Annotated in this window: 95 protein-coding genes and 4 pseudogenes (1 of these 99 running past the window's edge); 43 read left to right on the top strand and 56 right to left on the bottom strand. The window is 48.8% G+C overall.

Translation table 11 applies throughout. The features are described from left to right. Together H6G00_RS03970 and H6G00_RS03965 are read right to left on the bottom strand one after the other, a co-directional pair. Nucleotides 1–1,962: the 5' portion of an NAD(P)H-quinone oxidoreductase subunit 5 gene (locus H6G00_RS03970; protein ID WP_190795714.1), read on the bottom strand. The gene continues 129 nt to the left of window position 1, outside the view; 1,962 of the gene's 2,091 nt are visible here — the first part of the coding sequence; its start codon is at nt 1,960–1,962; its stop codon lies off the left edge, out of view. Between the two features lie 185 nt (nt 1,963–2,147). Next, nucleotides 2,148–2,870 (bottom strand): YdcF family protein, encoded by a 723-nt coding sequence (locus H6G00_RS03965; protein ID WP_190795713.1) that lies wholly within the window; start codon nt 2,868–2,870, stop codon nt 2,148–2,150. 669 nt (nt 2,871–3,539) lie between these two features. Between H6G00_RS03965 and ctpB the strand changes: the two genes are divergently transcribed. Continuing rightward, complete coding sequence (gene ctpB / locus H6G00_RS03960) at nt 3,540–4,883, top strand: carboxyl-terminal processing protease CtpB (protein ID WP_190795712.1); 1,344 nt, start codon at nt 3,540–3,542, stop codon at nt 4,881–4,883. Nucleotides 4,884–5,063: 180 nt separating this feature from the next. Here ctpB and H6G00_RS03955 read toward each other — a convergent pair whose 3' ends face one another. After that, nucleotides 5,064–5,576, bottom strand: coding sequence for a molybdenum cofactor biosynthesis protein B (locus H6G00_RS03955; protein ID WP_190795711.1), 513 nt, complete (start codon nt 5,574–5,576; stop codon nt 5,064–5,066). Between the two features lie 13 nt (nt 5,577–5,589). Beyond that, nucleotides 5,590–5,925: a photosystem II reaction center protein Psb28 gene (gene psb28 / locus H6G00_RS03950; protein ID WP_190642244.1), complete on the bottom strand. Its 336-nt coding sequence runs from the start codon at nt 5,923–5,925 to the stop codon at nt 5,590–5,592. A 258-nt stretch (nt 5,926–6,183) separates the two neighbouring features. Between psb28 and H6G00_RS03945 the strand changes: the two genes are divergently transcribed. Next, nucleotides 6,184–7,308: a site-2 protease family protein gene (locus tag H6G00_RS03945; RefSeq protein WP_190795710.1), complete on the top strand. Its 1,125-nt coding sequence runs from the start codon at nt 6,184–6,186 to the stop codon at nt 7,306–7,308. A gap of 110 nt (nt 7,309–7,418) precedes the next feature. On the opposite strand, the gene ribBA is transcribed toward H6G00_RS03945, so the two are convergent. Next, nucleotides 7,419–9,134 carry a bifunctional 3,4-dihydroxy-2-butanone-4-phosphate synthase/GTP cyclohydrolase II gene (gene ribBA, locus H6G00_RS03940; RefSeq protein ID WP_190795709.1) on the bottom strand — a complete coding sequence of 572 codons (1,716 nt, stop codon included), beginning with the start codon at nt 9,132–9,134 and terminating at the stop codon, nt 7,419–7,421. Nucleotides 9,135–9,360: 226 nt separating this feature from the next. Between ribBA and argC the strand changes: the two genes are divergently transcribed. The 4 genes from argC (at nt 9,361) to H6G00_RS03920 (ending at nt 13,510) form a co-directional block, all read left to right on the top strand. Further along, complete coding sequence (argC, locus tag H6G00_RS03935) at nt 9,361–10,419, top strand: N-acetyl-gamma-glutamyl-phosphate reductase (protein ID WP_190642241.1); 1,059 nt, start codon at nt 9,361–9,363, stop codon at nt 10,417–10,419. Nucleotides 10,420–10,431: 12 nt separating this feature from the next. Further along, on the top strand, nt 10,432–10,908 hold the full coding sequence (gene ybaK, locus H6G00_RS03930; protein ID WP_190642240.1) for a Cys-tRNA(Pro) deacylase: 477 nt from the start codon (nt 10,432–10,434) through the stop codon (nt 10,906–10,908). A 213-nt stretch (nt 10,909–11,121) separates the two neighbouring features. Next, nucleotides 11,122–11,445, top strand: coding sequence for a hypothetical protein (locus H6G00_RS03925; protein ID WP_190642239.1), 324 nt, complete (start codon nt 11,122–11,124; stop codon nt 11,443–11,445). 1 nt (nt 11,446) lies between these two features. Next, the gene (locus H6G00_RS03920) at nt 11,447–13,510 is read left to right on the top strand and encodes a dynamin family protein (RefSeq protein ID WP_190795708.1); all 2,064 of its coding nucleotides are present in this window, start codon (nt 11,447–11,449) and stop codon (nt 13,508–13,510) included. Nucleotides 13,511–13,670: 160 nt separating this feature from the next. Here the strand turns inward: H6G00_RS03920 and H6G00_RS03915 are convergent, their stop codons facing one another. Continuing rightward, nucleotides 13,671–14,270 carry a GNAT family N-acetyltransferase gene (locus H6G00_RS03915; RefSeq protein WP_190795707.1) on the bottom strand — a complete coding sequence of 200 codons (600 nt, stop codon included), beginning with the start codon at nt 14,268–14,270 and terminating at the stop codon, nt 13,671–13,673. 722 nt (nt 14,271–14,992) lie between these two features. On the opposite strand from H6G00_RS03915, the gene H6G00_RS03910 reads away from it, so the two are divergent. Beyond that, nucleotides 14,993–18,607 carry a response regulator gene (locus H6G00_RS03910; protein ID WP_190795706.1) on the top strand — a complete coding sequence of 1,205 codons (3,615 nt, stop codon included), beginning with the start codon at nt 14,993–14,995 and terminating at the stop codon, nt 18,605–18,607. 3 nt (nt 18,608–18,610) lie between these two features. Here the strand turns inward: H6G00_RS03910 and H6G00_RS03905 are convergent, their stop codons facing one another. The 3 genes from H6G00_RS03905 to H6G00_RS03895 form a co-directional block, all read right to left on the bottom strand. Further along, nucleotides 18,611–18,811, bottom strand: a complete 201-nt coding sequence (locus tag H6G00_RS03905) for a hypothetical protein (protein WP_190795705.1) — start codon at nt 18,809–18,811, stop codon at nt 18,611–18,613. A 626-nt stretch (nt 18,812–19,437) separates the two neighbouring features. After that, entirely contained in the window at nt 19,438–20,268 is an 831-nt protein-coding gene (locus tag H6G00_RS03900; protein WP_190642234.1) for a pentapeptide repeat-containing protein, read from the bottom strand. After that, nucleotides 20,261–21,610 carry a hypothetical protein gene (locus H6G00_RS03895; protein ID WP_190795704.1) on the bottom strand — a complete coding sequence of 450 codons (1,350 nt, stop codon included), beginning with the start codon at nt 21,608–21,610 and terminating at the stop codon, nt 20,261–20,263. Before H6G00_RS03895 ends, H6G00_RS03900 begins: the two co-directional genes overlap by 8 nt. A gap of 173 nt (nt 21,611–21,783) precedes the next feature. Here H6G00_RS03895 and H6G00_RS03890 point away from each other — a divergent pair, with 173 nt between their 5' ends. After that, nucleotides 21,784–22,866, top strand: coding sequence for a DMT family transporter (locus tag H6G00_RS03890; RefSeq protein WP_190795703.1), 1,083 nt, complete (start codon nt 21,784–21,786; stop codon nt 22,864–22,866). 193 nt (nt 22,867–23,059) lie between these two features. On the opposite strand, the gene H6G00_RS03885 is transcribed toward H6G00_RS03890, so the two are convergent. Both H6G00_RS03885 and H6G00_RS03880 read right to left on the bottom strand, forming a co-directional pair. After that, nucleotides 23,060–23,254: a hypothetical protein gene (locus H6G00_RS03885; RefSeq protein ID WP_190642231.1), complete on the bottom strand. Its 195-nt coding sequence runs from the start codon at nt 23,252–23,254 to the stop codon at nt 23,060–23,062. A 218-nt stretch (nt 23,255–23,472) separates the two neighbouring features. After that, a complete protein-coding gene (locus tag H6G00_RS03880; protein ID WP_190795702.1) occupies nt 23,473–24,732 on the bottom strand; it encodes a class I SAM-dependent methyltransferase in 1,260 nt (419 codons plus the stop codon). Nucleotides 24,733–25,165: 433 nt separating this feature from the next. Between H6G00_RS03880 and H6G00_RS03875 the strand changes: the two genes are divergently transcribed. From H6G00_RS03875 to H6G00_RS03845, 7 genes are all read left to right on the top strand, one after another. Next, nucleotides 25,166–28,573, top strand: coding sequence for a phycobilisome rod-core linker polypeptide (locus tag H6G00_RS03875; protein ID WP_190795701.1), 3,408 nt, complete (start codon nt 25,166–25,168; stop codon nt 28,571–28,573). Between the two features lie 312 nt (nt 28,574–28,885). Then, a complete protein-coding gene (locus H6G00_RS03870; RefSeq protein WP_190795700.1) occupies nt 28,886–29,101 on the top strand; it encodes a hypothetical protein in 216 nt (71 codons plus the stop codon). A 193-nt stretch (nt 29,102–29,294) separates the two neighbouring features. Further along, nucleotides 29,295–29,780: an allophycocyanin subunit alpha gene (apcA, locus tag H6G00_RS03865; RefSeq protein ID WP_190642228.1), complete on the top strand. Its 486-nt coding sequence runs from the start codon at nt 29,295–29,297 to the stop codon at nt 29,778–29,780. 48 nt (nt 29,781–29,828) lie between these two features. Then, entirely contained in the window at nt 29,829–30,314 is a 486-nt protein-coding gene (apcB, locus tag H6G00_RS03860; RefSeq protein ID WP_190642227.1) for an allophycocyanin subunit beta, read from the top strand. A 258-nt stretch (nt 30,315–30,572) separates the two neighbouring features. Further along, on the top strand, nt 30,573–30,776 hold the full coding sequence (locus tag H6G00_RS03855; RefSeq protein WP_045054192.1) for a phycobilisome linker polypeptide: 204 nt from the start codon (nt 30,573–30,575) through the stop codon (nt 30,774–30,776). Between the two features lie 310 nt (nt 30,777–31,086). Next, nucleotides 31,087–31,653, top strand: coding sequence for a Uma2 family endonuclease (locus tag H6G00_RS03850; RefSeq protein ID WP_190795699.1), 567 nt, complete (start codon nt 31,087–31,089; stop codon nt 31,651–31,653). Nucleotides 31,654–31,689: 36 nt separating this feature from the next. Then, nucleotides 31,690–32,229 (top strand): hypothetical protein, encoded by a 540-nt coding sequence (locus H6G00_RS03845; RefSeq protein ID WP_190795698.1) that lies wholly within the window; start codon nt 31,690–31,692, stop codon nt 32,227–32,229. A gap of 116 nt (nt 32,230–32,345) precedes the next feature. Here the strand turns inward: H6G00_RS03845 and H6G00_RS03840 are convergent, their stop codons facing one another. The 4 genes from H6G00_RS03840 to cimA all read right to left on the bottom strand — a co-directional run bounded on the left by H6G00_RS03840 (nt 32,346) and on the right by cimA (nt 37,111). Then, on the bottom strand, nt 32,346–32,636 hold the full coding sequence (locus tag H6G00_RS03840) for a DUF2103 domain-containing protein (protein WP_190642291.1): 291 nt from the start codon (nt 32,634–32,636) through the stop codon (nt 32,346–32,348). 124 nt (nt 32,637–32,760) lie between these two features. Next, nucleotides 32,761–33,087 (bottom strand): ATP-dependent Clp protease adapter ClpS, encoded by a 327-nt coding sequence (gene clpS, locus H6G00_RS03835; RefSeq protein WP_190795697.1) that lies wholly within the window; start codon nt 33,085–33,087, stop codon nt 32,761–32,763. Between the two features lie 180 nt (nt 33,088–33,267). Next, nucleotides 33,268–35,319 carry an FAD-dependent oxidoreductase gene (locus tag H6G00_RS03830; RefSeq protein WP_190795696.1) on the bottom strand — a complete coding sequence of 684 codons (2,052 nt, stop codon included), beginning with the start codon at nt 35,317–35,319 and terminating at the stop codon, nt 33,268–33,270. A gap of 157 nt (nt 35,320–35,476) precedes the next feature. Continuing rightward, nucleotides 35,477–37,111 carry a citramalate synthase gene (cimA, locus tag H6G00_RS03825; RefSeq protein WP_190795695.1) on the bottom strand — a complete coding sequence of 545 codons (1,635 nt, stop codon included), beginning with the start codon at nt 37,109–37,111 and terminating at the stop codon, nt 35,477–35,479. A gap of 178 nt (nt 37,112–37,289) precedes the next feature. Between cimA and H6G00_RS03820 the strand changes: the two genes are divergently transcribed. The 3 genes from H6G00_RS03820 (at nt 37,290) to thiO (ending at nt 40,447) form a co-directional block, all read left to right on the top strand. Then, nucleotides 37,290–37,628, top strand: a complete 339-nt coding sequence (locus tag H6G00_RS03820; RefSeq protein ID WP_190795694.1) for a 2Fe-2S iron-sulfur cluster-binding protein — start codon at nt 37,290–37,292, stop codon at nt 37,626–37,628. A 167-nt stretch (nt 37,629–37,795) separates the two neighbouring features. Continuing rightward, nucleotides 37,796–38,335, top strand: a complete 540-nt coding sequence (locus H6G00_RS03815; RefSeq protein WP_190795693.1) for a hypothetical protein — start codon at nt 37,796–37,798, stop codon at nt 38,333–38,335. 36 nt (nt 38,336–38,371) lie between these two features. Continuing rightward, on the top strand, nt 38,372–40,447 hold the full coding sequence (gene thiO / locus H6G00_RS36530) for a glycine oxidase ThiO (protein ID WP_190795692.1): 2,076 nt from the start codon (nt 38,372–38,374) through the stop codon (nt 40,445–40,447). Nucleotides 40,448–40,474: 27 nt separating this feature from the next. Here thiO and glsA read toward each other — a convergent pair whose 3' ends face one another. Next, nucleotides 40,475–41,509 (bottom strand): glutaminase A, encoded by a 1,035-nt coding sequence (gene glsA, locus H6G00_RS03805; protein WP_190795691.1) that lies wholly within the window; start codon nt 41,507–41,509, stop codon nt 40,475–40,477. A 336-nt stretch (nt 41,510–41,845) separates the two neighbouring features. Next, the gene (locus H6G00_RS03800) at nt 41,846–43,498 is read right to left on the bottom strand and encodes a CHASE2 domain-containing protein (RefSeq protein ID WP_190795690.1); all 1,653 of its coding nucleotides are present in this window, start codon (nt 43,496–43,498) and stop codon (nt 41,846–41,848) included. 437 nt (nt 43,499–43,935) lie between these two features. Here H6G00_RS03800 and H6G00_RS03795 point away from each other — a divergent pair, with 437 nt between their 5' ends. Next, nucleotides 43,936–44,391, top strand: coding sequence for a hypothetical protein (locus H6G00_RS03795; RefSeq protein WP_199313801.1), 456 nt, complete (start codon nt 43,936–43,938; stop codon nt 44,389–44,391). 22 nt (nt 44,392–44,413) lie between these two features. On the opposite strand, the gene H6G00_RS03790 is transcribed toward H6G00_RS03795, so the two are convergent. Together H6G00_RS03790 and H6G00_RS03785 are read right to left on the bottom strand one after the other, a co-directional pair. Then, nucleotides 44,414–45,193: an SDR family oxidoreductase gene (locus tag H6G00_RS03790; RefSeq protein ID WP_190795689.1), complete on the bottom strand. Its 780-nt coding sequence runs from the start codon at nt 45,191–45,193 to the stop codon at nt 44,414–44,416. 4 nt (nt 45,194–45,197) lie between these two features. Further along, nucleotides 45,198–46,049 (bottom strand): nuclear transport factor 2 family protein, encoded by an 852-nt coding sequence (locus H6G00_RS03785; protein WP_199318293.1) that lies wholly within the window; start codon nt 46,047–46,049, stop codon nt 45,198–45,200. A gap of 195 nt (nt 46,050–46,244) precedes the next feature. Between H6G00_RS03785 and murG the strand changes: the two genes are divergently transcribed. Beyond that, on the top strand, nt 46,245–47,315 hold the full coding sequence (gene murG, locus H6G00_RS03780; RefSeq protein ID WP_190795688.1) for an undecaprenyldiphospho-muramoylpentapeptide beta-N-acetylglucosaminyltransferase: 1,071 nt from the start codon (nt 46,245–46,247) through the stop codon (nt 47,313–47,315). A gap of 564 nt (nt 47,316–47,879) precedes the next feature. After that, nucleotides 47,880–48,047, top strand: a complete 168-nt coding sequence (locus tag H6G00_RS03775; protein ID WP_190795687.1) for a hypothetical protein — start codon at nt 47,880–47,882, stop codon at nt 48,045–48,047. Nucleotides 48,048–48,127: 80 nt separating this feature from the next. Here the strand turns inward: H6G00_RS03775 and H6G00_RS03770 are convergent, their stop codons facing one another. The 6 genes from H6G00_RS03770 to H6G00_RS03745 all read right to left on the bottom strand — a co-directional run bounded on the left by H6G00_RS03770 (nt 48,128) and on the right by H6G00_RS03745 (nt 57,457). Continuing rightward, the gene (locus tag H6G00_RS03770; protein WP_199318292.1) at nt 48,128–48,706 is read right to left on the bottom strand and encodes a prepilin-type N-terminal cleavage/methylation domain-containing protein; all 579 of its coding nucleotides are present in this window, start codon (nt 48,704–48,706) and stop codon (nt 48,128–48,130) included. A 55-nt stretch (nt 48,707–48,761) separates the two neighbouring features. Continuing rightward, nucleotides 48,762–49,778, bottom strand: a complete 1,017-nt coding sequence (locus H6G00_RS03765; protein WP_190795686.1) for a prepilin-type N-terminal cleavage/methylation domain-containing protein — start codon at nt 49,776–49,778, stop codon at nt 48,762–48,764. 57 nt (nt 49,779–49,835) lie between these two features. After that, the gene (locus tag H6G00_RS03760; protein ID WP_190795685.1) at nt 49,836–50,576 is read right to left on the bottom strand and encodes a type II secretion system protein; all 741 of its coding nucleotides are present in this window, start codon (nt 50,574–50,576) and stop codon (nt 49,836–49,838) included. Nucleotides 50,577–50,615: 39 nt separating this feature from the next. Beyond that, a complete protein-coding gene (gene hpsA / locus H6G00_RS03755) occupies nt 50,616–55,178 on the bottom strand; it encodes a hormogonium polysaccharide biosynthesis protein HpsA (RefSeq protein ID WP_190795684.1) in 4,563 nt (1,520 codons plus the stop codon). Between the two features lie 766 nt (nt 55,179–55,944). Then, a complete protein-coding gene (gene rpmB / locus H6G00_RS03750) occupies nt 55,945–56,181 on the bottom strand; it encodes a 50S ribosomal protein L28 (RefSeq protein WP_190642211.1) in 237 nt (78 codons plus the stop codon). 79 nt (nt 56,182–56,260) lie between these two features. Continuing rightward, nucleotides 56,261–57,457: an aminotransferase class V-fold PLP-dependent enzyme gene (locus tag H6G00_RS03745; RefSeq protein ID WP_190795683.1), complete on the bottom strand. Its 1,197-nt coding sequence runs from the start codon at nt 57,455–57,457 to the stop codon at nt 56,261–56,263. Between the two features lie 234 nt (nt 57,458–57,691). On the opposite strand from H6G00_RS03745, the gene H6G00_RS03740 reads away from it, so the two are divergent. Beyond that, entirely contained in the window at nt 57,692–59,398 is a 1,707-nt protein-coding gene (locus tag H6G00_RS03740; protein WP_242042113.1) for a TM0106 family RecB-like putative nuclease, read from the top strand. 28 nt (nt 59,399–59,426) lie between these two features. After that, on the top strand, nt 59,427–60,038 hold the full coding sequence (locus H6G00_RS03735; protein WP_190795682.1) for a rhomboid family intramembrane serine protease: 612 nt from the start codon (nt 59,427–59,429) through the stop codon (nt 60,036–60,038). Between the two features lie 3 nt (nt 60,039–60,041). On the opposite strand, the gene H6G00_RS03730 is transcribed toward H6G00_RS03735, so the two are convergent. The 3 genes from H6G00_RS03730 to H6G00_RS03720 are packed head-to-tail and all read right to left on the bottom strand — an operon-like array spanning nt 60,042 to nt 62,876. Then, nucleotides 60,042–61,277, bottom strand: coding sequence for a DUF445 family protein (locus H6G00_RS03730; RefSeq protein ID WP_190795681.1), 1,236 nt, complete (start codon nt 61,275–61,277; stop codon nt 60,042–60,044). Between the two features lie 31 nt (nt 61,278–61,308). After that, nucleotides 61,309–62,016 carry a bifunctional demethylmenaquinone methyltransferase/2-methoxy-6-polyprenyl-1,4-benzoquinol methylase UbiE gene (gene ubiE, locus H6G00_RS03725; RefSeq protein WP_190683118.1) on the bottom strand — a complete coding sequence of 236 codons (708 nt, stop codon included), beginning with the start codon at nt 62,014–62,016 and terminating at the stop codon, nt 61,309–61,311. A gap of 41 nt (nt 62,017–62,057) precedes the next feature. Beyond that, nucleotides 62,058–62,876, bottom strand: a complete 819-nt coding sequence (locus H6G00_RS03720; RefSeq protein ID WP_190795680.1) for a response regulator — start codon at nt 62,874–62,876, stop codon at nt 62,058–62,060. A gap of 25 nt (nt 62,877–62,901) precedes the next feature. Here H6G00_RS03720 and H6G00_RS03715 point away from each other — a divergent pair, with 25 nt between their 5' ends. The 3 genes from H6G00_RS03715 to H6G00_RS03705 all read left to right on the top strand — a co-directional run bounded on the left by H6G00_RS03715 (nt 62,902) and on the right by H6G00_RS03705 (nt 66,631). Then, nucleotides 62,902–63,432, top strand: a complete 531-nt coding sequence (locus H6G00_RS03715) for a GrpB family protein (protein ID WP_190795679.1) — start codon at nt 62,902–62,904, stop codon at nt 63,430–63,432. A 139-nt stretch (nt 63,433–63,571) separates the two neighbouring features. Next, entirely contained in the window at nt 63,572–65,548 is a 1,977-nt protein-coding gene (htpG, locus tag H6G00_RS03710; protein WP_190795678.1) for a molecular chaperone HtpG, read from the top strand. A 456-nt stretch (nt 65,549–66,004) separates the two neighbouring features. Next, nucleotides 66,005–66,631 carry a YdcF family protein gene (locus H6G00_RS03705; protein ID WP_190642203.1) on the top strand — a complete coding sequence of 209 codons (627 nt, stop codon included), beginning with the start codon at nt 66,005–66,007 and terminating at the stop codon, nt 66,629–66,631. A 136-nt stretch (nt 66,632–66,767) separates the two neighbouring features. On the opposite strand, the gene H6G00_RS03700 is transcribed toward H6G00_RS03705, so the two are convergent. The 4 genes from H6G00_RS03700 to H6G00_RS03685 all read right to left on the bottom strand — a co-directional run bounded on the left by H6G00_RS03700 (nt 66,768) and on the right by H6G00_RS03685 (nt 71,240). Then, nucleotides 66,768–67,844, bottom strand: coding sequence for an AI-2E family transporter (locus tag H6G00_RS03700; protein ID WP_190795677.1), 1,077 nt, complete (start codon nt 67,842–67,844; stop codon nt 66,768–66,770). Between the two features lie 117 nt (nt 67,845–67,961). Beyond that, entirely contained in the window at nt 67,962–68,258 is a 297-nt protein-coding gene (locus H6G00_RS03695; protein WP_190642201.1) for a DUF2288 domain-containing protein, read from the bottom strand. A gap of 93 nt (nt 68,259–68,351) precedes the next feature. Beyond that, nucleotides 68,352–68,990, bottom strand: a complete 639-nt coding sequence (locus tag H6G00_RS03690) for a lysophospholipid acyltransferase family protein (protein WP_190795676.1) — start codon at nt 68,988–68,990, stop codon at nt 68,352–68,354. Between the two features lie 243 nt (nt 68,991–69,233). After that, nucleotides 69,234–71,240, bottom strand: coding sequence for a hypothetical protein (locus H6G00_RS03685; RefSeq protein WP_199318291.1), 2,007 nt, complete (start codon nt 71,238–71,240; stop codon nt 69,234–69,236). A gap of 402 nt (nt 71,241–71,642) precedes the next feature. Between H6G00_RS03685 and H6G00_RS03680 the strand changes: the two genes are divergently transcribed. From H6G00_RS03680 to H6G00_RS03665, 4 genes are all read left to right on the top strand, one after another. Beyond that, nucleotides 71,643–71,882 (top strand): hypothetical protein, encoded by a 240-nt coding sequence (locus tag H6G00_RS03680; RefSeq protein WP_190795675.1) that lies wholly within the window; start codon nt 71,643–71,645, stop codon nt 71,880–71,882. 389 nt (nt 71,883–72,271) lie between these two features. Beyond that, the gene (locus H6G00_RS03675) at nt 72,272–72,925 is read left to right on the top strand and encodes a hypothetical protein (protein ID WP_190642198.1); all 654 of its coding nucleotides are present in this window, start codon (nt 72,272–72,274) and stop codon (nt 72,923–72,925) included. A 318-nt stretch (nt 72,926–73,243) separates the two neighbouring features. Continuing rightward, nucleotides 73,244–73,918, top strand: a complete 675-nt coding sequence (locus H6G00_RS03670) for an HAD family hydrolase (RefSeq protein WP_190795674.1) — start codon at nt 73,244–73,246, stop codon at nt 73,916–73,918. A 10-nt stretch (nt 73,919–73,928) separates the two neighbouring features. Next, entirely contained in the window at nt 73,929–74,279 is a 351-nt protein-coding gene (locus tag H6G00_RS03665; protein WP_190795673.1) for a DUF952 domain-containing protein, read from the top strand. 36 nt (nt 74,280–74,315) lie between these two features. On the opposite strand, the gene H6G00_RS03660 is transcribed toward H6G00_RS03665, so the two are convergent. Continuing rightward, complete coding sequence (locus H6G00_RS03660) at nt 74,316–74,771, bottom strand: DMT family transporter (RefSeq protein WP_190642193.1); 456 nt, start codon at nt 74,769–74,771, stop codon at nt 74,316–74,318. A gap of 112 nt (nt 74,772–74,883) precedes the next feature. On the opposite strand from H6G00_RS03660, the gene H6G00_RS03655 reads away from it, so the two are divergent. Further along, nucleotides 74,884–75,375 carry a MarR family transcriptional regulator gene (locus H6G00_RS03655; RefSeq protein WP_190795672.1) on the top strand — a complete coding sequence of 164 codons (492 nt, stop codon included), beginning with the start codon at nt 74,884–74,886 and terminating at the stop codon, nt 75,373–75,375. Nucleotides 75,376–75,443: 68 nt separating this feature from the next. Here H6G00_RS03655 and H6G00_RS03650 read toward each other — a convergent pair whose 3' ends face one another. The 7 genes from H6G00_RS03650 to H6G00_RS03620 form a co-directional block, all read right to left on the bottom strand. Continuing rightward, complete coding sequence (locus H6G00_RS03650; RefSeq protein WP_190795671.1) at nt 75,444–76,742, bottom strand: pitrilysin family protein; 1,299 nt, start codon at nt 76,740–76,742, stop codon at nt 75,444–75,446. A gap of 381 nt (nt 76,743–77,123) precedes the next feature. Further along, nucleotides 77,124–77,357, bottom strand: coding sequence for a hypothetical protein (locus H6G00_RS03645; RefSeq protein WP_190795670.1), 234 nt, complete (start codon nt 77,355–77,357; stop codon nt 77,124–77,126). Nucleotides 77,358–77,847: 490 nt separating this feature from the next. Further along, nucleotides 77,848–78,651 (bottom strand): DUF4340 domain-containing protein, encoded by an 804-nt coding sequence (locus H6G00_RS03640; RefSeq protein WP_190795669.1) that lies wholly within the window; start codon nt 78,649–78,651, stop codon nt 77,848–77,850. 13 nt (nt 78,652–78,664) lie between these two features. After that, nucleotides 78,665–80,335 (bottom strand): Gldg family protein, encoded by a 1,671-nt coding sequence (locus H6G00_RS03635; protein ID WP_190795668.1) that lies wholly within the window; start codon nt 80,333–80,335, stop codon nt 78,665–78,667. Nucleotides 80,336–80,506: 171 nt separating this feature from the next. Continuing rightward, nucleotides 80,507–81,304 (bottom strand): ABC transporter permease, encoded by a 798-nt coding sequence (locus H6G00_RS03630; protein ID WP_190642187.1) that lies wholly within the window; start codon nt 81,302–81,304, stop codon nt 80,507–80,509. Then, nucleotides 81,305–82,354: an ABC transporter ATP-binding protein gene (locus tag H6G00_RS03625; RefSeq protein WP_190795667.1), complete on the bottom strand. Its 1,050-nt coding sequence runs from the start codon at nt 82,352–82,354 to the stop codon at nt 81,305–81,307. It abuts the gene before it with no gap. 205 nt (nt 82,355–82,559) lie between these two features. Further along, a complete protein-coding gene (locus H6G00_RS03620; protein WP_190795666.1) occupies nt 82,560–84,623 on the bottom strand; it encodes a S9 family peptidase in 2,064 nt (687 codons plus the stop codon). Nucleotides 84,624–85,217: 594 nt separating this feature from the next. Between H6G00_RS03620 and H6G00_RS03615 the strand changes: the two genes are divergently transcribed. Further along, nucleotides 85,218–85,814, top strand: coding sequence for a hypothetical protein (locus H6G00_RS03615; protein ID WP_190795817.1), 597 nt, complete (start codon nt 85,218–85,220; stop codon nt 85,812–85,814). On the opposite strand, the gene H6G00_RS36525 is transcribed toward H6G00_RS03615, so the two are convergent. Genes H6G00_RS36525 through H6G00_RS03590 form a run of 5 tightly spaced genes read right to left on the bottom strand, consistent with a single transcriptional unit; the run spans nt 85,811 to nt 90,667 of the window. After that, a complete protein-coding gene (locus H6G00_RS36525) occupies nt 85,811–86,887 on the bottom strand; it encodes a hypothetical protein (protein ID WP_190795665.1) in 1,077 nt (358 codons plus the stop codon). The two genes, H6G00_RS03615 and H6G00_RS36525, sit on opposite strands and share 4 nt — an antisense overlap. Beyond that, a complete protein-coding gene (locus H6G00_RS03605) occupies nt 86,875–87,843 on the bottom strand; it encodes a GTP-binding protein (RefSeq protein ID WP_190795664.1) in 969 nt (322 codons plus the stop codon). The genes H6G00_RS36525 and H6G00_RS03605 overlap by 13 nt, the downstream gene beginning before the upstream one ends. 43 nt (nt 87,844–87,886) lie before the next feature. Beyond that, on the bottom strand, nt 87,887–88,393 hold the full coding sequence (locus H6G00_RS03600; protein WP_190795663.1) for a DinB family protein: 507 nt from the start codon (nt 88,391–88,393) through the stop codon (nt 87,887–87,889). After that, nucleotides 88,390–90,360 carry a protein kinase gene (locus tag H6G00_RS03595; RefSeq protein ID WP_190795662.1) on the bottom strand — a complete coding sequence of 657 codons (1,971 nt, stop codon included), beginning with the start codon at nt 90,358–90,360 and terminating at the stop codon, nt 88,390–88,392. Before H6G00_RS03595 ends, H6G00_RS03600 begins: the two co-directional genes overlap by 4 nt. Nucleotides 90,361–90,418: 58 nt before the next feature. After that, on the bottom strand, nt 90,419–90,667 hold the full coding sequence (locus H6G00_RS03590; protein ID WP_190642178.1) for a Ycf34 family protein: 249 nt from the start codon (nt 90,665–90,667) through the stop codon (nt 90,419–90,421). 175 nt (nt 90,668–90,842) lie between these two features. Here H6G00_RS03590 and H6G00_RS03585 point away from each other — a divergent pair, with 175 nt between their 5' ends. Together H6G00_RS03585 and H6G00_RS03580 are read left to right on the top strand one after the other, a co-directional pair. Further along, complete coding sequence (locus H6G00_RS03585; protein WP_190795661.1) at nt 90,843–92,210, top strand: CCA tRNA nucleotidyltransferase; 1,368 nt, start codon at nt 90,843–90,845, stop codon at nt 92,208–92,210. Nucleotides 92,211–92,415: 205 nt separating this feature from the next. Further along, nucleotides 92,416–92,610, top strand: a complete 195-nt coding sequence (locus tag H6G00_RS03580; RefSeq protein ID WP_190642176.1) for a hypothetical protein — start codon at nt 92,416–92,418, stop codon at nt 92,608–92,610. A gap of 321 nt (nt 92,611–92,931) precedes the next feature. Here the strand turns inward: H6G00_RS03580 and H6G00_RS03575 are convergent, their stop codons facing one another. After that, complete coding sequence (locus H6G00_RS03575; RefSeq protein WP_190795660.1) at nt 92,932–93,990, bottom strand: FAD-dependent oxidoreductase; 1,059 nt, start codon at nt 93,988–93,990, stop codon at nt 92,932–92,934. A gap of 218 nt (nt 93,991–94,208) precedes the next feature. On the opposite strand from H6G00_RS03575, the gene H6G00_RS03570 reads away from it, so the two are divergent. The 3 genes and pseudogenes from H6G00_RS03570 to H6G00_RS03560 all read left to right on the top strand — a co-directional run bounded on the left by H6G00_RS03570 (nt 94,209) and on the right by H6G00_RS03560 (nt 96,248). After that, the gene (locus tag H6G00_RS03570; RefSeq protein WP_190642174.1) at nt 94,209–95,054 is read left to right on the top strand and encodes a hypothetical protein; all 846 of its coding nucleotides are present in this window, start codon (nt 94,209–94,211) and stop codon (nt 95,052–95,054) included. Nucleotides 95,055–95,239: 185 nt separating this feature from the next. Then, nucleotides 95,240–95,665, top strand: a pseudogene (locus tag H6G00_RS36520) (J domain-containing protein); the annotation flags it as partial. 310 nt (nt 95,666–95,975) lie between these two features. Further along, nucleotides 95,976–96,248, top strand: a complete 273-nt coding sequence (locus H6G00_RS03560) for a DUF3143 domain-containing protein (RefSeq protein ID WP_190642173.1) — start codon at nt 95,976–95,978, stop codon at nt 96,246–96,248. A gap of 36 nt (nt 96,249–96,284) precedes the next feature. Here the strand turns inward: H6G00_RS03560 and H6G00_RS03555 are convergent. The 4 genes and pseudogenes from H6G00_RS03555 to lysA all read right to left on the bottom strand — a co-directional run. Further along, nucleotides 96,285–96,470 (bottom strand): annotated as a pseudogene (locus H6G00_RS03555) (DUF4351 domain-containing protein); the annotation flags it as partial. Nucleotides 96,471–96,524: 54 nt separating this feature from the next. After that, complete coding sequence (locus H6G00_RS03550; RefSeq protein WP_190642172.1) at nt 96,525–97,277, bottom strand: isoprenyl transferase; 753 nt, start codon at nt 97,275–97,277, stop codon at nt 96,525–96,527. Next, nucleotides 97,274–98,194 carry a diadenylate cyclase CdaA gene (gene cdaA, locus H6G00_RS03545; RefSeq protein WP_190642171.1) on the bottom strand — a complete coding sequence of 307 codons (921 nt, stop codon included), beginning with the start codon at nt 98,192–98,194 and terminating at the stop codon, nt 97,274–97,276. Before cdaA ends, H6G00_RS03550 begins: the two co-directional genes overlap by 4 nt. Before the next feature lie 172 nt (nt 98,195–98,366). Beyond that, the gene (gene lysA, locus H6G00_RS03540) at nt 98,367–99,770 is read right to left on the bottom strand and encodes a diaminopimelate decarboxylase (RefSeq protein ID WP_190795659.1); all 1,404 of its coding nucleotides are present in this window, start codon (nt 99,768–99,770) and stop codon (nt 98,367–98,369) included. A gap of 101 nt (nt 99,771–99,871) precedes the next feature. Here lysA and rimI point away from each other — a divergent pair, with 101 nt between their 5' ends. The 4 genes from rimI (at nt 99,872) to H6G00_RS03520 (ending at nt 104,963) form a co-directional block, all read left to right on the top strand. After that, nucleotides 99,872–100,561, top strand: coding sequence for a ribosomal protein S18-alanine N-acetyltransferase (rimI, locus tag H6G00_RS03535; RefSeq protein WP_190795658.1), 690 nt, complete (start codon nt 99,872–99,874; stop codon nt 100,559–100,561). Nucleotides 100,562–100,758: 197 nt separating this feature from the next. Continuing rightward, a complete protein-coding gene (locus tag H6G00_RS03530) occupies nt 100,759–103,236 on the top strand; it encodes an ATP-dependent Clp protease ATP-binding subunit (RefSeq protein ID WP_190683037.1) in 2,478 nt (825 codons plus the stop codon). A 242-nt stretch (nt 103,237–103,478) separates the two neighbouring features. Further along, the gene (locus tag H6G00_RS03525; protein WP_190795657.1) at nt 103,479–104,411 is read left to right on the top strand and encodes a phosphoribulokinase; all 933 of its coding nucleotides are present in this window, start codon (nt 103,479–103,481) and stop codon (nt 104,409–104,411) included. A gap of 39 nt (nt 104,412–104,450) precedes the next feature. Further along, the gene (locus H6G00_RS03520) at nt 104,451–104,963 is read left to right on the top strand and encodes a hypothetical protein (RefSeq protein WP_190795656.1); all 513 of its coding nucleotides are present in this window, start codon (nt 104,451–104,453) and stop codon (nt 104,961–104,963) included. A gap of 183 nt (nt 104,964–105,146) precedes the next feature. On the opposite strand, the gene H6G00_RS03515 is transcribed toward H6G00_RS03520, so the two are convergent. From H6G00_RS03515 to H6G00_RS03500, 4 genes are read right to left on the bottom strand one after another with little or no spacing between them, the layout of a single operon-like run. Then, nucleotides 105,147–106,262 carry an ABC transporter ATP-binding protein gene (locus tag H6G00_RS03515; RefSeq protein ID WP_190795655.1) on the bottom strand — a complete coding sequence of 372 codons (1,116 nt, stop codon included), beginning with the start codon at nt 106,260–106,262 and terminating at the stop codon, nt 105,147–105,149. A 45-nt stretch (nt 106,263–106,307) separates the two neighbouring features. After that, the gene (locus H6G00_RS03510; protein ID WP_190795654.1) at nt 106,308–107,213 is read right to left on the bottom strand and encodes a carbohydrate ABC transporter permease; all 906 of its coding nucleotides are present in this window, start codon (nt 107,211–107,213) and stop codon (nt 106,308–106,310) included. Between the two features lie 3 nt (nt 107,214–107,216). After that, nucleotides 107,217–108,131, bottom strand: coding sequence for a sugar ABC transporter permease (locus H6G00_RS03505; RefSeq protein WP_190795653.1), 915 nt, complete (start codon nt 108,129–108,131; stop codon nt 107,217–107,219). Nucleotides 108,132–108,143: 12 nt separating this feature from the next. Further along, a complete protein-coding gene (locus tag H6G00_RS03500) occupies nt 108,144–109,472 on the bottom strand; it encodes an ABC transporter substrate-binding protein (protein ID WP_190795652.1) in 1,329 nt (442 codons plus the stop codon). 534 nt (nt 109,473–110,006) lie between these two features. Between H6G00_RS03500 and H6G00_RS03495 the strand changes: the two genes are divergently transcribed. Continuing rightward, the gene (locus H6G00_RS03495; RefSeq protein WP_190795651.1) at nt 110,007–110,528 is read left to right on the top strand and encodes a hypothetical protein; all 522 of its coding nucleotides are present in this window, start codon (nt 110,007–110,009) and stop codon (nt 110,526–110,528) included. A 108-nt stretch (nt 110,529–110,636) separates the two neighbouring features. On the opposite strand, the pseudogene H6G00_RS34575 reads toward H6G00_RS03495, so the two are convergent. Then, nucleotides 110,637–113,852: pseudogene (locus H6G00_RS34575) on the bottom strand (COR domain-containing protein). Nucleotides 113,853–114,057: 205 nt separating this feature from the next. Here H6G00_RS34575 and H6G00_RS03485 point away from each other — a divergent pair. Further along, a complete protein-coding gene (locus H6G00_RS03485; protein ID WP_190642159.1) occupies nt 114,058–114,327 on the top strand; it encodes a DUF4278 domain-containing protein in 270 nt (89 codons plus the stop codon). 705 nt (nt 114,328–115,032) lie between these two features. Here the strand turns inward: H6G00_RS03485 and H6G00_RS03480 are convergent. Further along, a pseudogene (locus H6G00_RS03480) lies at nt 115,033–115,343 on the bottom strand (IS701 family transposase); the annotation flags it as partial.

The raw sequence follows: 115,343 nt of genomic DNA, 5'->3' as shown, positions 1-115,343 counted from the left end.
GTTGACAATACCATCAACAATCCGCACGTCTACTTCTAGAACCTGTCTTGCCAAACGGCGGCTGCCTTTGACGAAAACAGCATTGTAGATATCGTCGATGTACCACTTATTCAGTGAGAGGTTGTAGAGCGGCTGAATCGTTTTGGCGATCGCTCCTGGATCAATCTTGAAGGACAGATACATCAACGAAGCTAAAGTGATCCCGATTAGCGCGATCCCTACAGAGCTACCGCCCATGACCAGAAATTCGGTCCACTCAAACTCAGCTGGAATTTCGAGAGGAGGGAATCCGGCGATCGCTTCTTCTCCCGGTGGGTGAATAAACGCTTCAAAGTAGTTAGCGAAAGGCGTTCCCACTAGACCAATTAAGAGCGAGGGAATCGCCAACAAGATTAGCGGCAGCGTCATTGTAGCGGGTGACTCATGAGGAGTATCGCTGTGATGTCCTTCATGCGCTTCATGGTCGTGTAGCTCAGGCACATCCGTCGTCAACTCTTTAGAGTTCATTGCGCCAGGACCAAAAGCCAGTCCTAAACGCTGAAGCTGCTCATTCTTAAGCTGATTTTTGATGCTATCGTTCTTGCCGCGAAATTCACCTTCAAAGGTCATGAAGTACATACGGAACATGTAGAACGCCGTGATTCCGGCAGTCAGCCAACCGATCGCCCAGAGAATTGGGTTCACCTCAAAGGTAGAACCTAAAATTTCATCCTTTGACCAAAACCCCGCAAACGGCGGGATTCCAGAGATGGCTAGCGTGCCAATCAAGAAGGTTATTGCTGTCGCGGGCATGTACTTCCGCAAGCCGCCCATCAAACGCATGTCCTGAGCAAACACTGGATCATGTCCCACGACAGACTCCATGCCGTGGATCACCGAACCAGAGCCAAGAAACAGCATTGCCTTGAAGTAAGCGTGAGTCATCAGATGGAACAACCCAGCACCATAAGCGCCAGCGCCCATCGCCATCACCATGTAGCCCAACTGAGACATGGTGGAGTAGGCAAGCCCCTTCTTAATGTCATTCTGGGTGATCGCGATGCTGGCTCCCAAAAATGCGGTGAAAGCCCCCGTCCAGGCAATGATATTCATCGCATCGGGCAAGCCCTCAAATAGCGGAAACATCCGCGCGATCAAAAATACTCCAGCGGCGACCATCGTTGCAGCGTGGATTAGCGCCGAAATTGGGGTAGGGCCTTCCATCGCGTCAGGCAACCAGACATGCAGTGGAAACTGGGCTGACTTTGCAACAGGACCGAGGAAAACCAGGATAGCGAAAAGGCTAGCTAGACCTACACTGAGGGAGCCAGATTGAACGAGTTCCTGGAGGCGATCGCCAATCTCGTTAAACTCAAAGCTACCTGTAGCCCAATACAACGCCAAAATACCTAGCAACAAGCCAAAGTCACCGACACGGTTAGTTACAAACGCCTTCTGACAGGCATCCGCAGCCGCCTTGCGGTCATACCAGAAACCGATCAGCAGGTAAGAACACATACCCACCAGTTCCCAGAAGATATAGACCTGCACTAGGTTGGGGCTAATGACCAGCCCTAACATTGAGGAGCTAAACAAACTCAAATAAGCATAGAAGCGAACATAGCCAGGATCATGTGCCATGTAGCCATCGGTGTAGATCATCACCAGAAAAGCTACCGTTGTCACAATTACCAGCATCAGAGAAGTCAAATGGTCGATGGTATAGCCCATCGTCAAGTGAAAATCTCCAGCGGCCGCCCACTCGATAATCCGGTTATAAGGGGGATGTCCCTGAATTTGGCTCCACAGCAGGGCAAAGGAGAAAACCATCGCTGCCCCAATCAGGGAGACGATGAATACAGAACTACCCTGCCGAAATTTGTTAACTGTCTTGCCATACGAGACTAAGCCCATTCCGATTAACATTGCCCCTGCTAAAGGCAACACTGGGATCAGCCACGCATACTGATATATGAATTCCATGACTCACGCCTACTTCAACTTTCTTAACTGAGTTGGCAAAACCGCTTTCATTGTGACACAGACTGGTATCGGAAGTTTCTCACCAAAGGCACAGCCGTTCAATCGTTGCATTCTTAAAACATATTATTGACATTTAAGAAACTCTTTGGATTAAGAACCTGAATTGAGAATGTTTTAACTTCCTTCTAACTTCCTTCCAGATTGCCCTGATGTTCACAGCGAAAGCCTTCTTGTCGCCAGCTATTGATGTCTACGGAGGAAAGCGATCGCACTCCTGAACATTTAGGTTGGTAAAACTGCCCGGCGATCGCCCAGACCACACTTCTTCCTACGTCTAACCCCGTTTTCGGCCAGGATTCTTGATTTCCTGGAACACCTTGCTCTGTAACAATTTCTGGCTCGACCCAAATGCCGTGTGCTCCTAGCAAGATTTGAGCCAACCACTTTGCTCTAGGTAGATGGCTTCCAGACGTAATCAACCCAACTTTATGGACGTTCCACTGCTGCAAAATGGGTGTGCCGAAATAAAAGTTACCAAACGTGGACTGAGCGCAATCTTCTATCCAAACCTGATCCATAGGAGCATTAGCGCGTTGAAAAATTAGCCAGATGCATGGATCTGTAGAGCCAGTAGAGATCAAAATCGGTATTTCAGGATGCTGTTTTGCAAGTTCTGCCGCATAGATTTCTCGTTGAATGCTGCCTCCTAGGACAAAATAGGCATCAATGGGGGCAGTTGCAGCCGAACGTAAAGTAATCAAATTCACTAACAGCCAACTGCAAAACAACAGTCCCAGTCCTACTAGTGCAGTACGAATTGGGTGATGGGCAATTTTTCTATGCCAGGAACGTTTTTTTGAACGAGGAAAAGAAGACTGACCCACTTTCGAACGTTTGGCTTTTGGCATTGAAAGTCCAACATCAAAACAGCATTAGTAAATTTTGTTCACGATTTTTCAGATTAGTCGAGGAGAAGGGGTTAAATTAGCGAGAAATAATCAGCGAAGCATCATTGTTTCAGCTCAGCTTCACAAGTTCTTAGTATTAAAAGCTTTTTATTCAAGATGCTTTATCTTAAAAACGCCAACCTGCCTAAGGACATTGAATATTTAAGGACACCAAACAAAACTGTCACAAGATTGACACAGCCTGACTAAACTGCTTGAGTATGCTGAAAAGCACGCCTTTAGGGAGATGTCTGAAGTTTTGCCCCAGCTGCTCAGAAGACTTAGCGATCGCCCCCAACAAATTACCTAAGCATTAACCAGGTAAAGCTTGTTGGTCTAACTTTAGTAGCTTATATCAGTCTGCAATCTCTACAGTCCAGTGACTTTGTAAACAGTTGAATAGGCTAAATCGAATTAAAAGGTTGAATAATTGCTAGCCCAGCAATAGCCTCACAGTTTGACGGTTCCAGTGATCCTTCAGTTTTTGGTGCTACTGCTTCTTCGCTTTGACTACCTATCTGCACCTTTTGTCTCTGTAATTTGTGTTCCCTACCTGCTTTTGCCGGTGCATTTCGTGAACCCTGCTGTCTGACTTAAACCCTGTATCCAACCCTAGTCTTATACCCTTCAATGCATCAATCTTCCTGGCTCTCCAACTTGCTGCATACAGCCCTATTCAGTGGGGCGATCGCGACAACGACCACCCTTTCACTTCTCAGTCCAACGTTTAGCCCTTCTGTCCAAGCTTCTCTACAAGACAGTCCCAAAGCAGTATTGGATGAAGCGTGGCAAATCGTTTATCAGGAATATGTCGATCCCAGCTTCAATCAGGTTGATTGGCAGGCGGTGCGTCAAGATCTGCTAAGTGCTGACTACGCCTCTGAGCAGGAAGCCTATGAGGCATTACGGGATGCGTTAGAGCGATTGGAAGATCCATACACTCGCTTTATGGACCCTGAACAGTATCGGGCATTGACTCGCCAAACGTCAGGAGAATTGTCTGGAGTCGGCATTCGGCTTGAGCTTAATTCAGAAACGAATGCGTTAACGGTCGTTGAACCCCTGCAAAATTCTCCTGCTTCCGCAGCGGGGATCAGAACTGGCGATCGCATTTTGGCGATCGATGGCAGATCTACCAGTGGCATGTCAGTAGAAGATGCCTCTCGCTTGATTCGGGGTGAAGCAGGTACCGAAATTACTCTGCGAGTTAGCCGCAGCGGTTCTGAAGCCTTTGACATCCCGTTGACCCGTGCCCGGATTGAGTTACCTACGGTTCGCTACAGTTTGCGTCAGGAAGGAAATACTAAGATTGGCTACATTCGCTTGGGCGAGTTTAGCAGCCACGCGGCTGACCAGATGCGTCGTGCTATTCGGGATTTGTCAAACCAGGGTGCAGAAGGATTTGTTTTAGATTTACGGGGTAATCCGGGTGGTTTGCTGCAATCCAGCATCGACATTTCTCGGATGTGGATTGAGGCTGGAGATATTGTGAGAACGGTCGATCGCAATGGAGCTAGCCGAGAAACGAGCGCTAATCACACCGCTCTCACTGAACTGCCCTTGGCTGTGCTGGTAGATGGCAACTCTGCTAGTTCCAGCGAGATTCTCACGGGCGCATTGATGGACAATCGTAGAGCAACCGTTGTCGGTAGCCAAACCTTTGGAAAGGCGTTAGTGCAATCGGTTCACGCCCTGGAAAACGGTGCTGGTTTGGCTGTTACCATTGCTCACTATTACACCCCTGCTGGCACCGATATTAGCCATCGCGGAATTACGCCTGATGTTGAGATCAACTTGACCGATTCACAGCGGCAAAGGCTAGCTTCTACACCCACGCTGTTGGCGACAACGGACGCTGATCCCCAGTATGCAGGAGCGATCGCTGCTCTACAGCCTGACATCGTAGCTAATCGAAATCAGCAGCCCGTTCAACCAATTAGCATTGGGCAAGAGCGGATGAATTCGCCCCAATAAAACACAGGTATCAGTGTTAAATCAAAAAATGGGGAAGGATTTAACCTTCCCCATTTTTCATTTACTTTTTTCCCAGTTGAAGATTAAGTGCTAAAAGATTTAGGGATGCATCTCTGAATCTTTGTAGTAGAAAAGGAGTAACTGTTAAGGCAATTGCCATCAATCCAGCAATCTCTAGTGCTACTTTCCGACTTCAGGATTAAGCTGTTGGACCAGATGGACAATTTCTGGCAAAATCAGCCGCTCAACCGCCAGCTTAACTGCACCGCTAGAACCCGGTAAGGAAAAAATTAGCTTAGAACGATAAACTCCAGCAACTGCTCGTGAGGCGATCGCCCTAGAGCCAATTTCTTGATAGCTCAGCCAGCGAAAGAGTTCGCCAAAACCAGGCAAAACCTTTTCAAGCAAACGCTCGATCGCATCATAAGTTGTATCCCGTAGTGCGATCCCGGTACCACCGTTTAAGATTACAGCCTCCAAATCGTCCCGTAAACAAAGTGCCTTAAGCTGTTGCTGAATCTGCTCCGGTTCGTCTTTAACAATGACGTACTGAATAAGAGGATGTCCGGCAGCCTGAAGTAACTCTTGAATTAGCTGACCGCTGCGATCAGTCTCAGGGGAACGAGTGTCGCTGACCGTGATTACAGCACAGCCAATTGCAATCGGACGGGGATCAGGATGGGGAACAGCCATAGTGCTTGCAAAATCAGGATTTGTTAAACCCTAGCCCATTCTCTTCGGCATATCGATTCATAAAGCGCATGAAGCGCTCCCAATCCTCTGCGCTTCTCATGATATAAATCGCCTCAAGGGCTTCAGGTTGGCCGTTGACAAACTTTGCTTTTACTTCTTTTGTTGATAACTCGCCCTCTTCGTCAATCAGATACATCCCGGTAATTTCAGTAGTACTGTCATTTGCCAGAGCTTTAGGATTTTGAAAATAAAACGTGGCCGTACCGTTTGTGCCATCTTTTGCACGAGTCAAACGAACATCAGGAATGACCTCTTCGATCACTCCTCTAGAGAATTCAATTTGAGCCATAATCTTCCTATTCCGGCTGCTTAGTGTGGGCTTAAATTATCATCTTCCCATTATCCGTAACACCAGGGAACACATCCAGGAGGACAGATTCAGTTCAAGCTGCTTCTAGACGTTTTGGCTATTTCTATCTCTTGACCGAACTGATTAGGACGGACATTACATCAGTTGATGGATTTAAGGATTATTTATATTTCGTTACGATCATCTATGGAAAGATTGAGAAAAGCGCGCTTATTCGCCTAGTTCAGAGGTAATGGTATGAACGGCAATTTAAGAGTCGGCAATTTATTTGGAATTCCTTTTTACGTCAACCCGTCGTGGTTCCTCGTTTTAGGTTTAGTTACCTGGAGCTACGGCAGTGGTTTAGTGGCTCAGTTTCCTGAGTTAGGTGTTACTGCCTGGGGATTGGGGCTTGTGACGGCTCTCTTGCTGTTTGCCTCTGTTCTGGCGCACGAACTGGGACATAGTTTTGTGGCAATGGCTCAGGGAATCGAGGTGAAATCGATTACTCTGTTTATCTTTGGTGGACTTGCCAGCTTGGGAGAAGAGTCAAAGACTCCCGAAGGTTCCTTTAAGGTGGCGATTGCCGGACCCCTAGTCAGCTTTGTCCTCTTTGGGTTGTTCACAGCAGTCAACTTGCTACTAGACCTACCGAATGCTTTAACTGCAATCGTGGCGCTTCTCTCCTATATCAACCTTGCTTTAGGTGTATTCAACTTGATCCCCGGCTTGCCGTTGGATGGGGGTAACGTCCTTAAAGCAATAGTCTGGAAGATTACAGGCAAGCCTTATAAGGGAGTAGCATTCGCGAGCCGTGTTGGTCAATTTTTTGGTTGGGTTGGAGTTGCGCTAGGAATTCTATCGGTACTAGGACTGAGCAATGTAGGCAGCATTTGGACGCTGTTGATTGGCTGGTTCTTGCTGCAGAATGCAGGGCGATCGGCTCAGTCTGCAACTGTTCAGGAAAAGCTGAGTGGGCTGACTGCTGGGGACGCAGTTGATCCCGACAGCCCTATTGTGTCAGCTAGCAGTTCTCTTAGAGAGTTTGCGAATGGCTACATCATTGGCAACGAAAAGAACTGGCAAAAATTTCTAGTGACCGATGAAAACGGTCAGTTGGTGGGTGAGATCTCTGTTGATAGCATGAAAACCATTCCAACTAACGACTGGTGGGACGTGCAGGTGAAGGAACTGATGCAGCCCATTGACCAAGTCAACACTGTGCCCTCAGACAAGCCGCTGCTAGAAGTGATTGGATTGCTAGAGGAGAAGAAGCTTCCTGCCCTAGTTGTAATTCGCGACAATGGCGTGCTAGTTGGGTTGTTAGAAAAGGCTTCAATCGTTCAACTTCTCCAGAAGAAAGCAGAAGCAGAAGCTGCTTGATCCATTAGCTGGCCGAGTGAATAGCGGGACGCTGGGTTTCTTCAACGCTGACTGCCATAGAGTGAAAAAGCACAGGGGGCATTGCCCCCTGTGCTTTTTCACTCTATCTTTCAATTGTTGGGTGCGTGGCTAGAAAAGACGTAGACCCGCTGAGTTTCCAGGCGATCGCAGATTGACGAAGGCTTAACTGAATCAGCCGTTGGTTCTTGGTCTAACCGGAAAATTTGCCGGTCTAGCTGTACCTGCAACGTAGTCATCGGGTCGCCACCTGGAGAAATCAAGAACTCTAGCTGCTGGACAGATTGCCAAGTCGCTAGGTTGTCAAGAATTTCAGCGATCGCCCGCACATAAGGATGTCCTGCGTCTTGATACCAGTCAGGCGCAGCAACACTAGGCTGGTCAAATCCTAAATGGAAGGTGAGAGAAGATTTGCCGAAGAGGGCGATCGCCACTGGACGCGCCTCTTCCTGCAAAATTAAGTCGTGGCTTCTTGCCATGTAGCGCAGCTTTTCTAGCCGCTCATAGCGCTCAGTAGGCGATCGCAAATCATCTTGCCACTGAATTGCCACTGTCACCAAGAAGGTTTGCAGCAGCAAATGTCCTAACTTCTCAGCTTTGGTCGCCAGGTAAACCGAGTTGTGGGAAGTCGTTTCAATCAGCAGCGGCACTCGATCCACCATTTCCAACCCGTAACCCTTCAAACCCGCAATTTTGCGTGGATTGTTGGTGATCAGGCGAAACTGCTGAACTCCCACATCGTTAAGGATTTGGGCACCGATACCATAGTTCCGCTGGTCAGCGGGAAAACCTAGCCGCTGGTTCGCTTCCACCGTATCTAAACCCAAGTCCTGCAACGAGTAAGCCTTGAGCTTGTTTACCAGCCCGATTCCTCGTCCCTCCTGCCGCAGGTAAACTACTACGCCTGCCCCAGCAGATTCAATCATTTTGAGAGCAGCCTGAAGCTGCATTCGGCAGTCGCACCGCAGCGAACCCAGCGCGTCTCCCGTCAGACACTCGGAGTGAACCCGCACCATCACAGAATGATCCTTGAAAGTCTCGGGATCGCCTTTAACGATCGCCACATGTTCTGAGTTGTCTAACAAATTTCGGTAGCCGTAAATCTTAAACTTGCCAAACTCACTCGGCAAATCGGCAATTGTTTCTCGTTGGACAAACCGCTCATGTTGGAGCCGATAGCTGATCAGATCAGCAATGCTGATGATTTTCAGGCGATGAAATTTGGCGTATTCGATTAGCTCTGGTAGCCGCGCCATTGAGCCATCGGGATTTTGAATTTCGCAAATCACCCCAGCCGGATACAGCCCTGCCAACCTGGACAAATCTACGCCGGCTTCGGTGTGTCCTGCCCGTTTTAGCACTCCCCCTTCTTTTGCCCTGAGTGGAAAGATATGTCCCGGTCGGCGCAAGTCACCCGGTTTTGTTTCAGGGTTGAGCGTCACCTGAATTGTTCTAGCTCGATCCTCAGCCGAGATTCCCGTTGTCACACCTAGATGTAGCGCTGCATCGATGCTGACGGTAAAAGCAGTTTGCTCGTTACTATCTTCAAAACTTCTACCACTGACCATTAGCGGCAAATCGAGTTGATCCAGACGCTCGCCCGTCATTGCCAGGCAGATTAGCCCTCTGGCCTCAACCGCCATGAAGTTGATCATATCTGGCGTGGCAAACTGAGCCGCACAGATTAAATCGCCTTCATTCTCTCGGTTCTCGTCATCCACTACCACAATGGACTTGCCTGCTTTTAGGTCAACCAGGGCAGCCTCGATTGAGTCAAATTCAAAACCTGACGGATGTAGCGATTCCACAGGAAATTCCCAATAGATAACGACGTAAACTTTTCTGAAGTTTGTTAATCCAATTCTAGCCCGTTTGGTTGGAGAGTTGAATCAGCGGTGATCACGAGCAGCCAGAGACAATTGTAACCATCCCCCGAAAACCTGATTTTAGTACTACAATGCTGCATTTAGAGACACAGTGATCAAGTTAGAATTACTGCGCTTCTAGAAAAACCTTTTAAGAGCTTTAGACATCATGGGTGATTCCAGGCGCGTGCCAGTTGGGATTGTAGGAGCGTCAGGCTACGGTGGAGTGCAACTGGTGCGGCTGCTAGTTGAGCACCCAGAAGTTGAGCTAGTTTATCTGGGCGGTGAAAGCAGCGCCGGAAAATCTTTTGCTGACCTTTATCCGCACCTGGGACATCGGGTAAATTTGACGGTCGAGGCACCTGATCTGGAGACGATTGGCGATCGCTGCGAAGTCGTTTTTCTCTCCTTGCCCAATGGATTAGCCTACAAGATGGCTCCGACACTGCTGCAAAAAGGCTGCAAGGTGCTAGATCTCTCAGCAGACTACCGATTTGACGACCTGGAAACCTATCGCGCCTGGTATGGAGGCGACCGCACCGATCAGACAGTGGCGGAAACCGCTGTCTATGGGTTGCCTGAGATTTATCGCGATCGCATCGCCGAAGCTCAACTCGTTGGCTGTCCTGGTTGTCATGTCACTGCTAGTCTGTTAGCCCTCTCACCTTTAATGAAGCAAGGGTTAGTTGTTCCTGAAACGGCTGTAATTGATGCCAAAACAGGTACCTCTGGCGGTGGGCGGCAGGCAAAGACACATTTGCTCCTAGCAGAGGCTGATAACTCCATCAGCGCCTATGGCGTAGCGCGACACCGCCACACCCCTGAAATTGAGCAGGTTTGTAGCGCCCTGGCAGGTCACGAGGTCATGGTGCAGTTTACGCCCCACCTGATCCCAATGGTGCGCGGTCTGCTGGCAACGGTCTACGCAACGCTGCGCGATCCTGGATTGGTAACAGACGATCTAATTACCATCTACCAGGCTTTTTATCGGGCTTCCCCCTGGGTAAAAGTCTTGCCGAGTGGCACCTATCCCCAAACCAAATGGGCCTGCGGCACCAACCTCTGCTATATCGGTATTGAAGTCGATCCGCGTACCGATCGCATCATCGTCATGTCGGCGATCGACAACTTAATGAAAGGTCAGGCAGGTCAGGCAATTCAGTGCCTTAACCTGATGATGGGCTGGAAAGAGACACTGGGTTTACCGCAACTCAGCTTCTATCCCTAAGCTCCACCTTCTATGAAAACTAATGCAGTACGGATTCTGGACAATTTAGGCATTGCCTATGAACTCCGGAGTTACGAAGTTGATCCAGAAGATCTAGCAGCCGAACGAGCCGCTGAGAAAATTGGACTACCGCCTGAGCAAGTTTTCAAAACCCTTGTTGCCAGAGGCGATCGCCAGGGAGTTTGCCTTGCCGTAATTCCTGGTAGCGATCAGCTTGATTTGAAAGCACTAGCGAAGTTAACGGGCGATCGCAAAGTAGACACCGTTGCCCTTAAAGAAGTACAGCCCCTCACAGGCTACATTCGGGGTGGCGTTACCGCTTTAGCCTGCAAAAAAGACTATCCCGTGTATATCGATGAGACGGTTGAGCTATTTGACCAGGTTGCCGTCTCAGCAGGCGTTCGCGGCACGATGATTCTACTAGCTCCAGCAGACTATCTGAGTGCGGTGAAGGGAAAGGTAGGGGCGATCGCCAAAAGCAAGCTCTAGTAGAAATTTGAGCAATCTAACCTGTAGTCCAAATTGCCTAGGGGCGTAGCATTCGGGCAAAAATTCTCGCTTCATTCCGAGGTCTATCTGCCGAACGCTACGCCCTTACACCCCTGTACAGTAAAGACTCATATCCTAGGCAGTACCAAGTTGGGAAGGCTAAAGTCGTAGAACATTCACCCAGAATTTTCGCCGACACCCTAACAGACATCTATGAATTCTGATAAAAGACAGCAACTTCAGCAGTGGGAGCAAGAGTTGCGCGACCGTGAGTTAGCAGTTCGTTTGCGGGAGTTAGAAGCAGAAATTAGTCAACAGCAATCTTCACGTCACGCTCAGCTCAAGAATGCTGCACCCCACGCTCAACCGCTCAATTTCCTCAAGCGCTTCTACAGAAAGCTAGAGAACGTCGCCAAATTTATCGGAATCGTGGTGTTGGTAGTTATTGGCATTCAAATTGCGAGTTGGCTAGCAGGCACATTTATCGTAATCGGAATTGTTTGGTTGGCTTACAAGATCTTTTTTGAGAACGATTAACATGAGCTACAAAGTCGAAACGCATAATTTTTTGCAAGACCTTGACCGAATTTTCAAAGTGCGTCAAGAAATTGCCGATTATTTAGAAACCATTTCTGAAACGCTCACAACCGCAGAGTCTGCAGCTGCAGAAGCCTCTGGCAAGTTGGGTTTAGACCAAGAGATTGCAGATATTGGCATTGCCGGAAAGAATTTACGTCAGGGTGCATTTCGACTGCTCATTCTGGGCGACATGAAACGAGGTAAAAGCACATTTCTCAATGCGCTGATTGGCGAAAACCTGCTGCCTAGTGACGTGAATCCCTGTACTGCGCTGCTAACGATTCTTAAATTTGGTGCTGAGAGACGAGTCACGGTTCACTTTAATGACGGCAAGCCACCAGAGCAAATTGATTTCAAGCTGTTTAAGCAGCGTTACACAATTGATCCCCAAGAAGCAAAACAGCTAGAACAACAGCAACAGCAGGCATTTCCTGATGTTAGTCACGCAGTCGTGGAATATCCGCTGCCGTTACTAGAAAAAGGTGTTGAAATTGTTGATAGTCCGGGATTAAACGATACCGAAGCTCGAAATGAACTGTCGCTTGGCTACATCAACAATTGCCATGCTATTCTATTTGTCCTACGGGCATCACAGCCTTGCACCCTAGCAGAACGCCGTTATCTAGAGAACTACATCAAAGATCGCGGTCTGTCGGTTTTCTTCTTGATTAACGCTTGGGATCAGGTAAAGGAAGGACTGATTGATTCCGACGATTCAGAAGAACTTGAAGAAGCAGAGAGCAAACTGCGAAAAGTCTTTCACACTAATCTGGTGGATTACTGCCAGGTAGACGGGCAGGACACTTATGATGAGCGGGTGTTTGAAGTTTCCGCCATACAAGCGCTGCGACGACGAATTAAGGATGCCTCCGCTTCACTGGAGGGCACAGGCTTTCCAGAATTCATGGGCGCGCTCAATACTTTTCTGACGCAAGAGCGGGCGATCGCTGAATTTCGCCAGTCCAGAACGTTGTCTCGTCAGGCTAACCTCCGAGTTCAACAAGCCGTCGAACGGCGCATTCCCCTCCTCGGTCAAGATGTAGAGGAGTTGAAACAGCGAATTAGCTCTGTAGAGCCAGAATTCACTAAACTGAGCCAAATTCGAGATGAGTTTTGCGATGAGATTCGACGAATGCGCGATCGCAAAGCAAGGGCGATCGCCGACTCCTTCCGTACCTATGTGCTTAGTCTAGAAAATACCTTTGAGCAGGACTTTTTGCGCTACCAGCCCTCAGACCTACAGTTTCTAGATTTCTTTAGCGAAAGCAAACGAGAGCAGTTCAATCGCTCTGCCCAGCAGGGGTTTCAGCAGTACGTCAACGACAAATTTTTTGCCTGGACGCTCACCGCCGAGAAAGATCTGGAGTCAGCCTTCGCTGAACTGTCCCAGAGTGCCGCAAGACATGGCGCATCTTACACCGGAGTAACCAATCAAATTACTGAAAAACTGACAGGGCAGGACATTCAAACTCGACTGAACCTATCTGGGGAAGACGACACTACTCCTGGTTGGGCGAAATGGGCGATGGGACTTTTCTCGTTAGCGGGAGGTAATCTTGCTGGGGCAGCGCTAGCAGCCACGGGGTTTGACTTCAAAAGCATTTTGCTGAATCTGGTTGCAACCTGGGGAATTGCACTGCTGTTTGCACCAATTTTGGGTCCTTTTGGGATTCTGTTAGCCGGGTTGGGGGTTGGCGCACTTCAGGCAAATGATGCACGTAAACAGTTTGCCAAAGCAATCAAAAAGGAGCTAGTTAAACACTTGCCCCAGATTGCCCAAGAGCAGTGGCAGCCTATCTACAGTGCAGTGCAGGAGTGCTTTGATAACTATGACCGGGAAGTCGCCAAGCGAATCAATGAAGACATTCAGTCGCGCAAGGCAGAACTGGAGAACCTGCTGAAGCAAAAAGAAACCCGCGAGATTAATCGAGATGCAGAACTGGAAAGACTGCGATCGCTAGAAGCAACTATTGCCGACCAGTCTCAAAGAGTTGAAGTCGCCTATCAATCCTTACTGTCTTGATCTCGCAGAAATTTCTCAGTCTCTTTCAAGGGCGAACAACCTTCGTCCTTGTAGAAACGCAGCAGGGGATCGTTCAATTGAGTCTCTGGCAGAGAAGCGATCGCCTTTACAGCGACCGATACACCCCATCTCCACGATCCTCAGGCAGAGTCTTTAGCCGTTAACCCACACGCTTATACATGAGGATTTGTCTGGGTTGTCCGAGAAACCAGTGGCTCAGGCTAGATTCAGCATGTTTAATTTGGTAGCCAGCTTTGCGATAGAGTCGTCGTGCCTGCAAGTTATTTTCCAACACATGTAGATATAGTTCCTGAAAACCCCATTCCAAAGCGACCCGTTCGCAGGTCAAAAGCAATTGTTGAGCGACCCCTTGTCTTCGATATTCGCGCTGTACAGCCAGGTTAGACACGTACAGGTAGGCATGGCTGCGAGGTTGCCAAAACGATTGGGTGCGTAATCCCATTTCAACCGTTCCCACTAAGTTTTCCTCTCCTAGCGGGTAGCTTGACGCTTGTGGGGTAGCTTGATTGATTGCAACAAGGCAAACATAGTGGTCAGTTTTTGTCCGCAAGCGGTTTCGCAGGTCTTCATAAATGCCCATGCGAAACAGTGGATAAATCCAGCCGATTACACCTTCTTTTATGTGAAAGCTACTGGAAAGTACGTCTGCAAGGCGGTTTAGGTCTTGTTGCCGCGCCGTTCGAACTAGGACTGGAGCGGCATTTGGGCGATCGCTAGACTCCCATTGATTGAATACCAAGGATGATAAAACACCTGTGTTGAGATAAGGACACTAGCGCTTTGCGCTTAAGAGATAGAATGTCCTCTCATTTTAATCCTGAGACTCCCCAGTATGAATTGTATTCAGAGAATGGCAACTCACATTTTGGGGCTAGATCTCAAGTTGGTCAGGGTTGAAAACTGTTTAGATAATTTTTACAACAATAAATTTTGCAAGTTTTTATGTCTTGAAGTAATGTTAATTAACGCTGCTGCAATGAAGGCAATTTCTAGTTAGCCAAAGGTTAATCAGCTCTACCTATGGTTAATCAGCTCAAACCTGTTCCTGGTTTAACTGCCTGAAAAATTAGCAGCTTTTGCCACAGACTTTCTGCTAACACTCAAGGCACAATAAGTGTAGAAGCACAGTTTTGTCTGCTTGAGTAGAATTGGATAGGTTTTAGAAGGGTGCAGTTTAGGGTGCGGCTTTACGGTTAGGCTCGCGCACAGCGGTAATATTTGGGTAGGGGTATCTACAGGTGAGGCTGAAATCCTAAGGGAACGTTAGGATGCTTTTCAGGTTGCGATCGCTATCTCCAGGTTCAAAGCTACATTTAACCAAGAGATAACTGAGAGATGGACAAGATTCTAGATCAGGATGTCGCGTCGCCTCTTGTCAGATAAGCTCAGTGACACATCCAAACCCTTGTCCCAACCCCGTCCATTCCTATTAACTTAACTGCCCTTGAAGCAGGACGGTGCATGATATCTATAGATCACAGTAAGCCTAAAATTCTGGTCGTTGATGACGAGCCAGATAATCTAGATCTGCTTTACCGTACTTTTCACCGTGAGTTTAAGGTGCTGAGAGCGGAGAGTGGGCCTGTGGCGCTGGAGATTCTCGCGAGGGAAGGAGACGTTGCTGTCATTATTTCTGACCAGCGGATGCCTTCAATGAGTGGAACTGAGTTTCTTAGCCTCACTGCCACTCAGTACCCAGATATCATCCGAATTATCTTAACAGGCTACACCGATGTCGAAGATTTGGTAGAAGCAATCAACTCAGGTAAGGTGTTTAAGTATGTCACTAAGCCTTGGGATGATGAAGAACTTAAAGTTGTCGTGCGCCAAGCAGTCGATACGCACAATGTTCTAAAAACTCGTACTCAAGAGCTTTGCCGTACGCTGCGGCAAGAATCGCTGCTCAATGCGGTGACCAACACGATTCGCAGTGCCCTGAGCTATCGGCAGATTCTTCAAACCATCGTGGAAACGGTGGGTCACATGTTTGAGGTGGACTGCTGTATTTTGCGTCCATTTCATGACGATCGCGTCAGTGATGAGCTATTTGTTTACACGGCTCGTCTGCCTGAATCAACAGCAGCTACTTCCGATTCCTGGAATCTAGACAACCTGGCAAATACGCTCTGGGAAACGCGAGAAGTTCATGTGATGAACGATGCTCAGGCAGAAATGCAGTCGCCTCGGGATGAGGCAATTGACGATCGCTGCCAGCAGTCTTATAAAACGGCTCAAATTCGCTCTAGCCTGGTAATTCCGCTAATTTGTCAGCAAGAGCTAATGGCAGTGTTGGCACTCCATCAGTGCAGCTACTCCCGCATTTGGCAAGGAGATGAGGTGCAGTTGGTGGTGATGGTGGCAGACCAGGCTGCATTAGCGCTGTCACAGGCACGAGCCTATGAACAGGTCAGGGCACTGGCTAAGCGAGAAGCACTGGTTAACACAATTACGGCAGCAATTCGCTCTAGCCTTGACCCACAGGAGATTTTTGCAGCAATCACTCAAAAGCTAGGACAGGCACTTCATGCCGATGGCTGTGCTTTGTCACTCTGGACTGAGGAGGATGAATTTGTCCAATGTGTTGGGCTGCATGATGCCAGTCAAGATATTGAGACACCCAGTCAAGCGATCGCTCTGCTGCCCGCAATGGAAGAGCGAAACTGGAACGGTTGGTTAACTTCTGACAATCTTCCGGCTCAACAAAAATCTTTTAACCATTCCAAAAACGGGTTTGAGCTTTCTGTCAACTCGTCTATTAGCCCGTCTGCTAACCCCTTCTTTGAGGAAGGCAGTTCGACCCATCGGCATCACTTACCCCAGTCACTCGTGCCGATTGAGGGAAATCCGGTATTGCAGCTTTTGCTGACCACACAAGAGCCAGTCATCATTAATGACCTGAGCCAATATCCAGAGATGAACGTGCTGGATGTGCCGCTGCGATCGCCTGCTCGTGCCCTATTGGTCGTACCACTGCTGTATAACGGCAAGATTATTGGCAGCATTTCTCTGCGCCAGGTGCATGAGCCACGCAAATGGGAAACCTCTGAAATTGAGCTAGCTCAAGCTGTGGCGGCTCAGGCAGCGATCGCTGTGCAACAGTCGCGGCTCTATCAAAAAACCCGTCAGCAAGCTGAGCAACTGATGGAGCTAGATCGGCAAAAAACCGAATTTTTCCAAAACGTTTCCCACGAATTTCGGACTCCGCTTACCCTAACGATTGGACCGTTAGAAACAGCCGTCGCTCAACAGGAAGGGATATCTTACGACCAATCTGTAATTGCCCTGCGAAACTCGCGCCGCTTGCTGCGGTTGGTCAACCAACTGCTCGACTTGCAGCGGCTAGACGCAGGTCGAATGCAGCCCAGTTTCCGCCCCTGTAACCTGATGGACTTCATCACACAGGTTGTGGAGACCTTTCGACCGTATTGCGATCGCAAGCAAATTACCCTCTCAACTCACCTGTCTGAGTGCCCGCCCATTTACCTGGACTTAGAGAAGTTCGACAAGGTCCTTTACAACCTTTTGTCTAACGCCATGAAGTTCACTGCTGCGGGTGGCAGCATCGATGTGGTGCTACAGTCGGCGGGTAGTCACTGCTTACTTAAAGTTAAAGATACAGGCGTTGGCATTCGTGCTGATCAGCTTCCCCACCTGTTTGAGCGATTTCATCAGGCAGACGGTTCTACCAATCGCAGTCATGAAGGCAGCGGCTTAGGCTTGGCGCTGGTCAAGGAACTGGTCGAGCTACATGGCGGCAAAGTCTGGGTCGAGTCAGATTATGGCAAAGGCACTACCTTTACCGTCTGGCTGCAAACTGGGATCGCCCATCTGCCGCTAAATCAGGTAATTGAAATTCCGGCTGAGATAGAGCCTGTCCGCGCTGCGGTCGAGTTGGCTGACATTGAGTCAGATTTTTCTGAAGGCGGAGCGCTCGTCCATCTGCCCAACGGTTCCCACCCGGTCGAGCTATTACCGTCAGGCAGTTCAGATCTAGCTCCGATAAATGCCGCTCAAGTTTTGGTTGTAGACGACAATGCCGACCTGCGGAACTATGTCGCTGGCATTTTGCAACAGGCAGGCTATCTCGTGCAAACGGCGCGGAATGGGGCAGAAGGCTTCCAACTGGCGCAGACGCAGCGTCCCTACCTGATCGTCACAGACTTGATGATGCCACTGGTATCAGGGCTGGAAATGATCCAAATGATCCGTCAGGACGAAGCCCTGAAAGGTACTCCAATTGTGTTGCTGACTGCCAAAGCAGACGAAGACACGCGCATCGAGGGGGCTGAACAGGGCGCAGATGCGTATTTGTCAAAACCTTTTAACCGTCGAGAATTGTTGGCGGAAGTTCGTAATCTACTAGCGCTGAAAGCTAATGAGCGACGGGTAGCAGAACTCAACTCCTACTTAACAGAATCAGTGCTGCGTCGGTTTTTGCCTACCTCGCTGGTAGAAAAAGCTTCTCGCGGTGAACTAGCACTTGATCTGCGTCCAGAGCCAAGGCTAATCACAGTTTTGTTTAGCGACATTATTGGCTTTACCCAGTTGTCGAACACGTTGCGATCGCGCCGAGTCGCCGAACTCTTAAACGAGTATCTGACTGAGATGACTCACGCCATCTTTGACCACGGTGGTACTGTTGACAAGTTCATGGGGGATGCAATTCTAGCCATCTTTGGCGCACCAGAAGAAATTACGCCAAACGAGCAGGTTAGACGGGCGATCGCTGCTGCTCAGCAGATGTACCGCTCTCTCTCCAAACTGAACGAACGTTGGCAAACTCAAGGCATTAGCCGCGTCCAGTTCCGCTGTGGCATCCATCAGGGAACTGCTGTTGTCGGCATGTTTGGTGGAGTGGAACGGGCAGACTACACGGCGATCGGTCCAAGCGTCAACATTGCTGCTCGAATTCAAGAAGCCGCAGGTCCAGACAGCATTTTGGTATCAGCTGCTGTAGCAGATTATTTGGAAGAGCACGTAATCACAAAAGGTAGCCCCTTGGAGCTCAAAGGGGTAGACGAAACGGTACTCACCTTCGCTATCCGTACTGATATGGAAGAGGATGAATACCGCTAAACCTTAGACCTCAACTGGCTTACTCAAAAGGCTATAGAGCCTGACCTGCTTTTCTGTGGCGGGAGTTAGCGAAAATAGCTCAACTCCCCAGTTGGAAGCGTATTTTTGAGCAAAGTCACTTGCAGCGACTTTAGAGGGGGCTTGAATCAGGAGTTGACTAGCCAACTCCGTGGTACCCGTAAAGGCAAATTCAGCGAAATACATAACTACAATGCTCCGTCAATCTGAGAACCTTACAGGTTGAAAGCTTTGCTAAATTTCACCAGCTTTGCTGAACCTCATAGCAACCGGGCTTGGCTGCACCCTACAACAGGCGGATTAACGGTTATCCTTCGTTTTATCACTCAGGTCCGTTTAATCATCAGGTAGATTCTTAGATGGAAAGGGGTGTAACTGAAAGGTTAATGTTTTGAGGACCGGAAAACTTTGAAACTTAGTAAAGAGCCAGGTCGAATTGAACGGATCGAGTCGATCGCGTTCAAACTGATTGCGTATCAAACAGTGGAGTGGTTAGATGCCTAGCTGAAAACCATCCAGTTCAGACCACTAAGCCTAGCCTAGTGTCCAGAAGCGTCCTGCAAAAGCGAAATATCACCGAGGTTTGCTTGTCTGATTGAAACCTTGAGTTACTTAATTTCACATGATAACTCGCTGTTTCAAATGCGCTTTGATACTTCAAAAAGTTCAACCCTGTTTAACAGATTTAGCGATCGCCTCAGCTTCAATTCACCACATTGAGATGTATTAATAGTTTCAAGCAAGCATCCAACACTGTTAACAACTAAAAACTATAACGTTCAGGATGAATTGGTCTAGAAGGCTAAGACCCCCTAAAGTTGAGTAATTTGGGTAGAAGGTGCGGCAGGGGTTAGCTCTAGCTGAAGCGCAAAGTCATCATCATAAAGTGCTTGTTCCCAGTTACGGGCAGCTTTAACTTGCGTCAGGGTAAGGTGCTCAGCAATTCGTAGGTCTGCATTGAGCAGATTTGCTCCCAACAAGCTTGCATCCTTAAAGTTTACTGCCCGCAATTTTGCGCCCTGAAGCTCAGCCCCCTTGAGGTTTGCTTCCTGGAAATCAGCTCCGAGTAGATTTGCCTCTAACAGATTTGCTGCTCGCAAGTCAGCTTTTTTCAAGTTCGCCCGCTGCAAATTGGATCGCTGCAAATTAGCAGCTCTCAAATCAGCTTTGTAAAGGTTCGCTTCAAGCAAGTCAGCTTTTTGAAAGTTAGCCCCTAGCAAGTTTGCCTTTCTCAAATTAATTTCACGCAACTCCGCTCTGGGCATGTCTAGCCCTTTGAGACTGATGCCATCTTCGTTCAGGTCTTGTAGTGCTTGAATGCGGGCATAGCTGTTTTTTCTGCCATAGGCTGCATCAATGACTTTCCAGGCTTCGTAATGCGATCGCTTTTGCCGCTCTGGAGTTTCTTTGATGTAGATAAATACTGCCACCAGTACACTGATTCCCTCGATGATTTCGAGGAAACTCCTGATGCTCAACCATTCTAAAAATGCTCTGCCGATTGGGGTCAAGTCAAACAGACGAATCATCCCAATTAGGAAAAGCACTTCGAGCGACGTTGGAATGCGAATTAGCCAATCGACAATCCAAGCTTGAGTTTGCCGTAGCCACTGGTAACGTTGCTCTTGTGAGTCTTCACTCATAAATTGCCTCTGTCCCGTCTGCATCTGCCGTCCCTACCCCAACCGATAGCAGGAATGCCCAGGGAATCGTCGGATCGGCAGCAAGCCGAGCTGCAACGGCACTCGCGCCATAGCGGTTGAGGTGACTAGGATCAGCGAAATACTCGTTTTGCATTAGCTCTTGCTGCTGACTGAGATCGTGAAAAATAAATCCTGCTCTCGCCGCTAACTGCTGCATGTGTTGTCGAAACTGGTCTTCATAGGTTTGGCGGGCAGGGTCGAGATAGTCGCGCGTCAGGGGCAGGTTGACAAAGATGAGCGGAATTTGTTGAGCCTGGGCGAAGTTAGCGATCGCTATTGTCGCTTCTTGCTGTTCCCCACCTAGCTCAAAGGGAATGTAGTTGCTGTCATATTGTCCCGCAACTCTAGGAAATTCTCGATAGTAAGTAGTTGGATTAAACTGATCCGCAACAGGCTGAAAACCTGTCGAGTCCAAGTCACTAGTAGGGCGATCGCTCACTACTTCCGGCAGAATCGGGTAGATCGGCGGCAGGTCAAGCAGATTAGCAGAAGTGGAGGGGCGATCGCAACTTGCGTAATTGGTTAGCGGTGTACTGAGGCACTCTGCTGTGAGAGAGCTCTGTGACTGCGGTGACTGAATGGGGCGAACCCCAGTCTCTAAAATCCGGTAGCCTTCGGATGTCAAAATTCCGCTGTAGGTAATATCTGCTCGACCGCTGTTGAACGCGCGTGAGCCATCCGCCCAAACAATCAGTTGAGGCAATTGATCGGGTGTCAAAATTTGCCGCAGCAGCACACCAATTACCTGAGCCGTTGCCCCATTAATACTGAAGTTAAATACATTGGGCTCCGGGTAGCCCTGTGCCGTTAGAGCTTGTTGCAGCGCCACTGGGTCAACGCCTTGCAAAGCACGAGAACTGCCAACAATGAGAATATCTGGTACGCCAAATGTATTTAGATGATCGGCATACAATCTCAATTGCTGGTCGAGGCGCTGACTATTAAAAGAGGGATAGTTTTCTAGCGTGATCTGTAGGGGCGCACTGTTTGGATTACCCGACTCTGTTGTAACCAGGTTGGATTGGGACAGTTCGGTGGCGATCGCCTCAGCAGTTCCATGACCAAGCACAAATGTGGCTGCGATCGCTCCAGTCCAGAAGATCAGGCTGTGCTTTAAAGCTTTTACTGGTTTCGCTGCCGAATCCTTGTAGTCCTCAAAACTCCCCAAAATAGAGAATTTGGACCTTTCTAAAGCATTCCAAAAATGAGCTTTTTGGAATGCTTTAGAGGGCTTTAGACTACGTTCTAGACTGACATCTTTATAAGTTTGTGTCCGTCCCACAATTCACTCACCTATGTGGAATGACCTACATCTATAGCTTAGTGTGTCTTATTTATGGGTGGTCTTGCTAGTATGTAGGACTTTGCCTGTTTATGGTCTGCACTCGTCAGCATTGGGTTGCTGGGAGTTGCCCCATTGCAGCGCAAAGTTTGTTGCTTTTGCAGGTGCTACTCATGCAGTCCAAGAATAAGCTTCAAACTTTAGTTCAAATTGTTCAAGGTTGGAATAGATGGGGGCGATCGCCTCACCTACAGGGCGCTGCCATCGTCTTGCTATCCTCACTAATACTGTCATTTCAAAACATTGTTGTCAGAATCGTGTTGAGTCAACAAACCGTGCTGGGAATCAGCTTTGGTGGATTTGTTGAATCGAGTGTGGGCAACTTGCTGCTCATTTTGCTGATGCGGATGGTGGTGGTGGTGCTACTAATGGCATTTGGAATTGGCACCTGGATTTATCCGCCACTGTGGAAGGATATCCAGAATCGACTGAATGAGCGCAACCCGGCCCTGATCGGGGGCGTTTTAGCTAGCGGTTTTTTGCTATTTTTGTCCCTGCCACTGATGTTTACGGCGTTGAGTGTAATTCCTGCTGGAATTGCTACAACGCTCTTTTTTATCTACCCGACCGTTACCGTTTTATTTGCCTGGTGGTGTTTTGGCGATCGCCCCACTTTCCTACTAACTTTAGCAGTCGGCACCATCTATGCCGGGTGTTTGCTCACCATTCCCGGTTCTGAACAATCAACAGATAAGGTGTGGCTGGGCGCAACGATGGCGGCTCTTGCGGGAGTTGTCTTTGCGGCGTACACAATTCTGACTCAGATCTGCACTCGGCGCTTTCGGCTACACCCGGTGCCTTTTACTCTCGGCGTATTTGTAATAATGCTGCTCCTGGCTAGCTTGACGGTTGGGGCGATCGCGTTCATTCCCTGGCTGACAGCTACGCTGCCCAGCTTAAGAATTGTTGTCAATGCCACGATGTGGTCACGGTTGTGGGCAAGCACCGTTGTTTTGGCACTGACGGCGATCGCAGGCTTTTTGCTCAACAACATCGGCATTCGCAGAGTTGGCGCGGCCCAGGCTGCCATCATTAGCGCAAGTGGTCCCGTTTTCACAACACTGCTGGGCTGGCTGCTGATTCAAGAAACGTTACAAGACAAAGCTCAAGCAATTGGCATTTTGCTAGTGACAATTTGGGTGGGGGCGATCGGCACCGGAGCGATGAATCGAGATTCGCGAAATCAAAGCTCGTAAAGTTGTTATGCTCTGGTTCGGGATAGCATTGCTTCTATCAAGGGCTTTTGCTCGCTGCACGACACCACTCCAATGAAAATGGACTACAGCTTAGAGCGGGTGCCCTTTCATCTGTAGTCCGAATTCTTGGAATGAGTATTAAGTTTTGTGATTATGACGAAGCTAAGTGGCTAGCGATCCTTTCTAGTAGCTTCTAGTAGCTGTCATCTCCTGCTACTTCTACTGTTTCTGGTTCCGGGAGACGCTGCTCTAGGGAAGCATCACGAATTGCCTGCCAGTGGCAAAATAAATCGTTTTTACTTAAGTCATTCGTCCTGTAATAGCGGATTGCCTGCTCCAACTCTTGAGGGGTTTGAGGGATAGGAACAGTACAAGTGAGTTCTGCCATAAATGACCTCTACTGTTAATTGCGTTGTGGTTGCGTAAAACCGTAGTTTCACTAATTGTAATGAAGCCCTCTCAGAAAAAGTATCAAGATATACAGTTTTTGTTTTGATTTATGTAAACTTCTCGCAAAGCCGAGGGCAGGTTAAGGAGAGTTTGCTTCGTTGTCCCTACTGTTCCCCTATTACTCCATCGATCTTCTACGCAAGGCTAGAAAAACCCTCAAGCAGGAGTAAGCAAAATTAACTGCTGACCAAGTAGCGATCGCACCCCCTCTATTCCCAAATTCACTTCGGCTAAAATCTGTTCTACAGTTTGCTGTTCAGCTTGCTCTGCGTTGCGATCGCAAGCCTTAAGAAACTGCCATTCATTTTCAGCCAGATTAATGATCTGGTAATCATAATTAAACAAACAGCGGCTATCCCACCCGTCCATACATGGGCTCCGTTCTGGAATGGCGGCTAAAACTGCCTGATCAGATGACCAGTCGTTTTTAGGTAAAGGGTTTCGCCCTAAGAAAAATTCGTAGTGAGTAATGGTTTCCGGGTCGAGCAGTTCAATAAGGCGATAGAGTTGGCGATCGCTCAAACCTTGCGATCGCTCTATCAATTCCGGCACTTTGCCCAATAGCCGCTCTAGCTTCCAGACGCGAGGATTAGAAAAGCCGATGAACTCTAGCCCAGACGCATCGATTAGCTCGAATAAGGTGTCAATGTTGTAGTCGATTTCTTGGGGATGCACGTACATATCAGCAAAGCATTCATCTCGCTGATTTTCTAGGGACCAGCGCTCTTGTTCCCGCTTGACCAATCGATTGTTTTCGGGCAGTGCTGAGAAGATTTTCCGTCCAAGCTGTACGCCGTCCCGGTAATCACCTCGCTGGTCCCCCTGGAGGAGGGCGATCGCCTGCTGCATCAGCTTGATTTCCCAGCGGCCCAATTCGCCATAGACAAAAATGTGCATCAGCCCACCGGGAGCCAGTTTCTTCGCGAGAGACTGAATTCCACGAATTGGGTCAGGCAAATGGTGCAGCACACCGACGCAGTTAATCAGGTCAAACTCACCTTCAAGTTGGTCAGCATCATAGAGACTGAGATGGTGAAACTCAACTCTGTTAGTTTCAGAATTTGCTGCTGCAACGCCTGACTTTTGACAGCGCTCTTTTGCCACTGCCAGTGCTCCCGCACTCAGGTCAATTCCTACCACCTGTGCTGAAGGGTTAAGGTGAACCAGATACTCCGTACCTACTCCTGTTCCACAGCCCGCGTCCAGAATGCGAATGTTTTGCTTAATAGGTTTTTGTCCGGTGCAAAAGTTGTAAGCGGCTAACCAATCCCAGCGCCAGTTAAAGCCTGGAGGTGGAGCGTCGAGCAATGGCTCTGGTGGAAAGGGGTAAGTGTCATAAAGTTTTGCAACGGCAGCACTGACGGTCTGAGAGGCAGTTTGAGCAGGTAGTTGAGAGGAGGGCTGAGAATCTAACATAATGGACAAAATTGCAGCAACCTAGAGTTTACCGAATGTTCTACTCGTAAGGTTGTCGGGCAGCAATTTTGTACAGCCCATCACGTTACTTTTAGGAGTTTTGCAAATTCTTGGTTTTGAGAAAGTAACAGAACTTAAATTTTTTCTCAGCTTCCTTACCGCGATCCTCTATGATTGCCTTTGTAATGACTACGCAATCTCCTTTGGGAATGCTACACACTTTTTAATAAAGCGATGTTGTAACCCCGAAACGTTTTAATCTAAAAACTGATCGAGTTGACCCTGGGCAGCCGTTGGTGGATTTTTGACCGGAAGCCGCTTGATGCAAGAGCAATCTGGAATTATTCACCCGACAAATATTCATCCAATCGGGCTTTGGGCAGGTCTCATGTAATTACATGCAATCCAATTGATAGGGAGCTTTTGAAATCCAATGAGTGTAAAGGCAAGTGGTGGAAGCTCTGTTGCGCGTCCGCAGCTATACCAAACCCTACCCGTTTCAACAATTTCTCAGGCTGAACAGCAAGATCGCTTCTTGGGGCGAGGAGAACTGGGTGAATTGTCTAGCTATTTCAGTTCAGGAATTAAGCGCCTGGATATTGCCCAAACGATCACGCAAAACTCAGAGCTAATCGTCTCGCGCGCTGCCAACCGCATCTTCGTCGGTGGCTCCCCGATGGCTTATCTGGAAAAGCCCAGAATTCCTGTAGAAAGCTTTGCCACCGCAGAAGCAGGGCTGGACGTAAAACGGGCAATGGAACTGGGAACCGCGACCTATGTGGAAAGCCGAGGCGGTTTTCTAGAAGGATTGCGATCGCTCTTTAGCGCCTCAGGCGGCGGTCCAACCCCAGCCGGATTCCGTCCTATCAACGTGGCTCGCTATGGTCCCAGCAACATGCAGAAGTCTCTGCGCGATTTAAGCTGGTTCTTACGCTATGTCACTTATGCGATCGTTGCAGGCGACCCCAACATCATCTCGGTAAACGTCCGAGGTTTGCGGGAGATTATCGAGAATGCTTGCTCTGGCGAAGCTACGATTGTCGCACTGCAAGAGATGAAGCAGGCTGCGGTCGGCTACTTCCGCAAAGACAGTGATGCAGAAGCGATCGTCAGCCAATACTTTGACGTTCTGATCACTGAATTTAGAGCGCCAACCCCCTCTAACAAACTGCGTCAGCGTCCTTCTGGTGACTTGCAAGGCTTAGAGCTGCCGCAGATTTACTTCAACGCTGCCGAGCGTCGGCCTAAGTACGCCATGAAGCCGGGACTTTCTTCCACCGAGAAGAACGATGTCGTCAAAGCTGCCTATCGTCAGGTGTTTGAGCGCGACATTACCCGCGCCTATTCACTCTCCATTTCTGATTTGGAATCAAAGGTGAAAAACGGCGAAATCTCCATGAAGGAGTTTATTCGTCGCCTTGCCAAATCGCCGCTTTATCGTAAAAACTTTTTTGAACCCTATATCAACAGCCGCGCTTTAGAACTGGCATTCCGTCATGTCCTCGGTCGTGGGCCTAGCTCCCGCGAGGAAGTGCAGAAGTACTTCTCCATCGTTTCCAACGGTGGTCTGTCTGCTCTTGTAGATGCGCTAGTTGATTCCAAAGAATACGCTGACTACTTCGGTGAGGAAACCGTCCCTTACCTGCGTGGTCTAGGTCAAGAGGCACAGGAGTGCCGCAACTGGGGTCCTCAGCAAGACCTGTTTAAGTACAGTGCTCCTTTCCGCAAGGTGCCTCAGTTTATTACTACCTTTGCTGCCTACGAGCAGCCGCTGCCTGATCAACACCCCTACGGTTCTGGCAACGATCCGTTGGAGATTCAATTTGGCGCAATCTTCCCCAAAGAAAACAAGAATCCCAGCAGTAACCCCGCGCCTTTTGGCAAAGATACTCGCCGGATTTTGATTAACCGGGGCGCAGGCATCAACAACCAGTTAAGCAATCCTGGCGCTAGAGGTGTTGCACCTGGTTCGTTGGGTCCAAAGGTGTTCAAGTATGACCAGATTCCCAGCTTTACTGGACTCCAAACGGGCAGACGCACGACCAACACACAGGGCATCAGCGTTAAATTCTCGGAAAGCTCGACTCAAGCTGTCATTCGGGCAGCTTACCTTCAGGTCTTTGGGCGCGATGTATATGAGGGGCAGCGACTCAAGGTTTCTGAGATCAAGCTAGAGAATGGCGAGACTACAGTCCGTGAGTTTGTCCGTCAGCTTGCCAAGTCTGACCTATTCCGTAAGCTCTACTGGACTTCGCTGTATGTGACCAAGGCGATCGAATACATCCACCGTCGTCTCTTGGGTCGCCCAACCTACGGACGCCAGGAAATTAACAAATACTTCGATATCGCCTCCAAGAAAGGTTTCTATGCGGTTGTAGATGAGATCATTGACAGCCTTGAGTACAACGAAACCTTCGGTGAAGACACGGTTCCCTACGAGCGCTACCTCACTCCTGGCGGTCTAGCACTCCGGACTAACCGAGTTGGCAGCATCAATGAGAAAGGACTGCGAGTTGATCAGGAAGAAACACCTCGCTTTGTAGAATTGGGTCAAGTCAAGGAAAACCGCTCTGAGCCTGATGTTCAGTTCCGCTCTCTGCAAGGGGTCAACAAGCGGCGTGAACAGACTAAACAGTTCAAACTCACTAGCACTGAAGATAAAACTCAGTTGCAGACGGTGGTTCGTGCTGCTTATCGGCAAGTCTTTGAGCGCGATATTGAACCCTACATCCTCAAGAATGATTTCTCTGAGCTAGAAAGTAAGCTCGGAAACAACGAAATCAACGTGAAGGAGTTTATTGAAGGGCTGGGCATTTCTGACCTGTACCTTAAGCAGTTCTATACGCCCTATCCCAACACCAAAGTGATCGAATTGGGTACCAAGCACTTCCTTGGACGTGCGCCTCAAGATCAGGCAGAGATTCGCAAGTATAACCAAATTTTGGCTTCGTCCGGGCTGAAGGGCTTTATTGGGGCGATGGTCAACAGCATGGAATATGCTCAGGTATTTGGCGAAGATACGGTGCCTTACCGTCGCTTCCCCACCTTGCCTGCAGCGAATTTCCCCAACACAGAGCGGTTGTATAACCAACTCACCAAGCAAAATGATGACCTGGTGGTGCCCAGCTTTGAGCCAGTCAAGTCCCGCATGGACAACACCAAGCTGCCGCTGATGGGGTTGGCTATGGCGGATATGGCAATTCAGGCTCGTAAGATGGACTTGAGCAAGCCTAAGTTCATTGAACTGGGTCGCTCATTTACCAATGGTGATGGTCAGTCGGTTGAGGTGGGTGTTGGTACATCTCGCCGTAAGCCAGCTCGCATCTATCGGATGAATCCTGGTATGGGTCAGGACGAAACGATGCTGGTGATTAACTCCATCTACTGTCAAGTGTTGGATGTGTTTAGCGGACAGGTGCCGGGAGAGTTCCGCCGCTCTGACCTGGAGAGCAAACTCCGCAATAGCGAAATCTCAGTGCGCGAATTTGTTCGCACTCTGGCTAGCTCTGACATCTACCGTCGTCGTTTTTACACGCCCTACCCCAACACCAAGGTGATTGAATTCCTGTTCCGTCACTTACTAGGACGTGCGCCAGCAACTCAGGCTGAAATCCGCCAGTACAACAAGCTGTTGGCTGACCAAGGTTTGAAGGCGGCAGTTGAGGCGATGGTGGATAGCCCTGAGTATGCCCGCTACTTTGGCGAGGATGTAGTGCCTTATAAGCGCTTCCCCTCGCTGCCAGCTGGCAACTACATTGGTAGCGTCAAGGCAGACGCGGACTTGGTGAAGCAGTCTTGGTCTGACCTGTCGCCTTCTTACCTGACAGGGCAGTCTAGCTAGAGGAGCTTAAATCTTGTAGGGGTGTTTCAAAAACACTCCTACAGGTGAATAGACTTCCTAAACCTATCTGTGCTTTGAGTCGCAAATAAAGCGCAAAAAGGGGCACTCCTTCCGGGCGCCCCAGTCGTCATCAAGTGGTGGTGACTCGACCTTGTGACTCGATTGAATGCAGCATAGGGCTAACCCCTCTGACTTCTTGTATCAAGAAGCACTTTGTTGGGTTTGCGTGGGCAACTCATAACATTTCCATGTAAGTCTGAATTGGACATAAATTTGAGCTTGGCTGTAGAACTGAAGGACAGCCAAAAATTTGTGCTGAGAAATTTTCGAAATTGGTTGGGAGAGGGAGGGGCGATCGCCCCTCCCTGCTCTTTTGCTCAAAGCATTGCAATTTTTCTTAATGTTTATTCTGCCAAAATGCCCGAAGATCCAGCGAGAGTAAACATGAGTGTGAATATTACAAAATATTGCGAGTCCACTAAGAATGTGAACCCTATGCCCGAAAATATTTGCGGTACCGCAACTTGAGCCTGAACTTTTAAGAGGGCGATCGCGTTAAAGCGTAATCAAGCCTCTTAGGGTAGAGTGAAAAATGCACATCCAGGCAGTGGTTAAAAGCTGCTCAACCTGGAGGCTCTTTGTTTCAAGGCTTAAGTCGTTCAATCGTGAACGTTGGTTTAAACACATCCGGTTACATTTTGCTTTTCGGAGGAATCCATCAATGAGTATTGTCACGAAGTCAATCGTGAATGCCGATGCTGAGGCACGCTATCTCAGCCCTGGTGAGCTAGATCGGATCAAGGGCTTTGTTACTTCTGGTGAGCGCCGTCTACGGATTGCTCAAGTTTTGACCGAGTCTCGTGAGCGCATCGTGAAGCAAGCAGGCGACCAGCTTTTCCAAAAGCGCCCTGACGTTGTTTCTCCTGGTGGAAACGCTTACGGTGAAGAGATGACTGCTACCTGCCTGCGTGACCTCGACTACTACCTGCGTCTCGTGACCTACGGCATCGTTGCTGGTGATGTCACCCCTATCGAAGAAATCGGTATCGTTGGCGTGCGCGAGATGTACAAGTCTCTGGGCACCCCCATCGAAGCTGTGGCAGAAGGTGTGCGGGCAATGAAGAACGCAGCAACCTCCATGATGTCTGGCGAAGATGCTTCTGAAGCAGGCTCCTACTTCGACTACGTGATTGGCGCAATGCAGTAAGGGTACATTTGTCCCTCACTTAATGACCATTTTTAAGGAATCAAGATCATGCAAGACGCAATTACTTCTGTTATCAATTCCTCCGACGTTCAGGGCAAGTACCTAGACACCGCTGCTCTGGAAAAGCTCAAGGCTTACTTCCAAACTGGTGAACTGCGCGTTCGTGCGGCAACCACCATCAGCGCTAACGCTTCTGCGATCGTCAAAGAAGCAGTTGCTAAGTCTCTGCTGTACTCTGACATCACCCGTCCCGGCGGCAACATGTACACCACCCGTCGCTATGCTGCTTGCATCCGCGACTTGGACTACTACCTCCGCTATGGCACTTACGCAATGCTGGCTGGTGATCCTTCCATCCTGGATGAGCGTGTGCTGAACGGTTTGAAAGAGACCTACAACTCTCTGGGTGTACCCATCGCTGCTACTGTGCAAGCAATCCAAGCAATGAAGGAAGTCACCGCTAGCTTGGTTGGTGCAGATGCAGGTAAAGAAATGGGTGTTTACCTCGACTACATCAGCTCTGGCTTGAGCTAGTCAGTTACGAGTTATGGATGATGAGTAGTGAGTTGGTTAAAACTCAAAACTCAAAACTCAAACTCACATTGAGGTCTGGGAGATCTGGAGCGAGTGTTAGATGGTCAATGGCTATTTCATCACTGGCTGTGACGATTTAAGATTGGCTCTCGACTTCCAGCCCTCAAGCAATTAACTTGATATATCAATCAAAAATTTTGGCGTTGTGGTTCTGATTGAGATTCAAAATTCTCAAGCTTATCTAGGAGAAATTGACCCATGCGGATGTTCAAAGTCACTGCTTGCGTTCCCAGCCAAACCCGAATTCGGACTCAGCGTGAACTGCAAAATACTTACTTCACCAAGTTGGTTCCCTATGACAACTGGTTCCGCGAACAGCAGCGGATTATGAAAATGGGCGGAAAGATCGTCAAGGTCGAGTTGGCAACGGGTAAGCCTGGAATGAACACGGGACTAGCCTAGTGACTAAAGGGACTTGAGCCTATCTGAAGGCTTGAAGCAGTCTCTCATCACCACTGCTAAGCCTAAAGGTCGCTATTAAAGCTTTCAATATTCAATACTCTGCTGAATGTTTAAGAGGTCGTAAGACCTCTTTTTTATTGGTTTAGCCTGTCAATGTATAGCTTTATCCATACAGGTTAGGACAGAAAAAGGGGCATGGGCTTTGCCCACCCCTCTTTTTTCTGTCTTGACTTTCGTGACCAGCGCCATATCAATAAAAAATACAATGATTGCTAAACTAGACCCAACCGATTTCATAACGGTAAGAGGTATGACTGTTGTGAAACCTGCATCTCTAACTCTAGAGGAGTTTCTGAAATTACCAGAAACAAAGCCTGCTAGTGAATATACTGATGGGGAAGTCATTCAAAAAACAATGCCAAAGGCGTGCTACTCAAGACTTCAAGGCAAATTGATTGATGCGATCAATAAAGTCACGGAGGCACAGCAAATTGCTTATGCTTTTCCAGAGTTGTGCTGTACTTTTGGCGATCGCTCCATTGTTCCAGACATAGCGGTATTTCGTTGTCAGAACATTGAGCTTGATGAAGATGGAGAACCTGTAGACAACGTCTTTGCTGCTCCTGACTGGACGATTGAAATCCTTTCACCCGATCAAAGTTCCAATCGGGTTACAGGCAACATTTTGCACTGCTTAAAGCATGATTGTCAGCTTGGTTGGTTAATTGACCTTGATGATCGTTCAATTCTTGTGTTTCAGCCGCAGCAACAACCAGAGCTATTTCATCAAGACGACAAATTGGTTGTTCTAGAGGGCGTTGAGTTAGACCTGACAGCAAAACAGTTATTTAGCTGGTTGAAGATGCAAGCAGAGTGAGTAGGACACAGATCAGGTATTGCAATGAGAAACTTCATGGTCACTCCCCCATTTGCACTACCACTCTACGTTCTTCCTATTGGGCTTTGGCTAGTAGGTTGGTTTTACCTGATTGACCCATATTTCGAAGCAGTCAGTAAACTTCCCACCTATACCGATGGGCAATCTATCGCACTTTCAATCGGTCAAATTGGGGCAATCCCTGCCCTGCCTGTCATTATTCTGATTCTTTTTCTCATCCTCAAACCCTATCCCGGTTGTGTGTCCCTCTGGGCATGGAATTCTCAGAAACAGGGTTTAAGTATTTTTTGGACAGCATTATTTTTGTCTCTGTCCTTCGTCTTAATCACAGAAGCTCAACGAATACTGTCTCTTGGGTTATGGCTGAATGCCCTGATCTATCTAGTTTGGGTTTATTTATTTTTGGCATTCCGTTCGATTGTAGTAACAAAGACAATAGGTGTTGAGATAGTGCTTCCAAGCACCGCTCCGGATTATGTTATTTGTTCCCAATGTGATTTGGAACAGTGGCGAGGATATGACGAATGCCAAAGATGCGGCAGACATATCGCCTGATATTCTACTAAACGCCAGGAGGAAAGCGATCGCTTCTGCAAAGACGCTATGAATCACTGTCTTTACAGAAGGTGGCGATCGCGTGTTTACATTGCCTAAAGAATGTGTGTTTAGGGTTAACGCAGGACTTTGGCGATCGCCCCCTCCAGTTCCTCCTGAGACAAACTGGTTAAAATAAATACCTCTTGCACCGTTTTTCCTTTGCGGGCAATGAGTTTGAAGCCACCACGAATGGGAACGGATACCTTCAGCTTCAGGTTGGGTGAATTGGATCTAACACTGCCAATGACAGCGGGAGTAATCGTTTGAATGCCGGGTTCTTGGGTCAGGCGTTCTAATATTGGGATGAGTCCGGGAAGGTGAGTTGAATGATTCCAAACGAGTCTGCCACTGTCGGGTTTGGGCATGAGGTTGAGGGTGCGATCGCCTGCCTCTTTAGTGTAGGGCTTTCTACCTAGTTGCACCGCCAAAATTAAAGGGCATCCCTTTGTTAAGCGATGCCCTCTAAAGTTCCTAAATCAACGCCGTTACTCAGGCCGCTTCTAAAGGAGCCATTGTTAGCCCCGCTCGTTGAAGCTGGACGTGATAGAGTTCGGCTTGCTCTTGTGGCCCCACCCAAACGACCGCCTGTCCCTCATTATGAATCTGGTGGGTCAGTTCCCAGGCGCGATCGCCCGTCATGTTGGGAACGTATTTCACCAAACACTCTGCTACATACTGAAACGTGTTGAAATCGTCGTTCAACACAATCACTTTGTAGTTGGGGTATGTTTTTCGAACCGTCTGGCTGGTGCGATCAGGCGTTACAACCGGTGCAGTTGCCATTGCATGAGGAACTTGTGGAAGTGCCGTCACCATAAGCATTAGCTACTGGGAGAAGTTAACAAAAGTATGCGTTAAGCAAACTTTACCCCACCAGTCTAACTGCTGACAGCAAGATGCATCACAAGTTCTGATGTGAATTTAACCCCAATTTGTCAGACGCACAGAATCATGTCATCCACAGTACGGGCAACATGATTCTGCATGACTTAGCAATTATTGCCATTCCTCCCAATCTTCATTAAAGATTGAAGTGTTAGGGAAAGCTGTGGGATTGCCCTGACGCTGTAAGCGTTGCTGAAACTCTTCCAGCAAAGGTTCTCTCAGCGGAATTTGATCCACCAGTTCGTAGGGCAACACGCCTCGGTCGAGAGCAAAGTCCACCACGTTGCCGACGGCGGCACCCGATGACCATTCAAACGAATGCACTCGATAAGCTGCCGCCGCGATGTGGCTGGTGGCAATGCTCTTTCCAGCAACCAGTAGGTTGTCAATCTCCTGGGGAATCAGCGATCGCAAGGGAATTTGGAAAGGATAGGCCTGTCCTGCGCCTCTCCGCTCACCCGGACGCTCATAGTTAGCAGGTTGCTCTGGTGGAGTTAACGCCATGCAGGGGTGAAAGTCAATCGCATAGTGCCCAATTCCGACTGCATCAGGGTAGATGGTAGAACGGGTGCGTCGAGCGGTGTCGTCAGGCGATCGCACTCCTCCCACCACAGCAGTTGCTTCCAGCCCTGCCAGTGCCGTTCTCAGACTGCGGTACATGGCTGGAGGCAGTGCCTCACGGTAATATTCGTCGGCGTAGTCCCGGCGAGAAATATCGATTTCCGTAATCGAGAATCCGTTTGGATATCCAGGTGCAGGTCGTCCTAAAATCCGCCGACCTTCTCGCATGTAAGGATATTTTGACAATCCGTGGGCGGTTCCCATGGGCGAGTCCAACCCGGACAGGTAGCGGTGGTTAGGGTCAGGTTGCTTTACACCCTCACCAAGTTGCGAATCGGTTTCCCCTTCTACCAGCCAATAGAAATAGCCAAGAGCGTTTTCTTCTCCTCGGCGCAAGGTTTCGCTTCGCAAGCCGCCAAGCCAACCGCCCGATTCAAGCTGTCCGGTTGCCTCTAGCTGGTCACGGCTGTAGATCAAGTTATCTTCAGCAGTGCCGGGGCGATAGTCATTTCCCCAAGTCCAGTTTTGCATGGAGATATCGCCGGGGCTAAATTGGTAGCTGCTGCCCTGCGTTCGGGGTCGGGCATCGTAGATGCGGCGGTAGTTAAATACCAGCCCAAAGTTAGCGAGGCGAGGCAATTCATAGCTGTAGTAAGGCTCGTACTGCGGGTAGAAGGAAGGCATCTCATGGGTCTGCGGTTCTTGGGTTGCCTCCATTGCAAAGGTGTAGGTAAACCCCTGAGGGCAGTACGGATCTTGGACGGCACTGGAGGAAGATGGCTCCCGATAGGAGAGGGCATCAATTCCCAGACGATAGGGAACGTCTGCTAACCCGATGATTTCTCCTGTTTCAGTCGCGTCCACGACGTACCAATTTGTGGGACGAGTTTGGTTTGCGTTTGCCGATCGCCGATCGGGTGGTTGAGGCACAAAGCGAATAATGGTTTTCTCAAACTGATCAGAGTCTTCGTAGCGGTAGGAGTCTTCAATGGTTTGAGAGAGCGGCAAGGTGTTGAGGGGTGGCGCATCAGGGGCAGGGCTGTGTTGAATGGCGATCGCCCCTTGAATCTGCCCACCTTCAATGTCTACTTCTTTAATGACAGTCGAAGGAAACCAGCGCAATCTACCATTGCCTTCATCGGCTGCATCTTCCAGCATTTCCTGCAAAATCTCGTCGCCATCATAGGGAAAGAAGCAGGATTCGCTGACCCAGCATTCACCCGGATTCATCCGTTTGTAGTGGCTTTCAATGCGATCGCGCAGTTCCAGGTAGCCGCGTGAGTAGAACAACTGTGCCCGTTGAGTGGTGCGCTCATCCAAGGCAGAAGTTCCCTGAGAGGAAATTTGTCCGCCCAGCCAGTCAGTAATTTCGGTCAGGCAGACGGTACGTCCTGCCAACAAACCTTCGTAGGCTGTGGCAACTCCGGCTAGTCCTCCACCCACGACTAAAATTTCACAGGCAACTTCTTGATCGGGCTGTTGAGGTGGGGCGGCAAATGCAGCGGGGGCAAAGGCAGGTAGCAAGAGCAGACTAAAGAGTAAACGGCTCAAACTACGATTGGAGGAAGGCTTGCTTCCAGAAACACTAGGCGATCGCTTCATCACACCAAAAACCTTAAAGTTCAGTAGAGAGGGTCAGAGTCGCAGAAATACTGTCTAGGCTAAGTCTTTCTGTATCAATTGACTTCATGCTAATGAACGACCTGACGAGGCGATCGCAATTCAGAGTTCCTTTTGCCAGAAAAAATTAATTTGCAATCTAATTTGCAATCTCCAGTGCAGTTTTTGCCTGGTTTTGCAGCAGCAAGCCGTACTCCAATCCTTCAACGACTGCTTGACAGGAGGCATCCAAAATGTTCGGAGAAACGCCTACCGTTGTCCAACGCTGTTGCCCGTTGCTGGATTCGAGCAGCACCCGCGTTTTAGCAGAGGTGCCTAATGTGCTGTCTAAAATTCGCACTTTATAGTCAGTCAGGTGAAACTCAGCAATGACCGGGTAGAAATTCATGAGAGCTTTCCGTAGAGCGGCATCTAACGCTGAAACAGGACCATTTCCTTCTGCAACTTCGAGTAGCTCTTGATTGCCGACGGCCACTCTCACTGTCGCGAGGGAATGGGTTTGGCAGCTTTGGGTGTGACAGGTCATGTCAGAATGCACCTGAAATCCGCGCAGGTCAAACCAGGGCTCGCGTTTGCCCAGCGCTTCTCGCATCAAGAGCTCAAAGCTAGCTTCAGCCGCCTCAAACTGATAGCCTTCACTCTCTAATGCTTTTAATCGCTGTAAAATTTGGCGACAGGTGGGGTCTTGTTTGTCTAAATTGATGCCAAAACTACGGGCTTTTGCCAAGACATTGCTCAGCCCCGCTTGATCGGAGATAACGATGCGACGACGGTTGCCGATTAGCTCTGGCTGAATATGTTCATAGGTGAGCGGGTTGCGCTCGACTGCGCTGACATGGATTCCGCCCTTGTGGGCAAAGGCAGATAAGCCGACAAAGGGAGCGTGGTCGTCAGGGGCAAGGTTCACGACTTCACTAATTAGACGACTGGAGTCAGTGAGTTGAGCAAGCTGTGCTTGGCTAACGCAGTCGTAACCCAGCTTTAGTTGCAGATTGGGAATCAGGGTGCAAAGGTTAGCATTGCCGCAGCGTTCGCCATAGCCGTTGATCGTTCCCTGTACCATTTGTGCGCCTTCCATCACAGCGGCGATCGCGTTCGCCACAGCGGTACCAGAATCATTGTGCGTGTGAATACCGATTTGAGGAGGATTTGGGGTGAAGGCAGCGATCGCCCCTTTCACCGCTTGCACCACCTGAGCAACTTCATGGGGAAGCGTGCCGCCATTCGTATCACATAGAACCAACCATTCTGCGCCACCTGCGATCGCCGCCGCCAAAGTTTTCAGGGCGTACTCAGGGTTGCGCTTGTAGCCGTCAAACCAATGCTCCGCGTCATAAATCACCCGTCGCTCCTGGCTGCGGAAAAATTCCACTGTGTCCTGAATCATTGCCAAATTTTCTTCAAGGCTAGTTTGTAGCCCTTCCGTTACGTGCATATCCCAGGATTTGCCGAATACTGTTACCCAGCGCGTTCCAGCAGCCAAAATGGGCTGAAGCATGGGGTCATCGGCTGCGGCTTTACCAGGACGACGAGTCGAGCAAAACGCCACAACTTCTGCTTGAGTCAGTGGTTCTTCCTGAAGCTGCCAAAAAAACTGCACGTCCTTGGGGTTTGCTCCCGGCCAACCACCCTCTATAAAGGGAACGCCCAACCGATCAAGCTGGTGAGCAATTCGCAATTTATCTTCGAGCGAAAGTGCCAACCCTTCACGCTGAGCGCCATCTCTTAAAGTTGTGTCGTAGATCCAGAGCCGATTTGAAGAAGTCTCAGTCATGGGTATAGGCGTGGGTATTGCTAGAAGGTCAGCGAGAGAATAAGTGGGTTTAAGAAGTAAAGAAAATTAGATTATTATTAAGAACTTGAAAGTTGAGGCAAGCTGCTGATTGCTGATCAAAAACTGGTTCAAGGTTGGAAATTCAGGGTTAGGAAAAGTTTAGAGTGAAAAATTAATCATGCCAAAAGTGACAGCTCAAGGAAAAACATTTGGTTGCGAGACGGGCGCTAACCTGCGTCAAGTTTTGCTGCAACATGAGGTTGAGTTGCACAATGGACGGGCAAATTTAATTAACTGTCGCGGCATTGGGACGTGTGGTACTTGTGCTGTACAGATTCAAGGAGGAATTTCTGAGGCAAATTGGCGCGATCGCACCCGTCGGTCACTGCCTCCTCATTCTCCCACGCAAAATCGTCGTCTTGCCTGCCAGACTGAAGTGTTAGGTGATGTCAAAGTGACAAAGTTTGATGGATTTTGGGGACAAGGTTCTCAACCTATTTGGACACCAGAAGGTTAACCAATTGAACCCCATCGTTAGCAAGATTAAACTCTTGCGATCGCAGGTTAAATTGAAGCAGTTTCATCTAATTTTAGAGACAATTTTCGAGAAACCCTGCTCATAGCTGTCCTAAAAATTGATGGACTAAGAGATGATGGAATTAGAACCTTGTGGAGGTAGAGGCTGTGGCTCGACTTATTGGCTCTTTCGTTATACTAATTGCCCTTGTTTTGCTGATTAGTTCTTTGGCAACCGACAATTTACCGTCTCTCTCCAATCTGTTTGGGCAGCGTTCAGACGAAGAAGAAGCTAATGGAGAGCCAGTTGAGTCTTTTAACACTGCCTCTCCAAATAACACCGCCTCTCCAAATAACACCGCCTCTCCAAATAACACTGCAGCTCCCAACAGCGTCCCTCAAGGCAACGCTGCTCCAAATAGTGCTGGTGCTCCAAATAGTGCCACTGCCCCGAATACTGCAACGGCTCCAAATACTACTGCTCCAAATACTGCCACTCAAAATGGAACTTCTCCGAATGAACGCCGACCCGTTCCTCAACAGGGGGCTAGTGGCACAACTGGAACGAGCGCACCCGCTCAGGTTCCAGCCAACGCTCCGGCAACGGGTACTGGAACGACGACTGCTCAATCTCCGACTCCTGCTGCGTCTCCTACGCCTGCCGCAGGAACGGCTCAACGTCCACGCCCTATCCCTGCACGGTGGTAAGCCGCTTAACTTGATTCGCAGCCTCCTGTAGCTTTCATGAATACTGCATCTGACATTTTAATTATTGGCGGTGGCGTAATTGGCTTGGCGATCGCTATCGAGTTAAAGCTGCGAGGAGCTAATGTTACAGTTTTAAGCCGCGACTTTGCCGAGGCTGCGACTCATGCGGCGGCGGGGATGTTGGCTCCTCAAGCAGAGGCGATCGCCGATCCAGCTCTACTCGAACTGGGTCTTAAAAGCCGGATGCTCTACCCCAACTGGGCTCAAAAAATTGAAGAGATCAGCGGGCTATCAACCGGATACTGGACTTGCGGCATTCTTGCCCCTTCGTATGAACGCCCAAAGCCTGAAAACCTAGAAATTCGCTCCAGTTCCTCTCCTGCTCTTTGGCTCGACCGAACCGCAGTTCACCACGCTCAACCTGGACTCAGTTCTGAAGTCATTGGCGGTTTTTGGTTTCCCGAAGATGCCCAGGTCGATAATCGTGCCCTGGCTCAAGCCCTTAAAGCTGCTGCTCAAACTTTGGGAGTTGACTTGCGAGAAGGGGTAATGGTTGAAGCAGTTCAGCAGCAGCACGGACAGGTCACAAGTCTCAAAACAACAGCCGGTGAGTGGCAGGCAGAGCAGTACGTTCTGGCAACCGGAGCATGGTCTTCAGCTTTGCTTCCTATTCCGGTACAGCCTCGAAAAGGGCAAATGCTCTCGGTTCGTATTCCCTCTGACCAAGCCAACTTGCCCTTACAGCGTGTCTTGTTTGGCTCTGAGGTGTATATTGTGCCGCGCCAAGATGGGCGAATTGTAATTGGCGCAACAAGTGAATCGGTTGGTTTTACTCCTGGCAATACTGCAGCAGGACTACAAAAGCTGCTAGCAGCAGCAATTCGCCTCTATCCCGTACTGCAAGAGTTCCCGATCGAAGAATGCTGGTGGGGGTTTCGTCCGACTACGCCAGATGAAGCTCCTATTCTGGGAGCAGGTCTTTGCCAAAATTTGACGCTAGCTGTAGGACATCACCGAAACGGCATTTTGCTAGCCCCAGTCACAGCGCTCTTGATTGCAGATTTTCTCTCGCAGCAGCAATCTACTCCCTTGCTGCAAAGTTTTTCTTGGGAGCGCTTCTATACTTCAGCTGAAGCAACTGCCAGTCCGTCAATCAAGTCTGTTTCTAATTCCGCTCAGCCTTCAGCCGATTCAAATGGAAGGCTGAATTCAAACTCCATTGATTCCAACACAGTTCACTCAAACGCAATGTTGAAGCAGTATTCTACTCCGCTCGATCGCCCCGAAATTGACACAACTGAACCAGTTTCAAATAGCCTAGATCAACCGCTGGTAATTGCTGGAAGATCTTTTCGGTCTCGCCTGATGACCGGGACAGGCAAATATCGAAACTTTGAGGAAATGCGCCAAAGCATTGCCGCCAGTGGGTGTGAAATCATAACCGTAGCAGTGCGCCGGGTGCAGACCAACGCTCCAGGTCATGAAGGACTGGCAGAAGCGCTAGATTGGAAAAAACTCTGGATGCTGCCTAACACGGCAGGTTGCAAAACTGCGGAAGAGGCGATTCGGGTTGCCCGATTGGGGCGAGAAATGGCAAAGCTGTTGGGTCAGGAAGACAACAACTTTGTCAAACTGGAAGTGATCCCCGATGCAAAGTATTTATTGCCTGACCCCATCGGTACGTTAGAAGCGGCTGAACAATTGGTCAAAGAAGGGTTTGCAGTGCTGCCTTATATTAATGCCGATCCGCTGTTGGCTCAACGATTAGAGGCAGTGGGTTGTGCCACGGTGATGCCATTGGGTTCACCCATTGGTTCTGGTCAGGGAATCAAAAATGAGGCAAACATTCAAATCATCATTGAGAATGCCAACATTCCAGTGGTGGTAGATGCAGGGATTGGTGCCCCGAGTGAAGCGGCTCAGGCGATGGAAATGGGAGCTGATGCGCTGTTGATTAATACGGCGATCGCCCAAGCCCAAAACCCAGCCTTGATGGGTCGAGCAATGGGAATGGCTGCCGAAGCCGGACGGCTTGCTTACTTAGCAGGACGAATCCCAGTGAAAACCTATGCCAGCGCTAGTTCACCCTTAACCGGAACGATCGCGCCGTAAAGGGTCATTGATGGTAGGTTGTTTGGCTTACGCAGGTTTAGAGTTTGGGCGAGCAAGCGCTTCAATCAGCTTGGAGTTGGGGGTCTGTAGGTCAAAGGAATGCAGTCCGTAATGTAAGGAAAGGTCTTCGCAAACCTTAACACCTCGGATGCTGTTACCGCGTGAATCTAGTAACGGCGAGAAGACCCCAATTCCCATTTTTCCAGGAACAACCGCGACGATGCCGCCACCTACGCCGCTTTTAGCAGGTAAACCAATGCGGTAGGCCCACTCGCCAGAATAGTTGTACATCCCGCAGGTGTACATGACGCTGAGTACATCTTTGATGTATTGAGCTTCGATCGCCCGGTCGCCTGTGATGGGGTTCACACCACAGTTTGCTAGCGTTGCAGCCATGACTGCGATGTCGCTGCAATTAACCATGATTGAACATTGCTTGAAATAGAGATCCAGCGTCTCATCAATGTGGTCATCGATCATGCCAAAGTTAAGCATCAGGTAGGCGATCGCTCGATTGCGGTGTCCTGTTGCCCGTTCGGAGGTAAACACCGACATATCCATAAAAACTTCTCGCCCACAGTAACGCCGAAACATGTCGAGCATTCGGTTTAAGCGTTCGGTGGGGTCTGCACCCTTAATTAAGCCAGCGGTGGCGATCGCCCCTGCATTCACCATTGGGTTATAGGGACGTTTGGATGCCTCATCTAAAACAATGGCGTTGAATGCATCGCCTGTTGGCTCCACTCCAACTTTCGTTAAAACGTAGTCACGCCCATGATCTTCTAATGTCAAGCCATGTACAAATGGCTTTGACGCGGACTGGATTGTAAAAAGCTGATCATAATCTCCCACCTTATAGATCTGTCCATTAACCGTGACGATGCAAATGCTAAACCAGTCGGGGCTTGCCTTCGCTAATTCTGGGATGTAATTTGCAACAGCGCCGTCTCGCAGAGGTTTGTACTTGAGGTGTAGCTCGCTGAGAAAAGCCTGTAGAGGGGATGCAACTGACTTATGCTGCTGAACCAGCGCCGTTAGATTATCGTCATCTCGGTTGTTCATCTTTAGTGATTCATACAGAGTTAAACTTTTTTCATCGCTTACAAGCTAGTAAGCTCCAGCCTTTACTGCTGTTGGGTTACGCTTTACTTCACCCAACTTACGGTTCTACCGTTTGGGATTTGTGTAGGTTGGGTGAAGCGCAGCGGAACCCAACGCTTTAGATTTACCGCACTACTACATCTACCAGAGCTGACTGAGCTACTTCAGGTGAGTATAGAATTCTGCGCTGGTAAAGCTTTTGGCTAGGATTAGTTAAGTGTTAGACAATTTACCCTAATCTTTAGGAGCCTCAATAGGAAGTAAATCGCTAGAGGTTTGGCGTTTCTGTAGTTTTGGCTACGAACCTTCCTTGTCGTCGCTCTGCCCTTGTCTTTGGTCGCGTAGCCGTTTGCTTTTCAGCCGCAACTTTTGGAAATAGTCCAATTCGTTCTCATCTCCTGACTTGACGGTTGGTTCGGTAGGTGAAGGAGCAGCTATGTGATCTGTTGTAGGAATGGAGTTTTCCGTTGAAGGAGCAGTGGGGCTGCGGGTTCCGGCTGAAGATCGTAGGTCCTTTGCTTTTTGCTGTAAGTCCTGAAAGTAGTCAGATTCAGTAATTTCAGCGACTTGTTTTTCTAGCTTTGCCTGGTTAATCTCAATGTCGAGTTTGAGGAAGCTCTTAACCTGGCGGCAGACTGTTTGTCCATAGGTGCTGTGATTAAAGCGATCAACCAAAATGACTGCGGCTGAGGTGACAACTAAAGCGATCGCCCCCGGCACCAGCGGAATCCAGCCACCCTGCAAAAACAGCAAAAAGCAAATGCCGTAAATGACTCCGCTTGCGATTGCGATCGCTCCTCCAAACTTCAGCGGATGGCGCACATACCAAGCCACAACCCCGCCAACTAATGCCCAGCCGAAAATCCAAATTCCTTCCTGGGCATTTGACCAAGACCAGAGCAGCGGGCGATCGTCCAGCACGGCACTGAGAATTTGGCTGACGGATTGGGCATGAACGACGACCCCTGGCATTTTTTGGCTATCGCTGGCTCCTGCACTGTAGGGCGTGTAAAACTCATCTTTGGCTTGAGGTGTGGTGTAGCCAATCAGAACGATGCGATCGCGAATCAGTTCTGAATTCACTCGATCGCTCAATACATCGGTGATGCTGACCTGTGGGGCTGCACGGTTAGCCGAGCGATAGTCGAGCAAAATCTGGTAGCCGCTAGCATCTGCTTTCTGGTATCCCCCGGTGGTGGGTTGAAGCCGAGAGAGTAAGGTGGAACCTAGCTTTAACTCATCGGCTTCAGTCAATTCAGGCTGAATGCCTTCCTCTGCCAGGTAAGTCAGTGCTAGCTGAAAGCCAAACGAAAGCAAGGTATTGGGCTGATTGTCTAGAGTTGTTGGCTGACTGCACAGGTGAGGGACTAAAGGAACACCATTCTCTGGCAGCGGCGGCACGATCACGAGTAGGCTGCGACGCAAGATGCCGCCGGGATCAATCACTAAATCTGAGAATCCAACAAATTCTGGTGCGACTCCCGGCGGAGGTGGGAAACCCGGATTGTTGGGAGCGCTGACTTTACAGACAGTAATCAGGCGATCGCTCTGTTGCATTTGATTTAGAAGAGCTTCTCGACCTGGCTGAATGGGTACATCTCGAATGATGTCTAGCCCAATTGCACGCGGTTGCTGTGCTTCTAGTTTCTCCAAAAGTTGAGCTAGTGTCTGATCTGAAACGGGCCATTCTTGGCGGGTCTGGATGTCTGCTTCTGTAATTCCCACGATGAGAAGGCGATCGTCTTCTCCCTGGTCGGGTCGTAAACGAATCAGATGATCATAAGCTGCTAAATTCATCCCTTGCAGTACGCCTAACCGACCTATCCCTAACAGCAATGCTGTCATGATCAGGCTGGGCAACAGCACAGAACGTCCCATCTCGGCTGCCTTGGGGTTAAGTTTTCCTAGCTCAGAAAGTTTTGAGCGAATGGTTTGGAGAAGGGGAGCCATAGCAAAAAGCTGAGGAAAGAAATGGCAAAGATGATTTGATTATGTGGCAGGAATGGAGATGAAAATGTATAAAAATACCAAAGGTCTGATACGGCAGTTGTAAGTGAGAAACATTCATATTAAACCTATAAAATAGGCGAATTTTGTAGACTTTTAGCTCATAATTAGGCTATGTTCTACTGATTGAGCTGTTATTACCAATTGAAAAGGTTATTTTTTCTGTGGAAGAAATGCAGGGAAAAAATAACCTCAAACAGAGCTTAGTGCTGATTGACTCGGTGGTCTGTCTTATAAAAGTAAATTCTGTAGCTAGTGAGGAGTTTGGGATGCAGTTTCTTAGCAACAAGAATTGGACAAATCGCTTGAGGGCGATCGCACTTAACAGTCTGGTTGGCGGTTTAGTCGGAGGGTTGATTGGTGCGCTTGGTATCATTCCAATGACCTCATCAACTGCTTCAGCTCAAGCTGCTTACGGTAGCTATGTCGGAGTTGGTCCTTCCTTTGGTCTAAGCTCAGGAGACGACTCAGATAGCAGCACCGCCGCTGTAATTGCCGTGCGCTATCGCCTTCTAGAACTGCCCATTTCACTCCGGGCACAGGCGTTAGTTTTTGGAGATACGCCCGCGCTCGTTCCCACTGTTTCCTATGACATTCCGCTAAACTGGCAGACGGATGCTTATATTGGCGCTGGCGTGGTACTACAAGATGGTGGTGAAGGAAACGCTTCCCCACTCGGTAACCAAACTAGCTTTGTGATTCAGCCTGGGGTGGACTACAGCTTGCCCTATAGCGACCTAGTCATTTTTGGTAATGCGATTATTGCCTTTGATGCCTATCGTGATGGTGGCGGCACGGCTGCTTCGCTTCAAGGTGGTGTTGGTTTGAGATTCTGAAGCTAAAGACTTGCTTTTACATCTAGCGGTTTTGCTGACGGTAAAATAGGGTGGCACTGGCTTGCTCCGTTGGCACCAGCAAGACCTCGCTAATATTGACATGCGCCGGTCGAGTTGCACAAAAGAGAATGGTGTCTGCCACATCTTCAGGGGTAAGTGGAGTTAACCCTTGATAAACTTTGCTGGCTCGTTCTGTGTCACCGTGAAAGCGCACCTCACTAAACTCGGTTTCGACCATTCCCGGATCGACTGCACTAACGCGAATGGGTGTGCCTAGCAAGTCCATCTTCAAACCTTCAGACAGGGCTTTAACGGCAGCTTTTGTGGCGCAATACACGTTGCCGTTGGGGTAGGTTTGGTGCCCCGCGATAGAGCCTATGTTGATCACATGTCCTTGTCCTCGCTCAACCATTCCTGGCACCACTGACCGAGTGATATAGAGCAAACCTTTGACATTGGTGTCAATCATTTCCTCCCAGTCCTCGATGCTGCCTTCGTGCAGTTTATCTAAGCCTCTGCTCAAGCCTGCGTTGTTGATCAGTATGTCAACTGTGTGCCAGGAATTAGGGAGGGCGTTGAGGGCGGATTCAACCTGGGTGCGATCACTCACATCAAGCTGCACCAAATGAACCTGAGCTGAATGTTTTTCAGTCAGCTCAGCAGCCAGGCTTTCCAGGCGGTCGAGCCGCCGTGCTGCCAAAATCAGCTTTGCCCCTGTTGCTGCAAAGGATCTAGCACAGGCGGCTCCAATTCCACTGCTAGCACCCGTAATTAAAACAATTTGGTTTTGAATCGAAGCCATGTGCCTATTGCCCTACCACTCGCAGGCGCTGAGTTACCTCGGTAATGCCGTCTTCCCGAATAATGATGGCTGAAACCCAGCGGCTTTCGGGCGTAGCAGGAGCCTGACCCACCTTAAAGAGTCCTCCAGCAGGCAAGAGCGTTAGATCGAGGGTTGTTGGGTTAAGGTAGCCTTCGGGTCTGACTGGCTCTTCCAGTGCGGTTCCCAAAAGAACGCGATCGCCCAATGGCTCTGTCACGATTGCGTCAAATGGATATTCCTGTCCGGTCGTCACCTGTTCGGGCAAGCTAACGGTCACTGTGGGTGGATTTTCTCCAGAAGTCACCTGACTGCGCTCCGTGAGAATTTCCTGGCTAACCATCTGCTGTCCGACAAAACGCTGGCGTGACGCAATGGTTGAATCGAGCTTGAATGTTCTACCTTCTGCTTCTTGAGTACCAGTGATGGTTGTAACCGTTTCTGCCACAATTGCGTCGCCGTCGGACTCCCAGGAGGTTAAGGCTGTTTGGTAAGTGAGGTCAGGATACCGTTCCCAGAAAGCTGTGAGAGCCTGCTGCATCGTCTCATAAGTTAGCCCGTCTGCATGGGTAAACTCTAAACTATAAAATTCCATTACAGCTTCCACGTCGCCCTGACTGGCAGCGGCATCAATTTGAGTCAGAGTTTCACGCAGTTCTGGTGGCGCAGTCGCTGGACTTTCGGCTCGGGCGCTGATGTCTCCTCCCCAGGCGATCGCCAATCCCACAACTGACGGCACCAGCCAAGCTCGCCCTGTAGCTTGAATCCAGTTCAACAATCGCGACTGGATCGGTTGAGGCTTGGTAAAAGTAGAGCGTTTGGTGGAAGCGTGAGGCATAAATGATAAGTTTGGATAGTTAATTCAAGAAGGCAGCATTTTGCAAATCGCTACTTCAGAAGTTTTAACCTGAATTTGAGTGAAATGGGTTAGATGAGCGAAAATTAGAAGTTAAAAATGACGACAAGTAGAAGTTTTAAGTTCTGAATTTCGAGTTCTAAGTTGTCCTGAGGTGCTGGGGGAGAAAGTAGATTTGTGACAAAGCCGATCCGACTCCTGATTGCGGCAAGCGGTACAGGGGGGCATTTATTTCCGGCGATCGCTACGGCTGAGCAGCTGCCCGACTACGAAATTGAGTGGTTAGGCGTACCCGATCGCTTGGAAACGCAACTGGTTCCTAAGCAATATCCACTTCATGCGATCGCTGTCGAAGGCTTTCAGCAAAGATTTGGTCTGGGGACGCTGCGAATTTTTGGTAGATTAACAGGCTCGATTCTCCAGGTGCGCCAACTTCTTCAACAAGGACAGTTTCAGGGTGTACTAACCACGGGGGGTTATATTGCTGCGCCTGCAATCGTAGCGGCTCGAACGCTGGGTTTGCCGACCATTCTGCACGAATCTAATGCGTTACCTGGAAAGGTAACTCGCTGGCTGAGTCCCTGGTGCAGTCGAGTCGCGCTGGGGTTTGAAGCGGCGATGCCCTATTTGCCCCGCGCTCAAACGGTATGTGTAGGTACGCCAGTTCGCTCTAAGTTTCGAGTCGCGCTAGACCATGCCCTGTCAACTGACTTGAATATCCCGGATAACGTACCGTTGATTGTGGTAGTTGGTGGCAGTCAGGGTGCCGTTGCAGTAAATCGCTTAGTGCGTCAGTGTGCGCCTGAATGGTTTGCTGCCGGGGCCTGGGTCGTGCATTTGACTGGGGAAAATGATCCCGAAGCCAACAGCTTAAGCCACGCTCAATATTTGCCACTGCCGTTTTATGACGATATAGCGGGTTTGTTGCAACGAGCAAATCTGGCAATTAGTCGCGCAGGAGCAGGCACCCTAACGGAACTGGCAATCACTAAAACTCCCTCCATTCTGATTCCCTATCCCTACGCAGCGGAAGATCATCAGTCTTACAATGCTGCTATCTTTGCGGCGGCAGGGGCGGCTCAAGTTTGTCGTCAGGCTGACCTATCGGTCGAAAAGCTGCAAAATAAGGTGCTAAATTTGTTGCGATCGCCCGATCAGCTTGAGCAAATGGCAGCCGCAGCGGGAGGACTGGCGATCGCAGACAGTGCTGAGCGTCTAGCTGACCTGGTTCGCAGTTTGATCAAATAATTTATGAAATGCCCTCTCAAAACTGGTGTCAAGAGAGCGTTCAACCTGATTGGCAACTACAATCGCCCCCTTGACAGAGCGCTTTGCCAAGTTGATATAGCCTTCGTCCAAGAGAATGGACAGTTTCGCAAAAAATATTTCTTCGCTACAGCCCAATAGCGTCAACAGCAAACCCGACGGCTACAAGTATTGAATCCGAAAAAATAGGGCGATCGCCATTTTGGTTCGAACAAAGAAGAGGGAGTAGATTTAGCTCACACCCCCTTTCTTTGTCCTAATTAATATGAAGAACGTTATACCTTTTATCAAGATTCCGCAGCAGTTTTGATTGCCTCTCAGGTCAATCCCCTACGATAAAAGTATCGAGATCAATGTAAGCAAATTAGTGCCACGTAGATTATTGGTTCAGACATAGTTTTCGGATATATTTCAACGCAGTTGAGGAACGCAGTAAAAAGTTCGTACCTGTTGAAACAGGATTTCGCTTCGAGTGGTCACTGTGTAGGACTACATTGATGTCGCCTATCGATTTACACGTCAATGACATACACTGAGGGCGATTCTATGAGAATCTTCGACTTTGCGGTTAATGCAATCCAGTACGTCTCTGAAGGGGTTTCCCGGATCTTTAGTCCGAGGGATGATCATTACCCTGAAACTGGAGTTCAACCTTTTGATGGCGAACCGTTCTCGGAGTGGGTTGACCTGAAGGTAACAACAAAGGAGAAATAAAGCGTGAACTTTTAAGGGGCAGCTTAATTTGAATTAAGCTGCCCCTCAAAAGTTTAGAGGAATTCTGTAATTCTTAGAAATTACTCACATTCGTCATCAGCCCCTAAGCGTGTTGCTCCTAGCAGTGTTTGAACTACAACACAGCGTCGTGTAGGATTATCACTTCCAGGACCTTGAGCGGGGGTAGCAACAGTAATGGTTGCAATAGGTTTTTCTGGATCTTCAGGGTCTATTCCTGTAATAGAGTCAATATCTATATTCCCGCTGGAGCCAAAAGTAAGCGAAGCTAGATCGGCACCATCACCATCTACTGCATTTAGAGCAACCAAGCTACTGTCGCCCTCGCCCTCACCTACTACCTGAGTAACGTTTCTTACGGTTAAGCTTGGCGGATCTACATCAGTATTAAACTCTACTGATACGGCTTGCCGTGTACGCTTTGCTTGTGCTTGAGCTACTCGTATCGCTTGAAGTACTTCATCTCTAGCTGCATTTGCTCTTTGTCTATTTAGGAAAGTCACCCAGCCTGGAGCAGCAATTGCTGCCAAAATGCTTATCAGAACTACGACAATTAGAAGCTCTATCAGGGTAAAACCTGTGTCCTTGCCGATAGCAGCTTTCCTAAATAGAACCGTTTGCTTAGAGAGTAGCTTCTTCATTCTTCTTCGGCTCAATACTCAAGGACTGAAACAGTAACGAATTCACATCTTAGAATTAAGGGGCTCTGCCAAGTACACCTCGGCTTAGAACCCTAGTTTCTAGAGTTGGCAGAAAAGAGGCTTCTCCTGAAATTCCGGGTCTACCTTGTGCATTTCCTCTGATGTAAAGAATTACATCCCTGTTTGTGTTGCTTTGCCCTTGATCCACACAAGCATAGAAGCTTCTAATGGCAGGAGCACCAATTGTGGTTAGAACATCCTGATTAGGTATCATTGAATAATCGTCTGGGCAACTGGCAAGATCGGCTGTTTCATCAGTATCGATAAAGTCGGCACCTGAGCCATCATCCAAAAAGTCTACTAGTACAGCCGATGTATCTCGGGGGAGAACCGCTTGGCGACTAGCGCTATTAGCTCCTATCGGCCACCGATCAAAGCGAACACTAACTCCTTCTTCTGGGGGAGCATATCCAGGAGTCAAACTACCATCGCTTTTAAATTGGGTTAGAGCATAGCGGGTGATGCGCGCTTTACCTTTCCAGATATCCGAATCAGCTCTGTTAATGGAGTAGACAATTAAAGCATAGGAGGATGCAGTGCGGCAGGGAATATTATCAGGTGGAGTTGGAGAAGAAGCACACTGCTCTTTAAGAACTGTAGGAATAGGCTGCTGTTTCCAAAATGCAATAATTGGAATATTGTCTGCGCTGGTTAGAGCATCTGGCAAATGGTTAATTAGTCCTGGGCAGTAGTCATCATCCGGATTGTTTGGATCTCCATCAGGATTAGTACGGCTCCCCTGCGGCAGATAACAATCATTGTAAACATAGACTGCCTCCCGTAGTTCAGTAGCGATATAGTCCATTGCTAACTGCATCTCCCGCTGGGTTTCATTACGGGAAGCTTCGCGCTGGTCAACGCCAAGTAACTCTACTACCAGGTACAACAAACCAGAGATGATGCCCCCAGCAATAAATATGACAACTAGCAACTCAATGAACGTGAAGCCACCGACACTACTAGACTTTTGCTTACGGCGAAAAAGGCGATTTAATCGAGATCTAAGTGACACCTTCATGATGCTTTTACCCAGTTAGGAGTAGACTCAAACAGTCTTGACTACTAGAAATTAGTTGCAGGGCAGACCACCATTGTTCTGGTAGTTACACAGCGCCCCACTTTGATCGCTCCATTTGAAGTCGGAATTCAAAACTGCTAGAGGACGTTCGCGTTGGTTGCCTTCACCCGTCGTGAATTGCAAACTAGCAGGCTCAGCGCTGAGCCTGCCTAAATTATCTTCGGCACGGACAGAATAAACTCGAATACCAACATCAAAGTCAAGCGGCTGATAGGCAGGTTGTCCTGCTGCTTCAGTAACCTCATTGGGTGATCTAGTCCGGTAAACCTGCATTAGGAAATCAGATTCACAGTCTCCAGTAATATCAATTGGCAGAACCTGATTTGCGGGAATCTGCTGATCTTCATAGGTATTGCAGGTCTCGTCAATGGACTTCAGGAACCCTGAAGGTATGGTGGGTGGATCTGCATCAAGACTATCCACTACAGCAGGTAAGTTTTCGATCTGATGTTGTCCGCGTGCCACTAGTGCCCGAATGCGATCGACCTCTGACTGAGCAAGTTGAAAAGCCTGTTCTGCCCGTCGATTTTGAACCCGTGTTGCAGCGGCAACAAACAGGGGTGGCGTAATCATAGCCCCTAACAGAGCAACGACCGAGATCGCCACCAAACACTCTAAGAGAGTGACACCCTGCTCCGAGGAGCCAGCCCCGTATGGATTGCTGCCTTGCTTCCCAGAGAGCAATCCATATAGGGATTTCAATTGTTGCTGTAACAAAGACATAACTGGCATGTAGAAACTCCTCGTAAGGCTCCGAGTTCAGGAACGGCTCTATTCAGGGCATCTGTTCTCATCTATGACATTGCACAAATTAGCAATGTAAGGGTCATTTGCAGGTGGCTCGTTGTAAAACTCACTCCGAACTGATGTAGCGGTGACAAAACGCCGTGCTACCGGACCGGCTGGAGCATACTGCAAACCAACGTCATAACCCCAGCGTCTTGCTGGAGGGTAGTAGTACTTAACGTTTTCAATTGCCACATCGGGGTCAGCAGCTCCCTCAAAAGCATCTTGGTCATACGGACCAGTAGAGTAGGTGCTGAAGTTAAGTTGCAGGAATGCGCCAGAAATAAATAGAGCACGAGGATTGCGGCGTTGAGGAGCCCAATCTTCTAAAAGTCTAGGAAAGTTGTGCATTCCACCGTATCCTTGTCCTGGACGAGAAGGTAAAATACCGCTCACAATGATCGAGTTGACCCGCGTTCCTGCTCTAGCTAAAGTCAGAGGCTTGTCCTGTCCAAAAGTGTAGTACCCAGACTGATATTCGGTCCCAGTCGGTGTACCGCCAGCAACAGTCTTCGGGTTACCATTTCTGGAAATTGCAATTGGGGAACCTAGATCGTAAGGATTCTCACGTAACCAACGCTGTCTAGGTAGACCTAAGCCGCTCCCGCTTCCTAAGCCGCGATAGAAACTTAATGAAATGGCAGGACTTGGATTGGGGCGATTTTGGTTGAGGTAGGAGGTTCGGAGCCTGCCGCCTGCATCAGTTGTGCATCCATATGATGCAATCCCGTCTCCAGGTCTTACCTCGTTAATTAGAGCGTTTAGGTCTGGATTGTTTGAACCAGCAGAGAGAATGCCATCCTCAATACTGCCATCACAGAAGTTACTAGAGAGAATTGTGACTGCGTCTGCCAATATCTCAGTAGGTCTCCAAAAGTCCGTTAAGCGTCTCGCAAAGGCAACGTTTAACTCATCACGGTCATAGAAGTTTTCAAAATCTTCCTCAAGAGGTTCAGTAAACTCCTCTAGAGGGTCAGTGTTTGCTTCACTAGCTCGATGCAAGTTGAAATCCCCTTGGATGTATACGGGATTATCAGTAATGAAAGACATACCGCGGCCTTCATCACCCGGTCGTCCTAAGGAAGCTCCTTTACGGAAACGGAATCCATAGGGACGACGATCTGGATCAGGATAGTAGTCTACAGGTTTAGGACTGATGCTAAGTTCATCACTAATGGGGGGGTCTGTTCCTAATGAAGCCGCTTCTTCGAGCCTTCGCATATGACAAGCATTCATTTCATCCTCATAACTGGCATTGGTGTTACAGCTGGTCCAGCCTGCTGAACGAGGTCTAGTGATCATGTTTTCGGCAACTGCATCCTCTCGGAATGCATAGATGAGTCCTGAAGTGGGTAGCCAAAAGTCGCCCGTTCCTATGCTTGCCTTACGCATCAGATCTAGATTCAAGTCTAGAACTCTGACATTCATCATTTCTCTTCCGTTAAACAAACTAGAGTCTTTCATTAGAACTCGATACAAGGTGCCAACATTATTCCTTCTGAGGCAAACCGTATTCACACACGCTTTGATGCGCTCTTCCTCGTTACTGTTTGTGTACGGACCAGTGGCACCAGGAATCTCCTCCGGTTGAAGTACCCAACCTTGTTCTATCCGTTTAGGTGTTACGACCCTTGCAATGGGTGCTGCTGGTGTATCTATATCTACATACTGGTAGGAATAAGCGCCGTTTTTGGCAGTGATGTAGGCTTCATCAGCAGGCTCCAACTCCTCCCCTCGACTCTGTGCACCCAGTTCAGGATGGTTATCGTCTGAATTTAGTGCAGTATCAGTGTTGTAATCACCTGGGAAAATGGAGAAAAGAATAGGGTACTTAGGTTGGGATGGGCAAAGCCCTCTCAAAGAGCCACTGAGTCTTGTAGGACAAGTATTCAATGTCGCAAGGGAAAAGCCGAATGCTCGATCGCGTGCAACCTGTTCCTTCTCCATAATTAGCTGCGCTAGAGCAATAGCGCTGTCCAGTTGAACAGGGTCGTAATTGGGTGTGGAACTGTTACGCCACTTCTTCAAACCTTCAATGTAGGCTTCAGGCGGAAAACCTGGCCCGTTAGGGGGAGCAGGTATTCTAATGCCGCTGTTACCAGTACTTCCGCTACTTAATCTGTTAAGTACATCCGTTAGAAGGGCTATATCGTCTGGAGAGGGTTCAAATCTTACCAGATAGTTGATATTGTGTGCCAACATACCCAATGTACAAGCAGCCGTGTGGTAAGTCGTTTTGTCTGCAAGGCTCAGGCTGTCGTTGTAGGCAACACCTGTAGCTACAAGCCGTCGCAGCATTGAGAAGTCTCCCCACATCGTCATCATCGGCTGAGGATGAACTTCGCCATCATCCTGGACAGGTGTGAATGAGGGTGCTCCTCCATTAGGATCTCCAGTGAAGTAAGCCAGGTTTGTGAGTGCTGTCATCATAGGGCTACCAGCACTGAAATCAGCAGCAGTTGGAGCAGTGTATTCCCAGCCGTTAGTTCCTCGACCTGAGAGAAAATCACTAACTGCGAAAAAATTGGGAGCTCCAATGCTGACGCCAGCCCTCGACCGTCTATCCGTAGTGCCGAAAATATTCTCGAATGTAGATCCTCTATCTAGAGTCAGCGAGGTGCCAGGATGTACTGTCGTTGCCACACAGGCAAGAGGAATATCAGGACTATTACGGTGGTAAACAGCCGTTGCCTGAACTGCGGCTAAGTTATCTCTTAAGGTGCGCCGCTGTCTGGCTTCATAGCACCTACCAGCATTATTTGGAGAACACTCCTTCCATGGGCGCATTGGTTCGGAATTAGCAGCAGTACCCCAAGTAGTAGGAAAGGGATTACCTAGCTCCAAACGTTGTCCAACGATTATACGCGCTCCCTCGTTGTGGGCACGTCTTTCCCAGTAACCATCTAAGCCTACGCCTGTGACGTCGTCTGTAGTAGAAGTGGTGTCTTTAAGCCGACTATCAGGGAGTCCTTTATCAGCCATTAAGTCATCTTCAATTGTCCTTCCAATTTTGACCCCAGCCGGAAATTCTTCTCGCTGATATCGGGGCTTAGGACCGTAGCGGTCATCTGCTCGAAATGTGTCATCTACATAAGGTGCTGCCTCAGAAGCATTACGAATTCTGCCCTTATCAACGAATACACCAGTCCGCCAATCTTCATCTTGAGGAGCGACAGAATTATTTGCAACTCTGGCTTCTGAAATGTCTTCAGTTAGGAGTTTGACTGGATCAAGAGCAAACGCTCCTGGTGGAACAGCTGCGTCTTGTCCGTCAACAGAATCCGTTCTTGGGTTAAATCGTTGTTCAATCTGTGGAGTTCCACCGTTATCTACATCAAAGAGACTTTCTTTTTCCGAGAGGTTTGTACCCGTCAGCCCGGCAAGAGCCTGTCCTAAAAAGGGCGGAAGTCCCTGCGTGTTTTCAACGGTGTCTGCAATTGTAATCTCGGAAGCCTCTTTGGTGTAGAGGCATGAATTAGGGGAGCTAATAAGAAAGCTTCTATATGTGCCCTCTTGAGGTTTACCAACAATTAGACTACCCTCTGTATGCATTGCCCCGTTCCAATTGAAGCTTGTACCCGGATAGATCTCTAGATCGTAGCGGAACCAGGCTCCCCACTTGTTGCCTCGGTTAACCTGACGATCCTGGTTAAATTCCAGAGTTGTGACAGTTCCAGTTGGGTCGTCAGGTAAGACAAAGGCATCAATTTGAAAAGTTTTTCTCAAAGTTGATGTGGTAGATCCATCTGGAATCCAGCCACCTTCAGGTGAAAGCACATTTGCTTCGGCTAACTGGCACTGTCCTTGTGGGTCAATAAGACTGAGAGGTCCCTGGCGTACCTGTAATTTGTTAGCTCTATCAGCGATCGCTGCAGGTGAAGGGTTCGTCAGGGGCTGATCACCATCAGCAGTATTAGGGGTTTGAAACACAACAGAGTAGGCGACTGTAGCATCTTCTTCGCCATCTTCGTTGGTATCTACTCGGTAAGCCCAAGCATTATCTGCTTGACCGTCTCCATTGATATCTAAGCGTCCATCAATTTTGGTAATACCCGCAATATCAAGAGCTTCATCAGGGAAAGTGTAAGGGTCATAGCCATCAGGCTTATGTTCAGGGACAGTGATGTCACCTGGTAAGGCCCTGTCCTCGTCATTAAGCAGCATTCCTAGAAGCTGAACTTCACCAGGAACACCACCAGGAAACCGTGGATCTTGCTGAGCATTGAAGAGATATTCCAGCTTTGATCTGGCTCGGTCAATGGCAGGGGTGGCAGCGTTGTAAATAACGCGCTGTTGGCGATCGCCAATCGTCTGTGCCGTTCGGGTATAGGTGCGATAGGTGATAGAGCCAACGGTCAGCGTAGCGACCAGCAGCAGCAGCACAGTTGTGGGCAACACAAAGCCTGCTTTAGACGTGCGGGGTCGTCTACCGACCAATAGCAAGTTACGCAGGAAGCCGGTCACGATCTTTTTGGTGATGCGCTGAGTCAGCCTGCTGGTGTGAGAGAGGAGATGCTGGATCGCCCTAATTAATGCGCGGATTGACATAACTGCCTTCCTGATCAATGGGATGCCTGAAAATTGTGGGTACTAGAGTTTCGGAATTAAAAACTGAATATTGATATCAAAAAAGCCGTCACTTAAAGATTTTAAGAAAATGAGATTGAGACAATACAGCTAAAGTGCCGGGGCTCAGGAGAATTTACTCAAAATTCATAAATGGCTCATAGAGGTGCTTACTGTCATAACAAGTCAGACAACTTTGTATCAACGGTGAAATTACGAACTTCTGTCAGATTTAAGCTTCAGTAGAAGTGACACAAGTTAAGCTCGATAAGGTTTAAAACCTGCTCTAAAGTTTGGACGCATTGCGATAACTCACCGTTTCTGACGGAAATTACTGTTTCACTCTAAGTAGATGCACTTGTTAAAAACGAACCCAATGCCCTGATATCCAAAATGACCTGGCCTGATTGATCCCAACTTTTACACTGGGCAAAGCATATCTTTGTAAAGATTCTATAACACCTGCATGAAGCCTATGGTACCCACTTGTTCTAGCAAAACGATCAGGGAAGGGCAAAATTTTAACGTCAAAATGGCAATGGGGTTGGATTTCAACAAAAAAGGGACAGCATTGAGCCATCCCCTTCTTTATCAAAACTTTTTGATCTTTTGATGAACTTGAATCCATTCTAGATCTCTGGGCTATCGAAAAGCGAGGAGTGTACTCTCATGACGGTGCACTCTTCGCCTCCCTAAAACCCTTACGCTTTACGCTTTCACAAAAGTAAAATCTTTCTCTGAAATCGCCTTAGTATTTGTTTAAGTCAAGCCCGATTTCTTTTGCCATTGCGGATAGCCCTTTGTGTTCAAGGGTTTTAATGGCTCTGGTGGAGAGACGCAGCTTGATCCAGCGATTTCCCTCAGACCACCAAACCCGCTTTTCTTGTAAGTTGGCTTCCTGGATCTTTTTGGTGCGGCGATGAGAGTGAGAAACAGCATAGGCGTTGTTTGCCTGCTTACCAGTCAGTTCACATTTACGAGCCATAGCGGTTTAGGAGAAATAGGAAATTTAGCAACAGTCCTCTATTGTACACAAAGTGGTGAAGCTTGCATAAATCCATACTCTAGCTGTTGATCAAAGCAGCGATCGCCTCAATCAAGCGCTCGATTTCTGATTCTAGGGTGAAATAGTGGACGCAGACGCGAGCGCAGTCGGGGTGGAGAATGGTTCGGAGCATTAGGCTTTGCTGCTCTAGCGCATCGACAAATTGCTTGTGAGGCATCCCGTTGACCTGAAACGAAACCAGTCCGGATGCGGGAGGAGTTGCTTTGAGTCGAGTAATTTGGGGAAATTCGCCCAAACGCTGCCAGAGGTAACGGCTTAAGGTGCAGATGCGCTGATATCGTTCTGTGGCAGTGCCCCACTGGTGGTGAATGGCGATCGCCTCCCTTAGTCCGGCATAAAGGGCAAAATCGGAAGTTGCTACCTCAAACTTTCGCGCATCCGAGAGCAAGCCTGTGGGATGTCCTGTCGCGTTTTTGGTAATGCCACGCCAGCCGATAAACGTAGGATTCAGGCACTCTAGTACATCCGGTCGAACGTATAGCCCACCGACTCCGGCTGGACCGCACCACCATTTGTGTCCGGTGAAGGCGTAGAAATCTGCACCTAATTCGGTTAAGTTAAGCGGCAAAACGCCGACAGACTGAGCAGCATCAACTAACACGCGCACTGGCTCAGCTTTGGTGACGTGATTTCGACAAGCGGCAATGATTTCCGCTAGCGGCAAAACTTGTCCGGTATTCCAGAGGATGTGGCTAACTATGACTAGGCGCGTAGTCGGACGTAAGTGTTCTGAAATTATCGCTACCGGATCGCCGGCATTAAGCGTTGCCATGAGAGGACAGGTAGATAGCTCTACGCCAAACCGGCGACCAATCTCCTGAGCAGCAGCAATAATGCCGGGATGTTCACAGTCCGAAAGCAAGATGTGGTCGCCCGATCGCCAATCGATTCCCCACAGCGGAATGTTGCAGCCTACTGACACATCTTCGGTGAGGGCGATCGCTTCTACAGGTGCATTTAACTCGGCCGCGATCGCTCTTCGCGTCTGGTTTGCCTCTTGTGTCACCCAGGCATTCACCCCACCCGAAAAAGGTCCAGCGGTTTGAATGTAGTCCTGAGAGTGATGAATTGCGGCGATCGCGCTTTGCGGCATGGGTCCTTGCCCGCCATAGTTGAAATACAGCTTATTGCTCAAGCTGGGAAACTGCTGACGGTATTGTTGTAAATCCGCCACGGTTAGCGATGCACTGCTCATAAAATCAAAAAGTCAAATCAGTGGTAGGAAAATCAGTTGCGTGATGAGTGGATTGTGAGTGCACTCCTCCTGAGTGCGCTCATGCCTCTTCGGAATTGCTGTAGCTGTAGCGATTTTAGCGATCGCTAGACCAAACCAGACTAATCACGTTAAAGTCATAACAGAATCAGGTGCGTGAAACCGCTTGCGAATGCAAGACAGGTGTGCATTCGATACAGGACTTAGATTGTGTCAATGTCTGGTTCAACTGGAGGAAACCTATCCGTTGACTCCCACAGCTTCAACGCAATGGAGGCTGAGGATAATTCCTGTGCTGCTTCTGTAGCGATACCCTTTCAGCGATCGCTGCCTCAAGCTGCCCCGATCTCCTCGCCAGAAGCGACCTTAGAAGGGGTTTGGCTGACCGACGAAATTCTCTTCAACTATCAACGATGTCGGCGACGAGCTTTTCTTGATTTGTACGGCAACCCAGAGCAGCGAGATGCACCCAGCGACTATTTACTAAAGCTGCGTCAAGACAGCCAAGAACACCAGATTGCAGTCATTCAAAACCAAACTGTCTATCAGCCCCGTTATCCACGCCGCGATTGGGAAGCAGGTGCCGAGGCAACGTTAGCCCTAATGCAACAAGGCGTAGAACGCATTACCAATGGCGTGTTGCACTTTACTCGTGCGGATGGAGTTAAGCTGGTCAGCCGTCCTAACTTGTTGGTCAAACATCCTGGAGAATCCATTTTTGGAGATTGGCTCTACGTTCCCACTGAGATTAAGTTAGGCAAACGCCCCAAGCTAGATTACCAGATTACGGCAGCCTTTCACGCTCACTTACTTGCAGCAATTCAGGGCGTTCTACCCGACACAAGTTGGCTGGTTCTAAGACAGCGTGGAGCTTATGCAGTCAACTTGCCAGAGCTGATTCCCCGCATGGAAGCAATCTTGGAAGAGTGCATCCAGATGCTTCAGGAGCAGCGAGAACCAGAAGTTTTTATTGCCCACAATCGCTGTGATCTCTGTCATTGGTTTAGTCACTGTTACGAGCTTGCTAAAGCTGATAAGCACCTATCGCTGTTGCCAGGAGTAACACCGAGTCGATATGTTCATTTGCAAGCCTTAGATTTGACAACGGTTGAAACGCTAGCAGCCGCTACTCCAAAACATCTGGAAACTTTGCCCGGATTTGGTCTACAGGTTGCTCAAAAATTGGTTCGACAAGCGCAGGCAACCCTTTCAAATCAGGCATTGGCGAGTCCGTTCAGTTCTGACTTGCCCGATGAACCGCTGCTTTCAATCGAGGAACTGCCGACTGCCCCTATAGAACTTTATTTCGATATTGAAGCAGCACCAGAACAAAATTTAGTTTACCTGCATGGGGTTTTGGTGGTCGATCGCACGAGGTCATCGGAAGTTGAAACAAACGAGGAAAGTGCTCCTACTAAGGCTGAGTTTTATCCCCTGCTGGCTGATCGCCCCGAAGATGAAGCGTTTGTCTGGCAACAATTTCTTGACTTAGTTTGGCGCTACCCGACAGCGCCAATTTTTCATTTTTGCCCCTACGAAGTGCAGACCGTAAAGCGTTTAGCAGAATATTACGAAACTCCAGAAGCGCTGGTTTTACCGCTGCTCGATCGGTTTGTTGACTTGCATGAACGGGTGACTCGGGTTGCGACTTTGCCAGTTGAAAGCTATGCTCTAAAACCGATCGCCCGCTGGTTAGGGTTTAACTGGCGCGATCGCGACGCAAATGGAGCGCAGTCGATTTACTGGTATGCTCAATGGCTATCGACGGGCGATCGCGCCTTTCTGGATGCCATTCTCCGATATAACGAAGATGACTGTCGCGCTACCCACCGCGTCAAGGACTGGCTCGTGGAGTTCACGCAAAATAGCCGCTTCCACCATAGCCCTACTCAAAACGGTCACTCTCCCAGACCATTCATTTAATCCCCAATACCTAGACTGAAGTGGCGGAATGCTCAACAGTAATGATTTGGCAGGGCTAACACGCCAGCTAGAACTCCATGCCACCATTTTGATCGGCTTTGTTGGTGCACTGTGGATTCTAGAATTATTTGACTCAATTTTCCTGAGAGGCGCACTCAACCGCTATGGCATTCGCCCTCGTACCAGTGAGGGCATCTTTGGCATCGTATTTGCCCCTTTGCTGCACGGCAACTTACGTCACCTGGCAACCAACACTGTTCCGCTGATTGTTCTGGGATGGCTAATTATGCTGCGGCAAACCAGTGACTTTTTTATCGTCACAGCTGTTGCCTGGCTAGTCAGTGGCTTAGGGGTTTGGTTGTTTGGTTCACCTCGCACCAACCACATTGGTGCAAGTGGACTGGTGTTTGGTTACTTTGGCTTTTTGCTGCTGCGGGGTTATTTTGAGCAAAGTGCGATCGCTATTCTGACGGCAGTGATTGTGGGTTTGCTCTACGGCAGCTTAATTTGGGGCATTTTACCAATTCGCCGAGGCATGTCCTGGCAAGGACACCTATTTGGCTTTGCAGGTGGTGGGTTGGCAGCAAAGTATTTGCCTCAGTTGCAGCAGGTTTTTGAGGGGCTAGGGGTTGTTAGCTAGTTCCTATAGCCCTCTAGCCAACAAAATTACTGTCTGAAGCAGTCCAATCACAAATCCCAATACGCCGCCCAGGTTGACGATCGCCTGTAGCTCGTTCCTGACGATGCCCTGAATTGCTAGCTCCAGCTCTTGAGCTGAAGTGGCTCTGACTCGCTCGATGATCACCTGGTCGATATCTAAGATTGGAATAGCTTTCGCCACAATATTTTCTAAGTCTTGCTCCAGGTAGCGCTCTAAGATTAAAGCCAACTCCTGGCTGACGGGTTCTAAAGAACGATTGACCGCAGGCGAAGTGCGTAAACGATTTAACAGCATCAGAGCAACATTATCCCAATCAATCGAGTTGCTTAGCCCTTGCAGCAGATCTGAACCGCGCTCCTGGACGTAACTGCGAATGCTGTCTCGTGTGGTTTTGCGAAGCTGGCGTACGGTCGAGACGGGCAAGTTCTGCAAAGATAAGTTTTGCATCCACTCTCGCAGACGTGGCTGTACGCCGAGGGATTGAATGAGTTCCTTGATGCGTACATTGCTGGCATCTTTTTCGTCCAGGCAGTAGGTTCGCAGCCGGGTCAGGGTGTTCCGTAGCCCAAACAGGTTGGCGACGACCCAGTAGGTGCCGCTACTTTTTTCGCGGAAGCCTTCGTCGATTACTTGAATGTTGCGATCGGTGAGGAAGTCTACAAGGGCTTGCCGAATGACGTCGGGCGGCAAAACCACCTGCAATAGCCAATCAGAAAGCTGGCTGGCTTGAGCTTCGGTGAGCTGAAACTCTAACAAAACCTGGTCAAAAATTTGGTTAAGTTGAGTTTCCAGGAAGTCTTCGCGCCGGGCCCAGATTTTGACTAGTCGAGGCAAGGATTGTCCCAGCAAATCTTTCAGCACCTTTGCCAAAATTTTGCTGGTTTTTTGCTCATTGCTTCCCTGGATCTGGGTCAGTGCCAATTTCAACAGCCACAGGATTGCAGCCTGCATCCGTTCGGTTTGAAGCAGCCGACGCGCCAATTTTTGCAGTTCTTCTGGGGTCAGTAGCGATCCCATAATGGTGTCTGCAACGCGCTTGGCTAGGCGCTCCTGATTAGCTGGAATTAGTCCGGGGGTGAGTGGCAGTTTTCGTCCACCGATGTAGAGGGGGCGATAGGGACGAAACAGCATTTTGATCGCCAAGTCATTGGTGAAATATCCAATAATTCCACCGACGACGGGAGGGGCGATCAGTAACCAGAGTGTGGAGAAGTCCAAGGCGAGATTGGGGGTTGGGGATGAAGGGAGGTTAGAGCGGTTTGGTGGCGACGAGGATGCCCATCATGCCTGCGGCGATCGCATAGTGCACCACATTGATAAACCCAGCTTGGTGAGCCAGGTCAATTTGTTCAGCACCAGTGGGAAATCGGTCAAGACTGGGACTGATGTAGGCATATTCGTCGCTTAAGCCAAACTGGGTTGCCATTGGCACAACTACAGTATTCAGATACCACTGTTGAAAAATCCGTATCTGCTGGCTTTGAGGCCGATGAAAGTCTAAAACTGCGACTTTGGCACCCGGTTTGAGCACTCTGTATAACTCTTTTAGGCTAGCTGGAATGTCAATAACATTGCGTAACCCGTAGCCCATCGTGGCTGCGTCAAAGTGATTGGAGTCAAAGGGCAAGTCCAGCGCATCTGCCTCAACCCAAGTGACAGGAAGCGGGTGAAAGCTTTGCTGAGTGTGTTGATGAGCGATCGCCAACTGAGCCGTTGAAAAATCTACGCCAAACACTTGCCCAGCCGTACCTACCTGTCGGGCTAATAAGCGAGCCAGGTCGCCACTGCCGCAGCACACGTCCAGGCAAGTATCTCCAGGTTGGGGGCTGCACCATTTCACTGCCATTTTTTTCCAAATGCGGTGCTGTCCCAAACTCAGCCAATTGTTGAGCGGGTCATAGACTGGAGCAATTCGGTCAAACAGAGAACGAATTTGCTGAGACTGTGGGGTATTCACGGACAAAAGTTGGGATAGTGACAAACTGCATCAACTTGATCCTACACAACTGCGCGACGGTAGCGGGTACTGCTTAGTGCCAGAGCAACTTGCTGGACTGCCAGATGCAGCAACGATAGCTCTGCGGATGTAAGGCTTCGAGGCTGCTGCCAATAGAGCGATAAAACTGCCAGTCGCTCGTCTTGGAGTGTAATTGGCATGGTCAGATCGGTTAATTCTGCTGTTGCGTCAAGGTCTACAGTTTCAGGCGTGATAGGAGCAGCCGCGACATTTTCAGTTGCAGGTTTCAAAACACAACCATCGGCGGCAAAACTTTCGGCAAAGGCAGTGGCGATCGCCTTCAAGCGAGCTTCTGAACTAGTGGCTTGCTGAACAACCTGAACGATAGTACTCAGCAGCAGGGCTTGAGTTTGGGCTAAACGCAATTCTGCCGCACGTCGCTTTGACAACTCATAGGTTTCTGCGGCTGTTTTGACGACTGCTCTTAGCTCACTGGGGTCCCAGGGTTTCGTGATGTATTTATAAACTTGTCCAGCGTTAATCGCTTCTACCAGATCTTCTACATCTGTAAATCCAGTCAGAATGATCCGAATGGTGTTGGGAAATTGGGGCACCGTTTTACTCAAAAACTCTGTGCCTTTCATTTCTGGCATTCGCTGATCAGAGATAATGATCGCGACTTCCCCTTCCGTTGCTAAAACTTCTAGAGCGCTCTTACCGCTCTCTGCCCGCAAGACGTGAAAGTCTCGCCGGAAGGTGCGATAAAGCAAATCAAGGTTATCTGGTTCGTCATCTACAACTAGCAGCTTAAGTTTTTCTAGCTGTTTCTGAGGGGTTGGCTGATGACTAGCAGAATCCATAAAGTTGAGAGATGAGGGACAAGGGATGAAAGATGAGGAAGATGTCGTTTGGATTGTAGAGTATGACCCTGGTTGGGCAGAGAAATTTGAACGAGAACGGCTTCTTTTGCAGGTTTTGCAAGCTGATATTAGTCAGATTGAACACATTGGCAGCACCTCTGTTCCGGCCTTGGCAGCAAAACCTATTGTTGACATTTTAGTGGGGCTTCAACAGCTTATTCCAACAGACGACCAGATTCGCAGCCTTGAGCAACTGAATTACGTATATGAAGGGCAGGTTTTGAATATTCCTGAGCATTATTTCCTACGAAAAGGAATGCCTCGCCTGTTCCATCTGCATATTGCCCAACCGGGAAGCGCTTTTTGGCAGAGGCAAATTTTGTTTCGAGACTTTCTTCGGGCACATCCTGATCAGGCTCAGGAATATGTTTGTTTGAAGCGATCGCTAGCTACTCAGTTTCGCCACGATCGTAAAACCTATGCAGCTCGCAAAACGCCTTTGATTGAAGTCATGCTGTCTCAGGCAAGAGCATGGCAGCGACAAGTTCAAGAATAAAGGTAGAGAAATCCGAATCTGAGCAGGTGCGGCAATTTCTTCATGTAAAAGATTTCTAGAATAGAATGCGATCGCATAACGTATTCTTAGAAATCCTTAAGAATGCAATCCCATCACCTCAAGAACCTGAAGTAGACCCATGACGACTATTCTGGAACAGGGCAACATCAGTATCCATACTGAAAATATTTTTCCCATTATCAAAAAATGGCTCTATTCAGACCATGAAATCTTTTTGCGTGAGTTAATTTCTAACGCGGTAGATGCCATCCAGAAGCTAAATATGGTGGCTCGTTCTGGTGGGTATTCTGGAAATTTGGAGCCTGAAATTCAGATTGCGATCGACAAAGAGCAAAAGAAACTGTCGATCTCCGATACTGGCATTGGAATGACCGCCGATGAAGTCAAGAAATATATCAATCAGGTTGCTTTCTCCAGCGCTGAAGAGTTCGTTGAGAAGTACAAGAGTAGCGCTGATCAGCAGATTATTGGTCACTTTGGTTTAGGTTTCTACTCGTCCTTCATGGTGGCTAGCCAAGTTGAAATCGACACCCTGTCTTACCAGGAAGGGGCGCAGGCAGTTCACTGGTCGTGTGATGGCTCAACGCAGTTTGAGCTAAGTGACTCAACTCGAACTGAGCGGGGTACAACTATCACGCTAACGCTACAAGATGAGGAACTGGACTATCTTGAAGCGTCCCGAATTCAGCAGTTAATTAAAACCTACTGCGACTTTATGCCCGTTCCAATCAAGCTGGACGGCGAGCAGATCAACAAGCAGAAAGCACCCTGGAAGGAGTCGCCCAGCAGTCTGACTAAAGAGGACTATCTGGAGTTTTACCGCTACCTCTATCCTTTTCAGGAAGACCCGCTGCTGTGGGTGCATTTGAATACGGACTATCCGTTTGTGGTAAATGGAATCCTGTACTTCCCCAAACTTAAGCCCGATGTGGATGTTACCAAGGGACAGATTAAGCTGTTCTGCAATCAGGTGTTTGTCAGCGACAACTGTGAGGAAGTGATTCCCCGTTTCCTCCTGCCGTTGCGAGGGGTAATCGACAGTAGCGACATTCCGCTAAATGTTTCTCGCAGCTTCTTGCAGAACGATCGCACGGTTCGCAGAATTGCTGATTACATCGCCAAGAAAGTGGGCGATCGCCTCAAAGAGCTTTACCGCGACGATCGCCAGGAATACGTTCGCGGTTGGCAAGACCTCGGCACCTTCGTCAAATTTGGCTCTTTGAATGACGACAAATTCAAGAAGCAGGTCGAAGATACTCTGATTTACCGCACCACCTGGCAGGGCGCAGAAAATCAAGCATCCACTGACGCTCCCGAAGTGCAAGTACAGTCTGCTGAAGGCGATGCGTGGCAGGACGTTAGCCCAAAACCTGAAGCTGATGGCACTCCTTCTTACACCACCTTGAAAGAGTATCTGGAGCGCAATCAATCACGTCACGAAAATCGTGTCTTTTACTGCACCGACGAGGTAACGCAGGCGACCTACGTGGAGCTACACAAGAGTCAGGGGCTAGAAGTTCTGTTTATGGACTCCTTTATCGATAGCCACTTTGTTAGCTTCCTGGAGCGAGAGCATCCAGAGGTGAAGTTCTCACGGGTAGACGCTGACCTGGACGAAACGCTGATTGATTCAGACAAGTCCAGCGAGATTGTTGACCCTGCAACCAACAAAACTCGTGGCGAACAGATCAAGGAACTGTTCCAGCAGGCACTCAACAAACCCAAACTCACCATTCGCACAGAAGCCCTCAAGACGGACAACGAAGCCGCTCCTCCGGCAATGGTGCTGCTGCCAGAAGCCCTGCGTCGAATGCAGGAACTCAATGCCCTGCTGCAACAACAAACAGCTCAGTTTCCCGAAGAGCATGTGCTGCTGGTGAATACAGCTCACCCACTGATTCAGAACTTGACGAAGCTGAGCCAGGGCAGCGTTCTGCAATCATCTGGACAGTCTCCCTCAGCCGAACTCTCAGCCTTAATTTGCCAGCACGTTTATGATCTGGCGCTGATGGCGCAGAAAGGGTTTGACGCAGACGGGATGAAGGCGTTTGTAGAGCGATCGAATCAGGTGTTGACCCGGCTGACCCAAAACTAGTAGCGCAGCAAATCTAAAGCGTTGGGTTCCGCTACGCTTCACCCAACCTACGGTTCTGCCTCTGTAGGTTGGGTGGAGCAAAGCGAAACCCAACACTTTTTACAGAAATTGATCTGTCGCGGAACTTTAAACCGATGTGAGATCCCTAAATTCTCAAAGAATCTAGGGATCTTTTAATTCGGCTGGCGATCGCCCTATATAGCGGTTCTTGCCTGAGTGGAATGCAGCAGTGGCACACTGCGCCACTGCTGTATTCCGTGCAATTGAGAATTGCTATATTCTCCGGAGCGTAAACAAAAATGGGCGGATGCTTGTGGAAAGACAAGTATTTTACCGACAAGTTGCAAAATTCCAGATAAATTCAAGCTTCTAGCTCTTCAAATAATTGCCTCTAAGGCGGTAGTGTTTTAGACGGTAGTATGGTGCTTTTCCTGAATCTCAGTTTTGTTCGAGTTTATGCAATCGCGACGACCCGCCTCCGTTTCCAGACGACAACCCAGCCCCAGGAGAAATGTACGGTCTAGACCTCGTTCTCGTCGCTTTCAGCTTTGTCGAATTGTGCTGATCGCGCTTTTGTTGGCGATCGGGTACAAACAAATGCAAGCCTATCTGCGGACTCCTCAAGCCGTGCTGGTGTTAGGCGGAGCCGTCGAGCGCGAAGAATTTGCCGCAGAATTTGCTCAACAGCATCCTGACTTGCCCATCTGGGTTTCATCAGGCAGCAACCCCGAATACTCAGAATGGGTGTTTTCAGAGGCAGGCGTTGCACCTGAGCGCGTGCATTTAGACTACCGCGCCAAAGATACCGTGACTAATTTCACAACCCTGGTTGAAGATTTTCAGAACCAGGAGATTGATAGTGTTTACCTGATCACCTCAGATGATCACATGCGTCGCGCTCGAGTGATTGGCGAAATCGTCTTTGGTAGCCGGGGAATTAGCATTAAGCCTGTTGCGGTGGAGTCGGGGCGATCGCCCGAACCTCTAGAAAAAGCTATCCGAGATGCCGCCCGCTCTTTGCTTTGGGTGACGACAGGATACACTGGCTCAGCTATGGGGCAGTTTTTGCAGACGAGGCATTGAGAAGTCAAAGATCTAAGTATGTTTTTGAACGTAGAACTAAAGGTTCCATGTTCAAAAACATACTTGACCAAGCGATAAACCTCCTACATAAATCACTTTTTGAAGCGCTACCATTCACGCAGAAGGTTTAATATCCTCACTTTTCCTCCAGCGGCAAATCTCTGGGTAGGGAGACTTGCGATCGCCCGCGCATTTCCTCAATTTCTAATAAACTGACCACTACGCCTGCTACTGGAACTGCCAGGAAAAGCCCAAATATTCCGGCAACTCGCGCACCCACCAGTAGCGCAAAAAACATGACGACAGGATTAATATCTAGGGAATTTTGCATAATTCGAGGCAACAGCAAATTCTCTTCAATTTGCTCAATGATTATGCAAACCACTAATACTTTGAATGCTAACCAGACGCTTTGAGATAAAAGAATCAGGGAAATTAGGCTAATGCCTAAAGTTGCACCAATTCCAGGAATTAGATTAAACACACCCGCAATAAACGCCAGCACTAAAGGAAACGGAACTTTGAGGATGAGAAACACCACAAAAGCAGAGCCAATATAAAAAAAGCAGAGCAACAGACGTCCCCAAAAGAAACCAAGCAAATTGCGCTGTAGCGTCACTGTTAAACGTCGTCGTAGATGAGACGGAAAGACCTTTAGTACAAAATTCCATAGCCGCTCTCCGTCTAGCAGCATAAAGAAAGAAACGACGGCAATCAAAATCAGATTAATTAAATTAGCAAAAAAGATTTGAATTAAGGATAAACCCGATCCAATTCCAGAAAGTGCTTGAGTTCGTAGCTGTTCTTCTATTCCTTCTAAATCAACTTGAAGGTTTCTAGATTGCAATAGCTCTTCGACCTGCCCCACCACAGGGGCTAGAGAATTGAGAAATTCTGTGACGCTCTCTGCTAACCTTTGCCCTTGAGATAAGATGCCTAGCCCAATCGTGATGCTGGCGGCACCAATGATCATCATGCTGATGAGAAATATTAAAATAACTGCGGCACCATGCGGCACCATACGGCTAAGCCACCGCGTTGGATAGCTCAACAAAAAAGCTAAAATTGTTGCGGAAGTGAAGATGACAACAACGGTCTCGAAATAGGATAAAAACTGTACAATCGCCCATCCAGAAGCAAATAGCAACAGAAGGCGAACTAAAGTTAGATTGTTTAAACGCTCCCAGAGACTTTTGGCAGATGGCTCAACCATGTATTTTTGATTGAAAAAATATCAAGAGTAAAGGCAGTCATGGAACAGATCACTATCTCAAAGCTCAAAATTAAAAATCTTTGTCGTCACTATTTCTGTGTTTTGAATTGCTTTTTTCTAAACGGTTGCTGGCTCTTGCATCAAAACATAGGGTTGCACAATTAATGCGGTAAACCGACGATCGCCATCACTCCCTCGCTCAATTAGCTCATCAGCAGAGAGCTTAAAGATTAACTGTTCATCAATCCAATTTTGGACGGAGGCAACGTTATCATTGGCGATCGCCACGCCCACATCCAGCAGATCTAGCTCTGGGTTGACTGCGACTAGTGCTCCTCTGCGGGCATGAGGCAACAGCCAACTTAGCTCTGCCTCATCAACCATCTCTGCTAGCTCAGCGCGTAAGTCCTGCATGGCTCAATTCCCTGAATGCTGTTTCTTTAGAAAAGTTAAGGCTTCATTCTACCGTGCCTACCCCAGATCGCATTCCATCTCAGGCTTTAATCCTCACCGTCCTAAGTCATGCATCGCGTGAATTGCAGTAACACACTGCTGTGTCACAGATTCTAGTTCTGCCCGATTGGTTGACGCAGGAGGGGCGATCGCTTCTCCAATGCGAATGGTTAGGGGTACGGGATTAGGGAGGCGATCGCCTTTCGTCGTAATGGCTTCGGTTCCCCATAAACTTACTGGCAACAGTGGAGCCTGAGCCTTGGCTGCAATCATCGCTGCTCCTAACTTTGGCTCAGGAATGCGTCCATCGGGAGTGCGCGTCCCCTGCAAAAAAATCCCGACTGCCCAGCCCGCCTCTAGCTGCGCCAGGGCTGCCCGAATTGCGCTGCGATCTGGCGATCCTCGCTTTACCGGATATGCGCCATAGAGTTGAATTGCCCGGCTCAGCACCGGCACCTTAAACAATTCCTCTTTTGCCATGTAGGAAACGGGACGACGCACCGAGCAAGACAAAATCGGCGGATCAAAATCGCTGGCATGATTCGCCACAACGACCAGCGACCCTTGCTTCGGCACCCGCTCCGCATTATAGACCCGTCCTCGAAAATAGCCGTGCAGCATCGGGCTAACCACCGACCACTTAAACACGTGATAGAGCAACAGACTGACGGCAGGTTCACGCTTGCGATCCATAGCAATTAGGAGATGAAAAGATACAAATACATCTCATATCATTTCATCTTGTTAACCATTAACTCCAAACAGTTTGTATTCACGTCTAAGGAGATGTCTAGCAAACAAGATACCTGTAGGGGCAGGTTTAGCATTAAAGCTGTCGGTCAACTGCAAAGATTCTCCAAAACCTGCCCCTACCCAGGGGTAAATTTTTTCTTAGAAATCTCCTAAAGACTTTTCTTGGAGAGGTTAGGGAAGGTTTTATCCTTTGTTCCCAGCAACGACTGATGATTCAAATACTTCATCGCCTGCTTCAACGCGCAGAGTGCCTTGTTTCCAGCCGAGAGAGATAGGAGCGTTGCCTTCGGTAGGTTGGTATAGGGCGAAGTGGTCTGACCAGTTGTGTTCTTCCCCGTTTCTGGTGATTTGAGGGAGTTCGTTCTCAGGATTGTGGGTCAGGCGCAAGGTGCTGTCTGTGCTACTGGTGAATTGAACGGTGTCTTGCGCGTTGGTCGAGAAGTTTTGAGGGAGAGTTTGCCTAAATGTGAGTTGGCTTCGTTCCACTACGTTTTGCTTAAATTCGGCGTAGCTGCCGTGAGAGTCGGGTTCTCCTACTTCTAGGGCAAATCCGGCGTAGCCATTGCCTTGAATGGTGGCTCTGAGGGTTTGTTCGTTGGTGTAGAGTTCAGCAGCTTTTTCATCGGAAATATCAATCGCTTCAAAGGCACTTAAGTTAATCGGGTGAATCGCCAGCCAAGTATTTTCGAGTTGGAAAAACCAGATATTGTCTCGAATTTCGGTTTGAGCCGTCTTGGGAATTTGAAAATGAAAGGGAGTATCTGCGGCAGGTCTGAGCCAGATGAGGAGGTTACGATATTGCCCAATTTGATCGCCTTCTCGTTTACCCGGTTCGACGCGATCGCCTCCCGTATTCACCACAAAATAATCGACTCCTCGCTCTGAGTTATCCGCCATTAACTTAAACGGTCCAACATCTCCATCGGCAAAATCTGCCGCGACGCTTCCCATTTGATAGGTTTGACCAAAGAAGGTGGTTTCCCAATAAGCAGGCTGTTCATCACCTCCTTCTTTCCAGTTTTCATAAGTCGGTTTTGTAGCTAGCACTTCTACAGGACGGTCAAACTCACGACGCGCCAGTGCCACAACCGCTAACGGTGGACGGTAGGCACTGGTGATTACATGAATCGCATCTCGTTCGGGTTCAGGATTATCGCCAACTGCATCGCCAAAATAGTGCCAGAGCAATCGAGCTGCGGCTGACCCATACACCACGTTGCTGGAACCGTAGTCCCGCTTGGTTGGGCCACCAAAGCCGCCCCGGTAATACTTCACTGCACCTGCGGCTGACATCCAGTCGAGTGCTGCTTTGGCAAGCTGAGTGACTTCTGGATCTTTGGCGAAATCATAAAGGTTGAGATAAGCAGAAAAGGTGTGACCATGATAGTTTTCTGAATCCCACTCTCCCATCCCAATGTTGTAGAGAGCTTCAACATAGCGCTGAAGTTTTTGTTTATAAAGCTGGCGGGTGTCTTCGTTGCCTGTTTCCTCTGCCATTAAGTAAACGGCGACCTCTCGCATGGCTCTGAGGTTATCGGTGTTGCGACCATCAACCCAACCGCCACGTCTCTGAACGCTCCAGTCATTTCCGGTTCCTGTGCCGTTGCCATACAGGGGATGCGATCGCCCATTGGGGTCTTCCTCTGTCCAACGTTTTGCACCCTCAAACATACGCTGCCGATAGTCAGGATCGAGCCACTGTCCAAAGAAAAAGTATTTGCGAATTTGCCCTTTTAGCGTGAAGGCAAAGTAATAATCAATGCCTTCGGTATGGGCATGATCCGACCCATCGGCATCATCATTTTCTAGAAAAGAGATCGCTTCCTCACGATTTCCGGCAAGGAAGTCAAACATCGCCAGCGGATAAGATTTCTTCTCATTTTCACCACTGGTATTGCCATAGCCCTCATCGGCGTAGTGTTCGATCGCTACATTTGCCCGCTGCCAAAACTCTTCTTCTAGCTCTGCCGTCCACTCGTTGCGAAACTCTGGCGCGACTGATGGAGGGTCTACCCGAATCAATCCATCGCTATCGGAGATCTCTGCCGCGATAGTTACGGATGGGCTGGGCACTGAGGGAGCCGGAGAATCGGATGAAGTGACTGGATTGCAGGCGATCGCCCCCAGTTGAATCAACCCAACCATTATCCCAGCTATCAATCCATAGCGGAGCTTTGAAAGAAGATTCATAGCAAATCGCGGAAACAGAGCGCCTCTATCTTGGCTCAAAAACTCTGTAACTTGTCACCTTGACTAAATACCGTCCGCTCAGATATGCTCTCACGTTAAGGTTGTCTTTTTTACTCACGGCAACCCCACTAAACCCAAAGATCTAGCGCCGCTCAAAGCTGTTGCGAGCAGCAATGAGCGACTAACCCCCAAACTGGTATCGGCAGTCTGGCGGCTAATGGTGGATTTTAACACTCCCTTAGCCACCCCGACTTGTCATGTCAAAAAAGCGTTGCTGATCCTTCAGGACATGAAAGTGAAAGTCAACTCACTTTTAGTTCTCTCACTCATTGCAACGTGTGAATTAGTGCGGGGTGGCTAGGTTTTTGGGGTTTCCTCAAAAAAACTAAGGAGTTACAACTTATGTCTCAATTCCTGGAATCTCCCAACGAACCCACCGTTGAGAGAGAAGTTTCCGCACTTCAGAATACTGAGCGCGATCGCATCCGAGTTCTCATCATCGGCTCTCGTGATGGTGTCATTAAAACAATTCACGATTTATATCATCGTGGCTTTGCTGAACCCCATGCTTGGAGTTCGCTTTTACCTGCTCCCAGTTCTAGTAAAGTGATGAGTATTTTGACTCGCGATCGGAGAAGGTAAGAGAAAAGAGGGGACAGGGGCGATCGCTTGTGGAGGAGGGGCGATCGCTCCTTTCCTGGTCGATACAGTCGGCACGTATTGCGATTGTTTGGCACACTGTATCCCACAATAGGTGGAAGGATTCAAACTATTTAGCTTCAGCAACGTCTTATGCAGAATAAGCGCTAAATTTCCGATGTTATGCTGAATCATTCTGCCTATTTCCCCACTGTGGGATCTTAGGCAGAAACGTTCTGTCTAAGAATAGTTAGACAGCTTAAGTTCTGGTAAGGATAGTGGCTAAGGTTGTCTGTAGTATGCTTAGGGGTTTGCATTGGGTAGATTTTTTTCTTTACCATGAGGATAGTAATACTAATGGGCGGCAAACTTAGTTTTTTCGAGGATTATCAATGGACTGGAATCCATTGGCAAAAATAGAACTTCGAGATGTTTTCTACTTAACTTCATTAGTTATATCTGCTATTTCTCTATTTATCTCCGGTTATTGGAACAGTTTAAGGGGAGCAAAATTCACAACTGTAGCTCCTCGTTTTGTCATCTACCTTTATGTCATAGATAAGCAAGACTTTCTTATCTTGCCAATAACAATTGCAAATGTTGGTGCCCAGATTGGAGTTGTTGATTCTCTGTATCTCAAAGTAACTAAATCAGCATACGAGAACGAACCAGTTTTCTATGCTGTCTCAGACGGAGAGGGGCTTGAGGAATTTTTTAAGCATGTTCCACTAACAGATATACCCTATGCAATACCGTTCACTGAACCTAGTTTAGGAGATTTGCCTCGTCCATTTGTACTTAAGCCAGGAGAGAGCCAAACAAAATATTTATCTTTTATTGCTCCTACAGATTGGGACTTATCTTTGTCCATTAAAAAACTTACTGTCTACGGCAATATTAGTGCTAAGAAGAAACCACAAAAGCTTCTAGAACAAGGGTTCAAAATTCAAAATCTTCCAACTACAACAAGCTATGCACAGGGCTTTAACCTTGTACCAAGCCAAACCCTCACATTGGGTAAGTTTCCAGAACTAAACGGTCAGTGATTGGATGACAATATCAGTAGCTACAGTGGACAGTTGAGAGGTGCTGGTGTTGAGTTTAAGGTTGTCTGCTGCCGCTGATTTGAGTGCGATCGCCGATCTTGTAAGGTTCGTTCCTTAATGCAACTCTTGTTGCTCTACCGATAGATTTCTGGGAACGCACCATGCTCATGCTTGAAGCAAGCGATCGCATTCTAACAACACCCATGCACGCCGATTGTCGAGAAGTTATCTGTTGAAAATTAAAAGTTAGCTACAGCGGGTGATCGGCGATCTTATGCTGCCACGCGCAGCTTGGTTGCATCTAGCATACTGCAAACGATGATACTGTTTGATATAGACGAAACATTGGTCAATCACAAGCAAGCTCAGATTTGTGCGGCTCGCTTGTTCCTCAGCCAATTCAACCATTTGCTGCCTCATTCAGAAGATGAGTTCTGTGCATTGTGGGATTCAGTTCTGCTAAAGTACTTTGGCGCTTTCACCAGGGGTGAAATCTCATTTTTAGAGCATCGCCGCCGTCGCATCCGAGAACTTTTTACAGAAGTTGATCCTATCCTTTCGGATTCTGAAGCCGATGCGCGTTTTGAGATTTATTTGCGGAGTTATGAGGATAGTTGGACATTGTTTGATGATGTTTTGCCTTGCCTTTCCGCTTTATCGGGTCACAGGTTGGGCATCATCTCAAACGGAAATACAGACCAACAGAAATTGAAACTACATCGTTTGGGATTAGAAAGCAGGTTCGAGTTCGTCATTATTTCGGAAGAGGTTGGAGTTGCCAAACCCAAACCGCAAATCTTTCTGGAAGCGTGCCGCAGAGCATCGCTCAAACCGCAAGATTGTGTTTATGTGGGCGACAACTTGGAAGTTGATATTTTGGGAAGCCAATCTGTTGGCATGAGGGCGATATGGCTGAACCGAACGGAAACATTGAGTACTCAAGTCAACGTGGTTGAGATAAACAGCCTGTTAAAGTTACCAACAGCGGTTTAACAAGAATCTAATGACGACGATTTACCACATCACCACAGAGCGCCAGTGGCACGACGCCAAACGTCAAGGACAATACGAGGCTGCGTTTTTTCGGTCAGAAGGTTTTATTCACTGTTCTGATGCTAACCAGGTGGTTCGAGTTGCTAATCATCTCTTCAGAAACATGCAAGGTTTGATCCTTCTGCACATCGAGACTGAACTGCTACACCCCCGTCTCGTTTACGAGAACCTAGAAGGAGGAAGCGAGCTTTTCCCTCATGTCTACGGTCCTATTAATTTGGATGCGATCGCTCGTATTTCTTCGTTTGAGCCAGGACCCGACGGAACCTTTGATCATTCTGTGGGCATTGAGTTCGCTTAATTTAATAATCGGGCTTGCTTTTGCCAAACGATTAAATCAACGTCTTACGTAGGCAACCAGGGAAACACCCAAAACTACTAATACAACACCTGCAATGCGGGTTGGGCTTGCAGCATATCGGGTCAACCCGATCGCACCATAGTGGTCTAAGAAAAGTGCTGCAATCATTTGACCAGCGATCGTGAGTGCAAGGGCAAGAGCGGCTCCAATTTTGGGCGTTGCGAAAATTGTTGACCAGACATAAAACGTGCCTAAACATCCACCAATCCACATCCACCAGGAAGTCTGAGTCAGAGCAGCGGCAGCAGGAAGGGGATATCGTGCAACGAAACAGATCACAAGTGATGCTAAAGCACCTGCAAGATAGGAAATAAATGTAACCTGCATCGGTTCCCCTACATAGCGCCGCAGTAAGGTATTTAAGGCAACTTGAACCGGAAGAACCGCCCCACCTGCTAGGGCAGCTAAAAGATAAATCGTCCGTTCATTCATGGGTGAAAATCCTTAGTTATCTCGAAGGCAAGATACTTGATGCCAAGATTGTAGCAAAATATCTTGATGTTAAGATAGTTGATGTCGAGAATTCAGTTGAGTAAGCAGCAGAATGAAGCACGATCTAGTCGATGCGATTTTGGCTCAATGGCAGAAAGAACGCCCTGATCTGGACGTATCCCCTATGGGCATCATCGGCAGAATGGGGCGGCTCTCGAAATACCTAGATCGAGGAATTCAAGAGACGTTCTCAGAGTTTGGCTTACATTCTGGAGAATTTGATGTGCTGGCGACTTTGCGGCGTTCTGGTCAGCCATATCAGCTTTCACCGACGGAGCTATTCAACACTCTAATGGTTTCGTCAGGGACGATGACCCATCGGATTGACCGCCTGGAACAGGCTGATCTCGTGAAGCGTATTCCTGATCCGGGCGATCGCCGAGGAACGTTAATTCAGTTAACCCGCAAAGGGTTTGACCTGATTGAAAGAGCAGTTGAGGCTCACGTCGCCAATGAACATTGTCTCCTCAACGGGTTAAAGGAATCAGAACGAAAAGAACTCGCTCAATTGCTGCGTAAGCTGCTCATTTCGTTTGAGGAGTGATCAAAAAATGGGAGAAGGTTTTGCCCTCTCCCATTTTTTCTCCTATGAAGCAGCTTGTTAAAACTGCATCAGGCAGGTTTGATCGTCATCACACCGTAAGCTTCAGGTGAAAGGTACTGCTGTGCCGCAGTTTGCAACTCTGCTGCATTGATCACCTGAATGCGGGCAGGATAGTTGAGTGCGGGGGTGAGGTCGCCTACAACAGACTGATAGTAGCCGTAAAGTCCAGCGCGATCGCCTGGTGTCTCATTGGCAAAAACATATCGGTTAGCAACTAGGGTGCGGATTCTGGCAATCTCACTTTCGTTAATCGGCTCTGTCTGAACGGTGCGGATGTGTTGGGCGATCGCCTGCTCCACAGTCTCCAGGTTCTCGACCGGAAGCTGAGCCGAGATATAGAAAAGCCCCTGCTGCGTGTAGGTCATGTTGCTGACTGAGATGTTAGTGACTAACTCTCTTTCTTCGCGCAAATCTCGGAATAGACGGGCTGTGCGTCCCTGTCCTAAAACGGAAGCGAGAATATCTAACGCATAGGTTTCCTGGAGATTCACCGTACCAGGAACACGCCATACCATGACCAGACGCGCCTGTTGCAGACTGCTATCAACATATTCCTGGCGCTGAATGGTGGAGAAAGCAGATTCGGGAGTTGTGTTGGGAAGCGTTGGAAGGTGGTCGCTTGCCGTCTCAGAGCGGGTTTCTGCTTTAGCAAAGCTCTCTGCAACTGTCTGAATCAGTTCCTCAACGGGCAAGTTGCCGACCGCTACAGCCGTAATGGACTGCGGCTGATACCAGGTTGAGTGAAAATCGCGCATTTGCTGCGGGGTCAGTTGCTCAACCACAGCCGTAGGTCCCAATACGGGACGGCGATAAGGCAACCGCTCAAAGCCAAGATCCATCGAACGGTAGAAGGTGCGACGACGCGGATTGTCATTGGCGCGGCGGATTTCTTCTAAAATGACAAACCTTTCTCGCTCAAACGCTTCATCGGGAATTGCCGCATTCATCACCACCTCAACTTGAAGGGGAGCTAGTTCGGCAAAATCTTTAGGCGCAGTGGTGATGTAGTAGTGGGTGTAGTCTTGACTGGTAGCAGCATTGGTGACAGCGCCTCGCTGCTCAATCAAGCGTTCAAACTCACCGCTTTCCAGGTGAGCCGTTCCCTTAAAAATCATGTGTTCTAAGAAGTGAGCCATGCCGTTGATCGAGTCAGACTCTACCGCTGAGCCAATTCCTAGCCACAGGCTAAGGTTGACTGCTTCGACGGGCATCCGCTCAGCAACAATGGTTAAACCATTAGGTAAGCGATGCAGGGTAGGGGCATTTAGCCGGGGAACAGCAGCAGACTGGAATAGGGCTTGGGTCATGAGGTTTTTCTAGCTTGACCGTTTCTTCATCTATCTTAATCGTCATTGCTAAAAGTCGGGGTTCCGCCTGGACAATTCACTATTCCTTTACAAGAAATTCCTGTCAAATGGCTACTTCAGACAGCCGCCCTGCCCTAATTTTCACCCTGTCAAAATGAGTGGAAGAATTAAAAGTGAGTTTACAGCTTTTATACTTCCATATCTTAAAGTTCCTCTGCTTGAAATCTGCTCTCCATTGTCTTTGCGCTCGGTCAGAGCAAAAGAATTTTTACCGCCTATAGCCGTTGGACAACTAGGGACGGTATTGTTTTGGTGAGTTCTATAGGTATTGCGATCGCCACCCAGGACATTAACGCTGCGAAACTAGAGTAACCCGTTCGCTTACACGCTAATGCCTGCCCCTTCCCTAACTACGGCACACTTGGAAGAACTGTAACGGTAATCTCGGTGGATGCGATCGCCCCTCGCACTAAGTTCAGCAGCGCCAGCATCAGGCAGTCCTGAACCAGCATTCACTACAAACTTCTTGTGAAGTGACGATTCAACCGGAGAAGACCGTTCTAACGACTGGCAATCGCCAGTGTCAGCTACAGGCAAGTATGGAAGCAGAGGCAAATATTATTGCTCGCCAAGAGAGCTTTTTGCAGTTTGCTCTAAGGAAAACCAGACTAGTTACAAATCTATAACTTTGTCCTTGGTTATTTGTTTTTTGTCATCTGCAGTTAACTCTGTAGTCAACTTCTCACAAATGACAAATAGCCAATGACTCAGGACTAATGATCGAGGACTGCTAACTATCAGTCCTTTTTCTCGGTCTTGTTATCCTGTTCTTGCTGAGCTTCTATCTCTTTCTCTATCTCTTTTAGAGCTTTGTAAATGCAGAGCTTAGATAGCTCCAGAGTGCTGACGCTGTCAGGAATTTTTGTCATGGCGAAGGAGTAAATTCATCTCTTTTCGTAGAGTAACAAGTCCAGTAAATTTCTTTCCGTAGGTATATAAATCTGAAACAATTCTTCAAAAACCTCCTCATCAGGAGCTAAAAATGCTAAGCGGGGCGAACATATGTTCGCCCCTGCGCAAGTTCTACCCTTCCTCGGAAATCTGCTTAATTTCCTTCTGCGGGTTGTGTTGATTCAGCTGCAGGTGGACTAACTGCGGGGGCACTCGCCTCAGGTTCACTTGATTCAGGCGGATTTGCTGCAGGTGGATTTGCTGCGGGTGGACTCGCTTCAGGTTCCGCGGCACCCGATCCACTCGTATCAGGTGGCGCTGTGGAGGGTGAAGGTGAATTTGTAGGAGGTGGTTCGTCGGGCTGCGATCGCCATTCCTCTAACGGACGATTCACTGCATTCTCAAAGTCTGGAGAAACCTGTAAGACGCTGATTTCTGGCGCGTCGGCTGTTTGCTCTGAATTCCCTTCCTCAGTCGCTGGTTCAGGCTCGGAGTCAGCTTCTGGATCAGCCTGAGCGTAAATCGCACTATTGTCAAAGTTGGCGCTACCCAAAATCAACTGGTGGGTTTCCTGGTTGTCCAGCACGACATTAATCGTTGCTGTCGGTTCATCCAGACCAAATTCTGCTGCATCGGTAGCAGGGACAGTGAGAATGATATCGCTTTCCCCAGTCGCCAACAAATTCAGCAAATAGGCAACAGAGGCATCACTCGCCAGACCAGATTCCGGCTGCTGCATTTGCCATTGCCCTGCATCATCTTTCTCAAAAGACAGGGTTCGTTCTGGCGTTTCTACCGTGAAGGACTGCACCTGGTCTTCTTCAAATTCAAAGATGCTACCGTCTGCCCCTTCTGTCGCTTCTGGGTCGGAGGAATTGCGGGTTTCGGTGAAATAAACAACTCCACCTAGAATGGCGGCGATCGCCACCAGTGCCAGAGTAGTCGGCTTAAACTTCATTTGCGCTAACTCCTTATCGCCGTCGTAGCCAAACTAAAATTGCCGCCCCAAAGCCCAACACAGGCAAAATCACCAGTGCGGTCAGGGCTGAGGTGATCTGCTGTCGAGGTGTCATGATGATGCGGCGATTGGTTGCCTCTTTGGGACGAATGGAAAGCACCTGAGTATCTTGCTGGCTTAGCCAGTTTACCGAGTTGAGAAACACATCGCCATTGAGCTGCTGCTCAAACAGTCCGTCTGTCGCAAAGCTAGAGTTGCCAATCACAACTAGTCTGGTTTCCGATGCGGTTTCATCGTCCTCCGCTTCAGTGGCTTCATCTGCGTCTGGAGATGCTGACGCTTCAGGTGAAGGGGATGGTGTAGGAGATGCTGATGCTTCAGGTGAGGGAGATGGCGCAGGGCTGGGGCTTGCTTCTGCTTGTGGTGCTTCGTCGGGTACAGGACGGCTCAGCGCTACACCCAACGTCAGTGAACCTTGCGGCGGAAGATTGGGGTCAAAGTTTAGCTCACCACTTTCGGGAATAGGCTTTGCTTGGACGCGATCGCCCGTTAGCAGCAGCGGTGAGGCTTCTACTTCTGAGGTTTCAGTTACGCCAATCGGTCGAGCCAGCGGATAGAAGGAAATGCCATCGCCAAACTCTTCTGTAATTGGGTGAACACCGTATTGTGTAACGATGGTGACTGCTGCATTCACTCCGGCTGTCTGTCCGTTGGGGTCAATAATCAGGCGATCGTCCAGGCTGATGCCCCAGTCTTGCAGCAGTGCCCCTAAACCCGGATCGGTGTCGGGGTCGAGCATCAACAGCAGTCCGCTTTTGCGCTGAAGATAGTTTCGCAGGGCGGTGACTTCTGGTGGTAGTAGTGCTCGCTGGGGTCCAGCCAATACTAAAACCGTTGTGTCTTCAGGAATGTCTGGATTTTCAGCTAGGTTCAGCGGTTCGGCAACAAAGTTTTCATCCCCCAGACTGCCCAGAGCTTGAGAGAAGCTACCCTGCCCCGGCTCCAGTGCTCGCTCTCCATGTCCCTGAAGGAAATAAACCTTGGGTTGGCGATCGCTGGCGATTTGCCCAACTGCATTGGTAATTCTGCGTTCTGACAGTGGCTCTTGAGCAATCTGCTGAAGGAATGTCCGATTTTCGCCTCTTTCCAGATAGACCTCACCCGCCTGCTGTACCCCAAAATCTCGTGCTAATCCCGGTCGTGCCTGAGGGTCAACATACTCAAAGCTAAACTGATTGCTCTGCCGCTGATAGTTTTCGAGCAGCCTGCGATCGTTTGGGTTCGGCGTAATGGCAAACACCCACACTTTGACGGGCTGTTCCAGGTTTTGCAAAACCTCCTGGGTCTGGGGTGAGAGCGTAAATAGCTGATTTTCCGTCAGGTCAACCTGCTTAGAGTAGCGCACACCCAGGAAGTTAATCAGTCCCAAGATCACCAAAACCGCCAGGGTTGCAGCTAGGGCGTTGGTGCCAGCTTGAGTCGAACGGCTACCCAAAAATCCTTTCAGGACAGTGGGTTCAGAAAACAGCCAAATCACTGAAATGATAACTCCAGCCATAATCAAAGCTAGAGGTAAAGGACCCCAACTTCCAGCAACCACTCCGGCTGAAAGCCCCATGATGATCAGTATTGGACCTAGCCAAAACAGATATTTAATGTATTTCCATTTAATGGCAGTTTTCATGGGAATGAAGGGGATTAGGAGTTAGGAATTGAGGATTAGGAGAATCCAGATTGGATTAGATTGTCCAGCTAGGGGTAGGGGCGTAGCATTCGGGCGGTGACTTGTGGCTCTCCAGAGACTTTCTGCCGAATGCTACGCCCTTACGAGGACAATTTGTTATCTAAACAGTTTCTACGAGCGCTGGAACCGGAAGGTTTCAATCGACTGAGCAGTAAGAAAGATCCCTAGCAGAATATAGCTAGCAAACAGAATCAACCCACTGGTGTTGACAGTGCCCTGAATCAGGTCGGTATAGTGTTTCAGGAGAGAAAGATGTCCTAAGGCTTCTCCTGCCCAACCGCTGAGGCTTCCGGCGATCGACTCAACAATCCACAAAAACAAGATCAGCGTAAAAGTGAGAATTGCAGCCAAAATGGTGCTGTCAGTGAGCGAAGAGACAAACATGCCCAGGGATAACACTCCAGCTGCAAGTAGAATCAAACCTGCGTGACCCAACAGCATGACGGTAGGCTGAACGGGCGGGTCGGCAGCGCTAAGGGCGATCGACTCGTAGACCAGCAGCGGCAGCACCATTGTGATAAAGAAAGTCAGCACGCCCAGCAGTTTACCCAGTGCCACGGCCCAGTTTGTGATCGGGGAAGTAGCAAGCAATTCCAGGGTGCCGCGCTTGCGTTCTTCGGCATACAGCCCCATCGAGAGCATTGGCAGCAAAAACAGGGAGAGTGAACCTAGTACTCCTAAATAAGCATTGAGGAATTCATAGGCAACATCGACTGGTTCGGTTACACCCATCTGATCGCGAAGGGCAATTTGAGCGATTAACCCCTGAGGGCTAAGCATTAATATCGCAAAAAATATACCGCTGAGCAGCCAAAACACCCCTGCGATGATGTAGGCAAAGGGGGAAGCAAAATAGCTTTGCAGCTCTTTACGGTAGATCGCCAAAACGTTTCCTAAGATGACACGCATCTAAGCTGCTTCTCCTTCTGATGAATTTCCTGATGGCTGTGAGGAGCCTGTCACCTCTGATGGGTCTGATTCTGTGAGTTCTGGTTCTGGCAAGCTTGCGTCTGGTGTTTTCTCTTCAGTAGTGAGTTCCAGGAACACATCTTCCAGGCTGACCTGAACCCGTTTCATTTCATAGAGTCCCAGCCCAGTCCCAACGATCGCCGCTGCAACATCTCGCCCCGGATCGGCTTCGGGTGTGGAAGTGATACGAATTTTGTAATGATTTTCGGGCAGCATTTCGGCGGCGATCGCTTCTACAGCCTGAACTCCGGGTAAGGTCTGCAACCGCTGCTGCACAGCCTCAAAATTACCTTCGACCTCTAGCTCATAGCCTGCACCACCTCTGAGTTGCGCGACCAGTTGGTCAGGGGTGTTGGTCGCAACGACGCGCCCCCTGTTGATGATGGCGACGCGGCTACAGGTCATGCTGACCTCTGGCAAAATGTGGGTCGAGAGGATAATCGTGTGATCTCCTGCCAGACTTTTGATCAGATTGCGAACATCAATAATTTGGCGTGGGTCAAGCCCGACGGTCGGTTCATCCAAAATGATGGCGGGTGGATCGTGAACGATCGCCTGAGCAATTCCTACCCGTTGCCGAAAGCCCTTGGACAGTTTGCGAATTAAGACGTTACGCTTTTCCTGGAGGTTGCAGCGAGATAGGGCAGACTGGACTCGGTTGGAGCGATCGCCTGCCGCCACGCCTTTCAGCCGCGCCACAAAATACAAAAATCCCTCAACGGTCATGTCGGGGTAAAGCGGTGGCGTTTCTGGCAAATAGCCAATTCGCTTGCGGACTGCCATCGAGTCTTCATGCACATCAAACCCGGCAACCTTAGCTGTACCACCCGTTGCAGGCAAATATCCGGTCAAAATTCGCATGGTCGTGGTCTTTCCGGCTCCGTTGGGGCCAAGAAATCCCAAAATTTCCCCTGGCTCTACCGCAAACGTGACATCCTGGATCGCTGGGGTCGAGCCATAGACCTTACTCAAATGCTCAACTTCAATCATTTAATTTTTTACTCCAGGGTGCTTTTCATTTCACCGACCCTAATCTAACCCGCTGCAACTTAATCAAGTTGATTCAACATCATAGATTACCAGAATCAGTTGTAGCTAAAATGACAAAGATATTGCTGGGATATGAGGAGCTGATCAAGGTTGATTTTTTATGTGCTAAATACATAAAAAATCAACCTTGATCAGCTCCTTTCTTCTAAACCATCCCCCATCGATCCAACAAAAACGCATACTCAAAAGCAATTTCCTTGAGTCGCTCGTAGCGTCCGGATGCACCACCATGACCTGCACCCATGTTGGTTTTGAGCAGCAGAATGTTTTTGTCGGTTTTGAGCGATCGCAACTTTGCCGTCCACTTGGCGGGTTCCCAGTACTGCACACGGGAGTCATTTAAGCCAGCAGTGATCAGCAAATGCGGATAATCCTTTGCCTCGACGTTGTCATAAGGCGAATAGGACTTCATGTAGTCGTAGTAGGCTTTGTCGTTGGGGTTGCCCCACTCTTCCCATTCCAACGCCGAGAGCGGCAGGGACGTATCCAAAATGGTGGTGACCACATCCACAAAGGGAACGTGAGCCACCACGATATTAAACAGTTCAGGGCGGGCGTTAATCACGGCTCCCATCAGTAAGCCACCTGCACTGCCACCAGAGATAGCGAGGCGATCGCTCGATGTCCAGCCTTCTGCAACCACGTGCTCGGCACAGGCAATGAAGTCGGTAAAAGTATTCTTCTTTTTCAAAAACTTGCCGTCTTCGTACCACGTGCGCCCCATTTCAGCACCGCCGCGAATGTGGGCGATCGCCATCACCACGCCCCGATCTAACAGTGACAGCCGACTGGACGAAAACGACACTGGGTAGCTAAAGCCATAGGAGCCGTAGCCCGTCAGCAGGAATGGGTTTGCGCCATTCTTCTCAATCCCTTTTTTGCAAACAATCGAGATTGGAACTTGAGTGCCATCCGCAGCAGTTGCAGTGATGCGTTCGCTCACATACTGGGTTTTGTCATAGCCACCCAAAACGGGAGTTTCCTTCTTTAGCTCCCGTTCTCGTGTTTCCATGTTGTAGTCATAGACCGAGTTAGGAGTCACCAGAGAGGTGTAGCTAAATCGCAGAATTGTCGTGTTAAATTCTGGGTTGCCGCCAGGGGAAACGTCGTAGGTCGGCTCTGGGAATTCAATATCATGTTCATCACCTGTGGAAAGCTGACGAACACGAATTGTCGGTAAGCCTGCCGCTTGCTCATAAATCACCAGATGGTCCGCAAAGGCACTCACACCGGATATCATCACGTCTTCGCGATGGGGAATCACCGTCTGCCAATTTTCCTTGGCGGGTGCATCTACCGGAGCTTTCATCAGCTTGAAGTTGATCGCATTGTCGTTAGTGACAATGTAAAAGGAGTCGTTGTGATGTTCAATGCCATACTCCATCCCGGGCGATCGCGGATGAATCAACCGAAACTCATCCGTCGGATTGTTAGCTTCCAGGTAATGCACTTCTGAAGTAATTTTGCTCTCCAGGTGCAGCAAAATGTAAGCTTCGCTGCGGGTCTTACCGACCCCCAGAAAGTACGAATCGTCGGCTTCGTGGTGGATCAGCGCATCCTCCGCCGTGTTGTTGCCCACCTCATGTCGAAACAGCTTAAACGGACGATTGGTCGCGTCTACTTGCGTATAAAATACGGTCTTGCTGTCATTCGCCCAGGCAAAAGCAGGCGAAGTTTCGGTAATGCCTTCTGGGAACAACTGGCGAGTTTCCAGATCCATGAAAAATAGCGTGTAGCGTTCTGACCCGCTGGTATCGACGGAATATGCTAGTAGCTGATGGTCAGGGCTAACCTGCAATAAACCAAGCTGAAAAAACTCATGCTCTGCGGCAAGTTGGTTTTGGTCAAGCAGCACTTCTTCGGGTGCGTCGAGGCTACCTCGTTTGCGGCAGTAAATCGAGTAAGCTTTACCTTCTTCAGTGCGCGAATAGTAGTAGAAATCGCCTTTGCGATAGGGCACTGATAGGTCGGTTTCTTGAATTCGAGCCAGCATTTCCTGGTACAGCATGGTTTGCAGTTCTTCCGTGTGCTGCATCACGGATTGGGTGTAGGCATTTTCTGCTTCTAGGTAAGCAATTACTTTGGGATCTTGGCGATCGCGCATCCAAAAATAATCGTCATGCCGTTGATCCCCATGCAGATCATGCACATAAGGCTGCTTTTCTGCTGCGGGAGGAAATGTTTTCTCTAAGGAAATTGCTCGATTCATGTTAGGTAGAAACCTCCTGTGCAGTTGCCGTAAATGAACTCTAATCGATTAGCTGTATGAATAGCCTGAATCGCTTCTTAAATTATGGCGATCTCAAGTTTGCCTTGATTGGAAAGGAATAGGAGTTGTGAGTTTTAGGAAAGAAGAGCGATTACCCCAAAGGGGGAACTGCTTCGCACCGCCAGACGCAAAAAAACAGCCTCGCCCTAACGGATCGAGGAGGCAAACAAATTCTATAGATGCAACACCCTGCCTGCCCTATCTGAGGAATAGTTAAAGTACTTTAAGAGTTGTAAAGACTGCTCCCATTCCTCAGTGTTTTCTTCCCGCAAAACCGCGAAGACCGTTTGAAAACTCTAACAATAATTTTACGGCTGTACGCCATTCGCTAGGCGAAGTTCAGGGTAATTTCTTGCCCAAAATAGAAATTGCATTGCATTTTTCCTGAACCGGCAGGTTTTGCCTGCTAGAGTAATCTGAGCATAGACTCTAAAATATTTAGCATCTGGATAACACGTACAGATTTCAAGAAATCTGTCGTGTAGCGGCTGCCGCAAGATTTACAGTTAAACGACCCTTTTCAAAGATTGAGTTATGAAAAGTAAGATTGCCCTCAGTCTAGTATCCCTTCCCAGTTTGACTGGGGCGATGCTGTCTTTGCTAGTAGTAACGAATTCGGCTCATGCAGGTGTACTTGTTGCTGCTGAGTCGGTTGAGCCTGTGACGTGCCGCCCCTCCCAACTGCAGCCTAATCAGTTTAGCTGCACACGGGTAGCTCCAGCGCAACACGTTGCTAGCCTTGCGGCTCCTGTCAATATTCCGGTTGTTGGTCCAGCGCAAACTGGCGATTCGGTTCAGGCTGCGGCTCCAATCGCTCCAACGTTTACTAATGCCTCAGTTAGCGACGACTCCAGAGTTTACGAGAATCCAAATGCTGAGTATCCCATGCTGGCATTTAGCGAGGCAGAAAGCGATGCAGCCGTTGCTCTGTTTGGTTGTGACTGCCCCGCCTGCATGAACTCTCTGCGACAATTGCGAAACCTGGCTCCCGTCACAACCGATGGTCGCGATGCATGCTGGACAGTCGTTCAGCGTCAGTTTCGCCGCGATCCGGCGGAGGTAATTGAGGCCCTGTCAGCTGCTGAAAGCAATCAAACAGACTTCTATTTTGAGCTAGAAGCGGTGAACTAACCCAGTCCTTTTGCTTGGCTAAGTTGTGACCAGATCAGCAGTTCGCCGTTTTGTCCTCCGGCGGCTAGTTTTTGACCGCTGGGTTGCCATGCCAGACAAGAGAATCCCTGAGGTGCTCCTTCTAGGATTTGGACAACTTTTGAGGCTTGTTGCCATAACCCGATCCAACCGTCGTTAGCAGCAGATGTCAGTAGTGCGGTGCCCGGTTGAAAGGCGATCGCCTGCACCGTTCCCTCATGCAAATTCAGTACATTTGCGCCCCAGCCAACTGACTCATCGGGATGTTTTGCCCAGACGATTAGTCCTTCTTGACTGCTGGTCACCAACAGTGGTGCACCTGTTTTAGTTAACAGGTCTGACCAGGCAAGCTGCCGCACTTTACCCGGAAAGCCCTGCATCTGCCAGGGATAGGGATTGCCCCATTGCCAGACCAGCAATGTTCGATCCATGTTGCCGGATGCTAGATATTCTCCGTTAGGCGACCAAGCGATCGCCACGCTTGCGGCTATCAGTTCCCAGGTAGTTGGGTCGCTGTGCCAAGCTTCACGGTTCCAGGTCTTGACAGCTCGATGTCCTGCCGCTGCCAAAAATTCACCCTGGGGATGCCACACTAGATCCAAAACAGACGATGCCTCAAAGTTTAAGGTAGCCGTAACTTTGCCAGCTTCCACATCCCAAATTTGGACATCGCGTCCTAGACTGAACGCTAGCTCGTTGTGTTTAGGATTCCAGGCGAGGTGATCGATCCAAACCGGGGGGTTTTCAATCGTCGTGATTAATGTGAAATCTCCAGCTTCAATCTGCCAGATTTTGACCCATCCCTCTTGCCCGCCTGTTGCTAAAAATTGACCGTCTGAAGAGAAACCCAGGCAGTTGAGCGATCGCCCATTGCCCGTTTGTATAGACCGGAGCGATCGCGTCTCAATATCTACGATTACAACCTCTCCAGCAGCAGAACTAGCGGCAAGAATTTGACCGTTGGGCGACCAGGCGATCGCTGTCACGTAGTCATTTAGATTGCCTTGCCAGAACGGTTCTACAAGCTGACGATTAGCTGCACCTACATTAGACACGCCCGGAAATCCTCTCTCAGTTTGGTTTCGTCCAGGTTGCGACCGATGAAAACTAGTTCATTCTTGCGAAGTTCATTGGGCTTCCAGGGGCGATCGGGTCTGCCGTCAAAAATCATGTGTACGCCTTGAAATACAAACCGCTGGTCAGAACCCGCCAGATTCAAAATTCCCTTCATCCGAAAAATATCAGGACCCTGGGTTTGTAGCAATTGGCTGATCCAGGCTTGCAGCTTTTCGCCGTTAATTGCACCCGACTCAACCAGCGCGATCGAAGTAACCGTTTCGTCGTGCTCGTGGGCATCTTCATTGAGAAACTGCGGATCAATTTCTAGTGCCCGCTGAAGGTCAAATGCACCTACACCTAAGACGGAATCCATTTCAACCGAGCAGTTTTGGGTGTGATAGATTTTGGCGATCGCATTCATTCCCCGAATTCGCTGCTCCAACTCCTGCAGTTGGGCTGGCTCAACCAGATCAGTTTTGTTGAGCAAAATCACATCGGCAAAGGCAATTTGCTCTTGTGCTTCGCTGCTGTCCCAATGCTCCCAAATGTGCTTAGTGTCAACTACCGTCACAACAGCATCTAACTGCATTTGAGAATTGACATCTTCGTCTACGAAAAAGGTTTGAATCACGGGAGCGGGATCAGCTAATCCAGTCGTTTCAATCACCAGATGATCAAACTTGTCGCGTCGCCGCATTAAATTGCCGATGATGCGAATCAGATCGCCTCTCACCGTGCAGCAGATGCAGCCGTTGTTCATCTCAAAGATTTCTTCATCGGCATCGATCACTAGCTGGTTGTCAATGCCCACTTCGCCAAACTCATTCACGATCACTGCCACTTTTTTGCCGTGTTCGTGAGTCAGAATGCGGTTTAGCAGCGTTGTTTTTCCTGCTCCCAGGTATCCAGTCAACACGGTTACAGGAACGGCTTCGATGGAGGAGTTGACCATAGCTCAAACCTTTTTGTTAATCAAAAATGATAATTGTTGTCGCTCACTGCAAACTTAGTTCAGTCAACCAGGGTAAATCCGTTACGCCCGGATCGTGCCCTATTTGAGAGAGCAAAGTTGTGAGTTGACCGCGATGGTGCGTTTGATGGTTGAACAGGTGCGTTACCAGGGTCCAGGTCGGCAAAGTTCGGGTTCTGCCGTCTACGTTGCTGGTGTATTCAAAGGGTTGGGCAAGCCATTCGGCTGAAAGTGTTTTAGCCCATGCCAAAATTTCCTGGTCAACCTGCTCGCGTTCCTGGCGGAGTTGCTCAAAATCAGAATACAGTTCTCCTCCAATCCTTCGGGATGAAAAGGGTTTTCCGGTAAATCGCTTCATCCAGGTGCGATCGCCATCCAGCAAATGATTCAACGTGCCGTGAATTGACTTGAAGAAAGCACCCCGATCCTGCTTCCGCTCCTTATCAGGAATCTCCGCACAAATCGCGTAGAGCTTCTGATTCATCCAGTGGTTGTATTGGGCCATGAGTTGGCAGTAGGACGGATTGATCATTCAGCCTGCCTCCAAATCTTAATCGTCTCATCCGAGCTGCCGCTGACCAAAAATTCTCCATCTGAGCTAAAGGCAAGGGCGTTAACTCCCCAAGCGTGGCGGAGAGTGGAAAGGCGATCGCCCGTTTCTGCATCCCACAGGTGAATTGTGCGGTCTTCACTGCCACTGGCAAAAAGCTGTCCATTGGGATGAAAGGTAAGGCAGTTGACTGAGTCAGTGTGGGCTGCAAGGGTGCGAAAGGGTTCTTCTGGATTTAAGTCCCAAATTTTGACATTGCGATCGCTGCTGCCGCTGACCATCGTGCGCCAACCCGAACATACAGCGATCGCATTCACCCGATCGTTGTGTGCGAGTAGAGTATTGTTGAGCTGATCGTGCTGCAAATCCCACAGACGAATCGTTTTGTCGTAGCTGCTGCTGACAAGGGTTTGCCCATCGGGACTGATCACAAGGGAAGTGATGCGATCGCGATGTTTGTCTAGCGTGGCAATGAGTTCCTGGTCGGGCAGGTGCCATAGATGAATTTTGCCATCTCCGCTGCCGCTGGCGAGAAACTGTCCGTCTGGTGTAAGGGCGATCGCTCCCACAATCCAGCTTGGGCTGTCGAGAGTAACGCTAGCTCGTCTATCACGCAAATTCCACAAAATTAGGCTGCTGTCGTCGCTGCCGCTGATCAGGGTTTGTCCATCAAGGCTAAAGACTAGGCTGTTGATGCGGTCGGTGTGTCCGGTGCGAAACCAGAGCGATCGCCCCAGGGTTTGCTCTAAATCTCCAGTGAACAAATTCCACAGCCGAATTGTTTTGTCGGTGCTGCTGCTAGCAAGGGTCTGCCCATCGGGACTGATGGCGATCGCCGTCACACCTCCCGGAAACCCCAAAAGCGTTTGCACGCATTGCCAGTTTGCTAACTGGCGATTGGTCGTTTGACTATTTTGAGTAGATTGTCTGCTGCGAGATTGCTTGCCAGGTTCACCTAATTCCTGCCCTAGCTCAATTGATAGCGGAGGACGTGCCCAGGCTAAAGACGATTCAGTTACTCTATTTGGAGCTTGCTTCACGGCAGCTATTGAGCGACTCGTCTTCACAGCACCTAGCTTTGCGCTTAAATCTTGTAACACTTCTGTAGAGGTCTGATAGCGCTGACTGGTTGCCCGCTGCAACAATTTATCTAAAATCCTCTCCAACTCTGCACTGACAGGCTCTACCAAATACTGATGCCAGATCCAGTCATCTTCACTGACCGAATAAAGGTCAAACGGATGCATTGCTGTCAGCAAATGCACACAGGTAACGCCCAAACTGTAAAGATCGCTGGCAAATTCTGCCCTACCGATCGCCTGCTCTGGCGCGACAAAACCTGCACTGCCGATCACGGTTCCAGTTTGGTCCAGAGCGGTCCCGGTCGCGTACTTTGAAGCTCCAAAATCTACCAGGACAAGGCGATCGCCCGTTTTAGGACGAATGATATTCTCAGGCTTAATGTCGCGGTGAATCACCTGGTAGCTGTGAATGAAGCGCAGGACGGGCAGCAAATCATCTAGCAGTTCGCGAATTTCGGTTTCGCTAAATGGACCTTCCTCTGCCAGCACTTCAGCCAGATTTTGCCCGTCAATGAATTCTTGCACCAGGTATTGGCCGTCTGATTGCTCGAAATGCGCCAATAGTCTGGGAATTTGAGGGTGTCGCCCTAATTCTGCCAGTCGCTCTGCTTCCTGACGAAAAAGCTCTGCCGCTTTCTGCAAATTTCTACCTGCATTAGTCGGCAAAAACTGCTTAATCACACAGCAAGGCTGATTTGAAACCGACTCATCAATAGCTAGAAACGTTCTGCCAAAGCCACCTTGCCCAATTAGCCGAATTGCTCTGTAGCGTTCAGCTAGTCGCAACCTCGACCCACAAGTTTGACAGAAATTAGCACTATCAGGATTTTTAGGCTGCTGACAAACTGGGTTAAGGCAATAGCTCATACGCTTTAGAGACAGGCAGTAGTTCTATGGTAAGCCTGCCTTGGCGAATCGCTCCTGCTCAAGTTGGCACTAGTTCGCCTGGGCGTAGCCTTGCCCACTTGCCTGCTTCTTCCTTAAAACTGAGGCAACCCACAACGTCCCATTCCATTTCAATCTCATCGCCGTGATTGCGAATGTTGACGTTGATGGTGGGTTCTGTTGCCTCAAATGTAGGAAATTCCGTCAGATGGGGTTGCTGATGCTGCCCTTCGACCGCATGGTAAGTTGTGCAGCGATCGACGTAGTGGCAGTTTACGCAAATACACATCTTAATTTCCTCCGTGCAATCCGCGAGTAAGCGATATTTGATGTTGGCTAGCGAAGCCAGTCAGCATTAAACAAATACCTTTTTGCAAAAGACTATAGCGATGTCTAGCCTCTTTTCTGCTACTCTAGCTCAAGTTTTGCCAAAGCCATCACCGACCATCGAGTGATGTTGCAAAATGAAAGACAAGCGCCCAAGTTATTTTTTTGCCTGGATTAGGCTGTTGAACTGTACAAATTTGAACTTAGATTGTGACCCACCGCAGGAATGTCCTGCTGCTGCGTCAGTTTTGTTTCCCCAGACCTGGCCCTTTGGACGAGAGTGGCTACCCAGGGCAACCTATTTAGTGGGGGGAAATGTTCGAGATGCCCTGCTCGGACGAAACGCCGAGTATTTAGATTTAGATTTTGTACTGCCAGAAAGGGCAGTCGAAACGGCACGGGCGATCGCCAATCACTACAAGGCTGGATTTGTCTTGCTTGATGCAGAACGGCAAATTGCGCGGGTCGTATTTGACATGGCGACGGTCGACTTTGCTCAGCAGGTCGGTCACAGCTTAGAAACTGACCTGCAACGGCGCGACTTTACAGTAAATGCGATCGCCTACCATCCGCACACCGAGGAACTGCTTGACCCGCTGCAAGGCTACGGTGACTTGCAGCAGCGACTCATTCGCATGATCGCTCCCGAAAATTTAAAGGAAGATCCACTGAGACTGCTGCGGGCTTACCGTCAGGCGGCTCAACTTGATTTTACGCTGGAGCCAGAAACCCAAACGACGATTCAAAAGCTAGCAGGATTGCTAGAGGAAATTGCCGCAGAAAGAGTCCAGGCAGAACTGAGCTATCTGTTAAGCACACCTAAAGGGACGCCGTTTTTGAAGATGGCGTGGCAGGACGGTTTACTGCAATATTGGCTGCCTCATGCGACTGTAAAAGGGTTAACGCAAATTGAGAAAATTGATCAGGCGGCAATCGCCCTCAGCAATGCCTGTCCCTCTCTGGGTTTAGAGCTATTGGGCTGGGTCCGCGACCAGCAAAAATTTTCTGGCGCTGGACGGAGCTGGCTCAAGGTGGCAAAGCTGACTCGTCTAATTGGGACACTAGAAACTGCTGAACCAGAACTGTGGCGCTTAAAATACAGCCGCACGGAAGTCCAGGCAGTTTTGATGGCACTTAAATTTCTGCCCCAGATGCCATCTCTGGTTTTGCCCACGACATCTTTGCGAGAACAGTATTTTTTCTTTCAGCAAGTTGGAGCAATCTTTCCGGCGCTGGTGGTGTTAGCTGTTGCAATGGATATCTCAATCGAGGCGATTGCTCCTTTGATTGAGCGATTTCTTGATCCCCGTGATCCCGTTGCCCATCCCACTCCACTACTCACGGGTCGTGACCTGATGTCCAAGTTGAAATTGCCTCCTGGTCCGCAAATTGGTCAACTTCTAGAAGCACTTCAAATTGCTCAAGCGGAAGGCAAAATTTCTACACCAGAAGAGGCATTGCAATTTGCCCAGGTGTTAGCCGATGCTGCTAAGCTTCAGTCCTAAACGCTCAAGCAAAATTATTAGTGTCCTGAGATTGTGTTAGAGTTAACTTCTTGCAAACCGTTTGGGGTGAAATCCCTCAGATAGTTGATCACTTTCTCGAAATCAGCCACCTGTTGGTATGGCTGATACTCTTGTGTGAGTTCCCTACTTCGGGAGGTTCAGCTAATGGTTTTACTATTTGTTCATTGCTCTAAAGAGGTCAAGAATGGCTAAGCGCCGTAACCAAAAGAAAGAAAAAGCGCTTCGTAATCAGGCATACGCTCGCAAATTCCGTAAGCGTACCAACACGGGTCGGTTTGGTAGAAGACGGTATGGTGGTGGCAACATGGCTCAAGATTCAGATGAGTCTGAGCAAGATTCCAGCAGAGACAACAGTGAAGGGGCTGCGGATAGTCTCTAGCGCTGTAGCAAAGTTTTTAGCAGATAGCCCCTGGATTAGAGTGCAGCAGTTTGCCCAAGTGCAACGTCCTTACTCTTTTTGGGCAACAAACTAAACTTTTCAAACCTCTTCTTAACAAAAGCCTAAATTTTTGGCGAAAGTAAACTTCTGCCAAAAATTTAGGCTTTTGTTTTGTTTACTACTGCCTGAATCGGGGTATGTACCTTCTCCTCTTTGCTTAAGTAATCTCCACTTGTATAAACCACAAATTCTTGTAGGAGCAGTTCGCGAACTGCCCGTACACTAAGGCTTACATCCGCAGATGCCTGCAAGCAGCCCACGCTATAAAAGCAGGTTGATGGGCGGCATAGATCGCCGCTCTAGCTGCTGGTTGATGGCGATCGCTGCCTCCCTACCCGAACGGAGGGCATTTTCAGTTTGCCTGCCGCCACACCAATCACCACTACACACGAGGGGTAACGGTGCATTGGTTTCCAAATATTGGTCAGCTAAAGGCTGACTGGCAAAAGCATAGCGCCACCGATGCACCTGCAAAGTTTCGGGCGTATTCAGCCAGGGCAATCCCAGTTTGGCTGCTTGCTCCAGCAAATGCTGTCCTGCTGGCTGTAAGTCTGTGGTGGCTAGATGACGTTGAGCAAATTCAGGGCTGCTCTGTGCGACTATAACGGGTTGGCGATCGCCAGGGCGTTTGCTGCTCTCTATGCTCAGCCAAGTTAAGTCTGAATCTTTAGGGAAAGTAATTGCTTCTGCGAAGTTTGCAAGGTCTTGCTGACAACCGGTAGGGTAGGTGGCGATCGCACTCAAGCACGGCTCAAACTCAACCGAACGCAGCTTCTTTAAGAAATTGGTGGGTACTACTGAACTCAGGGGTTCGATCAACGCCAACGCCTGTGGTGCAGGGATCGCTACAACCAGGGCTCTGGCTCGAAAGTTAGGGATTGGTTCACCCGCCGTCGGTTCTAGCTGAAGTTCCCACTCATCAGTAGCAGGAGCGATCGCTATGACCCGTTGCCCTCGCAAAATTTCCAAATCTGTCGCCAAAAACTTAGCTACAGATGTGATCCCCGTCGATGCTGCATATCGTAAGGAAGGGGACGTCGGACGTAAAGTCTCAGCTTCTAACTGATAAGGGGTTTTGAGCCAGGGATGTAGAATTTGGCGATCGCTCAAAATCTGGATCAACTGCTGCGACAGTTCACCCTGGTCTTCTAAATACCGGACTCCGTGATCGGCACAGGTGTCCTGCAACCGTCGTGTTGCAACCCGTCCACCTAAGCCACGCGATTTTTCGATGACGACAACCTGATATTCCACTTGCTGGAGCTGTCGGGCGCAAATTAACCCTGCCAGTCCTGCCCCAATTACCGCTATGTCAACCATGAGCAATCCTGTTATGCCTGCAATTCAGTAGAATATGGGACAAGCAGGAAAATTGCGGGAAGAATTTGAGCAGGAAAAGCTCTACTGACGCTTTACTTACAATTAGGCTGGCAAACAATTAGGCTTGCAATAGTTAGGTTCGCAATAGGACGTAGAAGTTGTAAGCCGCAAAGAATCTTCCAAACATCTAGGCTTCGCACAAAGGGGAGGAATTTAAGGTGGATGAACTGAGAGCAGGGTTAGAGTTGGCAACAGAAGAAGAACTGCAAGTCTTAACTGAAATTCTGTTTCGCCGCAAGTTTAATCCACTCGATTACGTTTACACACCTGATCCGCTAGATGTGCAAAGCTGCGATCGCCAGATTTGGTTGGATGCATTAGAAGACAGATTCCGCTTTCTAGCTGCCGATGGCATGACTGTTTTGCGAGGTCAGACCAATCAAGTTAACTATCGACAGGTGCTCATTCAAGTCTGCCGCTACCTCAAAATTCCTTACGGGGAAAACTTTTCCACGATGGATTTGGAGGCAGAACTGTTTCTAGACCTGCTCAACCGAGCTTGGAAAAAACTGCCTGCTGCTGAGCAAAGGGTTCTGAGTGGGAAGATTCAGCGATCGCTCTCTCAATCGCAGCTTGCCAAACAACTTCCGGCTCCGATGCAGCAAGACCCGCTGGGTCTGTTGCTAAAAGGTGGTGGAGCACTTGCTGTTAGTTCAGTGATTCGTCCCTGGCTACTCCAGCATGTCGCTCGTCAGTTCGCACTTCATGCTGCAACCTATCATGTGGCAAAGCAGGCAATCGTCAAGGGCGGTGCAACGGTAGCTGCTCAAATTCAAAGTCAGGCTGCACTTCAGACGGCCTATCGAGGCATGGCTTTAAGTGCCGCCCGATACGGAACTGTTCGCAGCATTTTTGCACTCTTGGGACCAGCCATGTGGGCCTGGTTTTTTGCTGACTTGGGCTGGCGGACGATCGCCACTAACTACGGTCGTGTGATTCCAGTTGTTTTCACCCTGGCGCAAATTCGCCTGACCCGAACTGAGTGTTTTGAAATCGTGTTCTAAGGGTAGGGTTTAGAGCTTAAAAATTTTTGTTTAGGATATGCGTCCTACCGTTTCTAAGCAAACTGCTGAACCCAGTTAAAATAGTCGAGACCAGTAAGCGTATTGCAACGAGCAGCAGAGGGTTTTGTGTGACTCGCAGTGGAGCAACCCCAAACTCTAATAACCAGGAAACGCCAGAGCAAAGGCTGGCTAATAGCTACTATGGGTTGCTGGGGCTGCCTCCCTCAGCATCTGCTCAGCAAATTCGTCGGGCTTACCGCGAACTGAGTAAGCTTTATCATCCAGACACTACGACTCTGCCTGCGGCGGTGGCGATCGCCAAATTTCAGGAGTTGAACGAAGCCTATGCTACGCTAAGTAGCCCCGAACGGCGATTTGCTTACGACTTAAAGATTGGTTACTCTCGCGTATCCGTAATTCAATCCTCAACCGACCTCAGCCGTTCAGCTTCTCGGTCAAAAAGCTTTCGTTCCTCTGCGTATCTTGACCCTACTGATCGGCCCCTTTCCCCTGGTGAGGTGTTTGCTCTGTTTATCCTCGGTATTACTTTTGTCTGCTGTCTAATTCTTGTTGTGACTATTGGTCTGACTCGGGGTGAGATAGCTTTTCGACCGTTTAGCCAAGCCCAGATTCAGCAGGAAATTTCTCATCCCATACCTCAACTAGAGCAAACTGTAGATTTGCCCCAGGACAATTCGTCAGCTTCGTCTCTAGAAACTCCATCCGTGGATGATGAATTGATTCAAATGCAGCCTGCGATTGAATCGAATGCTTCCGACTCGGATTCTGTAGAATCAGGAGAAACTCCTTCTGTTCTGACCCCATCAAACCCAGATCAACCCGCTTCTGTTGATTTGACTTCTACATCAAACTTGGTTGATCCAAACTCTTTTGCAACTGCTCATGTATGACTCTGCTGCTATGACTCTTCCCTCGGCTGATACTCCCCTTTACAACCATCCCTTACCCGATATTGAACAATGGCTCATTTCTCAGGGATGCCATCAGGACAGTCTGGACATTCACTGTTGGCACATTGAACAGCTCAACTGGAAAGCAGAGCTTTGGCTGGATGTTGACTCCTTAAATGTACGCTACATCCGGGCTGGAGAAGATGGGCAAGACATTCAGCGCTCATTCAAGTACTCCCTCAGCCGCAGGGATTTGGATGAGGCAATTTTTACAGGTCCATGACCCCTCGAAACTGGATCTGTTGAAATAAATTGGCGCTCATCTAGAGTTTTGATTTGCTTCTAACCAAACTACCAAATCTGCTACATCTGAAAAGTCTAAGAGTGCTTCACTCAAACTTTCTAGCTGGTTAAGGGAAAGCAAGTGAATTTGCTGTCGAAGAGGAGAGGCGATCGCCCCGAACTTTTGAGTCAGTAAACGCAGAAGTATTTCCCTCTCCCCTTCCTGACGACCTTCTCCCTAAAAAATCGGCAAATTAACTCTTTATCGGAGCATAAACTAACTCTTTACTTTCCCAAAACGCCGATCGCGCTGTTGATAGGCACAGAGGGCACGATGAAACTCAGCGCGGTCAAAGTCGGGCCAGAGGGTTTCAGTAACGTAAAGCTCAGCGTATGCGACCTGCCAGAGTAAAAAGTTGCTGATTCGCATCTCGCCGCTAGTGCGAATTAATAAATCAGGGTCGCAAATGCCAGCTGTGTAAAGATGACGCTCAAATATAGCCTCATCAATCTGATCGGGTTGCAATAGCCCTTGCTGCACTTGGGTGGCGATCGCCCGACAAGCCTGAACAATTTCCTGCCTGCCGCCGTAATTAGTCGCTACTGTAAACTGAATACCCTGGTTTTTCTGGGTTTCTAGCATTGAACGTTCAATTTCAGCCTTAAGCGATCGCGGCAGTGCATCTAAATTGCCGACAAAGTGAATCTGCACATCCTCTGCCATCATTTCTCGCAGTTCCTGGCGCAGAACCCGCTCAAACAGCGTCATCAAGAAGTCAACTTCTTCTAACGGGCGACCCCAATTTTCTGTTGAAAAAGCATAGGCCGTCAGCGCTTTGACTCCCCAATCTTTGCAGCAACGCAGCAAATCTTTGAGGGTGTCTACTCCTCGGCGGTGTCCCATAATGCGAGGCAAACCTTGCCGCTTTGCCCAGCGACCATTGCCGTCCATAATTACAGCGACATGCCTGGGTAAGCGTTCCTGATCCAAATCAGCAGGCAGTTGCAAAAGGGTTGATTTGGCTGTCATTTTTTCTCCCGAGAAGCCGACGATGAAAGGCGAATTAAACGCAAAAACAATGCTTTTAGTTGGGTACTTAACTGACGACCCAGGCTCCGCAGTTGAGGGGCAACTGCTTCACGCTCTACAGATTGAGAGAAGCGATCCCGCAAAAGCTCTCTCAGTTTACTGCTGGTTAAGGGTCGGTTTAGAGTACCCCTTTCAGCTAAGGAAATTGACCCTGTTTCTTCGGATACAACAACGCACAGGCAATTTTCGACTCGTTCTGTAATTCCCATAGCGGCTCGGTGGCGAGTTCCAAGTTGGCGGGAGGCCGTCCGCTCAGAAATCGGCAAAATTACTCCCGCCGCTACAACGCGAGAGCCTCGAATTAGGACTGCTCCATCATGTAGCAAGGTGGTGGTTTGAAAAATGGTTTGCAGCAGTTCCTTAGAGACTTCTGCGTTGATGCGAACCCCTGGTACCGAAAAGTCTCGTTCGTCAATCGGGCGATTGGTTTCCAGAATCAGCAATGCACCCGTTCGATTTTGAGAAAGCTCTTTGACAGCATCCACAATTTCATCAATGACGCTATCAGGTTTAGGAATGGCTGCATGAGCGGGCTTAAATAGCTGTACGATTTCTCCCCGCCCAAGCTGTTCTAGAAAGCGCCGAAACTCAGCTTGCAGGATAAAGGCCATTGCTACAGCGGAGCCGATCACCAGTTTTTCCAGCACAAAACTGAGCAGTTTGAGATTAAGCGTACTGCTAAGTGCTGCTGCCAGCATAAGAACGATTAGTCCTCTTACCATCCATAGAGTCCGTCGTTCTCCAATGATGATTAGCACCATGTAGGTTAAAACCAGAACCAACCCAATGTCGATCGCGGAAAGCAAGGACTGAGTCCAGCTCAGGTTTTTCAGCCATTGCTCCAACAGAGATCCCATCTGATTGATCTAGTTATTCTTGCGTCGCGGGTTAGAAAGGGACTTGGGAAGGATGAAGGAAGGAACGCAAATGCAGTTCTGTTGTTGTTAGCAACGGAATAGGGGTGCTTCAGTTAATCAGAAGGTAGCCAGAAAACAGGTGGACTTTGCTTACCCTTCATCCTTATATCCTTCATCCTTTGTCCTTGGACATCAGTCTTTCTGGTATGCAATCTTGTCGAATCAAATCTTGGTAGGTTTCTCTCTGCAAGATTAAGCTAGCTTCTCCCTGGTTGACTAAAACTGCTGCTGGGCGAGGAACCCGATTGTAGTTAGAAGCCATGCTGTAATTGTAGGCTCCTGTGTTCATAACGACGAGGATATCTTCTGGCTGAGTTTTTGGCAGGTGAGCTTGCTTGATTACAATGTCGCCAGATTCACAGTGCTTTCCGGCGATCGCTACTGTCTCCGTACAGTCTGCCGACATTCGGTTAGCAACAACTGCCCGGTACACCGACTGATACGTGATCGGTCGAGGATTGTCAGACATGCCGCCATCTACACTAACGTAAGTTCGTACACCTGGGATCACTTTTTGGCTACCGATTGTGTAAGCCGTGACACAGGCAGACCCAATCAGCGATCGCCCCGGTTCGGCAATCAGCTTCGGTAGAGGAACTTGTTGCGCCTCACAAGCCTTGACGACGCTTTCACAAATTACCCGCACCCATTCCTCAATGCTGGGTGGATCGTCTGACTCGGTGTAACGAATTCCTAAGCCACCACCAATATCCAACTCTCTGATAGGCAGTCCATGTTGTGAGGCTTTGCTAAGCCATTGCACCATGACACCTGCTAAGTCCTGGTGGGGCTGTAGCTCAAAAATTTGAGAGCCGATGTGAGCATGAAGCCCAATGCATTCCAGTCCTTCCTGCTGACTAATAAACTGAAAGACTGAATCTAGCTGGTCAGGATCAAAGCCAAACTTGCTGTCCAGGTGCCCGGTGCGAATATATTCGTGGGTGTGGCATTCAATTCCTGGAGTAAGGCGGAGCATGATCGGCAATGGAAGATTTTTGCCGTGCGTCAACTCTGCCAGTGTTTGTAGCTCAAACCAGTTGTCCACCACAATCGTGCAGCCAGAAGCGATCGCCAACTGCAACTCTTCTAACGATTTATTGTTGCCGTGTAGATAAAGTAGTTTGGGATCAACGCCAGCCTGTAGCGCTGTGTAGAGCTCGCCCCCCGAAACTATGTCGATGCCTAACCCTTCACTCGCGGCGATCGCACAAACTGCTAAACAGTTCCAGGCTTTTGAGGCGTAAATCACCAGCGACTCAGCCGGATAGTAGCGCTTGAAGGCATCGCGGTACTGACGGCAAGCCGTTCGCAACGTCTGCTCATCCAAAACGTAGAGTGGTGAACCAAATTGCCGAACTAGTGCAGGCACATCGCAGCCACCAATCTGCAAATGGTCTTGCGAATTAACTTGAGCAGTCAGCGGCAGCAAATACTGATTGGGCGAAGGCTGAGCAGTCGTGGGATGTGGTAAATACTGGCAACCAGAATTTGTCCCCACAGCGGGAGTCGATACCATTGCGTTTGCGATGTCCTTAAGAAAATTAGTAATTATTGCGTTCTATTACCTAGTGTACAATTGAGGGCTGTGCATCCTTAAGTCATTCCTTCAAGGTTTGTTTGAAATTCCTCAAAATAGCGTCTCTAACTTCAGACCAACTCGCCGCTGCCGTAGAGCTAGATCAGCTTGCTCTAGGAGGTCTGTGGACACTAGATGGTTATAAGCGAGAACTTGACAGCCCCAATAGTGATTTACTAGTACTAGAAAATTTGGGGGAAGAGGGGTTAGGGGCTAAAGGCGGGGGGCGGGGGCAAGAAGAGTCGGAAGCACAGGAGCAAAGATTGGAGACGGGGGGCTGGAATAGTCAACCTACTTCTCCTGAATCTTCTACTCTCCCTCTCTTAGGAATTGCCTGCCTTTGGGCAATTCTAGAAGAAGCGCATATTACTATCCTTGCAGTTCATCCTGGTTATCAGCGACAGGGGCTAGGGCAAATTTTACTCTGGGCACTGCTGCAGTCGGCTTGGAAACGGGGTTTAGAATGGGCAACTTTAGAAGTGCGGGTTTCTAATCAAGCGGCGATCGCCCTCTATCAAAAATTTGGCTTCAGCGAGGTGGGAAGACGACGACGCTACTATCAAGACACTGGGGAAGATGCCCTGATCCTCTGGCACAATGGCTTACAGCGTCCTGAGTTTCAGCAAACTCTAAAGATTTGGCAAAGTCAGATCTTGGATCGCTTATGCCAGTCCGGATGGAGTTTGCCCGTAACTGATGAAAGTTTATATCCAACCCGAAAGATCCCTTGACTTGGGAACACCTTCATGATGTGATTTCTTTTCGGGAAGTAAAATCGACATTCTCTAGGCAAAAATTCCTAGCCAATTAATCTGCTGAAGCTTTGATAACTACTACTATGGGCTGGTTGTTGTACAGGTGGCAACCAGTCCGTTTCCCTATGCTAGAATCAGCAGTACCGGCACGCAGCAGGTGATGGAAAAACGCCATGTTTGAACGCTTCACAGAAAAAGCCATTAAGGTGATTATGCTTGCCCAGGAAGAAGCACGTCGCCTGGGACATAACTTCGTGGGTACAGAGCAGATCCTCCTGGGTCTGATTGGAGAAGGGACCGGCGTCGCCGCCAAAGTGCTGAAATCAATGGGCGTCAATCTCAAAGACGCTCGGATTGAAGTCGAAAAAATCATCGGCCGAGGCTCTGGCTTCGTCGCCGTTGAAATCCCATTCACACCACGAGCCAAGCGCGTCCTAGAACTGTCGCTTGAAGAGGCTCGTCAACTGGGGCATAACTACATTGGGACTGAACACTTACTCTTGGGTTTAATCCGAGAGGGGGAAGGAGTCGCCGCAAGGGTTCTGGAGAACTTGGGAGTTGACCTTTCCAAAGTTCGAACTCAAGTCATTCGGATGCTAGGAGAAACCGCAGAGGTTTCTGCTGGTGGCAGTCAAGGTCGTACCAAAACTCCAACCCTGGACGAATTTGGGGCTAACCTGACCCAGATGGCCGCTGAGGGCAAGCTTGACCCCGTTGTTGGTCGTCAAAAAGAAATTGAGCGAGTTATTCAAATTCTAGGTCGCCGTACAAAGAACAACCCTGTTCTAATCGGTGAACCTGGAGTAGGTAAAACCGCGATCGCTGAAGGTTTGGCTCAGCGCATTTCTAACAACGATGTCCCTGACATCCTAGAAGAAAAGCGCGTTGTCACTTTAGATATTGGTCTGCTGGTTGCAGGCACCAAATATCGAGGTGAATTTGAAGAGCGCCTGAAGAAGATTATGGATGAGATTCGTCAAGCTGGGAACGTCATCCTGGTAATTGACGAAGTTCATACCCTAATTGGTGCAGGTGCCGCAGAAGGGGCGATTGATGCTGCTAACATCCTCAAGCCAGCCTTGGCGCGGGGTGAACTTCAGTGCATCGGTGCAACGACCCTGGATGAATATCGTAAGCACATCGAGCGAGATGCTGCTCTAGAGCGCCGCTTCCAGCCTGTCATGGTCGGTGAACCCACCGTACCTGAGACAATCGAGATCCTACACGGTTTACGAGAGCGTTATGAGCAGCATCACAAGCTGAAAATCTCTGATGCCGCCCTCGAAGCAGCCGCTAAGCTCTCCGACCGCTATATTTCAGACCGCTACCTACCTGACAAGGCAATCGACCTGGTTGATGAAGCAGGTTCTCGGGTTCGCTTGATCAATTCTCAGCTTCCTCCTGCCGCTAAGGAGCTAGATAAGGAACTGCGTCAAGTCCTTAAGGACAAAGATGATGCGGTTCGTTCTCAAGACTTCGATCGGGCTGGAGAATTGCGCGATCGCGAAATGGAGATCAAGGCTGAGATTCGGGCGATCGCTCAGAGCAAGAAAACCACAGAATCCGCAGACGGTGAAGACACTTCCCCGATTGTGGACGAAGAGGATATTGCTCAAATCGTTGCTTCTTGGACAGGTGTTCCGGTCAATAAGCTGACCGAATCCGAGTCTGAGAAACTACTGCACATGGAAGACACCCTGCACCAGCGCCTTGTTGGTCAGGAAGAAGCTGTTAGAGCGATTTCTCGTGCGATTCGCCGCGCCCGTGTTGGATTGAAGAACCCCAACCGACCCATCGCTAGCTTTATCTTCTCCGGACCAACCGGGGTAGGTAAGACAGAGCTTGCTAAGTCTCTGGCTTCTTACTTCTTTGGTTCCGAAGAAGCAATGATCCGCCTTGACATGTCCGAGTTTATGGAGCGCCATACAGTTTCTAAACTGATTGGTTCGCCTCCCGGTTATGTCGGTTACAACGAAGGGGGTCAGCTTACTGAAGCAGTGCGTCGTCGTCCATACACTGTTGTGTTGTTCGACGAGATTGAGAAAGCGCACCCAGACGTGTTCAACATGTTGCTGCAAATCCTGGAAGACGGTCGCTTGACCGACGCCAAAGGACGCACAGTGGACTTCAAGAACACGCTGTTGATCATGACCTCTAACATCGGTTCTAAGGTGATTGAGAAGGGTGGAAACAGTTTGGGCTTCGAGGTTTCCTCGGAAAATCAAGCAGATGCCCAGTACACTCGAATCCGCTCTCTGGTCAACGAAGAACTGAAGCAGTACTTCCGCCCAGAATTCCTTAACCGTCTCGACGAGATCATTGTCTTCCGTCAACTCTCGAAGGACGAAGTCAAGGAAATCTCCGACATTCTGTTGAACGAAGTCTTTGGTCGCTTGAGAGAACAGGGAATTACCCTGGAAGTCACAGAGCGCTTCAAAGACCGTCTGGTGGAAGAAGGTTACAATCCTTCTTACGGTGCAAGACCTTTGCGCCGAGCGATTATGCGCCTCTTGGAAGATAGTCTGGCTGAGGAAATCCTCTCTGGACGCGTCAAAGAAGGGGATACCGCTATCGTTGACGTAAACGATGACGGGCAGGTGCAGGTACTTCAAGGTGAGAAGCGAGAGTTGTTACCTCAAGCTGTTGACTAGTCACGACAGTAAAGTTTGAAAACCTATCATGGGTTTATAGCGGTGTGGGCTGTGCCTGCACCGCTTTTATATTTGGGCGATCGCTCTGATTAGTTGGGCTAAGACAGAATAAGAACGGCTACGGTTGCTCACCCTAAATCGAACTGATGTTAAGTAAAAGAATTGCTGTCCCCAATTAACCTTAAAATTATTGCATTCAATCTTTGATTGACGTTGTCCTTATCCCTGAACAGGAGGAAGCCATGACTGATCGCCCTATTATCCTTGGTATTGTTGGCGACAGCGCGGCTGGTAAAACGACTCTGACGAAAGGTATTGCTCAAGTCTTGGGAGAAGAAGACGTTACGGTGATTTGCACCGATGACTATCATCGCTACGATCGCCAGCAGAGAGCCGAAATGAGAATTTCGGCCCTGCATCCAGACTGCAACTATCTCGATATTATTCAACAACACTTAGCGCTTCTTCGCGCTGGGCAGCCAATTCTAAAGCCGATTTATAACCATAAGACGGGTACTTTTGACCCGCCTGTTTACATCAAACCCAGCAAATATGTAATTGTTGAGGGTTTGCTGGGTTACTCAACTCGTGGAATGCGAGACAGCTATGATGTCAAAGTTTATCTAGCACCGCCAGAACCATTGCGAGCAACCTGGAAAATTAAGCGAGATACCGCCAAGCGGGGTTATAACAGCGAGCAGGTTTTGGAGCAATTACAAAAGCGGGAACCTGATTCAGAAGCGTTTATTCGACCTCAGCGCCAGTGGGCAGATGTGATAGTCACCTTTTATCCTTCTAGCGAAGAATCGCAGGACGATCTGCTGCTGAATGTGCACTTGGTGTTGCGACCTACGATTCCGCACCCTGATTTGGTTCACGTTCTCAAGCCGGATGGCAATCATTTGGGTTCAGCCATTCGGTTGGAGCTAGATCGAGATATGGGTAAGCCTGTAGACGTTTTAGGAATCGATGGTCACGCGACTGTGGAACAGGTTAGGGAGCTAGAGCGAATTCTCTGTAACGAGGTTCCCTACTTGGGGCAGTTTTGTAGCTTGAATGGAAATCAAGCGATTGGTAAAGTCGTTGGCACGACGGGTGAGATTTTGCAAAGCCATCCACTGGCTCTAACGCAGCTTTTAATTACTTATCACATGCTCAAAGCTGCCAAACTGTAGGAATGACTTTGGGATTGAAGTAAAAATTGCTCAATTGTTATGAGTTCAATTTATCGGTTTTTAGTGGGTGCAGCTGGAGTTACTTTAGGGTGCATTGTTTCAAGCTGTACGACAGTTGCAACGACCCAATATGAAGCAACTGCTTTAACGACTTATACTTGGCGAGTTGAGTATACGACTGATCCAAGCGATCGCCGCCGCACTCGCACCGAGGAATTTGCCTCGACCTCACTGCTCAATCAAAATGGTGAACAGCCTGACGGTGCGGTGACTGGTCCAGATGATCAGGGACTGTGGTGGGCGGAGTTGCCGCTGCGCCCAACGGCAGAGGAGCTGGAGGGCAGGAAGCGATCGCTGGAACAAATCGGCACTCCAGAACTGCTCAAAACCGTAGAATACTCATTGACCTACACGACTGACGGACAAACTCGAACATTGCCAACCGATCACTCTGTTTATCGTAAAGCAGTTAGAGCTCGTCAGGATGGGCACTCTTTGGAAGTACTGCTAGGCGTAGGTGATGCAACTGTTGAAGATGTAAATCCTCAATAAGAAATCTCGTTACAAGGCGGAGTTTTGTAATGCCAAGCTAGAGGCTCTGCGTCGAAGATACAAGAGGCAGAGCCTCTAAATTGCATCCCCAGGTGGAACCTGGGGACGAGGGAAAAGCCTTTAAACAAATGAAAAGGGGGCTTAAACCCCCTTTTACACGGTGATTGTGTTAGGTCTGATAGCTTAACGCTTAACCGGAATACCCTGGTCTAGGCGGGCTTCCTCGTGGGTGGTGGGGAGGCGATCGCCATTTTGAGCATTAAACCAGTGAATTGACTCCAGGGGTAATGCCAAGGTAAGGTCTTCGTTATTCCAGCGCTGATCTGCCGAAAGTAGCGCCCGAACGGTGACATTTTCTGCGCCTTTTATCCGAACGCTAAGCAGGTAGCTCATACCCAGGTTTTCAACCAGGAAAACTTGACCTTGGATTGTTTGCCGCTCATCGGGTCGAGCTAGACGAACGTGTTCAGGACGAATGCCCAACACAATTTCGGGTGGCGGTGCGAATCCACCTGGAATCGGGATCCTGTAATCACCTAGAATCGCGCTATTGCCCTGACACTTAAGCGTCAATAGGTTCATCTGTGGGCTGCCAATAAATCCAGCTACAAACTGGTTTGCAGGTCTGTTGTAAATTTCGTGCGGTGCGTCTAGCTGCTGCAAATAACCGTTGTTGAGGACGGCCACTTTTGTAGAAAGGGTCATCGCTTCGGTTTGGTCGTGGGTCACGTAAACCACAGGTGTACTTTGAGCATCAAAGATTTGCTTCAATTCTGCCCGCACCTGTTCTCGCAGCAATGCATCCAGGTTACTCAGCGGTTCATCCAACAAAAACACATCAGGGCGACGCACCAGCGCACGAGCTAAAGCAACCCGCTGCCGTTGTCCGCCTGATAGTTTGGCAGGTTTGCGATCCATCAGTTCCTCTAAACCCAGGATGTGTCCTGTTTCGGCAACTCGGTGCCGGATTTCACTGGAAGGAACTTTTTGCAGTTTCAACCCTGAAGCAATGTTGTCATGCACGGTCATGTGCGGATAGAGCGCGTAGCTCTGAAACACCATTGCAATATTGCGATCGCCCGGTGCTCTGGCGTTAACATTGCGATCGCCAATTCTCACTTCACCCTTGGTTGGCTGCTCCAATCCAGCAATCATTCGCAGTGTTGTAGATTTACCGCATCCTGAAGGCCCCACAAATGTGAGAAACTCTCCATCTTCTACTGCCAGACTCAAATCCTTCACAGGAACAATCTTCGGGCTGTAGGTCTTGTTTAAATGTCTTAATTCAAGTTTAGCCATGACTTTTAAATAGAGATAGCAGTTGACAATGTCGAAAGGTTTTTCCTATCCTTTCACCGCACCAGATGTTAAACCTTGAACAATCTTGCGCTGGAAGAACAGCACCAAAAGGATCAGCGGCAGCGTGCCCACAATTGTTGCAGCCGCTAGAGGACCAAACGGAACATCAAATAACGTGGTGCCACCCAACTGAGCTGCTGCAACAGGAATCGTTTTCAGGTTCTCACGGGTCATGAAAGTGAGTGCAAAAATGTACTCGTTCCAGGCAAAGATGAAAGCCAGAATTCCTGTTGTCACCAATGCGGGGAGCGTCATGGGTAGAACAATCTGAGTCAACATCTGCACTGTGTTGTATCCATCCACCTTGGCAGAATCTTCCAGATCGCGAGGCAACTGTTGGAAGAAACTTCGCATCACCAGAATGGTTAAAGGTAAGTTGATCGCCGTGTAGGGAATGATCAGCGCTAAATAATTGTTGGCAAGTCCCGTTACTCGAACAATTTCCAGCAATCCTAAAAACAGCAAAATGTAAGGAAACAGTGTGACGATTAACACGGCTGCTAGAATGAATTGCTCTCCTGGTAGCCGCAGTCGTGCCAGTGCGTAAGCCGCAGGCGACCCGATCGCCAAACACAACAGGGTAGACGTAATTGCTACAAACGCACTGTTGAAAATGTAAGCGCCAAACCGTTCCCGTGTGAACAGCTCAATATAATGCTGCAAGGTGTACTGATTGGGAGCCGGAAAGTAGACTACAGGCAATTCTGTAATCGCATCATTGGTTTTGATTGAGGTTAACCATTGCCACAGCACGGGCCCTAAGCTAAAGAGGACAACGGCAATGATGGCAACCCAAAGCAACACTTTTTTTAGCGGAAAACTCTGTGCTCCAGGTGTAGAATGACCCGCAGGCGGAGTTTGGTGAGGAGTATCATGGGCTGTAGTGGTCATGGCTTACTGAACTCCTGTTGCGTTACGAACTTTGGATAAGAAGAAAGTAGACAACGCTACTACAGCAACCAACACCAGGAATGTGATAACTACTAGTGCTGCCCCATAGCCAAAGTCTAGATAGTTCATCACCGTTGCGTAGATGTAGAGAGAAACCATCTCCGTTGCGCCACCAGGACCGCCACCCGTCATAACCTGAGGCAAGTCGAAAATACCAAAGGCTTGAGCAAAGCGGAATAAGCTAGCAATCAAAATTTGCGGCATCAGCAGTGGCAGCGTAATTTGGCGAAAGCTCTGCCAGGGCGTTGCACCGTCAATCGAATGAGCTTCATACAGGTCTTGGGAGATCGACTGCAAGCCTGCCAACAGCAAAATGCTGACAAAAGAAGTGGTCTTCCAAACGTCTGCCGCAATCACACAGATCATTGCCCAAGTGGGATTTCCTAGCCAGTTCACGGGATTTTCCAGAATATGGAACCAATTCACCAGCATGTCATTCCACACGCCATATTGGTCATTGAAAATCCAGCGCCATGCCAAGGCGATGATGGCAGTGGGTAGGGCCCAAGGCAAGATGGCGATCGTTCTGACGATGCCTCTGCCACGAAAGGCTTGATCTAGAATCAGGGCAAATGCCATTCCTAGAATCAGTTCCAGAATCAGGGAGACAACCGTGAAAATGGTTGAATTCCAGATACTGAGCCAAAACCGCCCATCCAAAGCCATTCGTACATAATTATCAACGCCTGAAAAAACGGGTTCTAAGCCCGTACCCAAGTTTTCGGTGAAGAAGCTGAGTACGAAGGCTCGACCAATTGGATAGGCGTAAATCGCTAGCAGAATGAGAGCGGCTGGTGCAAGCAGCAACCAGCCGGTGCGTTGCTCTCTGGCGCGAATTGGGTCCGTTGTTGTGGTCATTCGATCGCCTCCCTATGCGTTGTTGTTGGAGTATCTGCCGAGCAATCGGCGGGTTTCACCTGCTGCCCGCTCCATTGCCCGTTCTGGAGAAATTTGTCCAGAAATTGCCGAACTCAGGTAGCGCTGAAGAATATCAGATACCTGCGTATACTGTGGCACGGGTGGACGCAACACAGCCTGCTCTGCAATTTCTAACAACTGTGGATAGTGACCATATCGACCTACAATTTCAGGATCCGTAAACAGATTGACGCGGCTAGGCACATAGCCATACTCCATCACAAACAGTTTTTGGGCTTCCTCACTGGTCATGAACTCGATCACTCTCCAGGCTTCCTCAGGATGGGGAGAACTGGCGGAAATGCCAAATCCCCATCCGCCTAAGCAGGCACCGCCTTCGCCTTCAGCACTGGAAACCATAGGTCTGATGCCCACCTTTCCATTGATGGGAGAGCCTTCCTGGTTAACTTCTGGGAAAGCGTAGGGCCAATTTCGCATGAAAGCGGAGTTACCATTTTGGAATACCCGTAGTGTTTCAACCTCTTGATAGTTGGTGACACCAGGGGGTGAAACACGCTCGGTCACGGTGTTACGCAAAAACTCAGCGGCGGCGATCGCCTCAGGTTGGTCAAGACCCACTTCTTGCGTTTCAGGATTAACCCAAAAGCCGCCAAACCCGGCTAGCACTTCGACAAAGTCTGCCGATAGTCCTTCGTATTGCGCGCCTTGCCAGACATAGCCCCAATCTATATCGCCTTGTTTTAGCTGTTGGGAAACTTCAATCAACTCCTCAAAGGTGTCTGGTGGTTCCAAACCTGCTTCTTCTAGTAAGTCAGTGCGGTAGTAAAGTACGCCAACGTCGGAGCGCATTGGCACCCGATATAGCTCACCTTCGTAGCGGCTACCTTCAATATCGGCCGGGAGGAAAGCCGATAACTCTTCTTCAGAGATCTGGTCGGAAAGTGGAAGCAGCCAGTTTGCAGCCGCAAATTTAGGAATCCAGGTAATGTCAGCTAGCACCAAATCATAGGGTGAGTCGCCCAATAGAAATGATGAAGTGTACAATCCTTCAACTGCATCGGAGGCATTGGGAGCGGGAGCAATTTGAATCCGAATGTCTGGGTTTTCTGATTCAAACTGCTCAACTAGCGGCTGAAACTGTTCTGCCTCCAGAGCACTCACTAGAAAACTAATGGTAACGGGCTGTTGGCTCAACACCACAACCCCATAAAAAATCACCCCTAAAAAAGCGGCGATCGCTATCCCCCACAGACGCAGACGGCGGGATGACAGCGTTTGCAGAAGGTGTTTGAGTCTGCGAATCTGCTGATTAACATTCATATCTGTTAAGGTAATTCATAAATTGTCGGAAATTGTCGGGCGAAGATGACAAGCGAAGATAGTGAGGTCAGCGAGTTGATCAAACTTCTAGCTTCGAGGCGACAAGTCAGACAAAAAGTTGTCTATTTAAGCAAAAGAAAAGGATAAAAGAATGATGACTTTAGCGCGATCGCACTTCACTTTATCCAAAACGCAGCTTAATAATAGAAACCAGGGCTACCTGCGCTGCAAGCTTCCCACCGCTTCTATCTTTGCTTTTCAAAGCAATTTTTTGTCTGTTTCCTGTGTAACACTTTAATTGATGTGACACCCCTATCCGTTGATATATTTTTAATCTAATGGTTTAGGAAAGTTAACATTATTGAATAAATTTAGCAGTTAATAATTTAATCTATTGTTTGACAAATGTACCGCTATTTAATGAACAAAAACGAGATATTTATACTCGTTTAATACAGGCGATCGCATTCTGGTATTTAACCACGCCTGAAATGTATCTGTTACTATCCTTACAGCGTCCCTCTTTTAGAGAAGATGGTGCTTTCCAAGTTTGTACGCATTGATCAAAGGGCTATGAGAAAGGAAAGTAATTTGCAGAGTTTATCTTCTCTTGATGTGGACGAAGAACTCCTGGAAGTGCTTCTACTTTATTTAGATAAGTTAATTGCGATGGGTGTTGATCTAAACTATCTTCCGTTACAACAAGCGATCGAAGGACATGTAAACCATTTAGAAACAGCATGTAGAGCTCTAATTGGGTATGCAGGGTGGTTAGCCCATTGTGGCGATCGCTTTAATAGTGAAATCCATGCCACTAAATGCTTCATTAAAGTGTTGGTTGAACGCTGGGAGCCTCACCCTACATGGGAAGATTATGCAGATCTTGTTGCACAATCAAGATACGTGAGTCCCTATGAGCGCGCACGCATATTAATTCATGAGCTTAATTGCAAGGATTCTGTAAGAACTTGGAAGTCTGAAATCCTGGAGCATCTTTCAGACAAGGAGATTGAAGAGTTAATTCCCAATCTTCAAAATGAACTTAACGCTCTCTAGCATTGAACGTGGGATGGGCAAAGCTAGTCCATTAGCCCATACTCCTCCCGAATCAAGCAGATGGACATAAGCGATTAAATGGGGACGAGCGATCGCTCTTTGCTCGTCCTACGTTCCTACAAATGCTGCTTTAAGTTTCTTGCAGATGTTTACCAGGGCAAAGTTTAGTTCTGGTGGAGAGAGGCTATCCAGAGGTTGCTGGGGAGGATGGGCTGACTGATATTTTGCAATCTCGGTTTCCTCATAGGAACTGTAGCTGATTGGTATCCAAAATACGGTCAACCCTTCTTGCTCAGCCGCATTCAGAAGTGGGGGCAATTCCTGATCTGCAATGAAATCGGATGCCAAGAAGTCAGGACTAACCAGCAGGACTGCAACCTTTGCTGCTGATAAAGCTGTCTCGATATCTTTTCGCCATTCTGCACCGGGTTGAATGCGGGTATCGTCCCACACGTCTAGCGTTTGATTGCGAATCATCGGCTTGAGGTGAGTTTGAAGCTGTTTTAGCCAATTTCGATCTTGATGGCTGTAGCTGACAAAAACCTGACTGCGGCTAGCTTGCGTCATAGATGTTTGCCTCGATTGACGATTGAGTGACTTTTCTCGCGCTTGCTCCAGTTCTCGTTGGAGGGATTCTGCGGGAGTGGGCAGACGAGCTGGTCTGACGAGATACTTTTGCTCTAGTTCAATTTCTTGGGACAAAACATCATCAATTAGTCTGCGAACATCTACCATTTGCCGACTTTTTTGACATTGGATGAGGTATGCCTGGTCATCCAGAAACTCACGTAGCGTTTCTAGAGGGTAGGAATAGGGCATTTGGCTGTTTTTGCATTTCTTCTCACAGTTGCAGGGAACCAGGGTGTCATACTGCAAGCGTTCGTAGGATTGGTGAATCTTTGTGAGTTCGTAGGTGACGACGGCCAGCAGTTCTTTTTTGCGGCTTCCGGTGACGCGAATTCGGATTTCTCGCTGGTTGTAATGCTCAATCACTTCGGCGCGAGTCTGGTCTTTGTGCAGAACGGCACCGTTTTTCCAGACTAGCTGCTGCTCAATCCAGGGATGCATTTCCACAATCAGACGGGTGAGGATGCCTTTGGGCATGAACTCATATTCATAGCGCAGGCTCAGGTTATCGGTCTCATCCCAGTCATAGTCGGGCTGGTTGACGGAGAGCAGGTTGGGCGCGATGTAGGTGTGGGGACGACCCGGAATTTCGTAGCAAAGCTTGAACCGCATCATCAGGTGCAGCAACTCATCTCGCATATCGGCGTACTCAGCATTGCTCCAGATGTCGGCAAGCTCATCCTGGGTGAAATAGCCGAGGTTGTTTATAACAGTTTCATTATCCAGCACTTTATAGACGGCAGCAGTGCCTCACTCTGGCTTGAGGATGACAGTCTTTTTGAGCAGTGGATCGGTGTGAAAATGTAGACAAACGCCGATGTCGTGAAGATAGCGAATTAGCGATAGCATCTCTTGCTGATCGGTTAAGCCGTCGAGTCGACATAGCCGGTAGTATTCATCGAGGCTGATGTAGTTGTTGCGAGTATAGCTTTCTAGAACAGATCGAACTTTCGCCCATACTTTAGGTAAGCGAGTACCCATATGAGGCAGTCTGCTGATATAAAGCTGAATTGCATCTTTGATTTCTTGCAAGCCTCGGTTGTCAGCAAGGTTTGTAGCCAAGGTTTCTTTAAGGTTGTTAAATTCTCCTCGGAATTGGCGATCATTGATTTCGCACCGGCGGTTCTGTTTCTCATTCTTGATGATCAAAATGGGGCTGTTGTTGCTCAACAGTTCCACTACGCTGAGCCAGTAATAAAAATCGGTATTTTCCTTGCGTGTATCGGCAACTAGAAGATAGAGGGAACGCTCAGTGAGAAAAAACTGGTGAGTTTGATGATAGATTTCCTGTCCACCAAAGTCCCAAATATTGACGCGAAAATGTTGACCGTTCGGCAGTTCAAACTGCCAACGAATCACATCAATACCTTGGGTGGTGTTTTCGTCTTGTAGTTCGTGAGCTTCGTCGGCAATTTTTTTTGCTAAAGACGTTTTGCCTACTCCTCCCTCTCCTAAAATCAAGAGCTTTGCTTCATAGATCAACTCAGTTTCTTCTGGCTTTTGGACTTGAAAGTAGAACCTTAAAATGTCAATAGATTTAGTTTGTTCGTAAGCTTCAGCTTCGTCGGCAATCCTTCTTTCTAAAGACGTTTTGCACACTCCTCCCTCCCCTAAAATCAAGAACTTCACCCTGCAGAGCGCTTCAGTTTCGTCTGAGTCTTGGACTTGAAAGTAGGACTTTAAAGTATTGGTAGGTTTGCCCAGACTGTTCCGGGAACTCCCCAGAATTTCGGGAGGAATGGGAAGCGGATTGCCCTGCAACTCTAGTCGTGTAAGTTGAGGGATTTGCTTGATCTCTACAGGTAGGCTACTCAATTGATTGTTGCTGAGGTTGAGCGACCGCAAATTGATGAGCTGAACAATCTCAGCAGGTAGACTAGTCAGTTGGTTTTCGCGGAGGTCAAGTGATTGCAGATTGATGAGTTGAACAATCTCAGCAGGTAGACTAGTCAGTTGATTGAACCCGAGGTGGAGCGATCGCAAACTGGCAAGTTGAACGATCTCAACAGGCAGGTTGATTAGTTGATTACCGGTGAGGTCGAGTGATTGCAGATTGATGAGTTTCCCAATTTCAGCAGGTAGGCTGCTCAGTTGATTGAAGATGAGGTCAAGCGATCGCAGACTAGTGAGTTGACCGAATTGAGCAGGTAGACTGCTCAATTCGGTGCCGGTGAGGTTGAGCGATCGCAAACTGGCAAGTTGAACGATCTCAACAGGCAAATTGATTAGTTGATTACCGGTGAGGTCAAGTGATTGCAGATTGATGAGTTTCCCAATTTCAGCAGGTAGGCTGCTCAGTTGATTATCGCTAAGGCTGAGCGATCGCAAGTTTGTCAGTTGAGTAATTTCAGCAGGCAGGCTGCTCAATTGATTTTCGTCGAGCTTGAGCGATCGCAGACTGGTGAGTTGACCGATTTCAGCAGGCAGGTTGCTTAGTTGATTAGCAGAAGCCCAAAGTTTTTTGAGATTGATAAGCTGTCCGATTTCTGGCGGCAAAGCTTTCAAATTGTTGCCAATGTACTCGCCACGTCTTTCCTCATGGTTGTAGTACCACTTACCGAGAATCAGGTGTTTAAGCTGAGTTAGCTTACCGATTTCAGGTGGTAAAGCTGTTAATCCCTCTCCAGCGAGGTCAAGCGTTCTCCTCCCATCTCTTGCCGCCTGTTCGATTACTTGCAGCAGTTCTTCCTGAGTCATCGGTAATCACTAAATCATTACCCAATACTGTAGCCACAAATCTGTCTATCACTGCTGACTTTCCCTGACCTTTTCATACCGACAAATCTCAGCGGCAACCTTAACTTAAACATATAGCGCAGGGAAATCACGCCAAAGATTACACCTGCGCCAGGCATTACATCATTTGTATATCTCTTCAAGAACTCCCAAGGAGAATAATCTCATGCTGTTTTCTCATCATTTCAGCCTGTTTCAAGCTATTCTTGACCAAGGTTTCGAGGCAGGTCCGATCGCAGCCAGTAAAGAAGTTTTGGGCGATCGCCTCACCTATCGCGGTATTTCCTATCGCCGTCCTACAACATCTGAAAACGTATCATTTGCTGCCAATGGAACCTATCGCGGAGGCACTTGGCATTCTCAACCCCAATCCTGGGTTCCAGACGCAACGGTGGTTTTACGTTATCGCGGCTGTTGCTATCTTAAGCAGTCCTAATCGGGGTTGCTTGTTGGAGTGCGATCGCTAGATACAGATCTATAAGGTATTTGAAAAGTGGCGCACGTCTCCTGTAAGGGCTTAGCATTCGGGCGAGGATTTTGGGTCTATTGCGGGATCTATCTGCCGAATGCTAAGCTCCTACGCTGTTTAGGCAAAAACTAGATTTCTCAAATCTCCTGGCTGAGCTAAGCCATCGCTCAAAGCGATCGCCCCTCCCAAAACCTGATTTCAAACTCTTAAACCTGATTTCAAACTCGCAAAACCTTGTTTTGAATTTAAAAATCAGGTTTTAAACTCTTAAACCTTGTTTTGAACTTACAAAACCTGATTTCAAACTCACAAAACCTTGTTTTGAATTTAAAGATCGGGTTTTAAACTCTTAAACCTGTTTTTGTTTACAATTTCCAGCAAAAATACGGGCGTGAAGGGCGATCGCCAATTTTGTTGCTCTCGAAAGTTCTGTGGCTTTACTGAACCTGGTACTTTTGCGAATTGCGTATTTTGATGGGGTCAATTCAACCGATGTCAAGTGATTTCAGGTTGCTCTACTCACTGTTAAAGGATTGTGTAATGCCGCAAAAGAGAAGAAACTCGTTAGCACAGACCAAAGCAGAACGCCGGATTGAGGGAATGGAAACAATTAGCCCCACCCTTAACTTTGAGAATGGATTTTCTCTTGTCATCTACCCCTCTTTCATCACTCTAGGCGGAGGAAAATCGATGAGGCACAGGATGAGGAAGCCATCCTGAGAACTGGTTAATGCACTGGATTAATCTCACAAAGCCAGAGTGTAAACCAGGAATCTCAAACACGTCTAACCAGGGTTGGATTGAACAGAAAAAGATAAACGGTTGAATGGGCAATCGCAGATTATTGAGTCGCCGTTTCCACCCTTGTGGCTCATTCCAATACGGATGCTGTCGAAACCGAGTGAGCAAATCTAACTGGTCTTCGTCTAGGAGTGGAGGTGGCTCCTCTCCTAAGCCCCAAAACTGTAAACTGACCATCAAAT

The sequence above is a fragment of the Leptolyngbya sp. FACHB-541 genome, assembly GCF_014695875.1.
GTDB lineage: Bacteria > Cyanobacteriota > Cyanobacteriia > Elainellales > Elainellaceae > JAAUTN01.
Note: the sequence above shows the minus strand (reverse complement) of the source record. Positions and strands in the feature narration are given on the sequence as shown.

Coding starts and splice junctions, on each gene's coding strand:
- H6G00_RS03965 (WP_190795713.1), bottom strand. CDS start 2,870: ATGCCAAAAGCCAAACGTTCGAAAGTGGGTCAGTCTTCTTTTCCTCGT.
- ctpB (WP_190795712.1), top strand. CDS start 3,540: ATGCATCAATCTTCCTGGCTCTCCAACTTGCTGCATACAGCCCTATTC.
- H6G00_RS03955 (WP_190795711.1), bottom strand. CDS start 5,576: ATGGCTGTTCCCCATCCTGATCCCCGTCCGATTGCAATTGGCTGTGCT.
- psb28 (WP_190642244.1), bottom strand. CDS start 5,925: ATGGCTCAAATTGAATTCTCTAGAGGAGTGATCGAAGAGGTCATTCCT.
- H6G00_RS03945 (WP_190795710.1), top strand. CDS start 6,184: ATGAACGGCAATTTAAGAGTCGGCAATTTATTTGGAATTCCTTTTTAC.
- argC (WP_190642241.1), top strand. CDS start 9,361: ATGGGTGATTCCAGGCGCGTGCCAGTTGGGATTGTAGGAGCGTCAGGC.
- ybaK (WP_190642240.1), top strand. CDS start 10,432: ATGAAAACTAATGCAGTACGGATTCTGGACAATTTAGGCATTGCCTAT.
- H6G00_RS03925 (WP_190642239.1), top strand. CDS start 11,122: ATGAATTCTGATAAAAGACAGCAACTTCAGCAGTGGGAGCAAGAGTTG.
- H6G00_RS03920 (WP_190795708.1), top strand. CDS start 11,447: ATGAGCTACAAAGTCGAAACGCATAATTTTTTGCAAGACCTTGACCGA.
- H6G00_RS03910 (WP_190795706.1), top strand. CDS start 14,993: ATGATATCTATAGATCACAGTAAGCCTAAAATTCTGGTCGTTGATGAC.
- H6G00_RS03905 (WP_190795705.1), bottom strand. CDS start 18,811: ATGTATTTCGCTGAATTTGCCTTTACGGGTACCACGGAGTTGGCTAGT.
- H6G00_RS03900 (WP_190642234.1), bottom strand. CDS start 20,268: ATGAGTGAAGACTCACAAGAGCAACGTTACCAGTGGCTACGGCAAACT.
- H6G00_RS03890 (WP_190795703.1), top strand. CDS start 21,784: ATGCAGTCCAAGAATAAGCTTCAAACTTTAGTTCAAATTGTTCAAGGT.
- H6G00_RS03885 (WP_190642231.1), bottom strand. CDS start 23,254: ATGGCAGAACTCACTTGTACTGTTCCTATCCCTCAAACCCCTCAAGAG.
- H6G00_RS03880 (WP_190795702.1), bottom strand. CDS start 24,732: ATGTTAGATTCTCAGCCCTCCTCTCAACTACCTGCTCAAACTGCCTCT.
- H6G00_RS03875 (WP_190795701.1), top strand. CDS start 25,166: ATGAGTGTAAAGGCAAGTGGTGGAAGCTCTGTTGCGCGTCCGCAGCTA.
- apcA (WP_190642228.1), top strand. CDS start 29,295: ATGAGTATTGTCACGAAGTCAATCGTGAATGCCGATGCTGAGGCACGC.
- apcB (WP_190642227.1), top strand. CDS start 29,829: ATGCAAGACGCAATTACTTCTGTTATCAATTCCTCCGACGTTCAGGGC.
- H6G00_RS03855 (WP_045054192.1), top strand. CDS start 30,573: ATGCGGATGTTCAAAGTCACTGCTTGCGTTCCCAGCCAAACCCGAATT.
- H6G00_RS03850 (WP_190795699.1), top strand. CDS start 31,087: ATGACTGTTGTGAAACCTGCATCTCTAACTCTAGAGGAGTTTCTGAAA.
- H6G00_RS03845 (WP_190795698.1), top strand. CDS start 31,690: ATGGTCACTCCCCCATTTGCACTACCACTCTACGTTCTTCCTATTGGG.
- H6G00_RS03840 (WP_190642291.1), bottom strand. CDS start 32,636: ATGCCCAAACCCGACAGTGGCAGACTCGTTTGGAATCATTCAACTCAC.
- clpS (WP_190795697.1), bottom strand. CDS start 33,087: ATGGTGACGGCACTTCCACAAGTTCCTCATGCAATGGCAACTGCACCG.
- H6G00_RS03830 (WP_190795696.1), bottom strand. CDS start 35,319: ATGAAGCGATCGCCTAGTGTTTCTGGAAGCAAGCCTTCCTCCAATCGT.
- cimA (WP_190795695.1), bottom strand. CDS start 37,111: ATGACTGAGACTTCTTCAAATCGGCTCTGGATCTACGACACAACTTTA.
- H6G00_RS03820 (WP_190795694.1), top strand. CDS start 37,290: ATGCCAAAAGTGACAGCTCAAGGAAAAACATTTGGTTGCGAGACGGGC.
- thiO (WP_190795692.1), top strand. CDS start 38,372: ATGAATACTGCATCTGACATTTTAATTATTGGCGGTGGCGTAATTGGC.
- glsA (WP_190795691.1), bottom strand. CDS start 41,509: ATGAACAACCGAGATGACGATAATCTAACGGCGCTGGTTCAGCAGCAT.
- H6G00_RS03800 (WP_190795690.1), bottom strand. CDS start 43,498: ATGGCTCCCCTTCTCCAAACCATTCGCTCAAAACTTTCTGAGCTAGGA.
- H6G00_RS03795 (WP_199313801.1), top strand. CDS start 43,936: ATGACCTCATCAACTGCTTCAGCTCAAGCTGCTTACGGTAGCTATGTC.
- H6G00_RS03790 (WP_190795689.1), bottom strand. CDS start 45,193: ATGGCTTCGATTCAAAACCAAATTGTTTTAATTACGGGTGCTAGCAGT.
- H6G00_RS03785 (WP_199318293.1), bottom strand. CDS start 46,049: ATGCCTCACGCTTCCACCAAACGCTCTACTTTTACCAAGCCTCAACCG.
- H6G00_RS03775 (WP_190795687.1), top strand. CDS start 47,880: ATGAGAATCTTCGACTTTGCGGTTAATGCAATCCAGTACGTCTCTGAA.
- H6G00_RS03770 (WP_199318292.1), bottom strand. CDS start 48,706: ATGAAGAAGCTACTCTCTAAGCAAACGGTTCTATTTAGGAAAGCTGCT.
- H6G00_RS03760 (WP_190795685.1), bottom strand. CDS start 50,576: ATGCCAGTTATGTCTTTGTTACAGCAACAATTGAAATCCCTATATGGA.
- hpsA (WP_190795684.1), bottom strand. CDS start 55,178: ATGTCAATCCGCGCATTAATTAGGGCGATCCAGCATCTCCTCTCTCAC.
- rpmB (WP_190642211.1), bottom strand. CDS start 56,181: ATGGCTCGTAAATGTGAACTGACTGGTAAGCAGGCAAACAACGCCTAT.
- H6G00_RS03745 (WP_190795683.1), bottom strand. CDS start 57,457: ATGAGCAGTGCATCGCTAACCGTGGCGGATTTACAACAATACCGTCAG.
- H6G00_RS03740 (WP_242042113.1), top strand. CDS start 57,692: ATGTCTGGTTCAACTGGAGGAAACCTATCCGTTGACTCCCACAGCTTC.
- H6G00_RS03735 (WP_190795682.1), top strand. CDS start 59,427: ATGCTCAACAGTAATGATTTGGCAGGGCTAACACGCCAGCTAGAACTC.
- H6G00_RS03720 (WP_190795680.1), bottom strand. CDS start 62,876: ATGGATTCTGCTAGTCATCAGCCAACCCCTCAGAAACAGCTAGAAAAA.
- H6G00_RS03715 (WP_190795679.1), top strand. CDS start 62,902: ATGAAAGATGAGGAAGATGTCGTTTGGATTGTAGAGTATGACCCTGGT.
- htpG (WP_190795678.1), top strand. CDS start 63,572: ATGACGACTATTCTGGAACAGGGCAACATCAGTATCCATACTGAAAAT.
- H6G00_RS03705 (WP_190642203.1), top strand. CDS start 66,005: ATGCAATCGCGACGACCCGCCTCCGTTTCCAGACGACAACCCAGCCCC.
- H6G00_RS03700 (WP_190795677.1), bottom strand. CDS start 67,844: ATGGTTGAGCCATCTGCCAAAAGTCTCTGGGAGCGTTTAAACAATCTA.
- H6G00_RS03695 (WP_190642201.1), bottom strand. CDS start 68,258: ATGCAGGACTTACGCGCTGAGCTAGCAGAGATGGTTGATGAGGCAGAG.
- H6G00_RS03690 (WP_190795676.1), bottom strand. CDS start 68,990: ATGGATCGCAAGCGTGAACCTGCCGTCAGTCTGTTGCTCTATCACGTG.
- H6G00_RS03685 (WP_199318291.1), bottom strand. CDS start 71,240: ATGAATCTTCTTTCAAAGCTCCGCTATGGATTGATAGCTGGGATAATG.
- H6G00_RS03680 (WP_190795675.1), top strand. CDS start 71,643: ATGTCTCAATTCCTGGAATCTCCCAACGAACCCACCGTTGAGAGAGAA.
- H6G00_RS03675 (WP_190642198.1), top strand. CDS start 72,272: ATGGACTGGAATCCATTGGCAAAAATAGAACTTCGAGATGTTTTCTAC.
- H6G00_RS03670 (WP_190795674.1), top strand. CDS start 73,244: ATGATACTGTTTGATATAGACGAAACATTGGTCAATCACAAGCAAGCT.
- H6G00_RS03665 (WP_190795673.1), top strand. CDS start 73,929: ATGACGACGATTTACCACATCACCACAGAGCGCCAGTGGCACGACGCC.
- H6G00_RS03660 (WP_190642193.1), bottom strand. CDS start 74,771: ATGAATGAACGGACGATTTATCTTTTAGCTGCCCTAGCAGGTGGGGCG.
- H6G00_RS03655 (WP_190795672.1), top strand. CDS start 74,884: ATGAAGCACGATCTAGTCGATGCGATTTTGGCTCAATGGCAGAAAGAA.
- H6G00_RS03650 (WP_190795671.1), bottom strand. CDS start 76,742: ATGACCCAAGCCCTATTCCAGTCTGCTGCTGTTCCCCGGCTAAATGCC.
- H6G00_RS03640 (WP_190795669.1), bottom strand. CDS start 78,651: ATGAAGTTTAAGCCGACTACTCTGGCACTGGTGGCGATCGCCGCCATT.
- H6G00_RS03635 (WP_190795668.1), bottom strand. CDS start 80,335: ATGAAAACTGCCATTAAATGGAAATACATTAAATATCTGTTTTGGCTA.
- H6G00_RS03630 (WP_190642187.1), bottom strand. CDS start 81,304: ATGCGTGTCATCTTAGGAAACGTTTTGGCGATCTACCGTAAAGAGCTG.
- H6G00_RS03625 (WP_190795667.1), bottom strand. CDS start 82,354: ATGATTGAAGTTGAGCATTTGAGTAAGGTCTATGGCTCGACCCCAGCG.
- H6G00_RS03620 (WP_190795666.1), bottom strand. CDS start 84,623: ATGAATCGAGCAATTTCCTTAGAGAAAACATTTCCTCCCGCAGCAGAA.
- H6G00_RS03615 (WP_190795817.1), top strand. CDS start 85,218: ATGAAAAGTAAGATTGCCCTCAGTCTAGTATCCCTTCCCAGTTTGACT.
- H6G00_RS03605 (WP_190795664.1), bottom strand. CDS start 87,843: ATGGTCAACTCCTCCATCGAAGCCGTTCCTGTAACCGTGTTGACTGGA.
- H6G00_RS03600 (WP_190795663.1), bottom strand. CDS start 88,393: ATGATCAATCCGTCCTACTGCCAACTCATGGCCCAATACAACCACTGG.
- H6G00_RS03595 (WP_190795662.1), bottom strand. CDS start 90,360: ATGAGCTATTGCCTTAACCCAGTTTGTCAGCAGCCTAAAAATCCTGAT.
- H6G00_RS03590 (WP_190642178.1), bottom strand. CDS start 90,667: ATGTGTATTTGCGTAAACTGCCACTACGTCGATCGCTGCACAACTTAC.
- H6G00_RS03585 (WP_190795661.1), top strand. CDS start 90,843: ATGAAAGACAAGCGCCCAAGTTATTTTTTTGCCTGGATTAGGCTGTTG.
- H6G00_RS03580 (WP_190642176.1), top strand. CDS start 92,416: ATGGCTAAGCGCCGTAACCAAAAGAAAGAAAAAGCGCTTCGTAATCAG.
- H6G00_RS03575 (WP_190795660.1), bottom strand. CDS start 93,990: ATGGTTGACATAGCGGTAATTGGGGCAGGACTGGCAGGGTTAATTTGC.
- H6G00_RS03560 (WP_190642173.1), top strand. CDS start 95,976: ATGACTCTTCCCTCGGCTGATACTCCCCTTTACAACCATCCCTTACCC.
- H6G00_RS03550 (WP_190642172.1), bottom strand. CDS start 97,277: ATGACAGCCAAATCAACCCTTTTGCAACTGCCTGCTGATTTGGATCAG.
- cdaA (WP_190642171.1), bottom strand. CDS start 98,194: ATGGGATCTCTGTTGGAGCAATGGCTGAAAAACCTGAGCTGGACTCAG.
- lysA (WP_190795659.1), bottom strand. CDS start 99,770: ATGGTATCGACTCCCGCTGTGGGGACAAATTCTGGTTGCCAGTATTTA.
- H6G00_RS03530 (WP_190683037.1), top strand. CDS start 100,759: ATGTTTGAACGCTTCACAGAAAAAGCCATTAAGGTGATTATGCTTGCC.
- H6G00_RS03525 (WP_190795657.1), top strand. CDS start 103,479: ATGACTGATCGCCCTATTATCCTTGGTATTGTTGGCGACAGCGCGGCT.
- H6G00_RS03520 (WP_190795656.1), top strand. CDS start 104,451: ATGAGTTCAATTTATCGGTTTTTAGTGGGTGCAGCTGGAGTTACTTTA.
- H6G00_RS03515 (WP_190795655.1), bottom strand. CDS start 106,262: ATGGCTAAACTTGAATTAAGACATTTAAACAAGACCTACAGCCCGAAG.
- H6G00_RS03510 (WP_190795654.1), bottom strand. CDS start 107,213: ATGACCACTACAGCCCATGATACTCCTCACCAAACTCCGCCTGCGGGT.
- H6G00_RS03505 (WP_190795653.1), bottom strand. CDS start 108,131: ATGACCACAACAACGGACCCAATTCGCGCCAGAGAGCAACGCACCGGC.
- H6G00_RS03500 (WP_190795652.1), bottom strand. CDS start 109,472: ATGAATGTTAATCAGCAGATTCGCAGACTCAAACACCTTCTGCAAACG.
- H6G00_RS03495 (WP_190795651.1), top strand. CDS start 110,007: ATGGTGCTTTCCAAGTTTGTACGCATTGATCAAAGGGCTATGAGAAAG.
- H6G00_RS03485 (WP_190642159.1), top strand. CDS start 114,058: ATGCTGTTTTCTCATCATTTCAGCCTGTTTCAAGCTATTCTTGACCAA.